Below are 113190 nucleotides of genomic sequence, written 5' to 3'. Positions count from 1 at the left end.
TTCCCGTTTGACTTTTACGTGGTAGTGGATAATAGTACGAGCGTTCGGATTTTTTCGAAGCGTGCTTTTTTTTACCCTCGCTTCAGTCCGCCAAATCGGCAACATCACTTTTAGAACGGACATCTTGAATACTTCAGTCAAATTCATGCGCAAGGGCGAGCTGACCCGTGCAGCCATCCTCGACGTGGCGCTGGACCTGTCCAGCCGCGACGGCCTGGAAGGCCTGACGATTGGGCTGCTTGCGGACAAAATGAACATGAGCAAGTCGGGCGTATTTGCCCACTTCGGCTCGCGCGAGGACTTGCAGATGGAAGTGCTGAAGCTTTATCACTATCGTTTCGAGCAAGAAGTCTTTTTCCCCAGCATGAAAGAACCACGCGGCATCCAGCGCCTGCAATCGATGTTTGCGCGCTGGGTCAAGCGGGTCAGCGTGGAAATCGCTTCCGGCTGCATCTATATCAGTGGCGCCGTCGAGTATGACGACCGTCCCGGTCCCATCCGCGAGGCCCTGGTGGCCATGGTGCGGGCCTGGCAGGGCGCGCTGCTGCGCTGTGTCGAGCAATCGATCGCCACGGGCGACCTGAAAGCGGATACGGACGCCCAGCAGCTGGTGTACGAGATGTATGGCCTGATCCTGGCCCTGCATCACGACGCGCGCTTCCTGCGCGTGCCGGGCAGCATCGAACGGGCGCAAGCGGGCTTTATCCGCCTGCTGGCGTCGTACCAGAATTCCGTCACAAGCAAATAAGCCGTCAGGCAGTATCCGCAACAACGCACACGCACTTACAAGTACAACACTTTAGCTAATCGCCTTCAGGAGAAAATTATGGGTCAATACGTCGCGCCAATCCGGGATATGCAATTCGTCCTGCATGAATTCCTGCAAGTGGAAGAAGAACTGAAGCAAATGCCGTCGTACGCCGACGTCGACGCCGACATCATCAACCAGGTGCTGGAAGAGGGCGGCAAATTCACCTCCGAAGTACTGTTCCCGCTGAACCATTCCGGCGACCGCGAGGGCTGCCACCACGACCCCGTCACGAAAAGCGTGACCACGCCTAAAGGTTTTAAAGAAGCCTACAAGCAGTACGTCGAAGGCGGCTGGGCGGCACTGGCTTGCGATCCGGAATACGGCGGCCAGGGCTTGCCTGTCGTGCTGAACAATTCGTTCTATGAAATGCTGAACTCGTCGAACCAGGCCTGGTCCATGTACCCGGGCCTGTCGCACGGCGCCTACGAGTGCCTGAAGGAACACGGCACCGACCACCAGAAGGAAGTCTACCTGCCGAAGCTGGTGTCGGGCGAATGGACGGGCACCATGTGCCTGACCGAACCGCATTGCGGCACCGACCTGGGCCTGCTGCGCTCGAAAGCGCTGCCTGAGGCGGACGGTTCCTGGACCATCACCGGCAACAAGATCTTCATCTCGGCCGGCGAGCACGACATGGCGGAAAACATCCTGCACCTGGTGCTGGCCCGCGTGCCGGATGCGCCGGAAGGCTCGAAAGGCATCTCGCTGTTCCTGGTGCCGAAATTCCTGCCGAACGCGGATGGCACGGTCGGCGAACGCAACCCGATCACCTGCGGCGCCATCGAAGAAAAAATGGGCATCCACGGCAATTCGACCTGCCAGATGAACCTGGACGGCGCGAAAGGCTGGATCATCGGCCAGCCGAACAAGGGTCTCAACGCCATGTTCGTCTTCATGAACGCGGCCCGTCTGGGCGTGGGCATGCAGTCGCTGGGCCTGACGGAAATCGCCTACCAGAACGCGCTGATCTACGCCAAGGACCGCACGCAAATGCGTTCGCTGTCCGGCATCAAGAACCCGGAACTGCCGGCCGACCGCATCATCGTGCATCCTGACGTGCGCCGCATGCTGCTGACGGGTAAAGCCTACGCGGAAGGCGCGCGCGCTTTCACCTCGTACGTGGCGCTGCAGATCGACCGCGAACTGCACCACCCGGACGCCGACGTGCGCAAGGAAGCGGCCGACGAAGTGGCGCTGCTGACCCCTGTCATCAAGGCCTTCATTACCGACAACGCCTGGATCGCCACCTCGGACGCGATGCAAGTGTTCGGCGGCCACGGCTACATCTCGGAATGGGGCATGGAACAGTATGTGCGCGACGCGCGCATCAACATGATCTACGAAGGCACGAACACGATCCAGTCGCTGGACCTGTTGGGCCGCAAGATCCTCGGCGACAACGGCGCCAAGCTGCACAAGTTCGGCGAAAAGATCAAGGCTTTCGTCGAAGACAACGGCACCGATGAAGCGATGAGCGAATTCGTCACGCCACTGGGCGACCTGGGCGACAAAGTCACCAAGCTGACCATGGAAATCGGCATGAAGGCCTTCCAGAACCCTGACGAAGTGGGCGCGGCATGCGTGCCTTACCTGCGCGTCGTCGGCCACATGATCTACAGCTACCTGTTCGCGCAGATGGCCAAGATCGCCCTCGAAAAAGAATCCAGCGGCGACAAGTTCTACACCGCCAAACTGGCTACCGCACGTTTCTACTTCGCCCGCTTGCAGCCTGAGACGGCAACCCTGATCCGTCAGGCGCGTTCCGGTTCGGCCAACCTGATGGCACTCGACGCAGACCTGTTCTAAGACTTGAGGAAAATATGACCAATTTCATCGTTAAAAAAGTAGCCGTCCTCGGCGCCGGCGTGATGGGCGCGCAGATCGCCGCCCATTGCATCAACGCGAAAGTGCCGGTCGTGCTGTTCGACCTGCCGGCCAAGGAAGGTCCAAAGAATGGCATCGTGCTGCGCGCCATCGAGAACCTGAAAAAGCTGTCGCCTGCCCCGCTGGGCAACAAGGATGACGCCGCGCTGATCCAGGTGGCCAACTACGAAGACAACCTGGACCTGCTGGCCGGTTGCGACCTGATCATCGAAGCCATCGCCGAGCGCATGGACTGGAAACACGACCTGTACCAGAAGGTGGCCCCGCACATCGGCCCGAACGCGATCTTCGCCTCGAACACCTCGGGCCTGTCGATCACCAAGCTGGCCGAAGGCTTCGACGCCGACCTGAAATCGCGCTACTGCGGCGTGCACTTCTTCAATCCGCCGCGCTATATGCACCTGGTCGAGATCATCCCGACCGCGTTCACCAAGCCTGAAATCGCCGACCAGCTGGAAGGCTTTTTGACCACCACCCTGGGCAAGGGCGTGGTCCGCGCCAAGGATACGCCGAACTTCATCGCCAACCGCGTGGGCGTGTTCGGCATCCTGGCCATCGTGCATGAAGCGGAAAAATTCGGCCTGTCCGTGGACGTCGTCGATGACCTGACCGGTTCCAAACTGGGCCGCGCCAAGTCGGGCACCTTCCGCACGGCGGACGTGGTCGGCCTGGACACCATGGGCCATGTGATCAAGACCATGCAGGACTACCTGCCGAACGATCCGTTCGCCGCCGTCTACAAGACGCCGGCCGTGCTGGCGCAGCTGGTGGAAAAGGGCGCGCTGGGCCAGAAGAGCGGCGCGGGCTTCTACAAGAAGGTCGGCAAGGAAATCCAACGCCTCGACTTCGCCACCGGTGAATACGTGGCCGGCGGCGCCAAGGCCGCCGACATCATCGCCCGCATCCTGAAGGAAAAGGATCCGGTCAAGAAGATGAAGGCGCTGCGCGAATCGACGAATCCGCAAGGCCAGTTCCTGTGGGCGATCTTCCGCGACGCCTTCCACTACATCGCCATCCATCTGGACACCGTGGCCGACAACGCGCGCGACATCGACTTCGCCATGCGCTGGGGCTTCGGCTGGAACGTGGGCCCGTTTGAAACGTGGCAGGCATCGAACTGGCTGCAAGTGGCCAACTGGGTCAAGGAAGACATCGACGCCGGCCACGCGCTGTGCAACGCGCCTTTGCCTGCCTGGGTCTTCGAAGGCCCGGTCGCTGAAAAAGGCGGCGTGCACACGCCGGAAGGTTCGTACTCCGCCGTGTCGAACAGCTTCGTGCCACGCTCTAACCTGTCCGTCTACGACCGCCAGCAGTTCCGCGCGCCAGTCCTGGGCAGCGGCGCCGTCGACGGCAAGACCGCCGGCACCACCGTCTTCGAAGACGAATCCGTGCGCGTCTGGCATACGGGCGACGACGTCCTGATCATCTCGTTCAAGACGAAGATGCACGTGATCGGCGAAGGCGTCATCAATGGCCTGAAACTGGCCCTGGCCGAAGCGGAAAAGAACTTCAAGGGCCTGGTGATCTGGCACGCGGACGCAGCCGAAGGCGGCGCCTTCTCGGCCGGCGCCGACCTGCAATCGGCCCTGCCGGCCTTCATGCAAGGCGGCGTGAAAGCCGTCGATCCGATCATCGCCGAACTGCAGAACACCTTCATGTCGCTGAAGTACGCGAACGTGCCGGTGATCGCCGCGGTCGCTGGCCTGGCACTGGGCGGCGGTTGCGAACTGGCGCTGCATGCATCGAAGCGCGTGGCCTCGATCGAGTCGTATATCGGCCTGGTGGAAGTGGGCGTGGGCCTGATTCCTGCCGGCGGCGGCTTGAAGGAAGCGGCGCAGCGCGCCTACAAGGAAGCCAAGGGTAACGACATCCTGCAATTCCTGAAAACGGGCTTTACCAATGCGGCCACCGCCAACGTGTCGAAATCGGCGCTGGAAGCGAAGAAGATGGGCTACCTGAAGGAAGACGACGTAATCGTGTTCAACGCCTACGAGCTGCTGCACGTGGCCAAGGTCGAAGCGCGCGCCATGTTCGACGCCGGCTTCCGTCCGGCGCTCCCATCGCTGATCCAGGTCACGGGCCGTTACGGCTGGGGCACCATCAAGGCGCAGCTGGTCAACATGCGCGACGGCGGCTTCATTTCGGCGCACGATTTCAAGCTGGGCGAGATGATCGCCGAGATCGTATCTGGCGGCGACGTGGACCAGGGCAGTTTCGTCAGCGAACAGTGGCTGCTGGATATGGAACGCAAGGCATTCCTGGAGCTGTTGAACCATCCGAAAACCCAGGAACGGATCATGGGCATGATGCAGACCGGTAAGCCGGTACGCAACTAAGCACAGCGTCGATGACGATCCTGTCCCTCGTATTTAAAGTACTGCTGCGCGTGAGGCCAAGCATGGTGTATGACCGTATCAAACAACAGATGATGGACACCTTGCCCTTCGTGCGGCTGCTGGGGATCAGCATCGACGAGATCGGCGCCGGCACCTCGAAGGTGTCGCTGCCGGACGATCCCAAACTGCATAATCACCTGGGCACGCAGCATGCGGGCGCCTTGTTTACCCTGGCCGAAACGGCTTCCGGCGCGGCCATGGCTGGCGGCTTCGCCGAGCTGATACTGGGCTTGCGCCCGGTAGCCAAGGAGTCTCGCATCGCCTACCAGAAGGTGGCCCGGGGCGCGACGCGCGCTGAAGGCCGCGTGCCGGGCGACCTGGCTGCCTTGAAGGCGCAGCTGGCGCAGGACGGCAAGGTGGCGTTTCCCGTGGCAGTCGATATTTTCGACTGTGAGGGCACGCTGGCGGCACAGGTGACGGTGGACTGGTATTTGTCGCAGAAGCGCTAAGCGGCAACCTGACTACCCCGGACATTCGACAGAACACGAACCTCGTTCAACATCTTTGAAAGAACAAAATGAGCAAACAACTTCAAGACGCCTACATCGTCTCTGCAACCCGCACCCCGATCGGCAAGGCGCCGCGCGGCATGTTCAGAAACACCCGCCCGGACGACCTGCTGGTGCGCGTGCTGCAATCGGCCCTGGCGCAAGCGCCTGGCCTCGACCCGGCATTGATCACCGACGCGATCATCGGCTGCTCGTTCCCGGAAGCGGAGCAGGGCTTCAATATCGCGCGTAACTCGGTGCTGCTGGCCGGCTTGCCGAAAACCGTGGGCGGCGTCACCGTCAACCGCTACTGCGCCTCGGGCATCACGGCCATTGCCATGGCGGCCGACCGCATCCGCGTGGGCGAAGCCGACGTCATGATTGCCGGTGGCATCGAATCGATGTCGATGGTGCCGATGATGGGCCACCACCCATCGATGAACCTGGACATGTTCAGTGATGAAAACATCGGCATGGCCTACGGCATGGGCCTGACGGCCGAGAAAGTGGCGCAGCAATGGAAAGTGTCGCGCGAACAGCAGGACGCGTTCTCCGTCGAATCGCACCGCCGCGCCATCGCCGCGCAGCAAGCCGGCTTCTTCAAGGCGGAAACGACGCCAGTGGAAATCATCACGCGCACGCCGAACCTGGCTACGGGCCAGGTGGACGTATCGCGCCGCACCGTCGACACTGACGAAGGCGCACGCGCCGATTCGTCGATGGAGTCGCTGGCAAAACTGAAACCAGTGTTCGCCGCCAAGGGCACCGTCACGGCCGCCAACAGCTCGCAGATGTCCGACGGCGCCGGCGCGCTGCTGATCGTCAGCGAGAAGATTTTGCGGGAGCATAACCTGACCCCGCTGGCGAAATTCTCCTCGTTCGCCGTGCGCGGCGTGCCGCCGGAAATCATGGGCATCGGTCCGAAATTTGCCATTCCAGCAGCGTGCGCCGCCGCCGGCATCACGCAAGACCAGCTGGACTGGATCGAGCTGAACGAAGCGTTTGCCGCACAGGCATTGGCCGTCATCGGTGACCTGGGCCTGGATCCATCGAAGGTGAACCCGATGGGCGGCGCGATCGCCCTGGGCCACCCTCTGGGCGCCACCGGTGCCATCCGCGCCGCGACCGTGATTCACGCGCTGCAGCGCACCAAGCAGAAGTACGGCATGGTCACGATGTGCGTCGGCGCCGGCATGGGCGCAGCAGGCATCTTCGAACGCGTATAAATCTGGCTGAGTAAGCAATACAACAGGGCGCTGCGGGATTACCCCGGCGCCCTTTATCTTTTTGGAGATGACATGGATATTTTGTGCAGCAAGAGCGAGGGCGTTCTGACCCTGGAATTCAACCGCCTGGAACGCAAGAATGCGATCACGGGTGCCATGTACCAGACCCTGGCCGACGCGCTGGTGGCGGCAGAGACGGACGACGCCGTACGCGCCATCCTGATCTGCGGCAAGCGCGAGATTTTCACGGCTGGCAACGACCTCGATGACTTCATGAAGACGGCGCGTCCGAAGGATGGCTCGCTCGACCATGACCGTCCCGTGTTCCAGTTCATGCGCGCCCTGTACGGCAGCAGCAAGCCCGTGGTGGCGGCCGTGTCCGGCCCGGCCATCGGCATCGGCACGACCTTGCTGATGCACTGCGATCTGGTCTACGCGGCAGACAACGCCAGCTTCTCGATGCCGTTCACGCAGCTGGGCCTGTGCCCGGAATTCGGCTCCAGCCTGCTGCTCACGCAACTGGCCGGCTACCCGCGCGCGGCGGAAAAGCTGATGCTGGGCGAGTCCTTCCCCGCCAGCGAAGCGCTGGAAATGGGTCTCGTGTCGAAAGTCGTGCCCCTGTACGACCTGATGACGTTCGCGCAAGGCCAGGCGGCCAAGCTGGTGGCCCTTCCGGCGGCCTCGATCCGCGCCACCAAGCGCCTGATGAAGCAAAGCCGCATGGAACCGATGAAGGCGGCCATCGCCGATGAAAACAAACTGTTCAGCGCCATGCTGGGCGGCGCCGAGGCGAAGGAAGCGTTTACGGCCTTCTTTGAAAAGAGGAAGCCGGATTTCAAGAAGTTCGCCTAAGGCAGGGTCTGACATCGCGTCGGACCTTCACCATCTGATGCGGAAATGACGATCGACGATGAGAATGCGGTGGCCGGTCAGCGCGAAAACGACCACGTTTACAGCCGCTACCGCAACTCATTGAATATAAAAGAAGTTTCTCAGCTGCGCCCCTGCAACGGGGGCTGGTCTTGACGTCGCGGCGAGCCTGATTGAAAACAGGGTCCAATAACGATTGCTTGGTGCGGCTACGGCTGCCGACAAGCAAACCTGACATTTTTATCTTTTATGATACTTTCCTGATGAATTTCATGTTTTATGCTAATGCATGGATTGCGACAGTTTCCATTCTCAAATGATGTGAAAGTTCATCGTCATGTATTTTCACGGCCATGACGACCAGTTGACGCGTATTGTCCGGGTATTGCTGCTGCAGGTAAAACAGGAGGAGCATTCATGATTCGATTGGTGTTGCTGTTATTGGGCGTTGAATATCTACGCAAGCGCTGGCGCAGTATCCTGCTGATCGGATTGATATGGCTGCTCGCAGGCCTGGTCATCTTTATTGACGCGCTCGACAATGCGATGTACTTCCCGATCAATTTTTTTGCTTACCTGTTCCTGGTCGAAGGTCTGGCAACGCTGGCTGTGGCATGGACTGGCGTCGGCGGACAGCGCATCTTGCGCTACGTGAAAGGCTGCGCCGTGGTGCTGGCGGCGATGCTGATCTTCGCCGGTCACCACCATGGCAATTTCCTGTTATCGATGATTTTTGGAACGCTTTTTCTCGCCGACGGACTGATACAGTGCGTCTCTGCCTACATGGTCCGCTATCGGCGCTGGCGCGTGGCGTTTTCCTGGGGCCTGGCCGAGATTGCGCTGGCAATCTTCTTTTATCAGCCATATCCGACGCATTATGTTGGAACACTACCGTATTGCCTGGGCCTGTTTCTGATGTTTGGCGGCGCCAATTTGATGGGGCTGGCAACCCGTGTTCGTCGCATGAGCGGTAATCCGGCCCTGTCGGAATCGGCGCATTCCGCAGTCCAGCCGGATGAACACCTTGCTTCTGCATATACCCAAGTGGAGTGGGACGGTCCTCCAGCGGAGCATGAACAGGCGCTGACGGTGCATGTCTGGACGCCTGCCGGTTCAGCCAGGTCGCCGACCCAACATTATCCGATTGTCGATCGCTATATCGCCGCAGTCGATGTCAACGGCGTGATCTCTACCGGGCATGCGGCATTGGAATCGCCTGAAGGTATTTATATCAGCCTCTATCCGCGCACAGAGATCGACCGTTCGCCGGACGATTTCGGGCGCCTGCTGCGCGCCACCCGGGAGAATGACGTGCCGGGCGTATTCCAGCCGGATTATGCGACAGAATCCAAGGCATGGTGCCCGTCCACCGTTCAGGTCCGTATCCGGAATTACGACCCGCGCCAGCTGCAGGCTTTCTGGCGACAGTATCGCTGCGACGAGACTTACAATCTCACGCATCGTAATTGTTCCAGTACTGTTGCCCGGGCATTGGAGGCGGCGATCGACGGCGCCGTTGGCCGCCTGTATGGGGATCGCGCAGGCTGGAGAGTGTTTTTCCGCATCCTGGCGACGCCGGAGTTGTGGGTAGCCGCCCAGATCCGCAAGCGTGCCGTGACGATGGCGTGGACGCCCGGGTTGACGCTCGATTATTCCAGGGCGCTCAGCATGCTGGCCGATCCGCGTCCATTCGCCTGGTGGAAATTGGCGAGGGCCGCCTTCAACAGGATGGCGCAATTGCGCCGCGAATGGCGTGCCCAGGACCATGGCGCCATCGATCTGCGCGAGAATGCTGGTGAAGACGCCATGCGTGACAAGCGCGCGTAGTTCGCCGTCGTTGCATTGAAATAGACGGATCTAGACGACTGGTCTAATTGTGCTACAATGCCCCGCATGAAAGCTGAATACACCGACGTGCGCCAGCACATTATCGACCAGGGCAAGGCCATCATCACGCGCAAGGGTTTTGCCGGCGTGGGGCTGAACGAGATTTTATCGGCCGCCGACGTGCCCAAGGGTTCGTTCTACCATTACTTCAAGTCCAAGGAATTGTTTGGTGTAGCGATGCTGGAAGACTACGTAACGCGCTACCTGGACGAAATGGAGCGCGTGCTGGGCCAGCCCGGCCGGAACGCGGCGCAGTCGCTGATGGCGTATTGGGCCAGCTGGACCAGCGACAGCCTCGATGGCAGCGGCTGCGACTGCCGTTGCCTGGTGGTCAAGCTCAGCAGCGAAGTGGCGGACATGTCGGAACCGATGCGCGTGGCGCTGCTTGGCGGCACCGACCGCATCATCGCCAGGCTGGCCCTGGCCATCGCGCGGGGCAGGGTGGACGATACGCTGCCATCGGTGGCCGACCCGGCGCAGATGGCCGCCACCTTGTACCAGCTGTGGCTGGGCGCGGCCATGCTGACCAAGCTGCGGCGCGACGCCAGCGCCTTGCAAACGGCCTGGCGGGCGACCCTGGCCATGCTGCAGCTGCCGCCGGATCAATAAGGGCGCCAGGTACGCGGATGACAGACGTCCGCGTTTTTTTGAACAGCATTCTAGACGACCAGTCTAATAATAAAGGGGCAGCATGAAGAATTTTGAATTCCACAACCCGACCCGTATCGTCTTCGGTCTTGATACCGTCATCAAATTGTCCACGCTGGTGCCGCACGATGCGCGCGTGCTGATCTTGTACGGCGGCGCCAGCGCGGAAAAGACGGGCACCCTGGCCGAAGTGCGCACTGCTCTTGCGCTGGGCCAGCGCACGGTGCAGGAGTTTGGCGGAATCGAACCCAATCCCAGCTATGAAACCCTGATGCGCGCCGTGGCACAGGTGCGCAGCGAGAAGCTGGACTTCCTGCTGGCCGTCGGCGGCGGCTCCGTGATCGACGGCACCAAGTTCGTCGCCGCGGCCGCCCTGTACGACGGCGAGCCGTGGGAAATCGCCGAGCGCGGCGGCGCCAACGTGCAGCGCGCCCTGCCGTTCGGCACGGTGCTGACCTTGCCGGCCACCGGGTCGGAAATGAACAGCGGCGGCGTGGTGACGAAAAAAGCCACGCATGCCAAGCTGAGTTTTCGCAACCCGCTGCTGTACCCGCAGTTTTCCGTGCTCGACCCCGGCAAAACGTTTACCTTGCCGGCCACGCAGGTAGCCAATGGCCTGGTCGACGCCTTTGTCCATACCACGGAGCAGTATTTGACCTATCCGGTGCAGGCGAAGGTGCAGGACCGCTTTGCCGAAGGCTTGCTGCAGACCCTGGTCGAGATCGCACCGCAGGCGATCGCCTCGCCCGACGATTACGCCACGCGCGCCAACCTGATGTGGACGGCAACCCTGGCCCTGAATGGCCTGATCGGCGCCGGCGTGCCGCAGGACTGGGCCACCCACATGATCGGCCACGAACTGACGGCCCTGTACGACATCGACCATGCGCGCACCCTGGCCCTGGTGCTGCCCGCACTGCTGGACGTGCAGCGCGAGCAGAAACGCGGCAAATTGCTGCAATATGGCGAACGTGTCTGGAACATCACGCAGGGCAGCGACGACGAGCGCATCGCCGCCGCCATCGCCCGCACCCGCGCCTTCTTTGAAGGGCTGGGCATTCCGACCCGTTTGTCGGCCTATCAGCTGGGCCAGGAAGCGGTGGAAGCGGTTTTGACGCAACTGGAAGCACATGGCATGACCTCCCTCGGCGAACACCGCGATATCGACCTCGCGCGTAGCCGCCGTATTCTCGAAGCAGCACTGTAACCCTGACATAAAAGGAAACAACATGAACATCCTGATGGTACTGACCTCGCACGATCAACTGGGCGACACGGGCAAGAAAACCGGCTTCTGGCTGGAAGAATTCGCCGCGCCCTACTATGCCTTGCAGGAAGCGGGCGCGCAGCTGACGGTCGTTTCGCCCAACGGCGGCCAGCCGCCGCTGGACCCGAAAAGCGACGAGCCCGATTCGCAAACGGACGCCACGCGCCGCTTCAAGCAGGACGCCGCTGCGCAAGCCGTGCTGGCCAACACGGGCAAGCTGGCCGACGTGAAGGCGGCCGACTTCGACGCCGTGTTCTATCCGGGCGGCCATGGCCCGCTGTGGGACCTGGCCGAAGACCCGCACTCGATCGCGCTGATCGAGCAGATGATCGCCGCCGGCAAGCCCGTCGCCGCCGTCTGCCACGCGCCTGGCGTGCTGCGCCACGTGAAGGCGGCCGACGGCTCGCCGCTGGTGCGCGGCAAGCAGGTGACGGGCTTTACGAATACCGAGGAAGACGCCGTCGGCTTGACGGCCATCGTGCCTTTCCTCGTCGAGGACATGCTCAGGCAAAACGGCGGCGTTTACTCGAAGCTGGGCGACTGGCAGCCGTACGCCGTCACCGATGGCTTGCTGGTCACGGGCCAGAACCCGGCCTCGTCGGAAGCGGCCGCCCAGGCGCTGCTCAAGCTGCTGGCTTGATGCGCCGGTAGGACGGCCGGCCGCCGGGCGTCATCCACCGGTGCGTCCGGCGGCCATGCCCGCCAGGATCAGGCCGACGGACGCATGCCAGGCCGTCTCGCTGGCGGGCCTGCCCGCCAGCGCATAGCCGTGCAGGAAATCGACGAGTGCATCGCGCCCGCGCAAGCGGGTTTTTTTATCCAGATCGAGGGCCTCCACGGCCAGTTCGAACAGCGCCGTAAAGCGCTCTGCCACATCGGCTTGCGTCACGAGTCCGCGCGCCATCAGGCGCACGAAATACGGTGTGGCGCTGACCAGTTCCAGGTACAGCGCGCACAGCGCGAGCAGGCGGCGCTGCGGCCCCTGGCGTTGCGTAAACGGCGGCTGGCGCGGATCGAGCGCGGCAAAACGCTGCGCCATCAGGGCCAGTAATAATTCCTCTTTTCCCGCGTAATAGTGATACAGGGCCATGGCATCGACGCCCAGCCGCTGCGCCAGCGCGCGCATGGAAAACGCTTCGCCTTGCTCTTCCAGCAGGGCCAAGGCCGCTTGCAGGATGGCGGTGCTGTCCAGCGCGGGCGCCACGCGGCGCGGCCGTCCGGCACGGCGCACGGGAGATTCCAGGTCTTGAAGTTTTTGGGTTTGCATGGGCATAATTCTACACCGTAGAATTAATTGAAGGAACATCCATGAAAAAGCCTGTTGTCAGCGTATTTCTCGGCATCAGCATCGACGGCTGCATCGCCGGAGAAAACGGCGACCTGTCCTGGCTGGCCGAGCTGGCGCCCGACTCGCCCGACGCCACCGGCTACACGGCCTTGATGGAGCAGGTCGATACCTTGCTGATCGGCCGCACCACGTATGACGCCGTGCTGGGATTCGAGCCGTGGCCGTATGCGGGCAAGCGCGTGGTGGTATTGAGCCACCGCGACTTCGCGCCGCGCCATGGCGAGCAGCGCCGCGAGGGCAGTGTGCGTGAAGTACTGGAGGGGCTGGCCGAAGACGGCTGCCGCCACGTGTATCTCGACGGCGGCGCCGTCATCCGCGCCGGCTTGCGCGAGGGCGTCGTCGACAGCCTGACCTTGTCCGTGCTGCCCGTGGTGCTGGGCAAGGGCGTGCGCCTGTTCGAGGATTGCTTGCCGCGCAGCCACTGGCGCCTGGACCACACGCGCCAGCTGCCCAGCGGCGTGGCGCAGCTGCGCTATCTGAAAAATTAAACCGTGCCGGCGAGGTCGACGATAAAGCCGGAATCGTAGCGATCGTTTTCCGGCGTGCCATCGGGCCGCTTGTAGCCGCAGGGGTTGCAGACGACGCGGCAGCCTTGCACGCGGTAGTCGAGCGAGGCGTGCATGTGGCCATGCACCCACAGGTCGGCCTGGGCTACCAGCTCGTCCAGCTGCGAGGCGAAGGCGGGCGAACCCAGGTTCGTCGCGTATTGCTCTTCCACCGACAGCATCGACGGCGCCATGTGCGTGATGACGACCGTCTTGCCATCGAACGGTTGCGCCAACTGCCGTTCCAGCCAGGAGCGGTGCTGCGCGTGCAGCTGCGCCGTGTCGCTGGCGCATAGCAGGCGCGGCGTGCCGCCGCCCGTGCTGATGCGCTTGTAGTCGGGCATGTAGGCTTGCGCCGCGTTGAGCGCTTCTTCACGGCGCTCCGCGCCGAAGAGTAAAAAATCCGTCCACAGCGTGACGCCGAGGAAGCGTACGCCGCCGAGTTCCACGGCGTCGCCGTCGAGCAGGCGGATGTTGGCGCCGTGCGCATTGGCGCTGGCGCAGGCGTCGCGCACGGCGTCCTGCATCTGTTCGAGCTGGTGGCCATACCCCTCGTGATTGCCATGCACGTACAGCACGGGCAGGGCGCCGAAGGTGCGCGCGGCCCAGGCGATGGCGTTGCTGCCCGTGTCGATGTCGCCGGCCAGGATCACCGCGTCGGGGCGGCTGGCAGCAAGGTCGATGGCGGGCGTGTCTTCACCCCAGACTTCCAGGTGCAGGTCGGACAGGATCAGCAAACGCATGGCAATAAGGCGACTAGGCGCGCGGCAGTCTATGGGCCTCTATCGTAGCGCAAGTCGCTGCGTCCGTCTGCTTGACCGCACGGGGGAGCGACGTTACCCTGTGGTATTGATTCATACCGCCTATTTTCCTGGAGCCGCATGCCGCCTTTTTTCCTTCCCAAGTCCCTGCTCGGCATCGCGCTGGCCGCCCTGGCGCTGCCATTTTCCGCGCATGCCGCCACGCCCGCCATCGACCCCCTGACGCAGCCGATCGCCTCGCCCTATGCGGCGCAGTGGAACCGCCCGCAGCAGCCGGCGCGCATCCACGGCGACACATATTACGTGGGCGTGGGCGGCTTGAGCGTGGTGCTGATCGACACGCGCGAAGGCTTGATCCTGATCGATGGCGCGCTGCCGCAATCGGTGGCCGCCATCAAGGAACATATCCTCGAGTTGGGCTTTCGCCTGGAAGACATCAAGTTCATCCTGAATACGGAAGCGCATTTCGACCATTCGGGCGGCATCGCCGCCCTGGCCCGCGACAGCGGCGCGCAGGTGGTCGCCAGCCCGCTCGGTGCGCAGGCGCTGCGCGCGGGTTCGGTACTCGCCACGGATCCGCAAGCGGGCGAAATCGACCCCATGCCGGCCGTGGAAAACGTGCGCGAAATCGCCGATGGCGAAACCCTGCAACTGGGCGACGTGACCATCACGGCGCGCTACACGCCTGGCCATACGCCGGGCAGCACCAGCTGGACCTGGGTCTCGTGCGAGGATGCCGAGCGTCAGGAATGCCTGAACGTGGTGTTCGGCGCCAGCCTCACGCCGGTGGCGGCCGACGATTTTCACTACCTGGGCGATGAACGCCATGGGGACCTGACGCCGGCCTTCCGCCGCGTCATGCAGGACTTTGCCAAACTGCCGTGCGACATTTTGATCTCGGCCCACCCGGACCACTCGGGCGGCGACCTGAAACTGACGCAATTGCTCGAAGGCGTCACGCCGAATCCTTTCATCGATGCGCAGGCGTGCCGCAATTACGCGGCCAAAAATGAAGTCAAGCTCGATGCCCGCATCGCGAAGGAAAAAGCGGCTGCGACAAAATAACAACGTTGGCGTCTTCGCCATGAAAAGCGGTTGACGCACTGCAGCATAAGGTGCAGAATCATCGTCCGCAGTTCAGCGCAGTTCAGATTAACCAGACAAAAGAAAGGAAACCCATGTTCGAGCAGGCTGGCAGCAAGTTGTACTACCACTAGCCCCGTGCATGACGCTCGGGGCCATCGGCACATTGCCGATCCCGAGCCGGTGTCCTGCAAAACCCCGGTGAGGAAACTCGCCGGGGTTTTTTTCTTTTAGACGACCCCGGCATAACGACAATACCAAGGAAGACGTTATGCCCATTCATCAGACACTGCACGGCGCCCATGTGCCCGTGCATATCTTTACCGACGATATCGACGCGCAGGCGCTGCGCCAGCTGCACAATATTGCCTGCCTGCCCATCGTCCATCCGCATGTGGCGGCCATGCCAGACGTGCATGCCGGCATCGGCGCCACCGTCGGCAGCGTGATTCCCACGCGCGCTGCCATCATCCCGGCCGCCGTTGGCGTCGATATCGGCTGCGGCATGAACGCCGTGCGCACGACCCTGACGGCCAGCGACCTGCCCGATAACCTGGCGCGCCTGCGCAGCGCCATCGAAGCCGAAGTGCCCATCGGCTTCGCACAACATGAATGGAGCCGCGTGCAAGGCTCGCGCCAGGCGCGCGCCGTGCGGCCGCTCGGCGACCGCCTGGCGCACATCGTTGAGCGCCACCGGGGCATCGCCAAGATGCTGCGCCAGTTCGAGCGCACGTGGATTTGCCAGGCCGGCACCCTGGGGGGCGGCAATCACTTCATTGAAATCTGCCTCGACGAGGAGCAGCGGGTGTGGATCATGCTGCATTCGGGTTCGCGCGGCATCGGCAACGTGATCGGCCGTTACTTTATCTCCGCCGCGCAGAAGGACATGCGGCGCCACCAGCTGCAGCTGCCGGACGCGGACCTGGCTTACCTGAGCGAGGGCTCCACGGTATTTGACGACTATGTGGAAGCGGTGGATTGGGCGCAGGATTACGCGCTGCTCAACCGCAGCGAAATGATGCGCCGCGTGCTCGACGTGCTGGCGAAGTTTGCTCCGCCGTTCCGGCTCGACGGGGAAGCCATCAACTGCCACCACAACTACATCGCGCGCGAAACGCATGGCAATGAGGATTTATATGTGACGCGCAAGGGCGCCATTTCGGCGCGGCAGGGCGAGCTGGGCATCATCCCCGGCAGCATGGGCGCGCGCAGCTTCATTGTGCGCGGCAAGGGCAAGCCGGAATCGTTCTGTTCCTGCTCGCACGGGGCGGGGCGCAGCATGAGCCGCAGCGAGGCGAAGCGCCGCTTCAACCGCTTCGACCTGGCCGAGCAGACGGCCGGCATCGAGTGCCGCAAGGATGGCGGCGTGATCGACGAGATCCCCGCCGCCTATAAAAATATCGACGCCGTCATGGCGCATCAGAGCGACCTGGTGGAAGTGGTGCATACCTTGCGCCAGGTCGTCTGCATCAAGGGCTGAAAGGAGTGGCCATGAAGATCAAAGTGAAAATCCCGCCCAAGCCGCGCAACCCGCTGGTGGCGGCCGCCAAACTGCGCGGCGGCGCCGGCGCGCATCAGTCGGAAGCGTCGCCGCGCGCGGCGCGCCGGGCCGGCAAGCACCGGCTGCAGCAACTGCTGGCGGGACGCCTGAAGCCCGAGGAGTAGCGCGCTGGATTAACGCAACGGCAGTTCGACGATGAAGTTCGGGTTGAACTGGGGATTTTGCGGCGTGCCGCTGCGCGTCTTGTAGCCGCAGGGGTTGGCTACGACGCGGCACGGGCCGATGCGGTAATCGCGCGAGACGTGAATATGGCCATGCACCCACAGGTCCGCCTGCGCGGCCAGATCGTCCAGGCGCGAGGCATAGGCAGGCGAGCAGCCCTCGCTGCCGTAGGCGTCGTCGACCGAGCGCAGCGACGGCGCCATGTGGCTGATGACCACCGTGCGGCCGTCGAAGGGCTGCGCCAGTTCGCGCGCCAGCCAGGCTTTTTGCTGCGCGTGGAACATCGCCGTGTCGGCCGCGCGCAGCTTGCGAAAGCCCATGTTGGCCAGGCGGATGCGCTTGTAGTCGTTCATGACGGCTTCCGCGTCGCGCATGGCCGCTTGCCGCGTGTCGTCGCCCAGCAGGCGGAAATCCGTCCACAGGGTGGCGCCCAGGAAGCGCACCTTGCTGCCTGCCGGGTCGGTGAAGACGTGGGTATCGGCGTCGAGAAAATGCACGTTCGGCGTGGCGGTGCAGGCCGCGCGCAGCTCCTGGCGCACCTTGTCGAGGTGGTTGCCATAGCCTTCGTGGTTGCCATGCACGTACAGCACGGGCAGGCCCGCAAACGCGGTGGCGGCCCAGGCGACGGCGCGCGCGCCCGTGTCGATGTCGCCGGCCAGGATCACGGCGTCGGGACGGCTGAGCGCGAGGTTGCCCTGCGGCGCTTCGTCGCGCCATAGCTCATGGTGCAGGTCCGACAGAATCAATAAACGCATGCGGTATCCAGGCGATTCGGGAGTACGCCATCGTACCTGAAAACCGTCACTCCTCCTCCAGCGCGGCGAAGCTGTGCGCCAGGTAGTCGATCAGCGCGCGCACGGCCGGCAGCAGGCCGCGCCGCGACGGGAAGACGGCGTGGATGATTTCGCGCTGCGGCCGCCATTGTCCCATCAGCGGCAGCAGGCTGCCGTTGGCCACCTGTTCGGTGATCATCATGGTCGGCAGCTGCACCACGCCCACGCCGGCCACGGCCGCGTCGCGCAGGGTCAGCATGTCGCCCGTGACGAAGCGCGGCACGTGGCGCAGCTGGGCGCGCGCGCCATCGGGGCCATATAAATCCCACTGGTAGTGCTGCTGCGGCATGCCCAGGGCCAGGCTGGGCCAGTCCGCCAGGTCGGCCGGGGCTGTCGGCAGCGGCGCGTCGCCGAACAGCAGCGGGCTGCCCACCATGCACTGGCTGCGTTCGGCCAGCACGCGCAGCACCAGGTCGCTGTCGGGCAGCGGCGGCGGGCGCACGCGGATGGCCACGTCGATGCCCTCGGCCACCAGGTCGACGCGGCGGTTGCTCGCTTCGAGCAGCAGGGTCACTTGCGGATGGTCGCGCATGAAACCGGCCAGCATGGGGCCCACCAGCGCATGCAGCAGGGCGATGGGGCAGGACAGGCGCACCGTGCCGCGCGGCGCGGCCCGCGTCAGTTCGATCGCTTCCTGCGCCGCCTCCGCTTCCACCAGCATCGCCTTGCAATGCTCGTAAAACGTCTGCCCCACATCGGTGACGGAAAAATGCCGCGTCGTGCGCTGCAGCAGGCGCGCGCCCAGGCGCTCTTCGAGCAGCGCGATGCGCCGGCTCAATTTGGACTTCGGCATGCCCAGCGCGCGCCCGGCCGGGGCGAAGCCGCCATGGTCGACCACCTGCACAAAGTAATACAAGTCATTCAGGTCCTGCATGTCGCCTCCTTGATCGTTCTATTTTTGGAACGCTGATGGCCTATTTTACCGTCTACCGGCTTCATCGTTGCAAGCGTATTCTGTTTCCATCGTAATGCAAACCAACAGGAGATCGAGATGAACACAGTCACAGGTATCTACAGCGCACCGCGCCAGCACTGGGTCGGCGACGGTTTTCCCGTGCGCTCGATGTTTTCGTACAGCGGCCATGGCAAGCAACTGAGCCCCTTCCTGCTGCTCGACTATGCCGGCCCCGCCGAATTCGCGCCCGGCACGCGTCCGCCCGGCGTCGGCTCGCACCCGCACCGCGGTTTCGAGACGGTGACCATCGTCTACAAGGGCGAAGTGGCGCACCGCGATTCGACGGGCCAGGGCGGCGTGATCGGCCCCGGCGACGTGCAATGGATGACGGCCGGCGCCGGCATCCTGCATGAAGAGTTTCACTCGCCTGCCTTCACGCGGTCGGGCGGCACGCTGGAAATGGTGCAGCTGTGGGTGAACCTGCCGGCGAAAAACAAGATGACGGCGCCCGGCTACCAGGCCATCACCAGCGACACGATTCCCGCGGTGGCGCTGCCCGACGGCGCCGGTTCCGTGCGCGTGATCGCCGGCGACTTCGACGGCCGGCATGGCCCTGCCAGCACGTTCTCGCCGATGCAGGTGTGGGATGTGCGCCTGGCCCAGGGCAAGCTGACGGAGCTGCCGGTGCACGCCGGCTGGAGCACGGCGCTGATCGTTTTGCATGGCACGGTGCTGGTCAATGGCGAGAGCGTGGTGCGCGAAGCGCAGATGGCGCTGTTCGGGCGCGACGGCGACAGCATCACCGTCGAGGCGAACAGCGACGCCGTGGTGCTGCTGCTGAGCGGCGAGCCGATCGACGAGCCCATCGTCGGCCATGGCCCCTTCGTCATGAACAGCGAAGCGGAAATCGCGCAGGCGTTTGAGGATTTCAACAGCGGCCGCTTCGCCCGCATCGCGACATAGTTTGTGTCATTAATTTGTGCAGTACCCATGCCGCATCCCGCGGCATGGTTTTTCAGGAGACCACCATGAGCACCCCCGCCAACTTCCAAGGTTTGCCACCGATGATCGATCCCGACGACGCCGTCATGCTGCTGATCGACCACCAGAGCGGCTTGTTCCAGCTGGTGCGCGACATCGAGCAGCACGTGCTGCGCGGCCACGTCACGGCGCTGGCCAAGCTGTCGCGCCTGGCCAATATGCCGACCTTTACCACCGCTTCCGTGCCCGACGGCCCGAACGGCCCCTTGATCCCGGAGATCCACCATTTCAACCCGGACGCCGTCTACATCCCGCGCACGGGGCAGATCAACGCCTGGGACAACCCGGCCTGGGTCGAGGCCATCGAAAAGACGGGCCGCAAGACCCTGCTGATCGCCGGCACGCTCACCAGCGTATGCATGGCCTTCCCCACCATCAGCGCGCTGGCGGCCGGCTACAAGGTGTTTGCCATCATCGATGCCTCGGGCAACTGGTCGAAGATGGCCACCGACATCACCATGGCGCGCGTCACGCAGGCGGGCGCCGTGCCGATCGACACGTATGCCGTGCTGGCTGAAGTGATGAGTACCTGGAACCGCGCCGATGCGATGGATTTCGCCGCCATCATGACGGACCACATCGTGCCGCCGTACCGCGCGCTGATCGAGAGCTACGACAAGGCGCAGGGCGTGCAAAAGAATGGCCGCGAGACCAAGCTGGAAATCCTCGAGGCGGCCAGCAAGGGCTGATCGCCTTACGGCGCGTCGTAGCGGGCGCGTATCGCCGCCAGCACGCCGCGCTGCTCCAGGCGCGTGATGGCGGCGTTCAGGCGCGCCAGATCGGCCGTGCTGGTGCTGCGCGCATTGAGCATCAGGTGCACGGGCGCGCGCAGGGCGAGGAAGGGCAGGGCGGTCAAGGCGACGCCCTGCAGGCGCGCTTCGTGGCGCACGGCCAGCACGTCGCCCAGCAACAGGTCGGCGCGGCCCGCGTCGAGCATGAGGATGCCTTGCCGGAAGCTGCCGAAGGTATTCAGGCGGCCGTCTTTTTCCAGCGCCGGACGGGCCGCGGCGTACTGCGCGCCATACCAGCCCACCTTGGGCGCGAGCAGGGTGGCCTTGCCGCGCGCCAGCTGGCCGAAGCTGCCGACATGGCGCTGCGCGGCGGGCGTGCCGGCCTTGCCGAAGACGCCGACGGCTTCATCGCGGTACGAGATGGAGAAGCGGGCGTAGGACTGGCGTTCCGGCGTTTCGGACGCGGCCAGCATCAGGTCCAGTCCGCCTGTCTGGAACAGCAGCTGGCGCCGCGCCGTGGGCAGTTCCGGCAAGGTGACCAGGGTGCAGTGCGCTTCCTTGAAGATGGCCTGCAGCAATTCCAGGTCCAGACCCGTATAGCTGCCTTGGGCGTCGCGATACAGGTACGGCGGCCATTGCTCGAGCGCCATTGTCATGCGGCAGGCCTGGGCGGGCAGGGCCGATACGCCGAGCACTGCCGCAAACAGGAGATGGCGCATGCGCATACGGGTGCTTCCATAGAGTTTCAACTTGATATTCAATTTGCCAGAATGGCCAGGGAAGTCAAGCATGGCATCCACTTTTCCCTATACGGAGGACTTAAAGGGACCCGACACAAGGGCTCTGCGCAAGATGCATCGGCCGGTGACAGCATTTTCTCTTTTAAAATATCTATTTGATAATATTAAAAAACAGTGGTTTAATTGTTTAGTTGCTAATTTTGGCAACTGCCACTTTGAGGAATCTATGGCACATCAATTGTCCGCTCTGGCTGCCGTTCTGGCTTTTTCCCTCTCATCCAGTGCATTTGCTGGTACCACGATAGGAACGCAAGGTTTTACGATTAAGGATACTTGGGGCGAGGGCCTCAGGTTGATCTCCGATAGCAACAATGTCGCCAAGTTCGACCTGACAAATATCGCCGGACTCAACTATTCGTTAACGGATACGAATCCTTGGTCGGCTGGCAATGGGACACTCGATTTTTTCGATGTCAGCGCGCGCGATGGCTATCGCGTGATCAGCGTTGAGTATAGCGGCGTGATCAGCGGCGAATTGATACCGGCACCTGATTACCCCGACAGTTGGCCTTATTCGTATTGGGGGGGCACCGCGACAAACAATTCGCAGGCATATTTTGGTACCTACGCCGAAGACACCGACCTGGCCAATAATTCGCAAAAAGTATTAACTTTCACAGATCTTAATGGCACTGTGCCGTTTTCCCTGAAAAATAGTACGCAGCAGCTGCCGCAAACGTTTAAGATTTGGCTTGAGGTCTATGCTTGGGTTTCGGGGACGCCAGGTGGCGGACAATGGTTTCCGGGAGAGGGAGATGACGGCTACTATTCCTGGATGACACCATCGACTGCCAAGCTGGGCATTCTCAATCCCGTTCTGACGCTCACCTATGCCCCGCTCTCGGCCGTACCGGAACCGTCCACGTACGCGATGTTGCTGGCCGGCCTGGCTTTATGTGGCATCGTGCGTCGTCGTCGGGCAGGCTGATACTGCATCGCGTGATGCGGGGGAGCAAATCGGCTATAGTGGCGCGGTGCCACCACTGCCCCGCAAAGGAAATCCGCTTGACTCCCCCGCTCGAGATCGCCGCCAATGTTTTGATGACTGCCTCCATCATCCTGGCTGGACGCAATAATATCCATTCCTGGTGGATCGGCATGGTCGGCTGCGTGCTGTTCGCCGTACTGTTTTTCCAGGTCAACCTGTACGCCGACGTGATGCTGCAGCTGTTTTTCATCGTCACCTGCGTCATCGGCTGGCTGCAATGGCGGCGCGGCGCCGGCGGCAAGCCCTTGCCGATCACGCGCACGGGCCGGCGCATTCTGGCCTGGGTGGTGCCGGCCGGTATCGCCTCCGTGGCGATCTACGGCATGCTGCTGCACCGCTTCACGAATGCCTACGCGCCCTTCATCGATTCGGCCGTGCTGGTGTTCAGCATCATCGCGCAATTTTTGCTGATGAGCCGGCGCATCGAAACCTGGGCCTTCTGGCTGCTGGTCAACACTGTGGCCGTGCCGCTCTACTACAGCCGCGGTCTGCACCTGACGGCCGTTCTGTATGCGGCCTACTGGGTCAATGCCGTCATTTCCTGGTACTGGTGGAGCGTGCAGGCGCGCCGCGCGGCGGCCGCGCCGCAGGCGATGGCCGACGCCTGATATTGCCAAATACCAAGTCCTTAGATTCAAATCGTATATACAATCAATTTTTAATTCGTTCACGCCATAAAGACGCCGGGATATAGTGGCCTTTCCCCGCTTACCGGTGTCTTTTATGTTGCGCATTAGTCCTTCTCCCTGTTTTTATGCCGTCCGGCACCAGCTGACCATGCAATGCATGGCGCAGTGGATGCCGGTGCGTGCCCGGCCACGCATCCCCTAAGTCATTCCCATCCGTTTCGTTGTCGTTTGCCCGCTGGCCTACCCGGTCCGCGTGCCCCTGCTCGGCCTTTTTATCGGAAAAAGGCTGCAATCCCAATAAGAGGAAACCATGTTCAAACCACTCGCCATCAGTCTTGCCATCGCCGCCGCCTTTCCCGCCGTCTCCACCATCGCCCATGCCGAGGACGACATGTTGCGCGTCAACGTGACCGGATCGAATATCCGCGTCAGCGAAAAAGAGGGTGCCAGCGCCGTGCAGGTCATCACGGCCAAGGAATTGAAAGCCAGCGGCAAGACCAGCGTGTCGGATGTGCTGCGGGCCATCTCCGCCAACAGCGGCAACAGCTACAACGAACAATACACGGGCAGTTTCTCGGCCGGCACCTCGGGCCTGTCGTTGCGCGGCATCGGCCAGAAAAATACCTTGATCCTGGTCAATGGCAAGCGCGTGGCCAGTTATGCGACGGCGCAAAACCTGCAGGAAACCTTTGTCGACCTGAACAGCCTGCCGATGGCGGCCGTGCAGCGCATCGAGGTGCTCAAGGATGGCGCCTCGTCCGTCTACGGTTCCGATGCCGTGGCCGGCGTGGTCAATATTATCCTGTACAAGGAGTTCACGGGCACGGACATCACGGCGCAGTGGGGCGGCTCGACCGAAGGCACGGGCCAGCATGAAAAGAGCGCGGCGCTGCAGACGGGTTTCGGCAAGCTCGAGGAAGATGGCTACAGCCTGGTCTTCTCGGTCGATGCGCAGCAGCGCGACAAGCTGCAGCAAAGCGATGTGGCGTGGATGCGTGATGCGGACTTCCGCAACCAGCAGCGGGGCAGCCTGGGCTGGGCCATCACCAACTATGCGGGCACGGACCCGACGAAGACCCTGGGCGGCGTGCGCGGACCATTGCAGCTGGTTAATTATGGCGACATCACACCCGGCAAGACGGGACAAGTGCTGGCGTATAACCCGTCGCCATATAAAACCCTGATTCCCGGCATCCAGCGCGTGCACACGGCCGCGCGCGGCACCCTGAAGCTGAATGCGGATACGGAAGCGTATGTCGACCTGCTGCACAGTTACTCGCGCGCCGACCAGACCTTCAGCGCGCCATTGACGGTGAACAACGCCACGCGCGTGTGGAACAACGCTACCCAGGCGCTCGACACGATTCCCGTCGTGCTGCCCGTGGGCCATCCGAACAATCCGGGCGCCACGCCCCTGCCGTTCACGGCCACCCTGTTCGACCTGGGGCCGCGCCTGAAACAGGACAAGGTCACGTTCTACCGCGCGCTGGCGGGCGTCAAGGGCACTTTGGCGGGCTGGGACTGGGATGCGGCCGTAGGCCACTCCAGCAGCAAGCTGGAGGAAACCGTGCAGAACTTCGTCAACCGCTACGCATTCCAGCAGGTGCTGGCCGACGGCAGCTATAACTTCTTTGATCAGGCACAAAACAGCGAAACGGTGCGCAACCGCCTGCGTCTGTCGACCCTGCGCCCGGCCGAGTCGACCCTCGACACCGTCGATTTCTCGGCCGCGAAAGACCTGTGGCAGTTGCCGGCCGGTCCGCTGGGCTTTGCCGCCGGCGCGCAGTGGCGCCGCGAAAAGATGGATTCGCAAACCTCGACGGCGGTATTGTCCGGCACCGAGCTGCGCCCGGCGATCAACATCATCAACGGCTCGCGCAGCGTGTCGGCCCTGTTTGCCGAATTGAACGTCCCGGTGGTGAAAGACCTGTCCGTCAATCTGGCGGGCCGCGCCGACCATTACAGCGATTTCGGCAATGCGTTTTCGCCGAAGGCCAGCGCGCGCTACCAGGCGGCGCCGTGGCTGCTGGTGCGCGGCACCGTGTCGCGCGGCTTCCGCGCGCCGTCGCTGCCGGAAATTACGCAAAGCACGGCCGTCAGCTATGTCAGCGTGCTCGATCCGAAGGACCCCGTCACGCCCACGCAGACGCGCGGCGTGACGGCCATTACCATCGCCAATACGGCGCTGCGTCCGGAGCGGTCGAATAACCTGAACCTGGGCGTGGTGGTCTCGCCCACCAGCAGTTCGAGCATCGGCCTCGATTACTACCGCATCAGGCAGGATGGCGTGATCGGCACGGAAAGCGCCACCACCACGCTCGCCAACGAAGCAGCGGCGCCGCAGAAGATTACGCGCGACGCCGATGGCCGCATCACGACCCTGTACCGCCAGTACCGCAACCAGGGCCAGCGCGAAGTGTCCGGCATCGACCTGGACCTGCGCCAGCGCTTCGTCGACAAGGACTGGGGCAAGCTGACCCTGGCCGGCCAGCTGAGCCGCGTGCTGCGCTTTGCCGAACCGCTGTCGGACGGCGCGCCGCTCACCGATGGCGCCGGCACCAATTATTTCGGCTCCATCCCGAAATGGCGCGGCGTCACCTCGGCCACCTGGGAGCAGGGCAAATGGTCGTCCACGCTGACCTGGAATTACGTGGGCAGCTATGCGCAAAATACGCATCTCGATGAATCGGTGGCCGCCTTCAGCACGTTCGACGTGACCACCAGCTGGCAAGTCACGCCGGCGGCGAACGTCACCTTCATCGTGCAAAACCTGGCCAACAAGCGCGCGCCGTGGGATTACTCGGCCTCGGGCTTCGACTATACGCAAGCCGATCCGCGCGGGCGCTTCGCGTCGCTCAAGCTGAACTATAAGTTCTAGGGTGCGGGGGGCATGCGTGCCCCTCAGTGCCCGTTCGACACCTGCCGCTGCCCCGCCTGTTCATGCAGGCGCTGGCGGTAGGCGCTGGGTGTGACGCCCATGCGTTCGCGGAAGGCCGTGGCGAAGTTGCCCGCGTTGTGAAAGCCGATCAGGAGGGCGACATCCTGCACGTCGATTTCCGTCTGCTGCAGCAGTTCCACGCCGCGCGCGATGCGCGCTTCGCGGATGAAGGCGAAGACTGTCATGCCCGTCTGCTCGCGGAACATCAGGGTCAGCTTTTCGCGGTAGGTGCCCACGCTGCGGGCGATTTCGGACAGGTTGGGCAGGCTGCCCAGGTTGTCGAGGATGAGTTGTTTGACGGCATTGACGAACACGAGGTCCGGATGTTGCTGCCGGTCGCCGACCGGGGTCGCCGCGGGTAATGTGCTGTTGCTTTTACGCATCAATCCCAGGTGGATATGGATACGCGCGGCCAGTTCTTCCGGCAGGAACGGCTTTGCAATGTAATCGACGCCGCCCACCTGCAAGCCCATGACGCGCTCCTTGGCGGCGTCGGCACCGCTGAGAAAGATCACGGGAATCTGTTCCGTGTCGGGATTGGCCTTGAGCAAACGGCACGCCGTGTAGCCATCCATCTCGGGCATGCGCACGTCGAGCAGGATCAGGTCGGGATGCGTGGCCAATGCCAGCTGGTAGCCCTGGTAGCCATTGAAGGCAATGCTGAAGCGGTAGGGCTGCTCGCTGAGCAGCTCCATCAGCATGCGCTGCTCGAACGCGGAATCGTCCACGATCAAGATGTTTTTTCTGATGGTTTCGCTGGTCAATGGCATGGAATGGATGACTTAACCAAATAGCAAGTTGTGGCTTATTATGCCTCGCTTTTTCTTTTTTTTCTGCTTTTCTCGTATTTCAAAAGATGTTTCTCCGCGAGAAGAAGCGCGGATTTCCTATATCGCCAATAATTCACTCATGCATTGATTTTAAGCAATGTCGATTGCCAAAAAATCTGTTTTGCCAATGCTGCAAACAATGCCGGAGTCCCTCGCTTTCTGATTCTCGGCGCAAGTATGTTGTCGTCCTGGTTTGCGTGCCCCAGAAAACGCCGGCAATACCGTGACTATCCTCGAGCCCTTCATGCCGATGGGCGCATTAATGATGTTCCGTCATCAGGAGGTATCATGTTGCGAGTTATTTCACCCCGCTTCACCGCTGCCGCCAGTGTCGTCCTTGCCGTGACGGCCCTCCTGCCTGGCTACGCCGATGCCGCCGTGTATCTGAACGGCAGCAATACCACGACCTTTGACGTGACCCTGAAAATCATCGCCAACTGCACCATTGCGGCTGCCAATCTCGACTTTGGCCAAAGTCAGGGCGTACTGGCTACTGCCGTGAACGTCAATACGACCGTGAATGTCACCTGCACCAATACCACGCCGTACAACGTGGGCTTGACGGCGGGTACGGGCACGGGCTCAAGCGGCACCACGCGCTATCTGAGCGGCACGGGCGGCAACCTGGGGACGGTGCAATTCAACCTGTTCCAGACGGCCGGCAGCACCTTGTGGGGCGATACGCAGGGCACGAATACCGTCGGCGGCACCGGCAACGGCGCGTCGCAGCCGCTCACGGTGTACGGCAACATTCCGCCGCAGGCGACGCCGGCGCCTGATACCTACAAGTCGACCATCACGGCCACCGTGTACTTTTAAGCCAGGCGCTGCGTGAACGCCGGTTCGATGTCGCTGCTGAAAAGCGTACTGGCGCTGCTGGCCTGCTGCTGCGCCGGCGCGAACGGCGCCAATTTGCAGATTTCGCCGGTGACGCTCAATTTGCGCGCCGCTCAGAATGCCGCGGGTATCAACTTGCAAAATCTCGGCGACCAAGCCATCTACGGGCAGGTGCGGGTGTTCGCCTGGGACCAGCGCGATGGCGAAGAAGTGCTGGCGCCGACGCAGGAGCTGGTGGCCAGTCCGCCGATCGTCGAAATCGCCGCCAACAGCCGGCAGACCATCCGCCTCGTGCGTGCCCAGGCTGGCCCTGTCGCGCAGGAAAAGACGTATCGCGTGCTCATCGATGAAATCAGCCGCGAGGATGATGCGGGTCGCAGCGGCGTCGATATCCGGCTGCGCTATTCTGTGCCCGTTTTCGTGCTGCCGGCCGCTGCGCCGGGCAAGGAAGTGCTCGACTGGCAAGTCTTCCGCGAGCGGGGTGAGTGGATGTTGCGTATCAAGAACAGCGGCAATGTCCATGCGCAGATCGGGGCGATGACGTTGACGAACCAGGCGGGCAAGGAGTTTGCCGTCAGCAAGGGGCTGTTTGGTTATGTCCTGGCCGAACGCATGCGCGTATGGCGCCTGCCCGTCGCCAGGGAGGCCGAACTGGATGGGCCGTTGAGTATTGCGGTCAATGTGAATGCGAAGGCGCTCATTGCCAAGAATTCGACACCCTGAACATGGCCGCCATGGCGGGCGCGACCGGCGTGAAGCATGAAACGCGCGCTGGCAGCGTTGCTGTTGCTGGTCATGGCGCCGCTGGCCAGGGCCGATGGCGCGGCGGCCGTGACGGGCGCCGATCCGGGGCCGGCCAGCTTGCCCACCGATCCGGCGGCGCCGAATGAACTGTATCTGGAGGTAAGTGTGAATGCTGTTTCAACCGGGCTGATCTTGCGTTTTACCCAGGTGGGCAAAACCTTGCGCAGCAGTGTGGCGAACTTGCAGCAGCTGGGGCTGGACCCGGCGCGCCTGGTCGCGCCCGGTCAGACCGAGGTGGCGCTCGATGCGGTTCCGGGACTCAGCTATGAATATGATGCGGCGCGCCAGAGCGTGTCGCTGCAGGTGACGGACGACTTGCGCGCGCCGTACCGCATCGATGCGCGCCTGGCGGCGCAGACGCCGCCGTCGCGCGTCACGCCCGGCGCCGTGCTCAATTACGAAGCCTATGCGGAACTGGGCCGGACACGGCGCGCCGCCATCTTCAACGACTTGCGCTATTTCAATGACAGCGGCGTGTTCAGCCATACCGGCACCGTGAACGGGGGGGGAGACCAGCGCAAGTACATGCGCTTTGACACCTTCTGGAGCCATGCCGACCCGGAAACCCTGCAAACGTGGCAAGTGGGCGACCTGATCTCCTCATCGCTCAGCTGGAGCCGCGCCGTGCGCGTGGGCGGGGTGCAGTGGCGCAAGAACTTCCAGCTGCGCCCGGACCTGCTGACCTTTCCCGTCGCCTCCGTCGATGGCACGGCGCTCGTGCCTTCGTCGCTGAGCCTGTACGTCAATGGCGTGCAGCAATATGCGGCCAGCGTGCCCAGCGGTCCGTTTGTGCTGAACCAGGTGGCCGGCATCAATGGCGCGGGACAAGCCACCCTCATCACGCGCGATGCACTGGGGCGCAGCGTGACGACCGTACTGCCCCTGTATGTCGATACGCGTATGCTGGCCAGCGGCTTGAGCGATTATTCGGTCGAGGCGGGCGCCGTGCGGCGCGACTATGGCCGCCGCCTGTTCGGCTACGAGCGGCAACTGCTTGCCAGCGCTTCCGGCCGCCATGGCGTCAGCGACAGCTTCACCATCGAAGGCCATGCGGAACTGGCTGCCGGCCTGTACCAGGCGGGGGCGGGCGCGCTGGTGCGGCTGGGCCAGGCGGGCGTGCTCAGCGGCTCGCTGTCGGCCAGCGCCGGCCGCAGCCGTGGTGCGCAGCTGGGCGCCGGGTACCAATATGTGGGGCCAAGCTTCAGCGTCGATGCGTACAGCGTGCACGCCAGCGCCGGGTTTGGCGACCTCGCTTCGCGTGATGGCAGCCCCGTGGTGCGCGCGGCGGACCGCGTCACCGTGAGCCTGCCTTTGCCGGCGGGAAGCAGTATCAGCAGCAGTTATATCGGCTACCGCACGCCCGGCGCACCGTCATCGAAGCTGGCCACCTTGGGCTATTCGGCGACCCTGTTTCACGGCCTGTTCCTGAACGCCAGCCTGTTCCAGGATTTGCGGCAACGCGAGAAGCGGGGCTTTTATGTCGGCTTGAGCATGGCCTTCGACAACAATCTGGCCATCAGCACGAGCGGCAGCCGGCAAAACGGCGAGAGCGGCCGCAGCGTCAGCGCGCAGCGCGCGGCGGACTTTGGCGGCGGTGCCGGCTGGAACTTGCAGGCTGGCACGGTGGGCCGCAATGCCTATCGGCAAGCGCAAGTGGAATACCTGGGCAATAACGGCCGCGTGGATGTGCGCACGCAAAGCGGCGGCATGGGCAATGCCTCCTCGCTGGGCGCGGCCGGCGCGCTGGTGCTGATGGATGGGCATGTCGAGGCGGCGCGCCAGGTGGGCCGCGGTTTTGCGCTGGTGTCCACTGGCGGTGTGGGCAATATTCCCGTGCTGCATGAAAACCGCCAGATCGGCGTGACCGACAGGGGCGGCTATCTGCTGGTACCGAATTTGAATCCTTATGGCAATAACCAGATCAGCATCGCCACGGATGAGCTCGACGTTGACGCGCGCGTGCCCGTGACCAATATGAATGTCGTGCCGCAACAGCTGGCGGGCGTGCTGGCCGCCTTTCCCGTCGAACGCTACAGCGCCGCCACCGTCATCGTGCAAGGCGCCGACGGCAAGCCGCTGGCCACGGGCTTGCCCGTGCTGCATGTGCAAAGCGGCAAGCAGACGGTCATGGGATTTGACGGCATGGTGTTCGTCGACGATCTGCTCGAGCAGAATCAGCTGCAAGTCGGCGAGGGCGACAGCGCGTGCACGGTAGGTTTTGCCTATGTGCGTCCTGCCGCGGGCGGCTTGCCCGTGATCGGACCGCTGCGCTGCGCTGCCGCCGGCGCCGGGGGAGGCCGCTGATGCGCCGCCTGTTGCCATGTCTGACCCTGCTGCTGGGATGCGCCTGGGGCGGCGCGGCGCAGGCGGCCGATACCTGCACGGTGAGCATGACGAATATCGATTTCGGCGCCGTCAGCCCGATTTCCGGCAGCGATTACGTGGCGCAGGCAACGGGCACCTTCAGCTGCCTGTTTTCGTCGCTGAACCTGGGGCAGTTGCTCACGCCCAACGCACAAGTGTGCATCTCGCTGGGGCTGGGCACGAATTCCACCTCGGCCCTGCCGCGCAAGCTGGGCAATGGCAGCAACCGCATGGAGTACAACGTGTACGTGGACAATTCGTATGCCACGGCGAAGATCTGGGGCGGCGCCGGCGTGGCGGGCGCGCCGTCGACCTTCGGCATCATTTTGTCGGCCGGCTTGCTGGCCCCGCCCGGCACGTATTCCACCACCTTTACCGTGTATGCCAGGATACCCGCTGGCACGGCCCTGGCCGCCGTGCCCACGGCCGCCAATGCCAATACGGTGTACACGTCGAGCTTTGCCGGCCAGGGCACCTACACCTACACCACGTATGGCCTCGTCAACCTGTTTGGCTGCACGGCCAGCAGCGGCAGCTTCGGTTTCGCGGTCAATGCCACGGCCGTCAACGACTGCACCATCGCGGCCAGTCCGATGGCATTCGCGAACGCTTCCATCCTGACGGGCAACTTGCGCAGCACCAGTACCTTGTCCGTGCGCTGCGTGAACAACAATGCCTACCAGATTGCCCTGAACGGCGGCAGCGTGGCGGCCAACGTGGCGAACCGGCAAATGAAAAACATTGTAACGACGGACAAGGTCAGCTACCTGCTGTCGTCGACGCTCGATGGCCCGCTCTGGGGCGATGGCACGTCAGGCACCAGCATGGTGACAGGCACGGGCACGGGCGCCAGCGTGCCGCTGACGATTTACGGCCGCGTGCCGGCGCAGGTGTCGCCGCGCCCCGGCGACTACAAGGACACGGTGACGGCAACGATCTATTTTTAGAACGTAACGGTGATGAGACCGGTGTCCGATGGCGTCGCCTGCTGTTGCAGCAGATAGGGCGTGTTGTGCTGGCAGCGCACCTGGGTGCTACCGCGCTGCGAGACGACGGTGCACGCTTCGTGGACGACGAAGGTGGCCTGGAACGATGCGGAGGAAACGGTGGCGGCGGCGGTGGTCTGGCAGAGGGAGAGGGCGAGCAACATTGGCAGGGAGGCAAATTTCAAAGAAGTCATCGTAAGCGTATCAGGTGAAAAACGGACGGGAAACAACATTCTCTGACGCCGTTTCGCACACCGGGACGGGAGAAGCTGGACTAGGCATGATTGTACTGGAGCAAGAAAAGTGTGAGTTTTCGCGTATTTTCAAGCCCTCCACGGGGCGGGAGACGGCTTGCAAAGCGATAGTAACTAAGTTTCCGTGTGGCAACCGTAGGATTTTTTTTAATTGTTGTGTTGGATCAACGTGAGGAGACGGTCATGAAACATACCAACTTTAATAATTTGCCTTGCCCGATTGCGCGCAGCCTGGGCAAGGTCGGCGAATGGTGGAGCATCCTCATCCTGCGCGAAGCGTTTTATGGCAAGACGCGCTTCGACGAATTTGAAAAAAGCCTCAAGATCGCGCCCACCATCCTGACGCGCCGCCTGGCCGACCTGGTGGAAGGGGGCTTGATGACGCGTCGCCTGTATTGCGCCAAGCCGCCCCGCTACGACTATGTGCTGACCAAGTCCGGGCGCGCCTTCAAGCCCGTCCTGCTGGCGTTTATCGCCTGGGGCAATGAAAACTTCGCGCCCGAAGGCGCCAGCCTCGTCATTGCCAGCCGCGACACGGGCCTGGCCGCCGATCCGGTGCTGGTCGACGCCACGACTGGCTTGCCCATCAATGATGAGTATTACGCGTTCGCGCCAGGGCCTGCCGCCAGCGACAGCATGCGCAGCATCATCCTCGATGCGGAAAAAAGCAGCGGCATCGCGCCCAAGCCGAAGGCGCCAGCCGCCAATCGCGGCTGGGTGGCGGAAGGGCATCTGGTCTGAGGCCGGGTGGCGGGCGCGCGCCAAGTTTGTCGCAAAGCAAGACGGACTGCACGGCATGGCGTTACTGTCGCACCATGCAACTCAAGTGCGGCGCAGACCCGGCTGTGCGGGCATGGCGCCATCCGTGATCCGATGTCCGTTGAAGGAGTACTGCGATGACCACATTGCCGCAACACCTACGCCGCGCCGCCAGCGTGCTGGCGCTGGCCGCCCTGCTGGGCGCCTGTTCCCATGGCCCGCATCACCCGGGCGGCCATGACGTCACCCTGACGGGCGCGCAGGAAGTGCCGGCCAATACCAGCATGGCCACCGGCAGCAGCAATATCCGCGTCGCGCACGACCGCAGCGTCAGCGGGGGCGTGCGCTACTCGGGCATGGTGGCCACCGTCGCGCATATCCATGAAGCGCCGGCGGGCGTCAACGGCCCCGTCATCGTGCCGCTGGTGAAAACCGCCGAAGGCATGTTTGCCGTGCCGCCGAACACCATGCTGACGCCGCCCCAGTATGCGAGCTACCAGGCCGGCAACCTGTATGTGAACGTGCACAGCGCGGCTTACCCGGCCGGCGAAATCCGCGCCCAGCTCAAGCCATAGCCTGCCCCCGGCGTTTTCTCCGAAACCTCCTTGGGCCGCGCGAGCGGCCTTTTTTTGCGCCAGCCGGCCGGCCAGTGCGGCGCGCTACAATGGCGTTTCATGCTGACCATCCTTGCCATCACCTTTCCCTTCTTCGCCCTGGTGCTGTGCGGCTACCTGGCCGTGCGGCGCACGCTGCTGCCGCTGGCCGCCATCGGCGGCTTGAACAGTTTTGTCCTGTACTTCGCGCTGCCGTGCATGCTGTACCGCTTCGGCGCCGCCACGCCCGTCGCGCAACTGCTCGACGCCAGCGTGTTCGGCGTCTATCTGCTGTGCGCCCTGATCATGGTGGGCGTCACCACGGCCATGACTCTGAGCCACCGCATCGACTGGAACAATGCCGCCTTCGGCGCGCTGGTGGCGGCCTTCCCGAACACGGGCTTCATGGGCGTGCCCCTGCTATTGACCTTGCTCGGACCCCGTTCCTCGGGCCCCGTCATCGTCACCATCGTCGTCGACATGCTCATTACCAGCTCGCTGTGCATCGCCCTGTCGCGCATCGGCAGCGGCGGCGCGCACGGCAGCCGCGCCGCCGTCGTCAACGCCTTGAAGGGCATGGCGGGCAACCCGATGCCGTGGGCGATCGTGCTCGGTGCCCTGTCGTCGTGGCTGGAACTGGCCTTGCCCGAGCCTTTGACGCAGACGGTGGGCCTGCTGGCCGATGCCGCCTCTCCCGTTGCCCTGTTTACCATCGGCGCCGTGCTGGCCCGTTCGCAGATGAGCACGAGCGACCCGGCGCCGCTGGGAGAATATGTGCCCGTGGCGCTGAAAAAACTGCTGCTGCATCCTCTGCTGGTGTGGGGCATCGGCCACGCGGCCATCGCGCTCGGCGCGCCGCTCGATCCGTTCGCGCTGACCTGCATGGTGCTGGTGGCCTGCCTGCCCAGCGCCAGCAACGTCGCGTTGCTGTCGGAACGCTTCGGCGCGAACACGGCGCGCATCGCCCGCATCATTTTAGTGTCGACGGCGCTGTCGTTTTTGACGTTTTCGGCGGCCGTCAGCTGGCTGGCGTGAGGGACAGTCAACGTCACGGGGCGCGCCCCGCGCCTTGCGCATCATCGGGAGCACAGCGACGACGCGCATCGCCCGCATCATTTTAGTGTCGACGGCGCTGTCGTTCCTGACGTTTTCGGCGGCCGTCAGCTGGCTGGCGTGACGTTGGCGGCGATCAGCGCGCCCAGCGCCTGCGCCGGGCCGGGGTGATGATCGAGCGCCAGGCCGTGCGCCATGCTGGCCTGGTCCTGCATGCTGCGGTTCTGGCCCAGCTTCCATTTTCCTTCCAGGCGCGTGAGGGGAATCTCGATGCCGACGATGGCTTTCAATAGCTTGGCGATATAGCCGGCCGGCGCGTCGCCCACCTTCCACGGCGCGGCTTGATCCGCCTCATGGCGCGCCGTCAGCCGCTCCACCAATCCCAGCAGCCAGGCCGCATCGTCGATGGCGCGCAGGGGGCCGTGCGCATGCACCACCGCATAGTTAAAGGTGGGGACTTCCTTGCCGCTGCGCTGCTTTTCCGCATACCAGGCGGGCGTGATGTAGGCGTGCGGCCCCTGGAAGATCACCAGTGCGTCGTCGCTCCCGCCGGCGGCGCGCCACAGCGGGTTGGCGCGCGCCACGTGGGCGCGCAGGATGCCGAATGGCGCATCAAGCGTGGGCGCGGCGATCTCGAACGGCAGATGGTCGGCGCACAGGCCATCGGCGCCGTGGCGCACGAGCGCGCCCAGCGGGTGACTGTCGATCAGGCCATGCAGCACGTCGAGGCGCTCTTCGCGGAAGGTGGAGGGCGTGTACATCTAGGCGGCTCCTTGCACGACGACGTCGGCTGTCAGCGAATTGGCGATGTAGCAGCGCTCGTGCGCATCGTGGTGCAGGGCGGCCAAGGCATCTGGCGAGGGCGGCGTTCCCGCGAAGGCGATGCGCGGACGCAGCACGATGCGCGTCATGGCCAGGCGGCCTTGTGCATTCTTGCCCAGTTCGCCGACGGCATCGTCGCGGTAATCGTCGATGACGTAGCCGCGCTGGGCCGCCAGCGACAGGAAGAACAGCATGTGGCAGCTCGACGTGGCGGCCACCAGCGCCTCTTCCGGGTCAATGTTTTCCGCCACCGACATCGGCAGCGGCACGGACAGGGGCGACGACGAGGCGGGTACCGTCAGGCCGCCGTCGAACTGCCATTCATGGCTGCGGCTGTAGCGCTGGCCGGCGAAATCCTGGCCGTCGCGCTGCCAGGCCACGGTGGCAAAAAACTGATGCATGGGTACTCCGCAAAAGTAGAGGGATACGCCATCTTAGCGCCAGTCTTGGCTATTTAAAACAGCCAATAAGTGCTATCTTGAAGATACCAATTCGAGAGCCACACTATGCCAGCTTCCCACCTGAACCAGCTTATCGCCGCCTTGCCGCTGCAGCGCGGCGCCGTCGAACCGCTGTTCCGCCAGCTGTACGCGGCCATCAAGGCGGCCGTCCTCGACGGGCGCATGAGCCCCGGCATGCAGCTGCCGCCCACGCGCGATTTTTGCCGCCTGCTGGCTGTGTCGCGCCAGACGGTGCTCAATGCGTATGCGCTGCTGACGGCCGAAGGCTACCTCGATGGCGCCGTCGGGCGCGGCACCTTTGTCAGCCGCGAGGTGCCGCTGCCTGTGCCGCCGGCAGCTGCGCCCGGCCTGCTGCGGCCCCTGTCGGCGCGCGGGCAGGGCGTGGTGACGGCCATGCGCCAGGTGGCGTTCCACCGGGGGCCGCTGCGCGCCTTCCGCGTCGGCATGCCGCGCATCGACCATTTTCCATTTGACGTGTGGAACCGCCTGGAAGCGCGGCGCTGGCGCCGTCCCGACCACCAGTTCGGCTACGGCGATCCGGCCGGCTACCTGCCGCTGCGCGAACTGCTGTGCGTGTACCTGAAGGCGTCGCGCGGCGTCCAGTGCACGCCGCAGCAAATCGTCATCACGTCCGGCTCGCAGCAGGCGCTGTTCCTGCTGTCGACCATCCTGCTGGCGCCCGGCGACGCCGCCTGGATGGAGTCGCCCGGCTACCGGGGTGCCAGCGGCCCGCTGCGCGCTGCCGGCGCGCGCGTGTTTCCCGTCCCCGTCGATGCGCAGGGGCTGGATGTGGCCTACGGCGTGGCGCACTGTCCGCAGGCGAAGCTGGCCTACGTGACGCCGTCGCACCAGATGCCGCTGGGCGTGAGCATGAGTTTGCCCCGCCGCCTGGCCTTGCTGGCCTGGGCCGCGCACAATAAAGCCTGGCTGGTGGAAGACGATTACGACAGCGAATACCGCTACACGGGCGCGCCGCTGGCGTCGCTGCAAAGCCTGGACCGGGCCGGCTGCGTGGTGTACGTGGGGACCCTGTCGAAGGTGCTGTTTCCCGGCCTGCGCCTCGGTTACATGGTGGCGCCGCCCGCGCTGGCCGAGGCGCTGGTGCAGGCCAAGGCCGTGATGGACCGGCACACGGCCATCGTGCCGCAGATGGCGCTGGCCGACTTCATCGCCGAAGGCCACTTTGGCCGGCATATCCGCCGCACGCGCGACAGCAATGCCGAACGGCGCGACCTGCTGGTGCGCGGCCTGGCGCACGAACTGGGCGACCAGCTCGCGTGCGGCCCGGCCGACAGCGGCCTGGAACTGTGCGCGTATTTTCGCGGCGATCACGATGAGGAAGCGGTGTCGCGGGCGGGCCTGGCGCGGGGCATCGAACTGCGCCCGCTGGGACACTATGCCGACCCGGCGGCGGGGCCCGAATGCGCCACGCCGCCCGGGCTGCTGCTGGGCTTTGCGGCCATTCCCCCGGCCGAGATGGCGCACGGCTTGCAGGAGCTGGGGCGCATCCTGCGCGGCCGATAAACTATACTGGCGGTTGCCCGCACATGAAGAACCCGACCATGACCACCATCCGCTGCTCCTGGGCCAATCCGGCCAATCCCCGCTACCTTGCGTATCACGACACGGAATGGGGCGTGCCTTGCCACGACGAGCGCCGGCTGTTCGAGATGCTGAACCTGGAAGGCGCGCAGGCTGGCCTGAGCTGGGAAACCATTCTCAACAAGCGCGACACCTACCGCGCCGCTTTTGACGACTGGGATGCGGAAAAGATCGCCGCATATGGCCCGGACAAGGTGGCGCAGCTGCTGGCGGACCCTGGCATCGTGCGCAACCGCCTGAAGGTGGCGGCCGCCATCACGAATGCCCAAGCCTATTTGCGCCTGCGCGCGGAAGGGCAGACCCTGGACAGCTTTTTGTGGGCGTATGTCGACGGCCAGCCCATCGTCAACAACTGGCAGCCGGGCGAGTTTCCCGCCAAGACGGCCCTGTCCGACAAACTGTCGAAAGACTTGCTCAAGCGTGGCTTCAAGTTCGTCGGCTCGACCATCATCTACGCCTACATGCAGGGCATCGGCATGGTCAACGACCACGCGCCCGTCTGCTTTTGCCGCGCGGGGCGCTGATGCGCCGCGCCCTGGTCCTGCTCGACACGGATTTTGACGCTGCCCGCCTGCGCGCCGCCTGCGCCGCGCATGGCGGTCGCCGCCTGCATTACATCGCGCTGGCGCCGCGTCCTGTCGATGCGCATCACTTGCCCGACGATTGGCGCGCACAGTGGCCGCCCTGCGTGCCGGGTCTGCACCGCATGGTGTCGCACGATGGTCTCGTCACACTCGATGTGCTGATCGGCGAGCCCGATGCCTGTCTGGCGCAATTGTCGGCGCGTGTCGATGAAGTGCATCTGGCCTGGGTGCCGGCGGCCACCCCGGTGCTGGCGCGCCTGATGGCCGATGGCGCGCACTTGCAAGCCGTGCACCTGGACGAGGCGCAGCGCACGGCGCTGCAAAAGCATGGCTTTGTTTTTGACGAGAGCCGTTTGCGCGCCGTGTTTTATGCGCGGCGCGACGAGTACGCGGCCGTTGCCGCGCCCGAGCGGTGCGCCGTCGTCATCGGCGCGGGCGTGGCCGGCGCGGCCGCCTGCGAACGGCTGGCCGCGCGCGGCTGGAAGGTGACCTTGATCGAACGCCACGCGCAGCCTGCGAGCGAAGCGTCGGGCAACCTGGCCGGCATCTTCATGCCGCTGATGTCAAAGGACGACAATATCGCCACGCGCCTGGTGCGCGCCGCCTTTCTGTACTCGCTGAAGCGCTGGAAAGACCTGGGCGGTATCGGCGCCGCCATCGAGGGTGCGCAAAGCGGCGTGCTGCACCTGGCGCGCGACGGGGCGCATGCGCAGGTGCAGCGGCAGATCGCCGCCAGCGGCCTGTATCCGCGTGAATTCGCCCGCTGGCTGGAAGCGCCTGAGGCAACCGCCATGCTGGGCGCGCCGGCGCCCGATGGCGCCTGGTGGTTCGAGCAGGGCGGCTGGGCGCGCCCGTCTTCCGTCTGCGCGGCCATGCTGGACGCCTGCGGCGCCTTGCTCACGCGGCGCTTTTCCAGCAGCGCCCTGCGCCTGGAACGTGGCGACGGCGAATGGCTGGTGCGCGATGCGGACGGTGCCCTGATCGCGGCGGCACCCACCGTCATCCTGGCGGCGGGCACGGGCGCCGTGGATTTCGAACAGGCGGCCGGCTTGCCGCTGGACGCCGTGCGCGGCCAGGTCACGCACCTGGCCGAAGGCAGCTTGCCGTCGCTGCCGTTCGTCGTCTGCCGCGAAGCCTACGTGACGCCGGCGTACCAGGGCGTCGTGTGCGTGGGCGCCAGCTACGATGCGGACGCGGACCCCGGCTTGCGCCCATCGAACCAGGAAGACAATATCGCGAAGATCGCCGACATCCTGGACGTGGCCCCGTTCGAGGCGCCGCTGGCCGGGCGCACGGGCTTTCGCTGCATGGCAGCGGACCGCCTGCCGCTGGCGGGCGCCTTGCCCGACCCCGGCATACCGGGCCGCTGCGAGCGCCTGCGCGACGTGCCGCGCTGGCCCGGCCTGTTCGGCTTGCTCGGTTATGCCTCGCGCGGCCTGATCTGGGCACCGCTGGCGGCCGAGCTGCTGGCTTGCCAGCTGGAGGGGGAGCCGTTGCCGCTGGAGAGTCAATTGGCCGCCGCCCTGGATCCTGCGCGGTTCTTGCTGCGCGAGCGCCGCCGCGCTGGTTGAGCGTTGGCGCAGAGCAGGCGAGGGCTGGGGTCAGACCCCCAACACAGCTGACGCAAAGCCTGGCGCCAACGCGCGTGAGGGTCTGACCCCATACGCGGACGCTCCGCGCGTAGTCCCCATATCTGTTTTTCAGCTTTCCAAACTCTTTTTAATTTGTTTTCCGAACAACATAAGTTCGCTACAGTGGACTCGTGCTGGTTTTTGACGACGGAATAAAGAGGTGGACAGATGGCTGCTGCAGAACTGATTTTCGATCCCCGCGCCGCGCACGGCGAGGCGGCGTTTGATGAAGTACTCCATCTCGCGCGCAGCCAGGCGCAGGCGCAGGGTTTGCCGTATGCGGGCATCGTCAGCGCGCAGGATGCGTGGCAACTGGTGCAGGCCGGCAAAGCCGTGCTGGTCGACGTGCGCACCAACGAAGAACGCACTTTTGTCGGCTACGTGCCCGCCTCGCTGCACGTGGCGTGGGCCACCGGCACGGCCATGAACCGCAATCCCCGTTTTACCCGCGAGCTCGAAGCGAAGGTGGGCGGCAAGGATGCCGTCGTGGTGCTGCTGTGCCGCAGCGGCAAGCGCTCGGCCGCGGCGGCCGAAGCGGCGGCCAAGGCGGGTTTTACGCACGTCTTCAATATCGCGCAAGGCTTCGAGGGCGACCTCGACGCACAGCAGCAGCGTGGCCACAGCGGCGGCTGGCGCTGGCATGCGCTGCCGTGGCTGCAAGATTAACCCGCTTCCCGGGACCACCATGAACCAGCGAGCCATTCCCCCCGTCTCCCTTGCCGCGCAGCCGCAATGGGAGCTGCACCAGATCGTCGGCGAGTTGCGCGCCGTGCGCGCGCAGTGGCGCGAAGGATTGGCCGGCAGCCAGGAATGCGGTGCGCGCGAATTCCCGTCGCGCCAGCATTTGCACGACATCATCAAAGCCCTGTGCGCGGCCCTGTTCCCCATGCGCCTGGGTCCCCTCGACCTGCAGCAGGAGAGCGAGGATTTCTTTGTCGGCCACACGCTCGACACGACGCTCACGGGCTTGCACGAACAGGTGCGGCGCGAACTCAGTTACCACGCGCGCCAGCACGGCTTGCAGCAGACGGTGTCCATAGAACAGCAGGCGCTGGCCATCGTGCAGCGCTTCGCCCGCGCGCTGCCGCGCATCCGCGCCCGGCTCGACACGGACGTGGCGGCCGCCTTCCATGGCGACCCGGCCGCGCACAGCGTCGACGAAGTGCTGCTGTGCTATCCGGGCATCCTGGCCATCATCCATTACCGCCTGGCGCATACCTTGTATGCGCTCGGCGCGCCGCTGGTGGCGCGCATCATCGCCGAAGTGGCCCATTCGCAGACGGGCATCGACATCCACCCGGGCGCCATCATCGGCAGCAGCTTTTTCATCGATCATGGCACGGGCGTGGTGATCGGCGAGACGGCCATCATCGGCGAACGGGTACGCATTTATCAAGCCGTCACCCTGGGCGCCAAGCGCTTTCCAGCCGGCTTTGATGGCGTGTTGAAAAAGGGACTGGCGCGCCATCCCATCGTGCAGGACGACGTGGTCATTTATGCGGGCGCGACGATCCTGGGACGGGTGACCATCGGCCAGGGCTCCGTCATCGGCGGCAATGTCTGGCTCACCCGCAGCGTGGCGCCCGGCAGCCATGTCACGCAAGCGCACAACCAGCAGGAGGCACCGGAGTCGCCGGCGCCATCCCACCCCGCCTTTGCCCATCACCCATGAGGACAGCATGTTGATCAAACAGTTTGGACTGGCCGTGCGCCAGTTGCGCGAAGGGCGTGGCTGGTCGCAGGAGCGCCTGGCCGAAGCGGCCGACTTGAACCGCTCGTTCATCGGCGAAATCGAACGGGGCGCCGCCACGCCATCGCTGCTGACGGTGGAAAAACTGGCCATCGCGCTGGGCATCGGCCTGGCGGGATTGATGGCGCGCTGCGAACCGGAACTGGTGGATTAAATCGAGTGGATCAAGCGTCACGATGATGGCGATAGCATGTTGAGAGAAGAGGGGAGACGTCCGATACTTTATTTGTTTTTCAGATAAGCATATTCACTTTTCTCATCAGGAGTAGTCATGACAGTAGCAACAGAGAGCCAGTTTGCGCTGGGCGACAACGCCGCGCGCCAGCTGGCCAATGCAAGCAAGAGCGTCCCCCAGTTATCCACGATCACGCCGCGCTGGCTCGTGCACCTGCTGCAATGGCTGCCCGTGGAAGCGGGTATCTACCGCCTCAATCGCGTGAAAAATCCGAAGGACGTGCGCGTGGCCTGCTCGCAGCGCGACGAATCGGAACTGCCGCAAACCTTCGTCGACTACGACGACCAGCCGCGCGAGTATTTTCTCAATGCCGTCAGCACGGTGCTCGACGTGCACACACGCGTGTCGGACCTGTACAGCAGCCCGCACGACCAGATCAAGGAGCAGCTGCGCCTGACCATCGAGACGATCAAGGAGCGCCAGGAAAGCGAATTGATCAACAATCCCGACTACGGCCTGCTGGCCAGCGTGCATGACGACCAGCGCATCTTTACGCTGACGGGCGCGCCCACGCCGGACGACCTCGACGAACTGCTGACGAAAGTGTGGAAGGAGCCGGGCTTTTTCCTGGCGCACCCGCTGGCCATTGCCGCCTTTGGCCGCGAATGCACGCGCCGTGGCGTGCCGCCGCCCACCGTCAGCCTGTTCGGCTCCCAGTTTTTAACGTGGCGCGGCGTGCCGCTGGTGCCGTCCGATAAGCTGCCCATCGAAGACGGCAAGACAAAGATCATTTTGCTGCGCGCGGGCGAGCAGCGGCAAGGCGTGATCGGCCTGTTCCAACCTGGCCTGGCGGGCGAGCAAAGCCCGGGCTTGTCCGTGCGCTTCATGGGCATCAACCGCCACGCGATTTCGTCCTATTTGATTTCGCTGTATTGCTCGCTGGCCGTGCTGACCGACGATGCGCTGGCCGTACTGGAAGACGTGGAGATCGGTAAATACCATGACTACCCAGACACCTACAAGTGATGGCGCGGCGGGCTTGCCTGCCGTCCCGTTTCTGCCTGACGAAGCGACCCTGAACCGCCTGGCCGGCGAGTTTTTCGCGCGCTTGCCTGGCCTCGCGCCTGCGCTTGACAAGTCGCCCAGCCCTGGCGGCTCGGGCAGCGTGCTCGATGCGGCGCCCCGCTATGCGAACCGTCCGCCGCCCCAGCCCGGCCCGTCGTTCGCCGCCATCGCGCCCGGCGTGGCGACGGCGCAGGTGCCGCCCGTGACGGCGCCGCTGGAGTCCCCCATTGCGCCGGCGCCGGCATCGGTGCCCACGCCGCGGTTGTCCGCCATCGGTGCACCGTCGCCCTACTATTTTGTCGGCGGCGCGCATGGCTATCCCGTGTCGAACCATAATCTCGACGGCCTGGCGGGCCAGGGACTGGGACAGGCCGCGCCCGACGCGTTTGCCACGCCGCAGCGGACGCCCGCGCGCCAGCTGCCCGTATCGCCATCTGACAGCCCGCCCGCGTTCTATTTCCAGACCGAACTGCCTGCGCGGCCGCAAGGGTATGGCCAAACCCCCGCGCCATTCGACGTGCACGCCGTGCGGCGCGATTTTCCCGTGCTGGCCGAGCGGGTCAACGGCAAGCCGCTGGCCTGGTTCGACAATGCGGCCACCACGCACAAGCCGCAGTCGGTGATCGACCGCGTGTCGTATTTCTATGCGCACGAGAATTCGAACATCCACCGCGCGGCCCACGCGCTGGCGGCGCGCGCCAGCGATGCCTATGAAGCGGCGCGCGCCAAGGTGGCGAGTTTTCTGGGCGCCGCCTCGGCCAATGAAATCATTTTCGTGCGCGGCGCCACGGAGGGCATCAATCTGATCGCCAACACCTTCGGGCGCAAGTACATCGGCAGCGGCGACGAGATCATCGTCTCGCAGCTCGAGCACCATGCCAACATCGTTCCATGGCAGCAGCTGGCGGCGGAAAAGGGCGCGATTCTGCGCGTGATTCCCGTCGACGACAGCGGGCAAATCCTCCTCGATGAATTCCGCAAGCTGCTCAACGGGCGCACCAAGCTGGTATCGGTGACGCAGGTGTCGAATGCGCTGGGGACGGTGACGCCCGTGGCGCAGATCATCGCGCTCGCGCATGCGGCCGGCGTGCGCGTGCTGGTCGACGGGGCGCAAGCCGTGTCGCATTTGCGCGTGGACGTGCAGGCGCTGGGCGCCGATTTCTATGTATTTTCGGGGCATAAAGTGTTCGGCCCGACGGGCATCGGCGCCGTGTATGGCAAGGCGGACTTGCTCGAGCAGTTGCCGCCATGGCAGGGCGGCGGCAACATGATCGCCGACGTCACGTTCGAGCGCACCGTCTACCAGGGCGTGCCGAACCGTTTCGAGGCGGGCACGGGCAATATCGCCGATGCCGTCGGTCTGGGCGCGGCCATCGATTACGTGCAGCGCATCGGCCTGGAAAACATCGCCGCCTACGAGCACGCGTTGCTGGAATACGCGACGCACCAGCTGCAAGCGATTCCCGGCGTGCGCCTGATCGGCACGGCGCTGGACAAGGCCAGTGTGGCGTCGTTCGTGCTGGCCGGCTACGAGCCGGCGGAAGTGGGGCGCGCCCTGAACGACGAGGGCATCGCCGTGCGCTCGGGCCACCACTGCGCCCAGCCGATTTTGCGCCGCTTCGGCGTGGAAGCGACCGTGCGGCCCTCGTTCGCCTTCTACAACACGTATGAGGAAATCGACCGCATGATCGTCGTGGTCAAACGCCTGGCGGGCGCGCGCCGCTGATCTTGCCCGCTTGTCAAGCTGATGCCGCCCCTGCGCCAGCGGGGCGGCATTGTTGAGTCAAATCACGGACTTTGCGCGCGGCTGGCTGGCGCCCGCAGGCTGGCGGTATAATTTATCCTTGGCAATATTCAAGCTGCGGCCCAAGGAGATATCCGGTGGAAGATCAACACAGCTCGCCCGAGCTATTCCTGTTCCTGGCGTCGACCGTGCACGACATGAAAAATTCGATCAGCGTCGTCAGCGGCACTTTGGAGTCGTTGCTGGCGGCCGAGCAGGCCAAGCCCGCGCCCCAGGCCGACCCGGCCTATCTGCAGATGGCGCAGATGCTGTACCAGACCAAGCGCCTCAACGATAACCTGATCCAGCTGCTGGCCCTGTACAAGGAAGTGGGCAAGCCCGGCTACCCCTTCGACGTGCAGCCGCAACTGGTGAGCCAGGTCATCGATCAGGTGGTGGACCAGGAAAAGATCCTGCTGGCCTCGAAAGGCATCCATCTGCAGACGGCCTGCCCGCCGGAGCTGATCTGGACCCTCGACGAAGACCTGGTCATCGGCGTGCTCGCGCATGCCATCAACAACGCCATCCGCTACACGAAGGATACGATACGCCTGTCGGTGCGGGAGCACGACGATATGCTCGAGCTGCGCGTGGAAGACAATGGCGACGGCTATACCCAGGCGCTGCTCGACGCGGGCAGCGCGGCCATGGATGGCATGACCGCCGGCGTGAATTTTTCCACCAACAGCACGGGCCTGGGCCTGTATTTTTCCAGCGAAGTGGCAAAGATGCACAAGCACCGGGGCAGCAGCGGCAGCATCGCTCTGGAAAATGGCGGCGCCCTGGGCGGCGGCTGTTTCATCCTGCGCCTGCCCTGAACGAGGATGCCATGACGACAGACAGCCACGCCACTGCCGCCGAAGCGGGCAGCACCGACTGGGCCGACAAACATTATCTGCTGGTCGACGACTTCATCGGCATCCGCATCCTGCTGCGAGAATCGCTGCGCAACCTGGGCGCGCGCCATATCGACCAGGCGGCCAGCGGCGGCGAAGCCATGAAGCTGCTGGCCAAGACGCGCTACGACGTGGTGCTGTGCGATTACAACCTGGGCGAAGGCAAGAATGGCCAGCAAGTGCTGGAAGAGACGCGCGTGCGCAACCTGACGGCGCCGTCGAGCGTCTGGCTGATGGTGTCGGCCGAGAAAAGCGTGGAATCCGTGATGGGCGCGGCCGAGCACCAGCCCGACGCCTATTTGATCAAGCCGATCACGGAAGGCGTGCTGCTGACGCGCTTGAACCGCGTGTGGCACAAGAAGCAGGTGTTCCGTGAAATCGACCAGGCCTGCATGGAAAAGGATTATCTGCGCGCGGCCAAGTTGTGCGATGCGCAGATCGAAGTCAACAAGCTGCACGAGCTGGAATTGCTGCGCATGAAGGCGTCGTTGCTGCTGAAAAGCGGCGAGCCGGAAAAGGCCCGCGCCGTGTACGAAAAAGTGCTGGCCGAGCGCGATTACAGCTGGGCCAAGGCAGGCCTGGGCAAGATCCGCATGAATAACGGCGAGCACGAGGCGGCGCGCCAGATCTTCCAGGGCGTGATCGTCGAGAACAAGTACTACATCGACGCCTACGACCAGATGGCCGTCGCCTACCAGCTGATGGGCCAGCACGAGGAAGCGTGCGGCGTGCTGGAAAAGGCGGCGCGCCTGTCGCCCAATTCCGTGCCGCGCCAGCGCAACCTGGGGCTGGCGGCGCTAAAGATCGGCAATGTCAGCATGGCGGAAAAGGCTTTTCGCAAGTGTATTTCCATCGGCGAGTTTTCCGTCATGAAGACGCCGGACGCCTATCTGGGACTGGCGCGCGTGTGCGGCCTGAAGAAGGATGCCAAGGAGGCGCTGCAATGGCTGCTGCTGGCGCAGCGCGAATTCTCGCCTGAGCAGATCGGCTTGCGCGCGAAGATCACGGAAGGCATGGTGCACCACGAAACGGGCGATTACCGGCGCGCGCGCAAGTGCGGCGACGAACTCGAAGCCATGCTGCTGGAAGACCCGGCGCGGCCCGAGAAAAGCATCTGCATGGAACTGGCGACCCTGCTGTTCGCCGTCGGCGTCAAGGATGCGCCGGCCGGCCTGCTGTGCTACGTGGTGAAGAACAACCACGACAACCAGGTGGTGCAGGACGAGGTGCAAAAGATCTTCGACAAGGCGAAGATGGGCGACGAAGGCACGAGCCTGATCATCGCCTCGCGCAAGGAAGCGTCGGACTTGATGAACAAGGGCGTGCTGCTGTGGAAGACGGACAAGCTCAACGAAGCGGTGGCCTGGATGCGCGCGGCGCGCGAAAAACTGCCGAACAACTTGCGCATCCTGTTCAATTCCGCGCAAATCATCGTATCGTTCCTGGAGCAGCGCGGCTACCAGGCGGCCTTGGCGGCCGAGGCGATGGAAGTGTTGTTGTATGTAGACAAAATTGCACCAGGCCAGCAGCGCTTTGCGCAATTGATGGAGCAACTGGTGCAGCTGACGCCCCCGCCCGGGCCGGACGAGGCTGTCGAGGTGGCGGAAAAAGCGCCGCCGGCGCCGGAAAAAGGGGGAAAAGCCGTGCGGGAGCGTGCCGGATGATAAACTAGGGGCCAGCGTGGGTTCGCCCGTGCTTGAGTTGCTCTACAACAATAAGGAAGAAACTATGCGTGATGTGGTCAATGAAGTATACAAAAAAATGAAAGTCGGCGCCGTTGCCTGGGTACGCCCGGTGGCCGCCAAGGGAGACACGCTGGAAACATTCCAGTCTTCGTACGAGCACGCCAAGGCGCTGGCCGACGAAGGCCTGATCACGATCGGTGACGTAAAACGCCAGGCCGACAATCAGATCGAGGCGATCCGCATTCATCGTATCGCCTGATCACATCGCCTCTCCGCGACGTCAGGATTTGCCTGGCGCCTTGGACTTGGGTGCCGCGCGTTTTGCCGGCGCCTTGCGCAGCGGGGCTTTGGCCTTGGCTGCCATGCCTGCTTCTGCCGGCTTGGCGGACTTGCCGGCCGTGGCTCCACCGCCAAAACTGGCCGCTGCCGCGCTGGCTGCATCGGGCGACATCGCTGTCGACACGGCCTGCTTGAACTGATCTTGTAACAAATTCCACCAGGCACTTGGATTGGCCAGCTGGGCTGCCGCCTGGCTGCCGGCATCGTTGGGCGCCGCCGCAGCCGGTTCGGGCGCGGGCGCGGGTGCAGGCGCCGGTTTCGGTTCAGGCGCTGGCGCTGCGGGTGCCGCTTGCTGGAAAAACGCGGAAGCGTAGGGCACCGATTCAAACACGGTTTTCTCGCTGGCACCGGGCTGGGTGATGGCCGCGGCCAGGGACGCGCCCATCGATTTCAGGGTGGCGATGGTGCCGCGCTGTACTTCCAATGCCTGGATACTGCCGCGCAGCATGCTGGTATTGAGGTTCAACCAGGCTTCGACGGCTTTCAAGTCATTGATTTTCTTGTCCAGCTCTTCCACCGACATGGTGGGCGCAGTGATGCCGGGCACGCCCATGCCGGGCACGCTCATGCTGCCCCACAGGTTTTTGACGAAGTCGAGGGTGTCGGTCACAACTGCTGCGCCCGGCATTTGGGGCATTTGCGGGTTTGCCATGCGAAATCTCCTGGTAGGTGGATGTGCCTAGCGTAGCAGATATCAGCTTGCAACTGACGCAAAGCCGCCAACATTTTCTTACATAAAACAGCAGGAGTTGAGCACAGGCAAGAAGCAGGAAGTGGGGGGAAGGCGTTACACTACGGCCTATGATGCCTGACTCCTTCTTTTCGCCACCGCGCCGCCGCACCGTCATTTTTGTCGCGGTCATCGGCGCACTGCATTACGTGGCGCTGGAATGGCTCACCTCGCATGCCAGCATGGTGCCGCTGGGGCAGGATCATGCGCAGGTGGTGAGCATGGCATTGATCGCCGAGCCGCCCAAACCCGTGCCGGTGGCGCCGCCGCCGCCGCCGACGCTGCGGCCCTTGCCCGAGCCTCGCTTGCCGCCGCCACCGCCGCCGACGGAGCTGCCGTCGAGCGAGTCGGCCCAGTTGACGGCGCCTGCCAGCGACGCGCCGGAAGGGCCGGTGACGCCCCCGGCACCGGCGGCCAGCGCGCCAGCCATCACGGCGCCCGCGCCCGCCGTGGCGGAAGCTGCCGCGCCGACTCCCGCGCCGCCGCCACCGCCTGTCGAGCAGGCGCGGCGCTACAAGACGAATGCGCCCGCTTCGGCCCAGTTCGACCTGCACGTGGACCGGCGCGATGCGGACGGCACCAAGTGGCAGGGCGTGGCCGGCATGGCGTGGGAAAACCGGGGCGACACGTATCAGCTGAAGCTGGAAGTGGGCTTGAGCATGCTGATTACGCGCATCAACCTGCTGGTGCTGACCAGCGAGGGCCTGATCGACGGCAGCGGCATCGTGCCCGTCACGGCCACGGAAAAACGCAAGGGCCGCGCGCAAACGGCCACGCATTTCAACCGCGACGCCAAGACCATCACGTTTTCAGCCACGACGGCGACGGTGCCATGGCAGGAGGGGGCGCAGGACAAGGCGACCGTGCCGTTCCAGCTGGCCGCCATCGGCCGTGCCGACGTCAACCAGCTGGCGGGCAATATCGACATCCTTGTCGGCGAGGAAAAGGAAGCGACCGTGTTCCGCTTCCAGCTGGTGGGCGAGGAAGAGCTGGACACCAAGATGGGCCGCCTGGTGACCTGGCATTTGCGCCGGCCGCCGAAGCCGGGCACATATTCGTCGCAGCTTGATATCTGGCTGGCGCCGTCCATGCAATGGTATCCGGTACAAATACGCAATACCGAAGCGAACGGGGCGCTGACCACGCAAACCGTGACCCAAATTCGCGTCAATGACGCTACAGGAAAATAAATGACTACTTTAATAACTTTGAAACGCGTTCTGATCGCCAGCTTGCTGGCCGCCACCCTGAGTCCCGCCATGGCGGCGAACGAGCCCGTGGACCATCCTGTCGTCAAGCGCCCGTACAAGCTGGCGCCGTCGGCTGACCTCGTCTATTCGATCAAGGCCAGGCAGCGCGGCATTGCGCTGTCCGGCGAATCGCTCAGCAACTGGCGCGTGGGCGATGGCAAGTACTCGCTGCTGGCCGAAACCAAGGCGGCCCTGTTCGGCAAGATCCTCGAACAGCGCAGCGAAGGCGCGGTCGACGATTACGGCCTGGCGCCCGTTCAATTCGTGGAAAAGCGCTTCCGCAAGGATGCCGTCACGACCACCTTCAAGCGCGACAGCAAGACCATCGTCTTTGGCGAAGGCGATGAAACCTATCCGCTGAAAGGCGGCGAACAGGACCGCAATAGCGCCGTCTGGCAACTGGCCAGCGTGGCGCGCGCCGCGCCCGAGAAATTCGTCCCCGGCTCGGAATGGGCCTTCTTCGTCGCCGGCGCGCACGATGCCGAGCCGTGGACCTTCAAGGTGGTCAAGGAAGAGACGGTCGCCACGGGCATGGGGGAGGTCGCCGCCATCCACCTGGTCAAGGCGCCGCCGCCGGACAAGAAGGGCCAGCAAGTGGACCTGTGGCTGGCGCCGTCGCTGGAATGGTATCCCGTGAAGGTGACATTCGCCGACGCGGACGGCGGCGATTACGTCGAGCAAACCTTGCAGAAGATCGTCAAGAAGTAAGCGCTTGCTATCATAGCAAATATTGATTTTCTCTATTTTTCACCCCTAACGGCAAATGCTGGGGTCAGACCCGCCGGGTCTGACCCCGGATTTTCGCTGTTGGTTTTTTTGCTGATGCAACACTCGGCTTGTCGACAGCGCCATCGCCCCTCTTCCACAAGTCGAATTGCATGTCAGAACTGATATACTGACGCCCCCGCCCCGCAGCGCTGCGTTAGCCCGCCGCGCCGCCCGCTGAACACTCATCCGGAAAAGAATGATTGATATAATGGCAAGTGCAGCCGTGGCTACGGATGCAAATCAGACAGAGCAAGAGCATCACGATTCCTTGCAGGCGCATTTCCAGCCCAATATTTCGGCCGATGAAATCGAGCAGGTATTTCACTTGAAGCGGGCGCAGCCCTTGCTGCAAGTGTTTACGGCCCTGTTTCACGGCGGTTTCGATGGCGTGCTGGTGCGTCTGCTGGTGTTGCGCGAGCTGGCGTCCGATGCCGCCACGTCCGCCTACACGCGCGCCGATATCAACACCAAGCTCGCGTATCTGTTGCCGGAAAGCCTGGAAACGGTCTTGCTGCGCCTGCGTTCGAACCAGCTGCTGGCCTGGGATGCGCAGCAGGGCGTGTACCGCGTCACGCCAATGGCGCGCAATGTGCTGTCGGCCATCGACAGCTTGCTGGGCCTGGGCCAGACGGAAGACGAAGCGGAAATGGGTTTTCTGCTGTCTCAGGTGGCGGGCGCGCAAGCCGTGGGCGGCGTATCGGTCGAACAACTCCAGCATTTGCTGGGCCGCCTGGTGGACTTGACGGAAGAGTTTTCCGACGCCATCGCTTCCGGCTCCGAATTCCGGCTGCGCACGGCGCAGGCGAAGTGGAACATGGCTTGCGACTGGGTGGAAAAGGGTTCCGAGATTCTCGTGGCCATCACCTCCGATGAAAACGCGGACAGCGCCACGCACAAGGCGGCGCAGGCGATCGGCCGCGCGCAAAGCAAGTTGCTCAACATGCAAGGCATGTTTTCGCGCGCCCTGAACCAGATCGAGCGCCAGCGCGTGCACCTGGGCCAGTCCGGCCTGTCAACCACCGACATCAAGCGCTGGCTCTTGCTGCACGACGACCTGGCCAGCCTGGCCGAAGGCGCCATCGACCAGCCCGTCGTCCCCCTGTTCTCCACGCCGGCCGAAATGATCGACGTGGCCGAAACGGAACTGCTGTCCGAACGGGCGGCAGGCGTCATCAACACGGGCCTGCCCAGCGGAGAGGACGCGCCCACCACCATCAGCGACGGTCCCGCCATGCAGCTTGAACTCGATGATTTGCTCGAACGCCTGTCGAACTTTGCCAGCCTGGGCAATTTCCCCAGCATCGGCGAAGAAGGACCGAAATCGGTGCCCGTGCAGGATTCGCTGCTGCCGGCCAGCTTTGCCGTGGCGTCCTACCGCGCCTCGATGCTGCCGCTGCTCGGCGACGTGTCCGAAGCGAGCTTGCAAGGCTCGACGGCCGAACTGGCCCGTTTGCCGATCACCTTTACACCGACCGACGAGATGGTCCAACTGACCGACCCCCACGTGGCGGCCATGTCGATCGCCTCGCTTTCACTGAATGTTTCACTTGATTTAGATAGCGGCACCGCCGATGAATGACGATTCCCAAATCCTGATTGCGCGCCTGCTCACGCATCAAACCCTGCGCCGCGACGACAAGCTCGTCAAGCGCGTGCTGTCCGACGAGCTGTTCCGCGCCGAGATCGATGCGCGCCTGCTGGCCTGCGGCTTGAAGCTGCTCGACAACGTGTATGCCGACCATGTGACCCTGGCCCTGACGCGCACCATCGAGCCGAAGATCTTCGGCGCGCGCGACGTGTGGCAAAACAATAATTTCGGTCTGGCGCGCGATGGCGTGGCCTTGCTGGTGGTGCTGTGGGCGCAGATCATCCTGCCCAAGCGCGAACGCCAGGAAACGCACCAGCACGCGGACGACGATCAAAATGACATGTTCGGCACGGAAAAACCGCTGCCGCGCGCGGAAGACGCGTCGATCGGCATTTCCTACAAGGCGCTGCTGTCCGACTTCGGCGACAAGTTGGGCAAGAAGACGCGCATGGACATGAACCTGGGCACCCTGGCCAAGCTGGGCTTCATCGAGCGACGCGGCGATGTCATCCTGGAAGGCCCGCTGCTGGACCTGATGATGGACACGGACGTCTTGAAAGAGCGCATCATCAACGGCGCCCTGGCCGACGTGTTCAAGCGCGCGCCGGCGCGCCTGGTGGCCGTCGACCTGGACGCTGACTTGTCCGCCGACCTGTCCGCCGACATCGGCGACCTGCCTGACGCGGGCGACGAGCCCGTGTCCGATCTCCCTCACTGAAAGCGCCCATGTTTCATATCAAATCACTTGAACTGGTGCACTGGGATTACTGGCAGCGCATCAAGAATATTCCGCTCGACGCGAAGATCATCACCATCGCGGGGCAGAACGGCTCGGGCAAGACCACCTTGCTCGATGCCTTGCGCACCCTGTTCGGCCTCGACTGCTCGATGGGGCGCACGTATAAACACTATGCGCGCCATTCGGGCCAGCAGACGGCCTGGCTGCGCGCCGTGGTCGACAACAAGAACGTGGGCAAGCAGCTGTCGAACCGGCCGTTCCGCAGCTCGGGCTTCTTCAGCGACGATGAAGTAACGCTGTTTTGCCAGATCCAGAAGAATGGCGGCGACTGGAAACGCCAGTATTTGATGCGCCCGGGCAATGTGCAGATCGAGGACATCACGGACGCCAACGACTGGCTCGGCGTGGAAAACTACCGCAAGCGCCTGGCCAATGCGGGCCTGTCGCCGGCCATGTCGAAAGTGCTGGCGCTGGAGCAGGGCGAGACGGACAAATTGTGCGAATACGCGCCGCGCCAGCTGCTCGACCTGGTGTTCCAGGTGTTCGGCGACAAGGAAGTGCTCGATGCCTACGACGAAGCCAAGCGCCACCAGCGCGATACGGAAGTGGAGCTGAAACGCTTCGAAACGGAACTCGAAGCGTCGAAGACCAACCTGGAAGGCCTGCGCCTGCGCGTGGCCAATTACCACCAGTGGGAAGGTTTACATAAGGAACGCCGCAACCTGCTGGAAGAAGTGCTGCCCAGCCTGCAATACCACGAGGCGCGCGAAAAGGCGGCCATCGCCAGCCGGCAATTGCGCGATGCGCGCAAACCGATGGCGCAGGCGGACCAGCAACTGACGGATAAACGCAATGCGCTGGCGGCGCAGGCGAAGGCCCTGTCCGACGCGCAGATGAATGAAACCCTGCTGGAGCAGGAATCGATCGGCTTGCAGAGCCGTTTGTCCTTGATCAATGCCAAGCTGAAACCGCTGGACAGCCTGCTGGAGCAGAAGGACCGTTTGCACAAGCTGGCGGCCGATTCGGGCAGCGACATCGCCGAAGTGGCGGCCCAGCTGGAGCAGAAGGAAGCGCAATTGCTGCAGCAGCGCCAGCAGCGCGACGCCTTGTCGGCCCGCATCGCGGGCGAGCAGGCGACGATTGCCGCGCTGCAAGGCAAGACGGCCATGCCGGAGCCGGACAATGTACGCGGCATGCGCCGCGCGCTGCGCGACGCGGGCATTGCACACGCCATGCTGTCGGACATCGTCGAAGTGACGGACAGCCGCTGGCAGGGCGCCGTCGAAGGCGTACTGGGCGGTTACGCCTCGGTGGTGCTGCTCGACAAGGCCAAGGATGCGGCCGCCGCCTACCGCCTGGCCGAGAAGGAGCGCTACCGCCACTTCATCGTGCCCGACCTGGTCACGGCGCCTGTCGCCAAAGACGAGAGCTTGCTGGCGGTGGTGAAATTTTCCGCGCCCGTGCCCAGCTGGCTGATCGAGCAGCTGTCGCGCATTGCACGCGTCGACTCCGTCGAAGCAGGCTTCAAGCTGGGCAACCACGAAGAGTGGATCACGCCCGAGGCGTACCACCGCGAACGCCGCGGCGGACGCTCGCTGTTCGTGGAAGCGTCGCGCTACCGCTTCGGCCAGGCTGGCCGCAGCGGCCGCCTGGAAGCACTGCTGCGCTCCTTGCCGGGCCTGGAAGGCCAGGAAGACACCTTGACCCTGGCGATCTCGAAGCTGGCGGCGGAAGTGGGCGCCTTGAAAGCGCGCATCGCCGGCGTCGATGCGGCCAAGGAACTCAGTGCGCGCCAGGAAGAATTCGCCGAAGCGCTGCGCAATTCGAAGCCGCTCAAGGAAGAGCGCCTGGAAGTGGGCGGCCGCCTGGGCGAGTTGCAAAATCTCACCAAGAACGCCACTGTGGCGCGCACGCGTGCCGATACCGTGTGGCAAAACGCACGCCTGGCCCTGTCCGAAGCGGAAGCGGGTTCGCGCCTTGGCTACAAGAAACAAATTGAACAGCGCGCCGAGCATGCGCGCGCCTTGCTGGCGCTGCGCCATGCGTGGCGCCACCTGCCGAAAAGCTGGCGCCGTCTCGCGCGCCGCGCGGCGCTTGTGGCCGAACACCAGAATGCGCACCAGGTCGACTTGCGCGTGGCCAGCCTGCAAAACAGCCTCGCGCGCGACGACTGGGAACTGGACGCCACCGTCATCGACCAGCACCACCGCCTGTCGGAGCAGCTGCATGGCCGCCAGTCGGAAACGGACGAGCGCCGCTACCAGAACAACCGCGCCATCGAAGCGACGGGCAATGCCCGCGGCGCCTACATGGAGCGCTTGCGCTACACCATCAAGACTTACAGCAAGAACATCAAGGAGCTGGGCGAACTGGCCGGCATCGAAGTGCATGCCGACCCCGTGCGCCTGGAAAACGACGATGTGCAGCTGTCGCAGGCGGGCTTGCACGTGCGCTTCAAATTCGACGGCAAGGGCGTCATCGGCATGAATGATGGCGAAGCGTCGGGCGGGCAGCAGGTCATGAAGTCGCTGGTGCTCTTGATCGGCTTGCTGAAATCGGAAGACGGTTCCGGCGGCTTCGTCTTCATCGACGAACCGTTTGCCCACCTTGATATCCGCAATATTCAATTGGTCGGCGAATTCCTGAAAAATACGGAAGCGCAATACCTGATGACGACGCCGTTGACGCACAACACGGATGTCTACGATCCCTCGGAGCTGACCTTGATCACCAGTAAGAAAAAGAAGGATACCCAATGGGCACAACCGATTTTCGTGCTGCAGCGCCGGATCGAACCCGCACCGGGCAAGGCGGCGTGATGACCGTGCGCAAGCTTGTTCTGGCCGCGGCCCTGGCGCTGGCGTGTTCGGCGCCAGCCGTGGCCAACGACGGCATCGGCTCCGTCAGCGCGGGCGGCATCCTGTTCGGCAAGACGGATGCCGTGGCCATGAAAAAGGAAGTGCTCAGCGTGAGCACGGACTTGATCAAGGTCGAGTATGAATTCCTCAATGAATCGGCCAAGGATGTGGAAGAGACGATCTTCTTCCCCTTGCCCGAATACTCTTCCGGCTACCATGGCTCGCCCACGTATTACGGCCAGCCGCAGCAGTTTACCGTCGACGTGGACGGCAAGCGCAAGGAGTATAAAACCACGTTTGTCGCCAAGCTCGGCAGCTCCGACGTGACGGCCCGCCTGCGCCAGCTGGGCTTGTCCGACGCGCAGATCGCGTATTTCCCTTCGCACACGCCGTTCGACAAGAAAGTGGTGCCGCTGACGGCCGCGCAGAGCAAGATCATGATCAAGGAGGGTCTGCTGGCCCAGCTGTACGACGAGGAGTGGGTGCCGGCCTGGACCGTGAAAGTCATCTACTTGTGGCAGCAGAAATTCCCCGCCGGTAAAGTCGTGCGCGTGCGTCATCAATATGCGCCGTTCGTCGCAGCCGGCCCCGGCGCCTCCTACCTGGGCGATGGCAATACCTTTGAAAAGAAATACTGCGGCGACAAGGCCTTCTACAAGACGTGGAACCGGCTGGCGGCCCAGCAGGGCGAAAGCGGCTTCGTCAATGCCGTGTGGGTGTCGTACATTTTGACGACGGGTAACACCTGGAAGAATGGCATCGAAGACTTCACCTTGAACCTGATCAAGGGCAAGCCGGACGAGCTGGTCAGCCTGTGCTTCCCCGGCACATTCACCAAAATCAATCCCACCACCTTGCAAGTCAAGCTGCGCAACTTCCGTCCGAAGCAGGATCTGGACGTGTACTTCGGCAATGTCGAAGGCACGGTGAGCAACGACGGCGTGGCGCCGCAGATCCGGCCATAGGAATGAGCACGCAGGAAGCGCTGGCCGCGCGCCTGCGCGCCATCGTCCGCGCCACGCCATGGTGCATACAGATGCTGCAGGCCGTGGCGCAGCTGGGCTTGCCCCACTGCTGCATCGGCGCCGGCGCCGTGCGCAAGCTCGTGTGGGACGCCTTGCACGGTTTCACCCAACCGTCGGCATTGAACGACGTCGACGTGGCGTATTTCGACGCGCACGATGTGCTTGCGGAAAGCGAGGTGCGGCTGCGCCAGCGCCTGGAAACTGTACTGCCCGGCGTGCCGTGGGAAGTGTGCAACCAGGCCCGGGTGCACCTGTGGTTTGAAGACGAGTTTGGCTATGCCGTGCCGCCCTTGCTGTCGCTCGACGACGCCATCGCTTCCTGGCCCGAGTTCGCCACGGCTGTCGGCATCTATCTGCAGCCTGACGGCGAGATCGGCATCGTCGCGCCGCATGGCCTCGATGACTTGTTCAATATGGTGATCCGGCGCAACCCGGCGCGCATCAGCGAAGACGGCTATGCGCAGCGCCTGGCCAGCAAGGATTATGCGGCGCGCTGGCCGCGCGTCACCATCATCGCCTGGAAAAATGTGGTGTAAAAAGCAATTAAATGCACTGTGGATACAAATTGCCTATAATTGCCAATTTTCCAATAGTGCTTTCCTGATCCCATGTCCTTCTTGATTTCCATGCCGCTGCGCCGCCTCGGCCGCCTGTTCTGCCTTTCCTCCGCCCTCGTGGCGCCCGCCGCCTGGGCCGACAGCTACACCGATTTCCAGCAGGCCAGCGGCCAGCTGGAAGCGCTGATGGCCAAGGCGACGCCGCACAGCGGCTTGCCGCGCCTGGGCGACCCTGGCGTGGCGCAGCTGTTTGCGCAGATCGCCGACGGCCCGCGCCTGTTCCAGGCGCCCGTCGCGGCGCTGCAGGACGTGAACGAAAGCGTGGCCGTGTGCGAAAAGGCCATGCGGCTGGGCAAAACATACTATGCGTTTGGCCTGGAACGGCCGTTGCCGCTGTCCGGCGCCGAGCTGCAGCAGGCGCGCAAGGAACAAGTGACGCAGAACCTGGCCAATTATGGCGATGAAATGAGCAGCTTGTTTGCTTTCAGCATGCATTGCCATGGCCATTTGATCGGACTGATGGAGCAGGAATTCAGCGCCCAGCCGGCCGATGCGGTGAGCGGGCCCGAGCGTCTGCGCGCGCGGGCGTTCAGCAAGAACACGGCCATTGTTTTCACGAGCGTGGTGCAGTTCGTGCAAGTGCCGTTCTGGAACGTGGCGCAAAAGAAGCGGATGCTGGAAGCGGCGGCGCAGCACGCCACGGCGAATGCCAATCTGATGGCGCCTCCCTTGCGCGAGCGTTTGCTGGCCAGCCTGGCCGATGCGGACAAGGATCTCGATCCGGCCCTGGCGCCGGTGCTGGCGACGATACGCCAGGCGCTGTCGGTGACGACGTGTACTGGCCTGTGCCAGTACTACTGAGTTACTCGGCGGCCTGCAGCGGCTTGTTGCGCTGGCGCCAGCGCACGAGGCCCCACGCATACACGGCGTAGTAGCCGATGACGAGGCCGTAGGCGGCCATGGTCAGCGGGCTCTGTCCGAACGGCGGCGGCGGCACGGGCACGTCCAGGCGCGTGTTCAGGTAGATTTCCATGCCGCGGTACAGCAAGCGGGCGATGAACAGCATCGTGATGGCCAGGCCCAGATAGCGGTGCTGGGTAAAAAAGAAATCCTTGCCGACTTGCTCGAAACGCGTCAGCTTCAGGCCCAGCACACCGAGCCAGCCGCCGGCCAGCGCGGCCGCGCCAAGGCTCGACAGGGGCAGCAGCTCGAATTTCGTCGTCGTCGCCAGGAACAGCAGCAGCGCGGGAAACGCGACCGCCACGCTCCAGTGCCGCCACAGCTGCGACTTCTGGCGCGCCACCAGTTTCTTCAGGCGCGAATAAATGCGCCAGACCAGCAGCGGGACCAGGAACAGCAGGGCGAGGGTAGTGGTTTCCATGTAGGCAATCGGGTGCGGGTAAAACAGCGATTGTAAGCCAGATGGGGATGGGCGGCGATGCTTGTCAAACGGTAAAAGTTGCTGGTTGACATTTACTTGGCCTGAACGCACTATGCCCTGTCACAAAGCGCCGCCATGAGCGGCGCGGTGCGCTCGCTTGTTGTCACCACCTTCATACACTGGAGTTCCATGTCTACACGTTTGCCTTTGCTGCCCATCACTGTCGGCTTGATGGCCTCGTCTTCCCTGGCCATGGCGCAAGATGGCGCTTATCAAGCCCCGCCCGCGCCCCTGCAAGCCATCGTCGATGCGCCGCGCGCGCCGACCCTGAGCCTGAGCCCGAAACGCAACCTGGCCGCCGTGCTGCCCACGCCATCCTTGCCCGGCATCAGCGAAGTGGCGCAGCCGGAACTGAAGCTGGCGGGCTTGCGCATCAATCCGCGCACGTATTCGGCCAGCCGCTTCAGTTTCCACACGGGACTGGGCTTGCTCGACATCGATACGCAGAAGGAAATCAAGGTCAGCGGCTTGCCCGCAGCGCCCCGCATCGCCGACCTGGCCTGGTCGCCCGACCAGCGCTACCTGGCGTTTACGCACATCGCCTTTGCCGATCCCGCCAGGGGCGTGAAGGAGTCGGGCGTGGAACTGTGGCTGCTCGACGTGCAGACGAAAGCGGCGCGCAAGCTGTCCAGCACCCCCCTGTCGGCCGTGTATGGCCGCGGCTTTTCCTGGATGCCAGACAGCAAGACCTTGCTGGTGCAGCTGAAACCGGCCAAGCTCGGCGCGGCGCCCGTGGCCAGCGGCATCCCGACGGGCCCGTCCATCCAGGACAGCGTGCCGGGCGGCGGCGTCAAGCAATTGCGCACCTATCCGGACTTGCTGAAAAACGAACAGGATGCGCAGCTGTTCGAACACTACATCACGGTGCAGCTGGCCTTGCTGGACGTGGCGGGCAAGCAGCGCCTGGTCGGCCAGCCGGGCCAGTTCTCGCGCGTGTCGGCCTCACCCGATGGCAAGCACCTGCTGACGACCAGCCTCGTGCGTCCATACTCCTACATCGTGCCGGCGCACGACTTCGGCCACAAGATCGACGTGCGCGACCTGAATGGCAAGGTGGAACACGCGGTGGCGGCCCTGCCGCTGGAAGAAGGCTTGCCGCCGGGCAATGATGCCGTGTCCGCCGGCGTGCGCTCCGTCAGCTGGAGGGTCGATGCGCCCGCCACCCTGGTGTGGGCCGAAGCGCAGGACGGTGGCGACCCGGCCATGGCGGCCGAAATCCGCGACATCGTCTACACGCAGGCGGCGCCGTTTACCAGCAAACCGGCCGTGCTGGCCAGGCTCGGTTCGCGCTACGCGGGCGTGGCCTGGGGCCGCGGCGATCTGGCCCTGCTCGGCGAAGCGTGGTACAAGACGCGCGCCGTCAAGCAGTGGCGCATTGCGCCAGATCAACCGTCCACGCCGGCCGACCTCGTGTACGCGGGATCGTTCGAAGACCGCTACAACGATCCGGGCCAGCCCGTCATGCGCACGGACGCGGCCGGCTTGCCGCGTTTGCTCATCGCCGCTGACGGTTCCATCCTGCTCGACGGCCAGGGCGCATCGAAGGAGGGCGACCGGCCGTTCATCGACCGCCTGAACCTGGCGACGAAGCAGAAGGAGCGCCTGTTCCAGAGCGCCGCCCCCTACTATGAAAACGTGGTGGCCGTGCTGGACGAGGATGGCAGCCGTTTGCTGTCGACGCGCGAATCGCCGACCGAGCAGCCGAATTACTATGTGCGCAATCTGAAACAGCAGGGCGCCGCGCAGTTGACGGCCCTCACGCATTTCCCCCATCCCCTGCCGCAACTGAAGGACGTGCAGAAAGAGCTGATCCGCTACAAGCGCGCCGACGGCGTGGACCTGACGGCGACATTGATGCTGCCGCCGAACTACGACGTCAAGCGCGACGGCCCGCTGCCGACCCTGATGTGGGCGTATCCGCAGGAATTCAAGACGGCCAGCGCCGCCAGCCAGACCAAGGGCTCGCCGTACAAATTCAATGCCGTCAGCTACTGGGGCCCGGCCGCCTTCCTGTCCATGGGCTACGCCGTGCTCGACAATCCATCGTTCCCCATCGTCGGCAATGGCGAGCAGGAGCCGAACGACACGTATCTGCCGCAGCTGGTGGCCGATGCCGAGGCGGCCGTCGACGAGGTGGTGCGCCGTGGCGTGTCCGACCGCAACCGCATCGCCATCGGCGGCCACTCGTATGGCGCCTTTATGACGGGCAACCTGCTGGCGCACACGCGGCTGTTCCGCGCCGGCATCGCCCGCAGCGGCGCCTACAACCGCACCCTGACGCCGTTCGGCTTCCAGGCCGAAGAGCGCTCGTTCTGGCAGGCGCCGGCCGTCTACCAGGCCATGTCGCCGTTTAATTATGCGGACAAGATCAAGGATGCGCTGTTGATGATCCATGGCGAGCAGGACAACAACTCGGGCACCTTCCCCATCCAGAGCGAGCGCATGTTCCAGGCCGTCAAGGGACTGGGCGGCACGGCGCGCCTGGTGATGCTGCCGAACGAGAGCCACGGCTACCGCGCGCGCGAATCGATCATGCAGATGCTGTATGAAAGCAACAACTGGCTGGAGAAATATGTGAAGAACGCGGCGCCGCCGGCCGCCGACGTCAAGCCGGCCGGCAAATAAGGGCGGCGGCGCGCAACTCGTGGTATGGTCTTCCTTTGTCTGCAGGGAGGCCAGCCATGACCGTCATCCATGCCCACCGCGCGCCCGACCCGGCGCCCGTCGATGAACCCATGCCGGCGCCGGAGCCGCAAGAAGCGCCCGGGCGCCACCCGGGGCCCGTGCACCCGGTGCCGCAGGAAGATCCTGTGCCGCACCCGCATCCTAATCTCGTCAAGAAAGGCTGTTTTAGATGGCAATTGTCAAGGAAGTCTACACACGCAAAGTCAGCGGAGAATCGTTCGACTATGAACTCGATTACACCCAGGGCGCGGACGTGGCCTGGATTGCGCGCGTGTACCACGACGGCGTGCTGAAAGGCTCGCCGCACGGCGCGCTGACGGCCAACGTGCTGTCCGGCCCCGCGCTGGAGCAATATCTGCGCGCGTATGTCGAAGGCATGATCGAGCGGGGGCTCGACGTGGCCGAGTAAGTGAGTGCCGGGGTCAGACCCGCCGGGTCTGACCCCAGTATTTTCTTGGGTTGGCAGTAGAAACAGCAAAGGGCGCCGAGGCGCCCTTTGTTGTTTCGGTGGTGTCGGATTACGCGGCTGCGCCGCGAATCCGACCTACGTGGAGGCACATGGGCCGTAGGTCGGATTAGCGGGGCCACGCCCCGCGTAATCCGACAACATTGTTGGCCGCCATTCTAGTCAAACGCCCACGTATACAACACGTCCAGCGCATTGTTCGTGCCCGTCTGGAACTGCAAAGTGATGCGGCGGTTCAGTTTGTAGCGCAGCTTGACCAGGCTCGTCGCCGTGCTCGTGCCTTGCTCGAACGTCAGGTAGGCGCGCGACGACAGGCGCTTGCCGACGGTGACGACCGTGCTTTCCAGCCCTTGCGCCTGCGACAGGCCCACTTCGTCGAGGCCCAGCGAATTGGCCAGCTTGCCCTGCAAGCCGCCGCCGGAGCCGCCGAAGAGGGCGCCTGCGGCCGTCGTCAAGAGCGCCATTTCATCGCCGGCCGCCGTTTCCGCGCCGTGGCCGAGAATCAGCCAGGCCAGCTTGTCGCTGTCCGACACGCTCGGCGTGGACACCAGCTTGGCCGTCGGCGCCTGCGCCGTGCCGCGCACTTCCACGCCCGCTTCCACGTTCGTTTCCGACAGCGCTTCGCCTTCGGGACGCTTGCGCACGGCCAGGATATTCAGTGACGGGTTGTCGTAGGCGCCCGTGAAGGCGATCAGGCCCCGCTCGATCGACAGCTTCTGTCCATACGCGGCGTACTGGCCGTTCGTGACCTTGATGCTGCCCGTCACGCGCGGCGCGGCGCGGTTGATGACTCTGGCGCGCACATTGCCCGCCAGGTCGGCATCGAGCCCCATGCCGCGCAGGTGGAAGGCGTTGCCCAGGTCAAATTCCAGGTCGATATTCAGGGGCAGCGAAGGCGCTTCCTTGCTGCCCTTGACTTCCTTGCCCAGCACCACCACGTCGCTGCTTTGCGTGGGGGTATCCTGCGGCGCCAGTTCGATCAGCGCGCGGTTGGCCTTGAACTTGCCCTCGAAGCTGAAGCGCTTGTCGTTGCGCACCAGGGTACTGTTGCCTGACAACACCAGGGTCCGGTCGGGACGCGACAGCGCCTGCAGGCGGTCGGCCATCAGCTTCAGTTCCAGGCTCGCTTCGCCATTCGCAAAGCGCACCCAGCCATCGGCCTGCACCTTGCCGTCGCCGCCATCAAAGCTCAAACGCTGCAATTGCAATTGATCGCCGGCCAGCTTGGCTTGCAGCACGCCATTGCGCAATTTCAAGCCCTGGTCGGCCCAGTTCACCAGCAGCTTGCTGCCGTTGATGTCGCCATTCAATTGCGGCGCGCCGATGGTGCCGCTGCCGGACAGGGCCACCTTCAACGCGCCGCCCAGTTCCAGGCCCGGCTGGCCCGTCAGCGGCGCCAGCCACGCCAGCGAATCGATATTCGTGGTGCCCGTCAGGGAGAGGGCGCTGTCGTTGCTGATGCGCCCGCTCAGCATTTGCACGGTGGCATTGATATCGCTCTGGCCCGCGCGCGCGCCATCGAGTTTCACGGCCAGGCGCAGCTGCTGGTTGGCGACATCCACGCGCGCATCGAAGGTGCGCAAGCCCAGCGCCAGCGGCTGTTCCACGCCCACCGTCACGTCGCCTTTTTCGCGGTAGATGTGCAGCATGCCGGCCAGCGAGGGATCTTTCTGTTTCGCCGTCGGCACCTGCATGTCGAGCGACCATTGCGCGCCCAGGGTCAGGTCGCTGCGCGCATTGGCTTGCAGCGACGGGATCACTTGCGCCAGATAGGTCAGGGCCACGCCAGCCGCCTGGCCGGAACTGGTCCAGCGGGGGCCGTTCTTGACGAGGTTTTGCATGGTGATGCTGCCTGCCGGCAATTTGATGACGGTGTTGCCCACGCTGATCTGCTCGGGCTGGCCCAGGCCCGCCACGCCGCTGCCGACCGGTCCCGCCACTTTCACGGGCACGGGCGCTTGCAGCACGAGCGCATAGCGGCCCTTGTTTTGCAGGCTGTCGATGCTGCCCGTCCAGGCGGCGCCGCTCTGGCTGCCGCGGATTTGCACGGTGGCATCGAAATCGTCATTGCGCGCCGTCAAACTGACCGTATGGCTGCCGCGCGTGCCCGTCGTGCCCAGGCGGGCGCTGGCCAGCTTGAAGGTGGGCGTGCTGTAGCCCGTGATTTCCAGGCTGCTGACCATGGGGTCGAGCGCGCCCTGGCCGGCACCCACGCTGGCGCTGCCTTTCACGGCTTTCAATTGCTGGTCGCCAAAGAAGGTCAGATCCTTGCCATCGAGCGTCAGCTGCGCGGCGGGCGCGTCCATCTTGCCCGAGACGGAACCGGCCGCATGCAGCACGCCGGCAAACTTGGGACCCAGGGTCGACAGTTGCGGCGCATCGAGTTTCCATGTCAGCTGGTCCGTGGCGCCGCCCAGCGCGCCCTTGGCCAGCAAGCTGTTCGGCCCCAGGCGCAGTTCCGTATCCACGCTGTCGATGCGTTTCGCGTTGGCCGACAGCTTGGCATAGCCGGCCAGCGGCGCGTTTTGCAGGGTCGATTCGCGCAGGGCCAGGTTCAGGGCCACTTGCCAGTCGCTGGTGAGGCGGCCGCTGCCGTTGAAATCCGCATTCACGTTGCCGTTGGGCATGGATGCGCCAAACGCGGCCGGGTTGATCTTTTGCAAGGAACCCGTCATTTTCAATTCCGCCTGCTGCTTCGGCCCCGTCAAGCCCACGTCGCCGCTGGCGTGGATGGCGCTGTCGGGCGCGGGGCGCTTGCCGCTCGTTAAACCCAGTCCTTTCGCGTCGGCCACAAAGCTCGTGCGCGGCTGCTGCAGCGTGCCCTGCACCACGCCGCTGGCCAGCACCGTGCCCAGCAAGTCGCCCTGCAGGGCGGAAAGTTGCCGTGCATCGACGTTCCAGTTGAGCTTTTCGCCGGCGCCGCCAAAGTTGCCCTTGGCCGTCACGTTGTTCTTGCCAAGCGCCAACTGCACGTCGATGCCGCTGAAATGGGCCGCATCGGCCGTCAGCTTGCCCTTGCCGGTCAGGGGCTGGTCGAGCAGCTTGCTGGGGCGCACGGTGAAGTCCGCGTTCGCCAGCCACTTGGGGGCCACGTGGCCATGGGCGCGCACGTCGAGGTTCAGGTCGGCCACGGGGAAGGCGCCGAAGTCGGCGGGATTGAGGCGGCTGGTGCTGGCCACGGCCTTGAACGGTTGCTCATCCTTCAGGCTGATCTGGCCCGTCGCGTTGACGCTGCTTTTGCCTGCCTGCAAGGTTGCCTTGCGCAGTTGCACGAGCGAATCGGCCAGGGTGGCTTCCATGTCCAGGCGCAGCTTGGCTTCGCCCAGCTTGGCGCGCAGGGTTTGCGTCTTGTCGTCGCTGTCGAGCACGATGTCGCCGACGATCTTCGTGCTGTTGATGCTGCTGTAGATGTGCTGCAAGTCGATCTTGTCCGTGTGCAAGGTCAGTTGCGCATTGCCGATGGGGCCATCGACGGCGTCGCGGTTGAGTTTGCCGCCGCCCGTGAACTTGCCCGCGTTGCCGAAATCGATGATGGCCGATTCCAAGGTCGTGGCCGTCAGGGTGCCGCCCAGGCGCGCCTCGAACTGGCGCAGCGGCAGCTTTTGCTGGTCGATGGGACCCGGCGTGGCGTGGTTGAGGATGGCCAGCTTGCCCGACACCGTTTGCTTCGTCGGTCGGGTGTCGATGGCGGCATCGAGTTCCAGGCTCAGGTCCGCCTGCGGCAAGGTGGCGTCGAACTTGCCCGGATTGATGTTGCGGCCTTTGATGCTGGCCGAGCGCAGGATGATGACGGGGTCGAACGGCGCCAGCGCCAGCTGGGCGTCGGCCGTGGCCGCGCCCGCGCTGCCCTTGGCCGTGACGTTCAGTACATTCAGGTCGCCGCCCAGCTGCAGCGCCAGGGCGGCCGGTTTTTCGCCGGCGGCGGGGTTGAGCTGCGTCAAGCCCGCTTTGCCGCTGAGCTTGAACGGCTGCGTGGCGGCGATCGTCGCGCTGGCCGTGGCCTGGCCGAACGGCGTGACGGCCGAGGCATCTTCCAGCTGCCATTGCGACTTGTCGCCCGACAAGGTGAAATGGATTTTTTCAAACACCGTATTGCCGCCCGCGCTGACGAGGGTCACCTTGTCCAGGCGCGCGTCGGCAATGCCGATTTTAAAAGGCGCGGCCAGGCTGGCGGGCATGGTCGACGGTTCCTCGGACGGCGCCGTGCTTTCCACGGACAGGCTGGCCACGTGCAGTTCGCTGATGGCGATGCCTTCCGAGAAGAACTGGAACGGCGACCAGTTGATGTCGATGTTGTCGGCCGTGATGTGCTGCGTCTTGCTGCGGTAGCTGACGTGGCCCAGGTGCATGCGGTTGTACAGCGAGCCGGACACGCCCGACACTGCGATGTCGCCGCCGCTGGCGCTGGCCACTTTTTGCACCAGCATCTGCAAGGTCGATTCGCGGCCCAGGAACCAGAAGCCGGCGCCCAGCAGCACGGCCAGGCTGGCGACGGCGATCAGCACATAGCGCACCCAGCGGCGCGGTTTTTTCGCCGGCGGTGGCGGCGCGGCGCCGTTGGGGGACTCGGTAGAAATATCGGACATCAGAAAGTGAATCCCAGAGAAAAGTGCAAACGGTAGGCGTGGACGGCGTGGCCATACGCCACGTCGACATTGATGGGGCCGACGGGGCTCTTGTAGCGCCCGCCCAGGCCATAGCCCGATTTCGGCGTCATGGCCGCTTTGACCGTGTCGGCCGCGTTGCCGGCGTCATAGAAGGCGGCAATGGCCCATTTCGGCTTGAACCAGTACTGGTATTCGGCGCTGCCGGTGAGCATGTAGCGCCCGCCGATGGTGGCGTCGCCTTCCTTCACGCCCAGTTCCTGGTAGCCATAGCCGCGTACCGACTGGTCGCCGCCCGCGCGGAACAGGTAGACGGCCGGCACGCCGCGTTTTTCCTTCGAGCCCAGCGCGCCCATTTCGCCGCGCACGATCAGCTCGCCCTTTTCGCCGAGCGGACGGTAATACACGGCCTTGCCGGCCACGCGCACGAAGCGCTCGTCCGTCAGCAGGGGCAGCAGGGCGCCGCCCACCTGGGCGTTGATGACGTAGCCCTTGGTGGGGAACAGCAGGCTGTCGAGGCTGCGCTTGGTGATGGCATAAGTCAGCGGCAAGCTCTTGCTGCGCGTCTGTTCCAGGCCCACCACCGTCTTGTCTTCGCTGAGGAACTCGAACGTCAGGCTGCGCTCGAGGTTGGTGCCGCCCCAGTTGCGCTTGGCCGAGATGGTGGTGACGGCCGTGATTTCATTGGAAATATCGCTGCGCTCGAACGAGGCGCCCGCACTGTCGTTGTAGCCGCGCTCGGTGGTCGGAAAGTAAAAATTGGCGTGCGCTGCCTGTTTCTTCGTTTCCATGGTGATCGCGCTCTTGAAGCGCGTGCCCCATACGTTGAGGTTGTCATAGTTGAGCTGGGCACGATTCCCCGTATTCGTACTGAAACCGAGACCGGCGCTGACGTTCTGCTGCTTGTTTTCCGTCACGCGCACGACCAGCGGCAGCTGCGGCGCGGGGCCGCGGTTGGCGGGCCTGGCTTCTGGCGCGGCGCCGGCGGCCTCGGCCTGCTGGCTTTCCTGGCCCGCCTCGATCTGCTCGCCCAGGATGCTGCTCATGTCGGCACTGACTTCCACGCTGGCAAAGTAGCCCGTGTCCTGCAGGCGCGCCTGGAACGATTGCAGCGCCGATTCGCTGTAATAGTCGCCCGGGCGTATCTTGTCGAGGTTGCGGATGATGCTGGCATCGTAGCGTTTCAAGCCTTCGATGCGCAGCTCGCCGAAGCGCAGCTCGGGGCCGCTGTCGAGCACCACCAGCAAGGAGACCTTGTGCGTTTCCGGGTCGACCACGGCTTGCGTATCGACCAGCTGGGCGCGCGGGTAGCGCGTCTGCACCACTTCGCGCAGCAGCGCGCGCTTGGCCGCTTCCCATTCCGCCTGGCGGAACACGCTGCCCGTCTTCAGGGCCCAGCTGCGTTTCAGGGCTTCCGTATCGTAGGGTTCGGAAGCGGCCAGCGGCGGCGTGGGATCGAAGCCGCGCAATTCCAGCTCGACCTTGTCGATGGTCACCGGCTGGCCCGGATCGACGTCAACGATGACGACGGGTTTGGCGCCCGTCGTGTCGACGCGCACCGTGACGACGGGCGTGTAGTAGCCGGCCGTGGCGATGAGGTTTTTGGCTTGCTCGGGCGTATCGCGCACGAGGCGCTGCAATTGCTCGCGGTCCATGCGCGGGTTGCCGCGGAAGCGTTCCAGGTCCAGGTTTTTTTCCAGCAGTTCATCGAGGTCGCCGGGGGCGTTGACCTTGACCTCGTACTGCAGCGGGGCGGGCGCCGTTTCCGTGGCGCTGGCGCTCTCTGGAGCAGCATCTTGCGTGGCCTCCTGGGCCCCGGCATGGGCGATGGGAAACAGCGAGATGACACTGCCGGCGGCCGCCAGTGTCAGTTGACCCATTGCTTTTGTCACTACTTGTGCCAAAATTCGTGGTCGTATCGCCTTGCCGGCAGCCGTATGCCGTATGGGTCGTGCAGAAAACATGGTGCTCCAGATGAGTAAATGCTGACTGCATGTTACCGGAATAGGTAAACTGATGGCGGACGAATAAGTATTTTTTGCGCTGGGAATCATGTTTCTCCGCGCACAATTGGAACAGAATCAAACTGAAAAGAAAGAAATTATGCTAGCAACGGACTCCGCACTGGTGCTCTTTAGCGGTGGACAAGATTCCACCACCTGCCTGGCCTGGGCTCTCAAGCACTATAGCCGAGTGGAAACCATCGGTTTTGACTATGGACAGCGCCATGCGATCGAACTGACCGTGCGTCCCGGCGTGCTCGAGCAGATGCGCCGGCAGTCGCCCGAGTGGGACAGCCGCCTGGGCCAGGACCACATGATCGACCTGTCATTGATTTCCGCCATTTCCGATACGGCCATGACGCAGAACGTCGAGATCGTCATGCAGGAAAACGGCTTGCCGAACACCTTCGTGCCCGGCCGCAACTTGCTGTTCATGACGGTAGCCGCCACCGTGGCCTACCGCCGCGGCTTGACGGTGCTGGTGGGCGGCATGTGCGAGACGGATTTTTCCGGCTACCCGGATTGCCGCGACGACACAATGAAAGCGCTGCAAGTGGCCCTGAACCTGGGCATGAATACGCGCCTGAAGCTGGAAACGCCGCTGATGTGGCTGGACAAGGCGCAAAGCTGGGACCTGGCGGAAGACCTGGGCGGCCAGCCGCTGGTCGACCTGATCCGCAGCGGTACGCACACCTGCTACCTGGGTGAGCGTGGCGAATTGCACGACTGGGGCTACGGCTGCGGCACTTGCCCCGCCTGCTCCCTGCGCGCGAACGGCTACCAGCAATACGCGGCGAGGAAGGCGGCGAAACCGGCCCTGAAATAATCAGTTTGCGCCGTTTCTTCAAGCGGCGCGGCAGGGGGACAAGCCATGCTGTGGTTTTTGCCACAGGAGAACCTTGCCATGACATCCCTCTTTGCCGCGCTGTACGGCCCCGTCTTCTGGGCCGGCTTCATCGGCGCCGCCAGTTACCTGATCGCGGTGTGCCACTATTCGTTCTGGGTCTTGCCGCCCTTGCTGTTGCTGGCGCTGCTCACGTCCCTTCTTGCCGAACGCTATCTGCCGTATGACGGCGCGTGGAACCACGCGCACGGCGAAGGCTGGCGCGACGTGCTGCACGCGCTCGTCAATGAAGCGCTATATCTGCTCGGCCTGGCTGCCTTTCCCTTGCTGGCAGGACACCTGGCGCTGGGCGCGTTCTGGCCCAGCGCGTGGCCGTTCTGGGCGCAGCTGCTGCTGGCCATCCTTATCGCCGACTGCGGCATTACCCTGGTGCATTACCTGAGCCACCGTTTTTATTTTCTGTGGAAACTGCATGCCGTGCACCACAGCGTGCAGCGCCTGTATGGTTTCAATGGATGGATGAAACACCCGCTGCATTTGCTGCTGGAAGCGGCGGGCGGCATGCTGCCCTTGCTGCTGCTGGGCATACCTGAGCGTGTCATGGCCGTGCTGGCGTTTGCCGTGGCGATCCAGCTGTTGCTGCAGCACGCGAACGTCGATATGCGCATGGGGCCGCTGCGCCACGTGTTTGCCTGGGCGCCGCTGCACCGTTTTCATCACATGAAATACGGCACGGCCGGCGACGTGAATTTCGGCCTGTTTTTTACGTGCTGGGACCGCCTGCTGGGCACCTGTTTCGACGCCCCGGGCTACCGCATGCGGAGCGAGGACCTGGGCATCGGCAGCCGGCCCGATTACCCCGTCGCATATGGGGCGCAATTGATCGAGCCGTTCCGCGCGGAAGAGGGCGTGCGCGCGCCCGAGCTGCCGGCCGGCTTGCGCAACGGGTCGTAGCCGGCAGGTCAATCGAGCAACTTGACGTCGAGCTGGCGCAAGCTGCGGTCGGCGCGCACGCCGAACAGGCTGCGCATGGTGCGCGAAAAATGCGCGGCATCGGCAAAGCCGGCGCCGTGGGCCGCGTCCGTCAGAGTGCTGCCGAGCAAGATAAAACGGATGGCCAGGCGCAAGCGGCGCCACAGCACCAGCCGCCGCACGGGCAAGCCCAGCTGGGCGCTGAACAGGCGTTCCAGCTGGCTCAGCGACAAATGCGCGGCCCCGGCCACGGCGGCCGCGCTGACCTTGCCCGACAACAATATGTCGACCTGCTCCAGCGCGCGCCGCACGCGGGCGTCGGACAGGATTTCCCGGGGCTGGGCCTGCAGGGCGGCGGCGATGCCGTCCAGGGTGGGAGCGCCTGCGCCGCCGGCGGCCGCCAGCAAGGCTGCACCGCCCAGGCGCTGCGGTTCCGCATAGATGGTCAGCATGGGCGCCGGTGCGGCGACGATGGCGTGCGGGCGCAGGCTTTCGACCAGCAAGTGCCGCGCCGTGTGGACGATGCCGTCGAGCTCGGCCGTGAAGGGCGCGCCCGTGCTCAGCATCAGCTGGTGCGCATAATGGGCGTGACTGTCCGTGGCGCCCGCTGCGCCATGCAAGATGGCAAAATCCGGCGCCAGCCACAGTGTTCCCTGCCAGCTATCGTGCTGCAAACGCGGCTCCCTGATGATGGATGACGGGGCGATCATAGCAGCCGGCGGGAATGGTTTTCATGGCATTGAATTTTCCTGGAGTACACATCATTGCATCGATGAAATATGTGGTCTTTTTAATACAATATTCGGCATTGCAAGGGCGCCCGCTGTAACGTACTATCATTCTCATCGACTACCGATGGTAATCGTGCAGCCCGCTGCCAGCCATGTTGCCGGCAGTGTCGCGGTTTGATGTCGTCCTGCCTGTCAGCCTGCCATGTCTACACGCGCGTCTTCGTCGTGGTTTGCCCGGCCAGTGTCGCACTGGGTGGGGCCGCGCGCCTTGGCCACGCTGGTGCTGGCGCTGTGCCTGGGATTGACGTATGGCGCCTGGCGCAATGCCCACGACGCCAGCGAACAGCAGGTGCAGGCCGATTTCGATTTCCGCGTGCGCGAACTGGTGAACAACATCGCCGGCCGCATGCGGACCTATATCCAGGTGCTGCACGGGGTGCAGGGACTGTATGCCAGTTCGCAGGAAGTCACGCGCCGCGAATTCCATGCCTATCTGGCGGTGCAGCAGGTCGACCGAAACTTTCCCGGCATTCACGGCATCGGCTACCTGCCGCTGGTGCCCGGCGCCGCCCTGGCGCGGCACGAGGCCAGCGTACGCGCGGAAGGCTATCCCGGCTATGCCGTGCGTCCGTTCGGCCAGCGGGCCTGGCATGCGCCCATCACGTATCTGGAACCTTTAAGCGACAGCAACCTGCTGGCCTTCGGCTATGACATCTGGTCCGAATCCGTGCGCCGCACCGCGCTCGAGCAGGCGCGCGACACTGGCCAGGCCGCCATGACAGGCAAGATACACCTGGTGCAGGATGGCGGCAGCGACCAGGCGCATGGTTTCCTGGTTGTGCTGCCCGTGTATGACAACGGCTTGCCGCATGCCAGCGTGGAGCAGCGGCGCGCCGCCTTGCGCGCCTGGGTGTTTGCGCCGTTCCGCATGGGCGACCTGATGGCGGGCGTGGGCGGCGAGGCGGCGCGCCAGCTGGACCTGGAAATCTATGACGGCGCGCAGCTGGCCGAGGCGGCCCTGATGTACGACAGCCTGCCGGGCGGCTTGTCCTCTGCCGCCTCGGACAGCCTGTTATCGCGGCAAGTCATCACCATCGCCGGCCGGCCGTGGACCTTGCGCGTGCGCGCCATGCCGGGCTTCGATGGCGAGCTGCTGGCGCGGCCGCGCCTGGTGGCCTGGACCGGTTTGCTGGCCAGCATCGTGCTGGCGCTGGCGGCCTGGCTGCTGGCGGCGGGCCGCGCCCGCGCCCAGGTGGCGCTGGCGCGCTCGAGCGAGCTGGCCGGCCAGCTCGAGCAGGGGCAGGCGAGCGTGCTGGCGATGGCCGAGGCGGCGCAACGGAGCCAGGCCATGCTGCGCAGCATCCTCGATTCGACCATCGACGGCATTCTGGTCGACAACATCAATGGCCGCATCTTTACCTCGAACCGGCGTTTCCGCGACCTGTGGCAAGTGCCCGACGCGCTCGACTGGCAAGCCGATGGCGCGGCGCTGGTGCGCCATGTGGAAAGTCAGCTGGAGCAGGCTGCACCTTTCTTGGGAGCACGCGCCCATGCGCCGCACGGCCACCGCGAGCGGCGCGACGTGCTGCACCTGCGCGATGGGCGGGTGGTCGAACAATATGTGCGCAGCATGCAGTTAGGCAATGAGCAGGCGCGCCTGTGGACCTTCCGCGATATCAGCGAGCGCAGCCAGATGGAGCGGCGCGAGCATACGCGGCGGCAAGTGCTGGAAATGCTGGCCACGGGCGCGCCGCTGGAACGGGTGCTGGAAAGCGTGGTGCTCAGCGTGCAAGCCGACCATCCCGCCATGCTGTGCAGCATCTTGCTGCTCGATGAAAGCCGCCACCGCCTGGTGCTGGGCGCGGCGCCGAGCTTGCCCGCGTTTTTCAACCTGTCCAGCCACGGCCACGACCTCGACACCTTGCAGGGCGTGCATGGCATCGCCGCGCAAGCCGTGCGCGACGGCCAGCGCGTGATCGTGGGCGACCTGCATGCCAATGTGCAGGAAACGATGGAACTGGCGTACCGGGCCCAGCTGCAATCATGCTGGGCCGAGCCCGTGCGTGGCGGCTCGGGCAAGCTGCTCGGGGTGCTGATGGCGTATCACCGCCAGCCGACCTTGCCGGGCGCGGCGCATCTGGCGCGGCTCAGCGAGGCGGCGCACCTGGCCGGCATGGCCATCGAGCAGGCGCAGGTGGCGCTGGCCCTGCGCGCCGGCGAAGCGCGTTTCCGCAGCCTGTACGACCACGCGCCCGTGGCCCTGTGGGAACAGGACTGGTCGGCCGTGCGCGCCGCGCTCGACGCGCTCGAGCAGGCGGGCGTGCGCGACCTGGGCGCCCACTTCCAGGCCAATCCGGATGCGCTGCGGAAGCTGGCGGGCCTGGTGCGCATCATCGATGCGAACGGCGCCGCGCTGGCGCAGGTGCGCGCCAACGAGGACGACCAGCGCCGCGGTGCGCTGAGCCTGGCACAGAATTTCGATGACAGCGCCTTGCCCCGTTTCGGCGATGCGTTGCTGGCGCTGGCTGGCGGCGCCCACCTGTACGAGTGCGAAAGCAGCTTCGTGCGTCTCGACGGCGCGGCGCGGCAAAATGAATTGAGCCTGCTGGTGATGCCCGGGCATGCGGACAGCCTCGATTTCGTCATGGTGTCTTCGCTCGATATCACCGAGCGCAAGCGCATGAACGCGGAACTGCTGCAGCTGGCCACCACGGATTTCCTGACCGGCTTGCCGAACCGCCGTCACTTCATGGCGTCGCTGGAAAACGAGCATGCCCGCTTGCAGCGCGAGCTGGCCAGCTGCGCCAGCGTGCTGATGCTCGACATCGATCACTTCAAGCGCGTCAACGACGAGCATGGCCACGCCGTGGGCGATGCCGTGCTGCGCCACCTGGGCGCGCTGATGTGCCAGGCGCTGCGCAAGGTCGACGTACCGGGCCGCGTGGGCGGCGAGGAATTCGCCATCTTGCTGCCGGGCACGGATCTGAGCGCCGCCGCCGTGTTTGCCGAACGGCTGCGCCGGCGCGTGGCGGAAAGTTCGCTGACCATCGATGGCGGCATTGTGCTCACCATCACGGTGAGCATCGGCATGGCCGCCATGGTCGGTACCGATGCTGATTGCGACGCCGTGCTGGCGCGCGCCGACGAGGCGCTGTACCGGGCCAAGCGGGGCGGGCGCAACCGCATCGAACAGAATGACGGCGGCGGCGACGGCGTGCTCAGCAAGTTCATGGCGCAGTGATTACAGGCTGTGCTGACGCGTCTGTGCCTGATTGCGGTTGCGGCTGACGATCAGCCAGACGATGGCGACGGGAATCAAGAGCGGCAGCAGCACGGGCGTGCTCAAGGCCAGCGCCAGCGCCACGCACAGGGCCACGACGGCGATCAGCACCACGCCCACGCCGGCCAGCACCACGCCCGTGACGACGGCGCCGCATACCAGCGCAATGGCGGCGATCAGCAAGCCGCCGCCGGCAAACACCAGGCCGAACAGCCACTCCAGCGGTCCGTCGATCTCGTCGCCGTTGAGCTGCATGTGCATGTCCGTGGCGCCGATCTTGTCGAGGAACAGGCAGGCGAGCATGACGATGAGGACGAAGGTGAGCAATTTTTTCATGGTAAGCCTCGGTGTGTGGGTGATCGGGTATTGCATGGTCACACTGTAGGCGCGTGCCCCGCTTGCCGCCAGCGGCGTGCGACAGGCCGTCATTTTCACGGTATGGAAGGCGCTGGCGGCCAGAAAACACTGATTTGGAACAAGATTTCTTTTCTTGTAATGTGCGCAAGCCGTCCTATACTGAACACCTCAGTCTCGCAAGGAGGGCAACATGCTTTTGTTTGCAGATACCGGGGATCAATCGCTATCCCTTTTTCACCATCGAACCACGCGCCAGCGTAGCGCCACGCAGTCCTGCGCCGAGCCTGTCGGCGCGCCATCGGCGATCCCGCCGATCATCATCAATCCTTTTAATTATCATGCGCCGCTGCCGGCCATCGACCCGCGCTGGATACCGCCCGGCCCGCCGCTGACCTGGCCCAACCGGCCTGCCATGTCCATGTGCTGACAGTTGCCTGGGAAGATGCCGGACGGAAGCATTGAACGTTCACCCATGCCGCCGTGAAGGCGGCACGGGCGGGCGTTTTCGACTATCATGCTAGCCCCGACCTTCCATCACGAGCACCGCCATGAGTACCGATTTCCCCGACTTTTCCGACGAAGCCGCCGAGCACGACAATGACGCCCCGATCCAGGAGCCGCGCCTGTGGGTAGGCAATGGCTGGACGGCGCGCGTGATCAAGAACGAGGAAGATGAAGGCTGGGCCGTGGCCATGATCAAGGATGGCGAACCGGAGCCGGCCCTCGTGGGCCCGTGGACCATGGGCCGCGACAAGAAAAACCCGAAGCCGCTCGACGTCAACGCCTTCAACACCCTGGTCAAGACGGCGTCCGAGGTACTGCGCCGCCACGAGCAGCAGCTGCATGCGCAACTGCACAAGAACCTGTTCGTCGCCACCGACGAGGGGCAGATCAAGGTGATGTTCGACATCGTGCCCGACGAAGACCACCCGTACGCGGAACTGAGCGCCTACGACGCCGACGGCGAACAGATCGCCAAGGTGCGCACCTCGGCCGCGTTCAAGTTCAACGCCACGTCCGCCGCGAACTGGATCGAAGGCGGCTACCGCCGGCCCTAAGCTGCATATTGTTGGCGCTGGTGCTGGTGTCGGATGACGCTCCTTCGGAGCGAATCCGACCTACGTCCGCGGAACCGACGCATGGCCAGGTAGGTCGGATCAGGCCTGCAAGGCCGTCATCCGACGTTACCACCAGCGTCAACAATGTGTCGGATGACGCTCCTTCGGAGCTAATCTGACCTGCGTCCGCGGAACCGGCGCATGGCCAGGTAGGTCGGATCAGGCCTGAAAGGCCGTCATCCGACGTTACCCCCAGCGTCAATAATGTGTCGGATGACGCTCCTTCGGAGCTAATCCGACCTACGTCCGCGGAATCGACGCATGGACAGGTAGGTCGGATCAGGCCTGCAAGGCCGTCATCCGACGTTACCGCCAGCGTCAACAATGTGTCGGATGACGCGCTTGCGACCTCGGCGGCCCCCGCTAATCCGACCTGCCTCTTACGGCATACGCCAGCCGGTACAACAGCGGCAGCACCAGCAGCGTCAATGCCGTCGACGATAAAATGCCGCCGATCACCACGGTGGCCAGCGGACGCTGCACTTCGGCGCCCGTGCCCGTGGCAATGGCCATCGGCACGAAACCGAGCGACGCCACCAGCGCCGTCATCAAGACGGGCCGCAAACGCGTGATGGCCCCCTCGCGTATCGCATCCTGCAAGGGCATGCCCTGTTCGCGCAGCTGGCGGATGTAGGCAATCATCACCAGGCCGTTCAGCACGGCCACGCCGGACAGGGCGATGAAACCGACCGCCGCCGAAATCGACATGGGAATGTCGCGCAGCCACAGGGCGACGATGCCGCCCGTCAAGGCGAACGGGATGCCGCTGAAGACCAATAGCCCATCTTTGACGTTGCCGAACATGGCGAACAGCAACACAAACACGAGGGCCAAGGCCACGGGCACCACCAGTTCCAGGCGTTTCGTGGCCGACTGCAATTGCTCGAACTGGCCGCCCCAGCTGGTCCAGTAGCCGGCCGGAATGGCCACCTGCGCTTGCAACTGCTGCGTGGCATCGGCCACGAAGGAGCCGATATCGCGTCCGCGCACGTTGGCGCTGATGACGATGCGGCGCTTGCCGTCTTCGCGGCTGATCTGGTTCGGCCCCGGCGCCACTTGCAGGCTGGCTACTTCGCCGAGCGGGATGAAGCGGGCGCGGCCTTCCGCCGCCGCGCCCAGGGGCAGGGCGATCGGCAGGCGTTTCAACTGCTCCAGGTCGCTGCGCAGGCTGTCGGGCAGGCGCACGACGATGTCGAAGCGGCGGTCGCCCTGGAACAGGGTACCCGCCTCTTGCCCGCCGATGGCCGTGGCGATCGCCGCTTGCACGTCGGCAATATTGAGGCCATAGCGGGCCGTCTGCTCGCGGTCGATCTGCACCGTCAGCATGGGCAGCCCCGTCGTCTGCTCGACTTTTACCTCTGTTGCGCCGGGAATCTTGCCCAGCACGCCCGCGATCTTCGCCGCCGTGCTGTCGAGCACGCTCATATCGTCGCCGAACAGTTTCACGGCCACGTCGCTGCGCACGCCGGAAATCAGTTCATTGAAGCGCAGCTGGATCGGTTGCGAAAACTCATAGTTATTGCCCGGCAAGCTCGTGGCCGTCGCTTCGATTTCCGCCAGCAATTGCTCGCGCGACTTCTTCGGTTCCGGCCATGCGTCGCGGGGTTTCAGCATGATGTAACCGTCGGAAATATTCGGCGGCATGGGGTCGGACGCGATCTCGGCCGTTCCCGTACGGGCGAACACGCGCGCGATTTCCTTGTGGTTTGCCATCAGCTTGCTTTCCAGCTGCTGCTGCATGGCCAGCGATTGCGTCAAGCTGGTGCCGGGGATGCGCAGGGCCTGGATGGCGATGTCGCCCTCGTTCAGGCTGGGCACGAATTCGCTGCCCATGCGCGTGGCCAGCAAGCCCGACAGCACGACGGCTACCGCCGCGCCCGTCAACACGACGGGCGTGTTGCGCATCACCTTGTCCAGCAGCGGCGCGTACCAGCGCTTGGCGGCGCGCATGATGGCGTTTTCCTTCTCCGCCACCTTGTCGCCGATAAACAGCGCCACCGCGGCCGGAATGAAGGTGATCGACAGCAGCATGGCACCGAGCAGGGCGATGACCACCGTCAGGGCCATCGGCGTAAACATGCGGCCCTCCACGCCCGTCAGCGCGAAGATGGGCAGGTACACGACCATGATGATCAGCTGGCCGTACAGCAAGGGGCGGCGCGCTTCTTGCGATGCCGCAAACACTTCCTGAAAACGCTCCTGCAAGGTCAGCGGCCGTCCCAGTTTTTGCTGTGCATGGGCCAGGCGGCGCACGCAGTTTTCCACGATGACCACGGCGCCATCGATGATGATGCCGAAATCGAGTGCCCCCAGACTCATCAGGTTGGCGCTCACATGGTATTGCACCATGCCCGTAAACGTGAACAGCATGGCCAGCGGAATCACCATGGCCGTGATGACGGCCGCGCGGATATTGCCGAGGAACAAAAACAAAATGGCGATCACCAGGACGGCGCCTTCCAGCAGGTTTTTCTTCACCGTATTGATGGCCTTGTCGACGAGTACCGTGCGGTCATACACGGTGACGGCGTGCACGCCTTTCGGCAGGCTGCGGTTGATCTCGACCATCTTCTTGTCGACGGCTTGCGACACGGCGCGGCTGTTCTGTCCGATCAGCATGAAGACGGTGCCGAGCACCACTTCGCGGCCGTTTTCCGTGGCCGCGCCCGTGCGCAGCTCGCGCCCCAGCACCACGTCGGCCACGTCGCGGATGCGGATCGCCACGCCCTGCACATTGGCGACGACGATGTTGCCGATGTCACTTTTTGAGGCCACCTGGCCCGGCGCGCGTATCAGCAGCTGCTCGCCCTGCTTTTCGATGTAGCCGGCGCCCACGTTGCTGTTGTTGCGCTCGAGCGCCGTCACCACGTCTTGCAGGCTGATGCCGTAGGCGGCCAGTTTTTCCGGGTAGGGCGCCACCTGGTATTGCTTGGCGTAACCGCCGATGGCATTGATTTCCGTGACGCCCGTGACATTGCGCAACTGCGGCTTGATGATCCAGTCCTGGATTTCGCGCAAGTCCGTCGGCGTGTAGGGCGTGCCGTCCGGCTTTTTCGCGCCCTCCTGCGTTTCCACCGTCCACAGATAGATTTCACCGAGGCCCGTGGAAACAGGCCCCATCTTCGGCGTGATGCCAGCCGGCAAGCTTTCCTTCGCTTCCTGCAGGCGCTCGTTGATCATCTGGCGGGCAAAATAGATGTCCGTACCATCCTTGAAGATCACGGTCACTTGCGACAAACCATAGCGCGACAGCGAACGCGTCTGCTCCAGGTTGGGCAAGCCGGCCATGGCCGTTTCGATGGGGAAGGTGACTCGCTGCTCGGTTTCCAGCGGCGAATAGCCGGCGGACTGGGTATTGATTTGCACCTGCACGTTGGTGATGTCGGGCACGGCGTCGATGGGCAGCTTCTGGTAGCTGTAGATGCCCAGGCCGGCCATGGCCGCCACGGCCAGCATCACCAGCCAGCGCTGGTCGATGGCAAAGCGGATCAAGCGTTCAAACATGATGGTTTCCTTAGCTTTGACGTGATCAATGTTCGTGGCCGGCGGAGTCCTTGCCCAGCTCGGACTTCAGGACAAAACTGCCTTGCGCCGCGTACGGCGTGCCGGCGGCCAGGCCCTGTTTGATGTGCGTCAGATTGCCATCGCTGCGGCCCAGCACCACGGGCGTGGCCTGGTAGCCGTCCTTGACCTGCACGAAGACGACGGGCTTGTCTTCCACCGTCTGGATGGCCGTGCTCTGCACGGTAACGGGCGCGTCCGCTTCGCCGGACACCACTTCCACCGTGACGAACAGGCCCGGGCGCCAGGCCATGTCCGGGTTCTGCAAGCTGATGCGTGCCTTGGCCGTGCGCGTCTGCTCGCCCAGCAGCGCGCCCACGTAGGTGATCGTGCCTTGCGCGCTGGCATCGAAAGCGCTGGCTTTGACTTCTGCCTTGCCACCCATGCGCACGGTGGCCAGGTCTTTCGCCGGCACGGCGATTTCCGCCCACACGGTCGACAGGTCGGAAATGACGAAGATGTTCGCGTCTTCCTTGACGGCTTCGCCCAGGGTGATGTGTTTTTCCAGCACCATGCCGTCGAACGGCGCGCGGATCTCGTAGCGGTTCAGCGGCCCTTTGCTGGCCCCGGTCCCGGCGCCGCTGGCGCCCAGCGCGCTGAGTTTTTGCTGCGCATTCTGCACGGCGATTTCCGCCTCGCGCCACGCCTGCTGCGCCTGCAGGTAATCCTGTTCGGCCGAAATTTTCTCGCGCCACAGTTTTTCCTCGCGCTCATACGTGGAGCGTGCCAGGGAGAGCCGCCGCTGCGCCGACAGCAGTGCGCTGCGCTGTTCCGACAGTTCCGTGCTGGCGATGACGGCCAGCACTTGCCCCTTTTTCACCAGCTGGCCCAGGTCCGCCTGCACGGCTTCCACCACGCCGGCCAGACGGGGCACGACGTGGGCCGTGCGGTCTTCATTGAAACGGATTTCGCCGGGCAGGGCGACCGTCGTCTTGATGCGGCCGGGCGCGGCCGTGGCGATGACGACGCCGGCCGCGCGGCTTTGCGCAGCCGTCAATTCCAGCTTGCCTTCCACTTCCTCGTGGCCGTGTTCGTCTTTCTTTTCAGCATGTGCTTCCACCTTGACGGCGGCGGGCGGCGCGGTCTTGGAATTGCCCGTGCCCAGGATGAGGATGGCCAGCACGATGCCGGCGGCCGCGATGGAAGCGATGGCGATCGCCTGCTTTTTGTTCAGTGTGATGTTCATGGAGGGTATTCCTTACAGGGGAGCTGGTGTGCCCAGCAGGCGCTCGATCTCGGCGGCGGCGTGCTGCGCTTCCGTCAGCGCGCGCAGGTATTGGTTTTTGGCTTGCAGCAAGGTGCGCTGGGCATCGAGCACGTCGAGGAAGGCGAACTTGCCGAACTCAAAGCCCTTGCTGGCCGTGTCGTAGGCGCTTTGCGCGCCGGGCAAGATGTCCAGGCGCAAGCTTTCCACGTCGAGCCGGGCCATGGCCAGGCGTTCGCTGGCGGCGGCCACGTCCGTCTGCACGGCGATGCGGGCGGCGGCCAGCTCGTCGCTGGCCTTGTCGCTGCGGCGCAAGGCGTCGAGCTTGTTGCCGGCATTGCGGTCGAACAAAGGCAGCGGCAGGGCCAGGCCGATGATGGCCTGGTTGCGGCCCAGTTCTTCCGAGCGCTTCATGCCGATGCTGAGCGTGACGTCGGGCGTGGCGCGCCGCTGTTCCACGTCCAGCATGGCTTGCCGCTGGGCCAGCGCGCTGCGCGCCTGGCGCACGGCCGGCGCCTGCTCCAGCCGTGCCGCCAGTTCGCTGCGTGGCGGCAGCTCGGGCAAGGTTTCCAGGCGTCCTTCGGCCACGCTAAAGCGGGGCGCGGCATTGCCCCACAGGGCGGCCAGGCGCTTGCGGGCGCTGGTCAGCGTGCTGCGGGCCAGGTTTAGTTCCAGCCGCACGCTCGCTTCGGCAACCCTGGCGCGGGTTTCCTCGACAGGCGAGGCCTTGCCGGCCGTCACCCGGCGCGCCGTGATGTCGCTGGCGCGCGCGGCCAAGGCTTGCGCGCTGTCGGCCAGGCGCAAGCCTTCCTGCGCCGCCAGCACGTCGACAAAGGCGGTGGTCACTAGCGCGCGCGTGTCGGCTTGCTGCAGTGACAGGCCGGCCTGCGCCAGTTCCTGGCCCTGCTGCGCGACGGCGGCGCGCGCACCCCGTTTGCCGCCCAGTTCTATGAGCTGGTTCAGTTGCACGGTGGTGCTGCGCGTGGCGCGCCGCGTGTCTTCCAGCACGGTTTGCAGTTCCGGGTTGGGCAGGGCGCGCGCCTGCTGCAGGGCGCCGCCCTGCGCCGCCAGTTCATGGCGGGCGGCCGACAGGGTGGCGTTGCCGCCTTCGGCCAGCAGCAGCGCGGCGGGCAGGGTCAGGGGACCGGCGGGTTCCGCAGGTGTTTGCGCATGGGCAAAGTTGCCGGCCAGCAGGCCAGCGGAAAGTAACAAGATGATTTGGTACATCGAATTCTCCAGGGAGTGGAAAAAGAATTCGACGGGACGCGCAGGCTGGCGCCTGCTTTAGTCAGGCCCGCATATTGCGATCAGTGAAAGAAGCGTCCCGTCGGCCTAGATGGCCGACGACCAGTCAGGGCGCTTGGGAGCGTCCGGGATGTGGGAAGCGTAAAAGAAGGGGGACGTATCCGCGTTGACGGACGCCATGTCGCCGACCGGCAGGCTGGAGCCGGCCGGCAGCCATGCGTGGCCGATGCCATGGCAGACGTTGCAATCGCTGTGCGGCTGGCCTTTTTTCTGCTGCTCAGCTTTACCGCCGGCGGGTTGTTTATCCGCATCGGCCTTGTGCTGGTGGCTGTGGTGGCCCAGGTGCTGCGCCGCCTTGCCTTCCTCGTGCAGGCAATACGCGCTCGCCGCAGCCCAGGACATCTGGAGCGGAAGCACGAACAGCAGCAAAATGAGGAAGAATTGTCGCATGGTGACGGCTATTGTACAGAAAGGCGGGCGGCCGTGCCGTGCTTAGCGTGGCTGGGCGCGCCACGCCTTCAGCTGCGCGGCAATCGCCTTGCCCTGGAATAGCTGCGGCTCGGAATGCTCTTCCGCCTCCATGCCGCCTTCGAGGAAATCGGCCGCCTCGCGCGCCTGCACCAGCACCTTGGCCTTGTCGAACGCCTCGGCAAAGCCGGCGCTCTTGGGCAAGGCTTCCTTGAAATACGCTTCGCTGAAGTAAGTAAAATCGTTCTGGTCGTCGCAGCCGAACGAGGTGCGGTCGCTGCGCGCGGCCGTGATGATGAGGGTGTTGTCATCTTTTAATGGCGCAATGAAGCCGCCCGCGTAGCAGGCCGAGATCACGATGACTTTCCAGCGGATGCCGCTGTGCTTGAGCATGCCCGCCAGCTCTTGCGCGGGCAGGCTGTGCAAATCCATGCCGTTTTGCGCCAGCGCCAGTTCGTGCTCGGGCGAGCCGTGGCTGGTGAGGAATAAAAACAGGATGTCGTTGGCCTTGTCCATCTTCGCGCCCAGGGCGTCGAGGCTGGCGGCGATGCTGGTGCGCGTGGCCATCGGCTGCTGCGCCACCGTGTTGCGGCTGTTGACCAGCATCAGGGAGCGGCCCACGGTGCCGTAATCGCGGTCGAACTGGCGCTGCACGAAGGCCGTTTCGCGGTGAAACACTTCCTGCGCGCCATCGCCGGCCACGCCCAGCAGGTAGAGATTGATCTTTTTCGCCGGGTCGCGCGGCGCGATGCGGGCCAGGGCGCCGTCGAGCAGGGTGCGCTGGTTGTACAGGGCCAGCTCGATATTGTCGCGCGTGAGCTTGTCTGCGGCCGGGTCGTCCAGCTGGCCTTCCGTCCAGTTGCCGCTGTCTTCGCGCCGGCCGTCCGCCTGCGCCACGGCGTAGCGCAGCACGCCCTTGCCGTCGAACTGGCCATTCTTGAAGCCACCCCGGTATTCGTCGCCGTCGACCGTGCGCAGCACGCCTTCGCCCTCGAATTTCCAGTCTTTCAGCTCGCCTTCATAGTGGATGCCGTCGCTGGTGGTGACCTTCGCCTTGCCCTGCACCTGGCCCTGGACGAATTCGCCTTCGAAGACGGTGCCGTCCGTGTCGGTCAGCTTGCCGGCGCCGTGCGGGCGCCAGTGCTTGAAATGGCCCTCGAAGGTGGCGCCGTCGGCGCCCTGGAAGCGGCCTTGTCCCTCGAAGCTGCCGTTGACGAAGCTGCCCGCATAGATTTCGCCCTTGGGCGAGGTGTAGCGGCCGATGCCGTCGAAGGCGCCCTGGCGGAAGGCGCCCGTGTATTCGACGCCGGACGCCTGGCGCAGCTTGCCCTGGCCGGAAAACACGCCGCGCGCGAAGCCCCCTTCGTAAAACGCGCCGCTCGCGTATTCGAGCCGGCCCTGGCCGTGCATCTTGCCCGCGACGAGGGGACCGAAATAGCGTCCGCCATCGGCCGTTTCCGCCGCCGGCGCCTTGGCTGGCGCGGCGCACAATGGCGGCATGCCCAGCGCGGCAAAGGCCAGCAGGCCGGCGAGGGTGTAGGGGCGAAGCGAGGCGCGTAGCGTGGCAGTCATGAGGACGGTCTGGTCTGTAGGAAGGGGCCTAGTCTGCCACTGTATCGGCCAGGTGGCAAATGCGCGCGTGGCGAGTGTTGCTATCGCTCAAGGCAAGATTCTGCGTTTTATGCCGTGCCAAGGCTGGGCTGAACTGATAATATTGATTTTCAGAACATATACTTGCACAAGGTACATAGTCACCCATGGAAAGCCGTCTCAGCCGCCTGGAAGCCGTTCAAACCGTGTTGCTGGAAATCGGGCAGCGCTCGAGCACCTGCAGCGATATCAGCGAATTCCTGCAGGCGGTGCATGCGGCGCTGGGACGCATCATGTATGCGGCCAACTTTTACGTGGCGCTCAGCGACCGCGACGACGGCCTCGTGCGCTTTCCCTACTTTGTCGACGAATTCGACGCCGCGCCCGATCCGGACGAGGGCGTGCGCCTGGCCAGCGCCGCGCAGTCGCCCACGGCCTGGGTCATCGTCAACCGCAAGCAGCTGGTGATGACGGCCGACGACGACGCCATGCGCGCCATCGGCGGCGGCGCCTGGGGCGGCGGCACGGCGGCCGAGCACTGGATCGGCTGCCCGCTGCTGGACCAGCAGCACCAGGTGCTCGGTGCCATCGTCATCCAGAGCTACGACGCCCAGCACCGTTTCAGCCTGGAAGACCAGGCCCTGTTCGCGCTGATCGCCACGCACGTGTCGAGCGCCCTGCAAGGCATGCAAAGCATGGACCGGCTGGAAAAGGCGGTGCAGGAGCGCACGGCCCTGCTGGCGCACGAGGTGGCTGAGCGCCGGCGCGCGGAAAACCTGCAGCATGCGCTGTATGAAATCGCCAACCTGTCGGCGCAGGCGGCCGACGCGACGACTCTGTATGCGCGCCTGCACGCCATCATCAGCGAACTGGTGACGGCAAAGAATTTCCTCATCGCCCTGTACCACCCGGACAACAAGGACATCACGATCCCGTATTTCGTCGATGAAAAGGATGCGCAGGCGCCTGTGAAACGTTTTCATTACGGCATCGGCATGAGTTCCTATGTGCTGGCGCGGCGCAAGGCGTGCCTGCTCGATGCGGACAGCTATGCGGCGCTGGTGGCCAGCGGCGAGATGGACGAGCCGCTGGGCAATGTGGGCATCGCCAGCTGGATGGGCGCGCCCATGCTGCTGGGCGAGAGAAAGTATGGCGTGATCATCGTGCAAAGCTACGACGAATCCGTCGTGTATGGGCAGGCGGAACTGGACGTGCTGGCCTTCATGGCCAGCCATGTGGCCGTGGCGATGGCCCGCATCCAGGCCGACAGCGCCATGCGCCAGGCCAAGGAAGCGCTGGAAGAGCAGAATGCGGCCCTGAACAGCGCCTTGAGCGCCTTGCAGGAAGCGCAGTCGGAACTGGTGCGCCAGGAAAAGCTGGCATCCCTGGGACGCCTGGTGGCGGGCGTGGCGCATGAAATCAATACGCCGCTGGGCATCTGCGTGACGGCCACCAGCCACCTGGTGCAGGAATTGAAGCTCACGCGCGAAGACCTGGACGGCGGCCAGCTCGATGAAGACGGCTTGCGGCAATTTTTCGACATCATCGACCAGACCCTGCGCATCATGACGACGAACACGCAGCGCGCCGCGGCGCTGGTGCGCAGCTTCAAGCAGGTGGCCGTGGACCAGTCCTCGGACGAATTGCGCAGCTTTAACTTGCGCAAATATCTCGATGAAATCCTGCTGTCCTTGCAACCGAAGCTCAAGGGCAAGCCGGTCAAGGTGGAGATCGATTGCGCGCCCGAGGTGCAACTGCGCAGCTATCCGGGCGCCGTCTCGCAGATCGTCACGAACATGGTGGTCAATTCACTGGTGCACGGCTTTGCGGAAGGCGAGCCGGGCAGGATCAAGATCAGTGCCAGGACGGCCGGCGACATGCTGGAACTCGACTACAGCGACGACGGCATGGGCATGGACAGCGCCACCCTGGGCCAGCTGTTCGATCCTTTCTTCACGACCAAGCGGGGCTCGGGCGGCAGCGGCCTCGGTGCGCACATCCTGTACAACCTGGTGACGGGGCCGCTGGGCGGCACGGTGAAGGTGGTCAGCGCGCCGGGGATGGGGTTGCACTACAAGATCCGCTTCCCGCTGGAGCCACGTAGGTCGGATTAGCGGCAAGGCCGCGTAATCCGACGCCGGCGGCTAGGTTAAAAACGGCGGGCCGGAGATGCGGGCCTGAGAAAATGCCGATGGCGGCGTTGCGGCTCCTTGCCGTACATGCGTACTGTCTGCGTCGCCGCGCCTTGCCCTCGACATTTTTCAGGCCCGCTTGGCCCGGAATACCTGTGTTGGGGGCTTGGGCCGAAGCGTGTTTTGCTGGTGTGCAGATCGCGTAATCCGACAACATCGTTGGCGTGGCTGCCGGTGGTGTCGGATTACGGCCTGCGGCCTAATCCGACCTACGCCAGCTTTTTATCGGGGAAGCGTTAGTTCAAGGCATGCTACGTAGGTCGGATTAGCGGCAAGGCCGCGTAATCCGACACCACCGCCAGCTTTTAATCAGGGAAACGTTGATTCAGCGCAAGCGCCTCATCGAGGTTCGCAATCAGCAACTCCACATACTGCGGGTCCAAATGGCTGCCGCTCACTTCGCGCAGGTAGCTGACCACGCGCTCGAGGGGCCAGGCATCCTTGTAGCAGCGCTTGTGCATGAGGGCGTCGAAGACGTCGGCGACGGCGGCGATGCGCGCGTATTTGTGGATGTTGTCGCCCACCAGGCCTTGCGGGTAGCCGCTGCCGTCGAATTTTTCATGGTGCTGGTGGGCGATCACGGCGGCCGCCCTCAAGAGCGGGCGCTGCGAACCGTCGAGGATGGACATGCCCACCGTCGGATGCTGTTTCATGATTTCCCACTCGGCCGCGTCGAGCTTGCCGGGTTTCAGCAGCACGGCATCGGGCGTGGAAATCTTGCCGATGTCGTGCATGGGCGCCGCGTGGCGCAGCACCATGGTTTCTTCTTCCGACATGCCGGAGGCCTGCGCCAGCAGCTGGCACACTTCGGCCATGCGGCGCACGTGGTTGCCGCCTTCGTGCGAGCGCGATTCGACCACGTCGCCGAGGCGCAGGATCAGCTCGGCCTGGGTATCGGTGATTTCCTGCGTCAGCAGGATGTTGTCGAAAGCGATCGCCACGCCGGAACAAAATACTTCCAGCAATTGCGCGTCGAGGTCGGAAATCTCTTCCACGCCCTTGAGCACCAGCAGGGAGGCCTTGCCGCTGCTGTTGGGGAAATAGCCGACATAGGTGTCGCCATGCAGGCGCGAAATTTTATTGCTCTTGGCGTCGTCCAGCTGCGACAGCAGAGACGGGCTGAGGATGCCGCCATCGGCTTCATGGTCGCCGATCTGCGCGAGGATTTCATAGTCCTGCTCGCCCGTGATGGCGCTGGCGCCGCGCAGGCGCAGCAGCATGCTCGTTTCCAGGCGCAGCAGGGCGACGACTTGCTGCAGCAGGCCGCTGGCGAAGTCGCGCAGGTTGCGCTGCTTGAAAATGTGCGCCGAGGCGGCGATGACGCGCTCGAGGCCTTCGCGGTAGTGCAGCTGGGCCTGGCGCGCCTCTTCCACCTTCATGATGTCGCGGTAGGCGCGCAGGGCGGCAAAGGTGGTGGTAAACAGCTTGGTGCGGTCGAGCTCGGTTTTTTCCTTGTAGTCGTTGATGTCGTAGTTGACGATCACCCGTTCTTCCGGCGCCTGTCCCGGCTGCCCCGTGCGCAGCACGATGCGCGTAAACTGGTTGCCCAGGTCTTCGCGCATCCAGCGCGCCACCTCCAGGCCGCTGTCTTCGCGTTCCATCACCACGTCGAGGAAGACGAGCGCGATGCCCTCTTCGCGCGCCAGCACCTGCTTGGCCTCGGCGCCGCTGTACGCATGCACAAAGCTCAGGGCGCGGCCCTCGAGACGGAAACGGCTCAGCGTGAGTTCGGTGATGTCGTGGATGTCGGGTTCATCATCGACGAGCAGGACTTTCCAGGGAGGTAACTTGGGCGATGCAGATGACAAAAATGACATAAGGGCGAGTTCCGCTAAAAGGCATAACTGACGCAATGCTGAGACGCCCGCGCCAGGAATTCCTGTGCGCCATGACCGGCGTTGCGCGTTTTTCGGGCGCATTCTGTCGATTGTAGACCGACCGCTAAGTATTAACAATAAGCAAGAACAATTGACTAAAATCATGCAACACACGTGCTAAAAAAGCACTTTAAATCCATGCTGTCTACACTATCTATACTTTATCGCTTAGGCAACTATATTTTCAAGACAATACTTTGTTTTAATTAATATTGCTAATGAATCTGCAAAAAAATACGGCGTCTTTCCTTCTTGGCGAAAAACCGGAAAAGTAACAAGGTATGAATTACGCGCCAGAAGGGACTGGAGCGCGCTATATTGGACAGGCATAAGAAGTGGCTCCATGCCACTCATATTTCCTGAAAGGGTACATCATGCAAAAGCAAACGACACGCGCCCTGATCGCCGGCCTGGCCTTGCTGGCCAGCAGCGCGGCCTGGGCAGGAACTGAAGTGCGGTTCAGCAAACCGGATCAATACACGGACGTTCCGTTCAATCCGCAGGACCGCGACGACGTGCTGAAGGAACTGAGCCGGCATTTCGAGAAACTGGGCGCATTGTTGCCGCCCGGGCAAACCTTGAAAATCGACGTCACGGACGTGGATCTGGCGGGACGTGAAAACCCGTCGCTGCGTGCGGGCCAGGATATCCGCGTCATGAATGGCCGGGTCGACTGGCCGCGCATGCGCCTGCACTATGTGCTGGAACAGGATGGCAAGGTCATCAGCAGCGGCAATGCTGCCCTGTCCGACATGTCGTACCTGACCCGTCTCAATCCTTACTTCAGCAATGAAAAGTTGCGCTATGAAAAGTTGATGATCGATGACTGGTATGCCGATACCTTTGGCATCAAGGTAAAGCGCCACGCGCGCAAGTAAACGGCCCGGTCAGTCGCGTGGCGCCACGCGAAACGTATTGCGCTCCGGAAATGTTCACTTCAGGCTATAGTCAAGCAGGGCAGGCAGAGGCCGGCATGGAGCTGCCGCCGGGCCGTGAACTTTCTGGAGGGAAGGCATATGCGTATTTCCACGATGACGAAAACATGGATAGCCGCCTTGGCGCTGGCTGCGGGCAGCAGTGCCTGGGCGGGCGTCCAGGTGACGTTCGAAAAACCCGACGACTATTCCGACGTGCCGTTCAGCTCGCGCGACCGGGAGCAGGTGCTGGCGGGCCTGGCGGATCACTTCAGCTGGTTGGGCAAGAGCTTGCCCCCAGGTCAGGACCTCAAAATCGAGATCACCGATGTCGACCTGGCGGGACGCGAAGACCCGGCGCGCCGCGGCGCCTTCGATGTGCGCGTGATGACGGGCCGTGCTGACTGGCCCCGTCTGCGCTTGCGCTATACGCTCGAGCAGCATGGCAAAGTCATTGCCAGCGGCAATGCTTATCTGTCGGATATGTCCTATTTGCAACATATCAACCGTTATTCCAGCAACGATGCCTTGCGCTATGAAAAGCGCATGATCGACGAGTGGTTCAAGAATACCTTCGGCGTCAAGCCCCAGGGCCGCAGCAGTCCCGTCCTGACCTTGCAGCCGCGCGCCGTTCAGCGCAGGTAATCAACGCAAATAAGCGTCTTCGATGTGCGCCAGCTGGCCGTTCTGCCGCATGGCAAGCAGGGCGGCATTCATCTTCTCGATGAAATCGGTCTTGTAGGAAGGCGTGTTGCGCGCGCTGTAGGCGATGTAGGTGGCTTCGGACGACAGTTCCAGCACTTCGCGCAAGTGAAAACCGTAGCCGGCCAGTTCGCCTTGCAGCCGGCGCGCCGTATGGCGTGCCGCGCCGCGGTCGCTGGCGTAGCAATCGATGCGCCGCAGGGCCAGTTTCTTCAGATTCGCCTCATTGCCCTTGGCCGCATCCAGGCGCAGCAGCCCCTGGCGGGCGGGCACCATCAATTTTTCCGACAGTAAAAATCCTGTGTTGACGCCGATGGTCAGGCCCGCAAAGTCGGCCGGGAAGTGCGTGCGCGGCGTGCGCATGACGGCGTCATGGCAAAACAGCACCACCGATTCGCGGTGCAGCATGGCCGAGTACGGCTGCACGTATGGCCGTTCCGTCTTGCGTCCGGGCGGAAACAAGCCGAAAACCTTGCCTTTTTCCAGCGCATCGAGCCCCCGTTTCCAGGGGCGCGGCTGCAGTTCCAGCCGGTACCCGGGCATCCGGCTGGCCGCCTGGCGCAGGATATCGATGTACATGCCCTTGAAGGCGCCGTTTTCCACATAGCTGTACGGCGCATAGTCATCGTCACCGTACAGGATGACGGTTTGCGGCGCGGCCAGGGCGGGCGGCAACATGCCCAGCAGGGCCAGGGCCAGGCAGAGTCTTGCCGTGATTGCTGATTGCATGCCGCTCCAGATTTAATGTCTTCCTGATAAGCATACAGCATGGCGGCATGACGGCCCGTTTAATCGATCCTTCAATCGATCCAGTTCACCAGTGGAAACTTGCTTGCGAACTCTTCCGCCATGGGCACGACCTGGCTGCGCTTGTAGTTGAAGAAGACAAAGCCGGACTTGGCCATCGCGATCAGGGTGTTGTCGCGCGGACGCGTGATGCGGAAGGTGATGTCGCCGCCATACTTGTTGAAATCCATGACGCCCACTTCGAACAGCAGCTGGTCGCGCGCATGGGCTTCGGCGCGGTAGGTGGTGGCCAGGTCGGTGACGATGATGCCGGTGCCGTCCGCTTCGATGTCGCGCACGCCATATTCGAACAGGAAGCGGGCGCGCGCCTCGGAAATCATGGAAATCATGGAATCGTTGCCGAGATGGTTGCCAGCGTTGATGTCCGTCGTGCGTACCGTCAGTTGCGAGGAATAGCAGTACTGGTCTTCAGGGAATTCAAGTTTCAAACGGGCCATGGTGTTCTCTTGGGCTGGTGCGCAGGGCGCGGCGAAAAAATCCAATTCTAGCCGGTTCGCCGTGCCCCGTCGAAAAACGCCGCCTCAGGCGTGCGCTGCCATGACTGCTTGCGCACGCTGACTGGCCTATGCTTATTTACGGACAATCCGGTACACCTTGCCCGTGCCGCTCAGCATGTACAGCTCGTTTTGCGCATCCTGGCCAAAGGACAGGATGTTGCCCACGTTCGTGATGCCCCAGTCTGTCACAGCGGAGGCGGCGCCATTGCTGTAGCTGAAACTTTTCAGCCAGCCGCCGCAGTAGTCGGAATACAGGTATTGTCCCGTCAGTTCCGGCAAGGCCGTGCCCCGGTACACATAGCCGCCCGTGATGGAGCAGTTGCCCGCACTGCCGGTGTCGTATTCGATAACGGGCAATACCAGACCCGCCTGATTGCAACTGGCGCTGTTGTAACAGTGCGCGCCTTCCATGATGTTCCAGCCATAGTTGTTGCCCGCCTGGCCCACGGGACGCACGTCTACTTCCTCCCAGTTGGCCTGGCCCACGTCGGCGATGTACAGCAGCTGGGCCGGCACGTCGAAGGCGTAGCGCCACGGATTGCGCAAGCCGTAGGCCCAGATTTCTCCGCGCCCGCCCGCCGTGCCGGCAAATGGGTTGCCGGGCGGAATGGCGTAAGGCTGGGCTACCGTGCTGGCGTTGACATCCAGGCGCAGCAGCTTGCCCAGCAGCACATTCGTGTTTTGCGCATTGCGGGGCGGGTCGCCGCCACCGCCGCCGTCGCCCGTGCCCGCATACAGATAGCCGTCCGGCCCAAAACTGAGCAAGCCGCCATAGTGGTTGCTGAACGTGGGGTGGGCAATCGTGAGGATGGTCAGCGCGGACAGGGGATCGGCCACGTTGGCGTTGCCGGCCGACACTTGTCTGCGCTCGATGACGATATCGCCGGCCAGGTTGGTGTAGTAGATGAAAAAATAGCCATTGCTGGCGTACTGTGGATGGAAGGCCATCGACAGCAAGCCCCGTTCGCCGCTGGTGGTGGTGAGCGTGCTGATGTCGAGGAAGGGCGTGGCCAGCAGGTTGCCGTTCTGCACCACGCGGATGCGGCCGGGACGCTCCACAATGAAAAGGCGGCTGTCGCCGGGCGGCGCCGTGAGGAAGAGGGGCGCGCTCAAGCCGCTGGCCACTTCCTGCAGGCGCAGGGCCAGCGGCGCGGCCGCCGCATACTGGATGCTGGCGCTGGCCGTCGCCCCCGCATTGACTTGTACCTGCTGCGTGACGGGCGTGGGCGCCAAGGTCCCCGTGCCTTGCACCACGCTGGCGGCGTTGAGCGTATAGGCGCCGGGCGCCAGGTCCGTCAAGGTGGTGCTTGCCGTCAATGTCTTGCTGTACGACGCAGGCCCCGTGACCGTGACGGCGCCCGCCACGCCGGCCGGCAAGCCGCCGATGCTGACCGCCAGGCTGCCTGTGGTGGAGCCGGGCGCGGGGTCGTCGTCGCCACCGCCGCCACAGGCGGTCAGCAGGGCCAGGCAGCATGCCAGCAGCAGGGCCAGCCAGGGGCGGGCAGAGCGGTGAAGGAAAGGGCGCATGTCAGTCTCCTGCGGGAACGCGGCAATGGCTGCTCGATCGGTGCTGGGCTTGTGCCAAGAATGCGCGTCTGTAGGGCGGGAAGATTGAGCTGGCACAAACGTGCGGCGCCATCGGACAAATGCGCCGCGTTTTCAGACAAGCGCGGGGTCCCTTGCGCCGCCCCGCTCACCGGCGTCCGATAATGGCGCATCTGAAACCGAGCAGGAAGACACCCCATGAAAACCAAAGCCGCGATTGCCTGGACGGCGGGCGCCCCGCTGACCATCGAAGAAGTCGACCTGGCCGGCCCGCGCGCCGGCGAAGTACTGGTCGAACTCAAAGCCACGGGCATTTGCCATACCGATTACTACACCTTGTCCGGCGCCGATCCGGAAGGTATTTTTCCTGCCATCCTCGGCCATGAAGGCGCCGGCGTCGTCGTCGACGTGGGCCCGGGCGTGACGACCCTGAAAAAGGACGATCACGTCATTCCCCTGTACACGCCGGAATGCCGCCAGTGCAAATTCTGCCTGTCGCAAAAGACGAATCTGTGCCAGGCTATCCGTTCGACCCAGGGCCGCGGCCTGATGCCGGACGCCACCAGCCGCTTTTCGCTGAATGGCCAGCCGCTGTTCCATTACATGGGCACGTCCACCTTTTCCAATTACATCGTCGTGCCGGAAATCGCCCTGGCCAAGATCCGCGAAGACGCGCCGTTCGACAAGGTCTGCTACATCGGCTGCGGCGTGACGACGGGCGTGGGCGCCGTGCTGTTTACGGCCAAGGTCGAGGCGGGCGCCAACGTGGCCGTGTTCGGCCTGGGCGGCATCGGCCTGAACGTGATCCAGGCGGCGAAAATGGTCGGCGCCGACAAGATCATCGGCATCGACATCAACCCGGCGCGCCAGGCCATCGCGCGCAAGTTCGGCATGACGCATTTCATCAACCCGAACGAAGTGGACAACGTGGTCGACGCCATCGTGCAACTGACGGACGGCGGCGCCGACTACAGTTTTGAATGCGTGGGCAATACGACCCTGATGCGCCAGGCGCTCGAGTGCACGCACAAGGGCTGGGGCAAATCGTTCATCATCGGCGTGGCGGCAGCGGGACAGGAAATCTCCACGCGTCCGTTCCAGCTGGTGACGGGGCGCGAATGGCGCGGTTCCGCCTTCGGCGGCGCACGCGGCCGCACGGACGTGCCGAAGATCGTCGACTGGTATATGGAAGGCAAGCTCAACATTGACGACCTGATCACGCACCGCTTGCCGCTCGAACGCATCAACGAAGGCTTCGACCTGATGAAGAGCGGCGAATCGATCCGTTCCGTCGTGTTGTACTAATCTTATCGGATGTACTCATTGCGCAACACTTGACGGACGGGGCTGGGCGGCAGGCTGTACTTCGCTGCCTGCCCCTGCTAGTGTGAAGACATCATGTCTTGCTTTGGGAGCCGTCCATGTTTGCCACTGCCTATCTCGCGACCTTGCGCCGCATGCTGCCCGTCTTCCTCGGCGCGGCCCTGTCTTCCCTGCTGGCCTTGTGGTGGAGCAATGTCGCCATCCTCGCCACGCCCGCCATCTGGCTGGCGCTGCTGGCCACCTATCTGCTGTGCGCACTCCTGTTTACGCCGCTGGCCCGGCAAAGCCGCCAAGTGGCCACGCGCCACGTGCGTCACGGCAAGCCGCGCTGACCTTCGCTGCGCCTAGCGCGCCGTGCTGGAAAAGCGTTCGCGGTAGTCGCGCGGCGTGATGGCGAGTTTCTTTTGAAACAGGCGGCGCAGCCTGTCCTCGCTATGCAAGCCCGCCTGCACGGCCACCTGTTTTAAGGAAGACACATTGTCTTCCAGCAAACGGCGCGCCACTTCGAAGCGCGCCGTGTCGATGAATTCCGTGGGACTGGTGCCCGTTTCGCGCTGGAAGACGCGCGTAAAATTGCGCTCGCTCATGGCCAGCCTGGCTGCCAGCAGCGGCACCGTGAGCTCGTCGGCAAGATGCTCCATGATCCAGCCCTGCAATTGCCGGATGGTCGGATGCGTCGTCATCTGGCTCGACAGGTGCACGGAAAACTGCGACTGGCCGCCGGGCCGCTTCAGATACACGACCAGGTCGCGCGCCACTTCGAGCGCGATATCGCGGCTGAAATCGTCTTCCACCAGGGCCAGCGCCAGGTCGATGCCGGCCGTCACGCCGGCCGACGTCCAGAATTTCCCTTCCCGCACGAAAATCGCATCCGCATTGACCTGTATCTGGGGGTAGCGCTGGCGCAGGCTGTCCACGGCGCTCCAGTGCGTGGCGGCGCTCTTGCCGTCGAGTACACCGGCCTCGGCCAGGAAGAAGCAGCCCGTGCACAGCGCCGCCAGCGTATCGATGCGGGGCGCCGCCTCGGCCACCCAGGCGGCGAGGGCGGGAATGTCCTGCAAGACTTGCTCGACGTGGTGGCAGCCGACGATGACGGCCAGGTCGGGCAGGCGGCTGGCGTCGAGCGCCTTGCTGGCGTGCAGCGACATCAGGGTGTCGGACTCGACGGGACCGATGGCCGTCGAGGCGATGCGCACGTCGTAGCCGCCGGGCAGATTGCGCAGGCGCAAATGGGTGTTGGCGTAGTCAAACACTTTCATGGCGCCGATGGCTTCGAGCGCCTTGAAGCCGGGATAGACGATGATGTCGACGGTGCGCAGGGGGAATTCTTTGGGGCTTTGCTTGATCATGCGATATGCGTGAAGGAGATAAATACTGCCATAATGCAATAACAGCGATGGCGTAGATTAGCATGGAATAATCCGCGCGCCCGCTGGCTCCCCACCCACCGGATTCCTCGATATCGTGCGCTTACTTCACTTTTTTGCCGTCCTGACATTGCTGCTGGGCTCCTCGCTTGCCCACGCGGCCACGCTCAACTTCAATGGCGGCACCGTCAGCGGCTGCAGCCTGAGCACGGACGGCTTGCAATACACGTGCGCCTCGCTGGCGCTGGGCTCCACCGACGTCATCGTCATCGGCAGCGCGTATGGCGTGACGGTCAACAGTTCCCTGGCGATGAGCTACAACCAGGGCTTGACGATGAGCGGCAATGCCGCGCTGACGGTCAAGGGCAATCTCGACATCAAGGACATCAATCCGTCGAACCTGAAAGTGACGGGGGGCAGCTTGAGCGCCGAGGGCGGCACTTTCCTCATGGGCGCGCAGGAACAGACCATTACGGCGAATATTTCCGCCACCACCATCAAGATGGGCTCGAACAACGTCAAGGTGACGGGCAAGATCAGCGCCAAGGGCCCGGTGGAAATCGCTTCGGGTTCCGTCATCAACGGTCCCATCAGCGGCACCGTCGTCAATATCCTGGCTTCCAGTACCCGCATCCAGGGCGATATCACGGCGACCACCTCGCTGACCATCGGTTCCGGCAGCCAGGTGACGGGCAATCTGAAATCGCCGACGATCGACTTGAAGGCATCGGGCCTGCTCGTCACGGGCGACGTGGACGCCAGCAATTCCTTGTCGATCGCTTCCGGCAATGGCATCAAGGGCAATGTGGACGCCGGCGAGGTGACGCTCGACTCGTCCAACGCCTATATCACGGGCAACGCCAAGGTCGATCACATCACCTTGGGCTGGCAGGGCCGCGTGCAGCAGACGATCACTTGCAAGGCCTACACGCCGTCGAACCCGTGCAGTTGCGTGACGAACAACAGCGGCTGGGCTTTCAATGAGCCGATGGGGCCGAAGTGCGGCCCGGGTACCCAGGCCGGGCCGGATCACTTCCAGATCACGCATCCGCCTTCGGCGCTCAGCTGTGCGCCCGCGCCCGTGACCGTGACGGCCTGCGCCGACGCGGCCTGCAGCACCGTCTACACGGGCGCGGCCCAGGTCACGCTGACGCCGGGCGGCGCCGTGGCACAACTCAACGCGACCCTACCGGCGACAGGCACGGCCGCGTCCAGCGTGGCGCAGACCACGCCGGCCAGCAACGTTCCCCTGGGCCTGAGCAGCACGCCGGCGACGACGGGGGCGCTGGTTTGCAAGAGCAGCATCGACGGCAGCGTGACCAATTGTCAGATGGCATTTGTCAGCAGCGCGCTGCAGGTGAGCGGCCTCCCCCGTTATGCCGAGGCCGAGGGGCCCATCGCCATCAGCGCGCTGCAGGCGTCGGCATCGAATCCGCGCGCCTGCGTGCCCCTGTTTTCCAACCAGAACAAGACCTTGCAGCTGCGCTGCAACTACGCCAATCCCGGCACGGGCACCTTGCCCGCGCGCATACAGGACAAGGATGGCACGTATAAACCCCTGGCCGCCAACGCGGGCAGTGCCTGCAGCGCGAACGGTACCGCCGTGCAACTGGCCTTCGATGCCAACGGCCTGGCCACGCCGAACATGCTGTACGCCGATGCGGGTGCGCTGGGCCTGACGGCCACGTATGCCCCGGCCAGCGGCAGCGACAGCGGCCTGACCATGACGGGCAGCGGCACTGTCATCGTGGGGCCCCAGCGTTTCGTGTTCAGCGCCATCGCCACGCCGCAGCGGGCGGGCCTGGCCGCGTTGCCCGTGGCGCCCGCCATCCGCATCAGCGTATCGGCCGTGAATGTGACCGACGCCGTGACGGCCAATTTTGGCAGGGAAACGACGGCGCAGACGGTGCTGCTGGGCAGTAGTCTCGTCGCGCCCACCTTTTCCGGCGCCGCCAACCCCGCAGTCGCGGGCAGCCTGACTTTTAACAACGGCATCGGCACCGCCAGCAACCTGAGCTGGGCGGAAGCGGGCACCGTCCAATTTACGGCGACGATGGCCACCTACCTCGGGGCCCCGCCGCCCGCCGTCAACGGCGTCATCCCGCCGTTCACCACGGGCGCCAGCAACAGCGTGCAATTCATCCCGCACCACTTCGTCACGGAGGTGCCTGGCACTGAGCCCATGCCTTGCAAGGCGCCATTGTCCTGCGCGGCGGGCAGTTTCATCTATGCGCAGCAGCCGTTCAAGCTGCGCGTCACGGCGCAGAATGCCACGAACGGGACGACGCTCAACTTCGACGGGCGCGACACGGCCTTGACGACCCAGGTGGCCTTGCGCGCCTACGATGCCGCCACGGGCCTGACGGCCTCTCCGCCGGCGGCGCCGTCGGGCAGCCGGCTGAGCGACGGGACTGCCGCGCAAACGACCGTGACGGGCATCGCGCCCTCCAGCTTCACGGCGGGCGTGGCCAGCAGCCAGATCGCCTACCGCTTTCCCGGCGCATTTGCGGTACCGGCCGGTACGGTCGCGCTGGCGCCGCCGACCGACGTGCTGTTCCGCGCCACCACTACCTATGCCGGCGGCACCGCCGTGACGTCGGCGCCGTCCGATGCCGGCACGGAAGCGAAGCTGACCGTGCTTACGGGCCGCATCATGGTGCCCCATAGCTACGGTTCCGAGCGCCTGCCTATACGCCTGCCCGTACAGGTGCAATACTGGAATAGCGGCTGGCTGGGCAATGTGTCCGATAGCGTCACGCAGTTCGGGAGTGCCGGGGTCACGCTAGCCAACTGCGGCAAGGGATTTACCTCAGGCGCTGGCGCGTGCAATGGCGTTCTGAAAGTGCAGGGCGGCACCTATGCATTCAAGCAAGGCGCCTTGCCTCCACCCAATGGGCAACTGGTCTTGCTGGCACCCGGCGTGGCGGGTAGCGTCGACGTGTCTGTCAGCGGCTTGCATTACCTGCCCAGCACCTTGGGGCACGTCGTCTTTGGCATCCTCAGATCGGGTCCCGTGATTTACCTGCGCGAGATGTATTGAGCCTGGACCAAGGGCGGGCGCAGACACGGCGAAAAACCAGTAACATGCCTGCTTGTGGCATCCTCCCCAACCTCAGACTGGAGTTTCTATGAGCACAACTTCGCAGTGGATCGATATCGCCGGCCCGGACGGCAGCTTCCAGGCTTACCTGGCCGTGCCGCACGTGGGCAAGGGCCCCGCCATCATCCTGTTGCAGGAAATTTTCGGCGTCAACGAGCACATCCGTGCCGTGGCCGACCAGTACGCGGCCGATGGCTATGTGGTGCTGGTGCCGGACCTGTTCTGGCGCGCCGGCGCGCACATTGAACTCGGCTATGACGCGGACGGCTGGAAGCGTGCCGTCGAACTGATGCAGGCCACCGACAATCCGCACGCCGACGCCGATATCGCCGCCACCGTCGCCGTCCTGCGCGCGCGTCCGGAAGCGACGGGCAAGCTCGCTTCGGTCGGCTACTGCTTCGGCGGCCGCCTGTCGTACCAGGCCGCCGCGGCCGGTCTGGTCGACGCCGCCATCGCCTATTACGGCGGCGGCATCCAGAACAAGCTGGACCTGGCCGACAAGATCGAGGTGCCGCTGCTCATGCATTTCGGCGGCCAGGACAGCCATATCCCGCCGGAAGCCGTGCAAAAGATCGCCGAGCGCTTCGAAGACCGGCAAGACGTGGAAATCCATATCTACCCGGGCGCCGAGCACGGCTTCAACTGCACCCACCGCGACAGCTACCAGCAGCGCGCGGCGGCCCACGCGCACGGCAATTCTCTGATTTTCTTGGCGGAAAATCTGTAAGACTTGCGCCGAAAACAGGATCGCCGGCCTTGCGCGCCCAGCAGCAAAGCCGCATGGGCGCTAAAATAGCGGCTGTGCCGGGCAACTCCGGCCGGCCGGGCGCGGCGCCCGGCAAACCTGGATGAGGAACCGAATTAAAGATGGCCCAAGTAATTGTTTCTGTAACATTGGCGGCAAGCGCCGAAAGAGTGTGGGATTTTATCGGCGGCTTCCAGTCGCTGGCTGAATGGTCGAGCTCGATCAAGACCAGCCTGTCCGAACACGGCGGCCGCGTGCGCCGCCTGAAAACCACGGACGGCGCCATCATCGCCGAACGCCTGCAAAGCTACAGCGAAGCGGACAAGAGCTACAGCTACACCATCGTCTCGGGCCCGATCCCCGTCAAGAACTACCGTTCCACATTGCGCGTCACGGGCGAACCGGGCGCCGCTTCCTGTGTGGCCGAATGGTCTAGCGAGTTCGACGCGGCCGAAGGCGTGGAAGAGGTCATGGTGGGCGCGTTCCAGCATTTGTACGAGACGGCATTCGTCGACCTGAAACGCATCATGGCGATTTGAATCAACGAGGTAGGTCGGATTAGCGGCTACGCCGCGTAATCCGACACCACCAACTCTGCTGACAATGTTGTCGGATTACGCAGGGCGATGCCCCGCTAATCCGACCTACGCTTGACGTCAGCGTTTCACTTTTCCAAATGCCTCGCCCTTGTTCCATACCGGCAAATTCTTGTCGTTCGCCACTTCGTAGCCCAGGTTCAAGGTGAACTGCGCCTGCTGCACCATGCCCGACAAGTCCCACGACGGGTGATACTCATCGGTGACCTGGTGGTAATCCTTTTTAAACGCGACCAGACGCTCGCTCGACGCTGTCGGCTCCTTGACGAAGTCGAACGAGCCGTCGCCGGAAAACACGGCCGAGCCCACGTTGAAGGCGGGCACGCCGGCCTTGGCGAAGGCAAAATGGTCGGCCCGGTAAAAGGCGCCGGACAGGTCGGGGATGGTCGGCGCCAAACGCAAGCCCATGCGCTTGGCGACCTTGGCGGCGCTTGCGTACAGGCTGCTGCGCTCGGCGCCGGCCACGCCGATGTCGTGCGTCTTGCCGACGAAATTCATGCTGTCGAGGTTCAGGTCGGCTGCCGTCTTGGCCAGCGGCCACAGGGGCGCGCGCGTATAAGCCGTGCTGCCCAGCATGCCCGTTTCCTCGCCGGCCGGCCACAGGAAGATCTGTGTGCGGCGCGCCGGCTGTTTCACGGCCACTTGCGCCATGGCCAGCAGGGCCGCCGCGCCCGAGGCATTGTCGATGGCGCCGTTGTAGATATGGTCGCTCTGTCCTGCGCGGGCGCTGCCTTCCTCATCCTTGCCCAGGTGGTCCCAGTGGGCCGAGTAAATGACGGCTTCATCCTTGAGCTTCGGGTCCGTGCCCGGCACGATGCCGGCCACGTTGAATTGCTCGATGCTGCGGATCTGGCTGTCGAGTTTCACCTTGACGGTGGCATTCAGGGCCACGGGGCGGAATTCGCGCGTTTCGGCCTGGGCGCGCAAGGCGTCCAGGTCCTGTCCGCCCGCCTGGAACAGGGCGCGCGCCATATCTTCCTGCAGCCAGCCTTCCATCGCATTGCCCGCGCCGGCCAGGTTGAAGCGTTCATGGCCGAAACCGTTGGCGGGCACCGACCACGGGTAGGAAGCGGACTCGGTCGTGTGGATCAGCAAGACGCCGGCGGCGCCCTGGCGCAGCGCTTCCTCGTACTTGTAGACCCAGCGGCCGTAATACGTGAGGGACTTGCCGGCAAAACGGTTTGGCTCGGCGGCGGTCGGCTGCGGGTCGTTGACCATCATGATGACGAGCTTGCCCTTCAAGTCGATGCCCTTGAAATCGTCCCAGCGTTCCTCGGGCGCGCGGATGCCGTAGCCGGCAAACACCACGGGCGCGTCGAACGCCACTGTCTGCTGGCCATTCGCCGCGCCAAAGACGATGTCCTTGCCGAAGGCGGGAGACAAGGTCTTGCCGCCTGCGCTGAAGGTCACTGTGCTCGATGGCAAGGCCTTGCTGCCGACGATGGTCAGCGCCTGGCGGTAGCTGCCATCTTTCAATGGCTGCAAGCCGGCCACGGCCGCCTGCGTTTCCAGGTAGCGCACGGCCAGGTCGCCGCCGCGCTGGCCCGTGCCGCGTCCTTCGAGCAAATCGTCGGCCAGGAAGGACAGATGGGCGCGCAAGGGCGCTTCGGCAACGAGCGGTTGGGCGAGGGCAGCCGTGCTGAACAGGCTGGCGGCGAGGACGACGGGAAAGCGCATGACAACTCCAAAAGTGAATACGGGAAAGCAAAGCAGCGGCAATCTTACTCTACCGCAATGCTCTGGCGTAGCGCGCGGCGTGCGCAAGCCGATTGCGGCCACAATGGCCGCTGGCCCACCGACAAGGAGCGTTCCATGACTACCCCTGACTTGCATTCAACCAATACTCTGCGTACCGCCGACGGCACCTTGATTTATTACAAGGACTGGGGCAGCGGCCCGCCCGTCGTCTTCAGCCACGGCTGGCCATTGTCGTCCGACGCCTGGGAAGACCAGATGTTTTATCTTGCCGCGCGCGGCTACCGCGTCATCGCGCACGACCGGCGCGGCCATGGCCGCTCCAGCCAGCCCTTCGATGGCAACGACATGGATACCTATGCCGACGACCTGGCCGCGCTGATAGCCGCGCTCGACCTGACGGGCGCCACCCTCGTCGGTCACTCGACGGGCGGCGGCGAAGTGGCGCGCTACATCGGCCGCCATGGCACCGAGCGCCTGGCCGGCGCCGTGCTGGTGGGCGCCGTGCCGCCGCTGATGCTGCAAACCACGGAAAACCCGCTGGGCTTGCCGCTGTCCGCGTTTGACGCCATCCGCGCGGGCGTGCAGGCCGACCGCAGCCAATTCTTCCGCGACTTGAGCGAGGCCTTTTATGGCTATAACCGGCCCGGCGCGACACCGTCGCAGGGCGTGCGCGAGCACTTCTGGCTGCAAGGCATGCAGGCGGGCATGCCGGCGTCCTACCTGTGCATCAAGCAATTTTCCGAAACGGATTTCACGGGCGACCTGGCCAAATTCGACGTGCCGACCCTGGTGATCCATGGCGACGACGACCAGATCGTGCCGATCGCCGCCTCGGCGCGGCGCACGGCTGAGCTCATCATCGGCAGCAAATTGCTCGTGTATGCGGGCGCGCCGCACGGCCTGGCGACGACGCACAAGGACCGCCTGAACGAGGACTTGCTGGAGTTCTTGCGCCACTCGGTCGATGCGGCAAGCAATATCGAGGCGCATCTGTAAAACAGCCGAATCTATTGCAAAACACATAATATTGCTTGGTTTTTGCACCAATTGCGTGCGGATCGCCGATTTTTCTGCGTTTTAGGATGCAAAAAATGGCGTTCTGCCGCCTCGTTCCACCCGGTAAGGTCCAGTAAAGAGTAAACTAGCAGATACACTCTTTCGCATTGGGCGATTCGAGCGAACTTGTGAGTGATTTCATGTCTGATACACCAATTTCCTTATTTTCCGACCTTAACCTGAGCGAGCCGCTGATTCGCGCGCTCAAGGATGTCGGTTACGAAACACCGTCGCCTATCCAGGCGGCCACGATTCCATTATTGCTCGCCAACCGCGACGTGCTGGGCCAGGCGCAAACGGGCACGGGTAAAACCGCCGCCTTCGCCTTGCCTATCCTGTCGCGCATCGATCTGAAACAAAGCTCACCCCAAGCCCTGGTCCTGGCACCGACGCGCGAACTGGCCATCCAGGTCGCCGAAGCGTTCCAGGTGTACGCCGCCCACATTCCCGGCTTCCACGTGCTGCCGATCTACGGCGGCCAAAGCTACGGCCCGCAGCTGTCGGCCCTGCGCCGCGGCGTGCACGTCATCGTCGGCACGCCAGGCCGCGTCATCGATCACCTGGACAAGGGTTCGCTCGACCTGTCCAAGCTGAAAACCCTGGTGCTGGATGAAGCCGATGAAATGCTGCGCATGGGCTTTATCGACGACGTCGAACGTATCTTGAAAGAAACGCCAGACGGCCATCAAACGGCCCTGTTCTCGGCCACCATGCCTTCCGTCATCAAGCGCATCGCCACCACCTACCTGGTGAACCCGGCCGAAGTGACGGTCGCCGCCAAGACGGGCACGGCCGACAACATCCGCCAGCGCTACTGGCTGGTGTCGGGCATGCACAAGCTCGACGCGCTGACGCGCATCCTGGAAGCGGAAGCGTTTGACGGCATGATCATCTTCGCCCGCACCAAGCTGGGCACGGAAGAGCTGGCCAGCAAGCTGCAAGCGCGTGGCTTCTCGGCCGCCGCCATCAATGGCGACATCCAGCAAGCCCAGCGCGAGCGCACGATCCAGCAGTTGAAAGACGGCAAGATCGACATCCTCGTGGCAACCGACGTGGCCGCCCGCGGCCTGGACGTCGAGCGCATCAGCCACGTCGTCAACTACGATGTGCCGCACGATCCGGAAAGCTATACCCACCGCATCGGCCGCACGGGCCGCGCCGGCCGCAGCGGCGAAGCGATCCTGTTCATCACCCCGCGTGAAAAGAACTTGCTGAAAGCCATCGAACGCTCGACCCGCCAGCCGATCGGCATGCTGGAATTGCCGACGATCCAGGCCGTCAACGACGTGCGCATCGCCAAGTTCAAGGAACAGATCAGCGAAACCTTGGCCCTGGGCGAACTGGAGCAGTTCCAGTCGCTGATCGAGGATTTCGAGCGCGAACAGAACATTCCCGCCATCGAGATCGCCGCCGCCCTGGCGAAGATGGCGCGTGGCAATACGCCGCTGCTGCTGGACAAGAACAAAGCGCGCGAGCAAGCCACGTGGCAAGACGACCGTCCTGTGCGCCAGGACCGTTTTGAGCGCAACGACCGTCCGGAACGCGGTGACCGCTTCGACCGTAACGAGCGCAGCGAACGCCCGGCCTTCCCGAAAAAGGAACGCATCCAGCGTCCGGCCGACGCCGGCATGCAGACCTTCCGTATTGAAGTCGGTCATCAGCATGGCGTGAAACCGGGCAATATCGTGGGCGCCATCGCCAACGAAGCGGGCATCGATTCGAAAAACATCGGCCGCATCGAAATCTATGACGACTACAGCGTCCTGGACTTGCCAGACAGCATGCCGAAAGAATTGCTGGATCAGCTGAAGACCGTGTGGGTCGCGGGCCAGCAGCTGCGCATCAGCCGCGACGGCGACGCGCCGGACCTGGCGCCGCCAGCCGCGCCGCGCAAGCCGTTTGCAGCCAAGTCCGCGCCAGCGTTCAAGGATGCGCCAGCGGACGCGGGCGACGCAGCACCTGCGCCGCGCGCGCCGAAGAAGGAACGTCCACGTCCAGGCGTGACGGCTTACCGCATCGAAGTAGGCCGTGAGCACGCCGTGACGCCAAGCAACATCGTGGGTGCCATCGCCAACGAAGCGAACCTGGAAGCCAAGCATATCGGCCGCATCGATATCTTTGACAACTACAGCGTGCTGGACCTGCCGGAAGGCATGCCGCCGGAAATCCTCGACCACCTGAAATCGGTCGTCGTGTCGGGCCAGAAACTGCGCATCAGCCTCGATGACGGCACGACGGAGCGCAAGCCTGCGCCGCCGCGTCCGAAATCGCCACCGCGTAAATCATTCAAGTAAGCTGTCCCTGCACAGGCGCCTCCCCGGCGCCTGTGTCGCGGATTGGAGACAGTTCCCCCACTGGCGCGTTCGCGCCAGTTTTTATTTTCCCTCAAGAAATGTTCGTGGTTGCGGCGTTATGGTTGGCGGCAGGCCCCGTCATGGGCCGGCGCATATTGCGGCGCTTGCGCGTTTTTTTATCGGCGCAAACACCATATTTATTGGCTGCCGCATCGATACATAATTTTTTATTAATTATTGTGTCTGCTTCCAATTTGAATTTTACATTCAATAAAATCAATCTAGTTGAATCAAAGTAAATTCTAAAACATAAATGAATTGGTTTTTATTAAATTTTTTGACCAGTGTCACTGCCGCCGGGGCGATATATCATGGGTGCTTGATGTGGTATATTGTTTTTATGATTTTGTTATGCTAGTTGATAAAAATAGAGGAGCGACGATGCGGGTCAATACGCCTATCACGCAAAATGAATACGTATTAAATGAAGGCATGACGATTGTTTCCACCACGGATTTACAGGGAAACATCAATTACGCCAATCAGTATTTCATTGAGGTCAGCGGTTTTTCAGAAATGGAACTGCTGGGTGCGCCACAGAATATCCTGCGTCATCCCGATATGCCGGCTGAAGCGTTTGCCGACCTGTGGGACACCATCAAGACGGGCATGCCGTGGACCGGCATGGTCAAGAACCGTTGCAAGAATGGCGACTTTTACTGGGTCTTCGCCAATATCACGCCCGTCATCGAAAACGGCCGCCCGATCGGCTATATGTCCGTGCGCACCAAGCCCACGCGCGAGCAGATCAACGAAGCGGCAGCCCTGTATAAAAGTTTTAAAGACGGCAATAGCGCGAACCTGGCGATCCGCAATGGCCGCGTCGTGCGCCAGGGCTGGGCCGCCAAGCTGGCCGAGTGGCGCAAGCTGAGCCTGTCGCAAGACATCGCCCTGCATTGCATCATCTTGGGCGTGGTGCTGGCCATCCTCGGCTGCGCCGTGTGGAATATCGACGGCGACACGAGCACGGCCACGCGCAGCTGGCTCAGCGGCGCCGCCGCTGCCGCCGTCGCGCTGATGCTGTATTTCTGGGCCCATCTGCACAATTCCATCGTCGCGCCGCTGGGCGACGCCATTACGGTGGCGCGCAAGATGGCCGGGGGCGACTTGACGGGCGTGATCGACAAGGTGCGCGACGACGATATGGGTCAATTGATGGCGGCCTTGCGCCAGACCAATATCAACTTGCACAGCATCATCGGCGACGTGCGCGCCAACTTCGAGGATATCCGCATCACCACGGCGGAAATCGCCACGGGCAATATGGACTTGTCCAGCCGCACGGAGTCGCAGGCGTCCAGCCTGGAGCAGACGGCGGCCAGCATGGAAGAGCTGACATCGACCGTGCAAAACAGCGCCGACCACGTGGCCACGGCCAATGACCTGGCGGTGCAGGCATCGACCGTCGCGGCCAGGGGCGGCACCATCGTCAGCGAAGTGGTCACCACGATGGACGAGATCAGCTCGTCGTCGCGCAAGATTCTCGACATCATCGGCTTGATCGACGGCATCGCCTTCCAGACGAACATCCTCGCCTTGAACGCGGCCGTGGAAGCGGCGCGCGCAGGCGAGCACGGCCGCGGCTTCGCCGTCGTGGCGGGCGAAGTACGGAGCCTGGCGCAGCGTTCTGCCACGGCGGCGAAAGAGGTGAAAAACCTGATCGACCATTCGATCGCCACCGTGAATGCGGGCAGCGTGCTGACCAGCAATGCGGGCGCCACCATGACGGAAGTGATCGCCTCGGTGGCCCGCGTGACGGAAGTGATGGACGAGATTTCCTCGACCACGCGCGAGCAGAACCAGGGTATCGGCCAAGTCAACCAGGCCGTCATCCACATGGATGGCATCACGCAGCAGAATGCGGCCCTGGTCGAGCAGGCGGCCGCGGCCGCCACCAGCCTGGCGCAGCGCACCGAGAGCGTGGCCCAGTCGATCGGCATCTTCAAATTGAAGGCCTCGCCCAAGCGCAAGGCTGCCGGCGTGGGGCGTAGCGCGGGCGCGGGCGTGGCGGCACGGGCCTTGCTGAAGGCAAGATAATTACCCCAACGGCGAAAGGCTGGGGTCAGTCACTGCGTGACCGGAATGCTTCCCATTGGGAGCATTCCCCCCGGGTTTTGTCTGTGGGGTTACTCTTACTTCTTCACCCGGTACACGTCCTCGCTGCGCACCTTCTTCACCACCCCATCCCCGCCAAACAAAATGACATATTCTCCCTGCGCGCCAGAGGCGGCCGGGTAGGTGTACATCCACACTTCATTGCCGCTGTCGAAACGGATGGCCGTGCTCTCGCCCAGCGCGGCGCGCACCTGTTCGCGCGTGCTGCTGCCCGGTTGCACCGTCTGTTCCAGGGTGGCGTAAGGTACGTTCTTGCTTGCTTGCAAGGCGCGCGTGCCGGAACAGGCAGCCAGCAATGCCAGCACGGGAAATACCAGCCACTTCATGGCGCCACCTCGTCCATATAGTCAAATTCCAGCAGGGTATCGTCGGGCCAGCTGGCATCCCACAGGGGCGCGTAATACGTGCGGTCGAGCAGCACCTGGCAATCGCAATAGGGCAGCGAGGCGGGCGTCTGCTCGCCGCCCGCATACAGCATTTTGAACGGCAGGGCCAGGCGCCGCTCCCCATGCACGAGGGTCACGCCGAACAGGGGCCGGTCCGTGAAGAACAGATAATTGCCGTCCGGCTGCGAGCAGACCTTGTCGGTGCTGTAGAGCATGCTGGACAGCCAGGCGATGATTTGCGGGTCGTTCGAGATCAGGCCCGAATCCATGCCGGCGCGGCATTCCAGGCGCAGGTCGCCCAGGCGCCGCGTGCCGGGCGGCAAGCCGGGCGTGATGACCTGCGCGCGCCAGCTCATGGTGGTCGCCTTGCGGTTGGCGATCAGCACGGCATCCTCGCGCGCGGCCTGTGCATTGCGCACGGGGGCAAAGCTGTTGTCCTCGGCCAGCGGCAAGGGGATGCTGACGGTGTCGCCGGCGATGCGCAGCTGCACGCCCGTCATGTCCACGCCGGGCTGGCGCGGCAGCAGACGAAAGCGCAGCACGGCCTGCGGCGCCAGCGCATGGTCGCGCTCGAAGCGGTCGACGCCCTGCAGCATCTTGCGATACGATTTGTCGACGGGGTCGCGCGTGGCGTCCACCTTGACTTGCGGCACGGGCGCGGTTTGCGCCAGCGCAACAGTGCCATGGAACAGCATTGCCAGCAGGGGCAGCAGAAGAGGGCGGTAAGTAGGCATGGCTTGATGCTACGCCTTTTTGCGCGGCAGTCACGCACGGGTGGGCCTATCAGTACTCGCTATATTTGCGCGCGTCGCCACGTACCTGCTGCGCCGGGTATTTTTGCGCGTTCAGTGCCATCTTTTCCAGCACGGCCGCGTGCAGGTCGACGCCGCTCTTGTCGGCCAGGCGCACCAGATACATCAGTACGTCGGCCAGCTCGTGGCGGATGCCCGTGCGTTTCGCTTCGTCCAGTTCGCTATCCGCGCCCGTGGGCAGCCACTGGTAGTGCTCGGCCAGTTCCGCCACTTCCACGGACAGGGCCATGGCCAGGTTTTTCGGCGTGTGGAACTGGTCCCAGTCGCGCTCGTCGGCAAAGGCGCGCAGGCGCGCGCGGATGTCGAGCAGGCTGTCGGATGGGGCGCTCATGCGGCCGCCTGCAGCGGTTTTTCCATGAAGACACTGAACGGATCGTCGGGATAGTCGCCGTACGGTCCGCGCCGCTGGTAGCCGTGGCGCGCGTACAGGGCGATGGCCTCGGGCTGGTGGATGCCCGTCTCCAGGGTCAGCAAGCGGCAGCCGCGCGCCAGCGCCTGCTCTTCCAGCAGGGCCAGCAGGCGCTTGGCCAGGCCCAGGCCGCGGCTGTCCGGGTGCACATACATGCGCTTGACCTCGCCGAAATCGGGCGTGACGACGATGGCGCCGCAGGCGCGCGCCGCACCTGCTGCATCGCGGGCGACGGCAAACAGCAGGGTTTCCGGCGGCAACGATGCCAGGTCCAGCGAGTAGACGCACTCGGCCGGATACAGCGTTTGTTGATAGGCATCCAGCTCGGCGATCAGGGTTTGCACGTCCGCTTGCTGCGGCGATTCCAGGTGAATTTGCATGGGGAAAGCACGTTGACTGAGATTCCCCCATGGTATCACTGCGGCCGCGCCAGGCGCATCGTCAGGCCGATGGGCGACATCACAAACCCCATCAGTTCCTGCGCCTCGCCGCCATCGGGCGTGTCGACGCCGGCGATGTCGAAGCTGCCCAGCAGCATGGCCATGGCAATCTTGATTTCCAGCAAGGCCAGATAGCGGCCCGGGCACGTGCGCAAGCCGGCGCCGAAGGGCATCGAAGCGCGCTTGTTGTTGGCCTCGCCGCTGTCGGCCAGCCAGCGCTCGGGCTGGAAGGCCAGCGGGTCGGGAAAGTGCGCATCCGATACGGTGTCGTTGCGCATCACGCACCAGACGAGGGTGCCGGCCGGCACGGCGATGTCGCCGATGACCGTGTCGCGCAGCGCCTCGACGGGCAGGAAGGGCGCCACCGGCTTCAAGCGCATGGCTTCGCTGGCGCAGGCGCCCAGGTAGTCGAGGCTATCCATCTGCTCGATCGTGAATTGGGCCGCGTCGGGCGCCAGGCGCCGCACTTCCTCGCGCGCCTTCGCCAGAGTCTGCGGATTGCATTGCAGCAAATAAATCATCCAGGACACCGTGTTGGCCGTCGTATCCTCGCCCGCCAGCAGCATGGTCAGCACATTGCCGGCTACGTTGCGGTCCGTCACGCCGCTGCCTTCCAGATCGGCGGCGGCGATCATGGCTTCGAGCAGGTTGGGCGGATGCGCGCAGCGCGCCGGGTCGTGCGCCATGCGCGCGCGCGCCTGCTGCACCAGGTCCGCCACGGCGGCGGACAGGGCCGCCACGTCGCGGTCCAGCCGGCGGTCGATGGGCAGCTTGACATAGCGCCAGTACGGGAACATGGACAGGCTGCGCCGCGCCACGGCGGGCAGGATATCGTCCATGTGGCGCTGGATCACGTCTTCGCCCGATTCGAGCGTATTGACTTCCGTGCCGAAGGCCAGGCCGGCGATGATGTCGACCGTGTAGCGTTTCAGGTCGCCATCGAGGTCGATCGCCTGGCCTTGCGTGGCGGCCAGATGCCAGCGCCGCTGCAGGCGCTGCGCCACCGTCACCAGCGCGGGGAAGTAGGCTTTGATGGCTCCCGGCGCCATGCCGGCCATGACCATGCGGCGCTGGTTGCGCCATTCCGTGCCCTCGGCCAGGAACAGGCCGGGCACGCCGCCCATTTCGTCGGAGACCACCGAACTGCTCAGGGGGCGGCGAAAACCGTCGGGCCGGTCGCGCAGCACGGCGCCGACGGCCTCGCTGTCGGCCACCACCAGTACCAGGGTGCGGCCGAACCAGGCGCGCATGAAGGGGCCGTAGCGCTGTACCCATTGTTCCACGTCGCGGTGGATGCGCGTGAGTTTGAGCTGCAGGCTGTTGCCGACGATGGGCAAGGCGAAGGGCCCCGGCAGGCGGCGGATCTGGCGCAGGGGCGTGGCGACGGCGGGGGCGGCGTGGTCGAGTGGCGGCATGAACATCTCCTGTCGATACGGTAAAAGTACGAGGATTGCTTGCAATAATGGCCACACTCTACGCGATTGCGGCCCGTTTGTATTGAACGAATACGACATCGTGCGCGGCCAGAAATTGCCGGTACAATCGTCGCCATGCCAGCCGCCCCTACGCCCCTGACCCGTTTGATCGCCCCGCGCGCCGCGCTCGCTTCCTGCGTGCGCGCCATCCTCGTGCGCGACACCACGGGCTGCGCGCCCTTGCCGCCGGCGCAGCGCCTGAACCGCTTTCCCGCCGCGCCCATGTGCAGCATCGTCTGGACCGTCGCCGGCCACGTGGAAGCGGCCGCGCCGGGCCTGTCGCTGGCGGACGTGCGCATGCCGCCCGCGCTGTTCGGCGGCCCCCGTTCGTATCCGCTGGTCAGCTACAACCCCGGCCCCGTGCATTCGTTTATCGTGATGTTTTATCCGGCCGCCCTGCATGCGTTGACGGGCATATCGATGGATGCCTTGCTGGACCAGTTCCGCCCCCTCGGCGCGCTGTTCGATGCCGACTGGCTGTCCCTGTCCGACGCCGTGCTGGCCGCGCCGGACGATGCCGCCCGCGTCAGGCTGGTGGAGGATTTTCTGGCGCCGCGCTGGCTGCTGGCGCGCAAGAACGGCGACCAACCGGCCGGCGCCATCCAGGACTGGGTGCGCCGGCTGGGCGTGCAGGCCGCATCGACGGGCCTGGCCAGCAGCGCGCGCAACATCGAGCGCCGCATCAAGGCCTGGGCCGGCCAGCCCATGCGCACCTTGCGCCGTATGCGCCGCGCGGAACAGCTGTTCCTCGACGAGCGCGGCGCCATCCTGCAGGGCACGGCGTCATGGTCCGACGTCGCCGCCAGCGGCGGCTACGCCGACCAGGCGCATTTCTGCCGCGAGACGCGCGAAATCACGGGCTTGAGTCCCACGGAACTGGCGCGCGCCATGAAAGAAGATGAAAGCTACTGGATCTACCGGATATGGGCGTAGGTCGGATGAGCTCGTAGAGCGTAATCCGACCACATCGTTGGCGCGGCCGGTGGTGGTGTCGGATTACGCGAGGCGTTGCCCCGCTAATCCGACCTGCCGGCCGCTGTACATTTTGCCCTTGATCAGGCAGCTTCATGGCGCCTCGTGCCGGGCTTCATATGGGAGGTTGGCGTAAGTCGGATTAGCGAGGCTTCGCCTCGCGTAATCCGACCTACCGTCCGCTGTACATTTTGCCCTTGGATAAGGTTACTTCATGGTGCCCCGCGCCGGGGGCCATCATGGGGAAGCAGTTTTCCGCGCCGTGCACGCGCACGTCGAGGAAGTACGGGCCTTCGGACGCCAGGCAGGCCGCCAGTGCCCCGTCGAGGTCTTCGCGCCGGCTCACCGTGTGCGCCTGCCAGCCGAACGCGCGCGCCAGGGCGACGAAGTCGGGCAGCGCTTCCGTGTAGCTGTGGCTGTAGCGCCCGCCGTGTATCAGTTCCTGCCACTGGCGCACCATGCCCATGTAGCCATTGTTCGACAGCACCACTTTCACGGGCAGGCGGTGCTGCACGGCCGTGGCCAGTTCCTGGATATTCATCAGGATCGAGGCGTCGCCGCTGACGCACACGACGCACTTGTCCGGGTGGGCGATCTGCGCGCCGATGGCGGCCGGCAAGCCATAGCCCATGGTGCCGGCGCCGCCCGAGGTCAGCCAGCGGCGCGGCTGCTCGAAGCGCAGGTGCTGCGCCGCCCACATCTGATGCTGGCCCACGTCGGTGGAGACGATGGCGTCCCCGCCATCCATGCTGTCCAGCGCTGCCTGCAGCCGCCGCATCAGCGCCTGCGGCGCGATGACGTCGGGCGTGTCGTCGAACGCCAGCGAGTCCTGCGTGCGCCAGCCGTCGATGCGCTGCCACCACGGCTGGCGGTCCGCCAGCAATCGCCCGCGCAGCTGCGCCAGCAGGGCATTCAGCACGGGCGCGCAGTCGCCGCGCAGGGCCACGTCGGCGCGCACCACCTTGTGGATCGACGCCGGATCGATATCGACGTGGATGACCTTTGCGCCGGGACAAAAGGCGTCGAGCCTGCCCGTCACCCGGTCGTCGAAGCGGGCACCCACGCAGACGATCAGGTCCGCATGGTGCATCGCCAGGTTCGCTTCCAGGGTGCCGTGCATGCCCAGCATGCCCAGGAAGGCCGGGTGCGAGGCGGGAAAGGCGCCCAGGCCCAATAAGGTCAGGGTGCACGGCGCGGCCGCCAGTTTCACCAGCTGGCCGAAGGCGGCGCAGGCGGCGGGGCCGGAATTGACGAGGCCCCCGCCGCCATAGAACACGGGCTGGCGCGCGGCGGCGATCAGGCTGGCGGCCCGTTCAAGATCGGAGGCTGCCGGCATCGGCATCGGGGCCGGCGTGGCAGGGGCCAGCACCGTCGCTTCCCGCACCGGCGCCAGCTGCAGATCCTTGGGAAAGTCGACCAGCACGGGGCCGGGCCGGCCTTGCGTGGCTTGCGCGTACGCCTCGCGCACGACGGCCGCCGTTTCCTCTGCCGCGCGGATTTGCCGGTTCCACTTGGTGACGGGGCGCGAAATGCCCAGCGCGTCGCATTCCTGGAAGGCGGCCGTGCCGATGCTGGTGGTGGCCACCTGGCCGCTGATGCAGATGACGGGGATCGAATCGCACAGGGCGTCGAGCAAGCCCGTGGTGGTATTGCTCATGCCGGGGCCGGACGTGACGAAGACGACGCCGGGCCGGCCCGTGCTGCGCGCATAGCCTTCGGCCGCGTGCACGGCCGCCTGTTCGTGGCGCACGAGAATATGGCGCAGGCGGGGCTGGGCGTGCAGCGCATCGTACAGAGGCAGCACGGCGCCGCCCGGATAGCCGAAGACGGTGTCGACGCCCAGCGCCAGCAGGGTGTCGATCAGGGTGCTGGCGCCGTTATGGGATGCGCGGGCGAGGAGGGGAGCTGGATCGGGTTTCATGGCCTTATTTTCTGCCTGATGCGGCAGAAAAGGCTGCTGGTTTTCTCGTATAGAATGCAGTATTCAGCAAAATTTGCTGTGAAATAAGGAATTAACAGAATGAAGCTCGACAAATTCGACCTCGCCATCCTGACGGCCCTGCAGCAGGACGCCCGCATCAGTCTGCACGACCTGAGCGCCAAGGTGGGCCTGACCTCGTCGCCATGCTGGGCGCGCATCAAGCGCATGGAAGACGATGGCGTCATCGAGGGTTATACGGTGAACGTCAACGCGGCCAAGGTGGGATTGGCCGATACCGTCATCGTGCAAGTCACCCTGGACGACCATTCCGACCAGGCCCTGTTTGAATTCGGCCACGCGCTGGCCATGATCCCGGAGGTGCTCGAAGCGTTCCTCGTCTCCGGCGACTACGACTACTACCTGCGCATCGCCGTGAGCGACACGCGCGACTATGAACGGCTGCTGCGCGAGCGCCTGTATAAAATCCCCGGCATCCGCCACAGCAAATCGAGTTTCGTGTTGCGCCAGCTCAAGCAAAGCTATCTTCCCTTGCAGCGCTGACTTTTGTTATCCCTTCCCAGCACGGCGGGAGTTTTTCCCTAGGCCATCCCCCGGTGGCTGTCCGATACTGGGCAGTAATAAAAAACACGATAAATCGGGGATATGCATGAGACTGACCTTATTCGCGGCGGCCGCCATGGCGCTGTGCCAGGCGCAAGCCGCCGAGCTTGCCCATCC

At 64.1% G+C, this 113190-nt stretch carries 98 protein-coding genes and 1 pseudogene (1 of these 99 running past the window's edge); 67 read left to right on the top strand and 32 right to left on the bottom strand.

Annotated features, from left to right (window positions below; translation table 11 throughout):
• Positions 1-145 precede the first annotated feature (145 nt).
• The 11 genes from AC1RBA_RS11755 (at position 146) to AC1RBA_RS11705 (ending at position 12117) form a co-directional block, all read left to right on the top strand.
• The gene (locus tag AC1RBA_RS11755; protein ID WP_034753385.1) at positions 146-748 is read left to right on the top strand and encodes a TetR/AcrR family transcriptional regulator; all 603 of its coding nucleotides are present in this window, start codon (positions 146-148) and stop codon (positions 746-748) included.
• Positions 749-826: 78 nt separating this feature from the next.
• A complete protein-coding gene (locus AC1RBA_RS11750) occupies positions 827-2617 on the top strand; it encodes an acyl-CoA dehydrogenase C-terminal domain-containing protein (RefSeq protein WP_492418324.1) in 1791 nt (596 codons plus the stop codon).
• Between the two features lie 14 nt (positions 2618-2631).
• The gene (locus AC1RBA_RS11745) at positions 2632-5031 is read left to right on the top strand and encodes a 3-hydroxyacyl-CoA dehydrogenase/enoyl-CoA hydratase family protein (protein ID WP_070221629.1); all 2400 of its coding nucleotides are present in this window, start codon (positions 2632-2634) and stop codon (positions 5029-5031) included.
• An 11-nt stretch (positions 5032-5042) separates the two neighbouring features.
• Positions 5043-5540, top strand: coding sequence for a PaaI family thioesterase (locus tag AC1RBA_RS11740; protein ID WP_226936302.1), 498 nt, complete (start codon positions 5043-5045; stop codon positions 5538-5540).
• Positions 5541-5608: 68 nt separating this feature from the next.
• Positions 5609-6805 carry an acetyl-CoA C-acyltransferase gene (locus AC1RBA_RS11735; protein WP_070221628.1) on the top strand — a complete coding sequence of 399 codons (1197 nt, stop codon included), beginning with the start codon at positions 5609-5611 and terminating at the stop codon, positions 6803-6805.
• A gap of 72 nt (positions 6806-6877) precedes the next feature.
• Complete coding sequence (locus AC1RBA_RS11730; RefSeq protein WP_492418321.1) at positions 6878-7657, top strand: enoyl-CoA hydratase; 780 nt, start codon at positions 6878-6880, stop codon at positions 7655-7657.
• A 45-nt stretch (positions 7658-7702) separates the two neighbouring features.
• Entirely contained in the window at positions 7703-7831 is a 129-nt protein-coding gene (locus AC1RBA_RS11725) for a hypothetical protein (RefSeq protein WP_265334702.1), read from the top strand.
• 261 nt (positions 7832-8092) lie between these two features.
• Positions 8093-9502, top strand: coding sequence for an HdeD family acid-resistance protein (locus AC1RBA_RS11720; RefSeq protein ID WP_492418319.1), 1410 nt, complete (start codon positions 8093-8095; stop codon positions 9500-9502).
• Between the two features lie 66 nt (positions 9503-9568).
• Positions 9569-10171: a TetR/AcrR family transcriptional regulator gene (locus AC1RBA_RS11715; protein WP_070221625.1), complete on the top strand. Its 603-nt coding sequence runs from the start codon at positions 9569-9571 to the stop codon at positions 10169-10171.
• Between the two features lie 82 nt (positions 10172-10253).
• Complete coding sequence (locus AC1RBA_RS11710) at positions 10254-11417, top strand: iron-containing alcohol dehydrogenase (RefSeq protein WP_492418317.1); 1164 nt, start codon at positions 10254-10256, stop codon at positions 11415-11417.
• Between the two features lie 22 nt (positions 11418-11439).
• A complete protein-coding gene (locus tag AC1RBA_RS11705) occupies positions 11440-12117 on the top strand; it encodes a type 1 glutamine amidotransferase domain-containing protein (RefSeq protein WP_492418315.1) in 678 nt (225 codons plus the stop codon).
• 30 nt (positions 12118-12147) lie between these two features.
• Here AC1RBA_RS11705 and AC1RBA_RS11700 read toward each other — a convergent pair whose 3' ends face one another.
• The gene (locus AC1RBA_RS11700; protein WP_492418314.1) at positions 12148-12744 is read right to left on the bottom strand and encodes a TetR/AcrR family transcriptional regulator; all 597 of its coding nucleotides are present in this window, start codon (positions 12742-12744) and stop codon (positions 12148-12150) included.
• A gap of 41 nt (positions 12745-12785) precedes the next feature.
• On the opposite strand from AC1RBA_RS11700, the gene AC1RBA_RS11695 reads away from it, so the two are divergent.
• On the top strand, positions 12786-13313 hold the full coding sequence (locus AC1RBA_RS11695) for a dihydrofolate reductase family protein (protein WP_492418313.1): 528 nt from the start codon (positions 12786-12788) through the stop codon (positions 13311-13313).
• Here AC1RBA_RS11695 and AC1RBA_RS11690 read toward each other — a convergent pair.
• On the bottom strand, positions 13310-14113 hold the full coding sequence (locus AC1RBA_RS11690) for a metallophosphoesterase family protein (protein WP_492418311.1): 804 nt from the start codon (positions 14111-14113) through the stop codon (positions 13310-13312). The two genes, AC1RBA_RS11695 and AC1RBA_RS11690, sit on opposite strands and share 4 nt — an antisense overlap.
• 138 nt (positions 14114-14251) lie before the next feature.
• Between AC1RBA_RS11690 and bla the strand changes: the two genes are divergently transcribed.
• From bla to AC1RBA_RS11675, 3 genes are all read left to right on the top strand, one after another.
• Positions 14252-15196, top strand: coding sequence for a subclass B3 metallo-beta-lactamase (gene bla, locus AC1RBA_RS11685; protein WP_492418309.1), 945 nt, complete (start codon positions 14252-14254; stop codon positions 15194-15196).
• A 289-nt stretch (positions 15197-15485) separates the two neighbouring features.
• The gene (locus tag AC1RBA_RS11680; RefSeq protein WP_492418307.1) at positions 15486-16694 is read left to right on the top strand and encodes an RtcB family protein; all 1209 of its coding nucleotides are present in this window, start codon (positions 15486-15488) and stop codon (positions 16692-16694) included.
• 11 nt (positions 16695-16705) lie between these two features.
• On the top strand, positions 16706-16879 hold the full coding sequence (locus tag AC1RBA_RS11675) for a hypothetical protein (RefSeq protein WP_227742091.1): 174 nt from the start codon (positions 16706-16708) through the stop codon (positions 16877-16879).
• A gap of 9 nt (positions 16880-16888) precedes the next feature.
• On the opposite strand, the gene AC1RBA_RS11670 is transcribed toward AC1RBA_RS11675, so the two are convergent.
• The gene (locus AC1RBA_RS11670; RefSeq protein ID WP_492418305.1) at positions 16889-17692 is read right to left on the bottom strand and encodes a metallophosphoesterase; all 804 of its coding nucleotides are present in this window, start codon (positions 17690-17692) and stop codon (positions 16889-16891) included.
• A gap of 46 nt (positions 17693-17738) precedes the next feature.
• Entirely contained in the window at positions 17739-18644 is a 906-nt protein-coding gene (locus AC1RBA_RS11665) for a LysR family transcriptional regulator (RefSeq protein WP_492418303.1), read from the bottom strand.
• Positions 18645-18761: 117 nt separating this feature from the next.
• Between AC1RBA_RS11665 and AC1RBA_RS11660 the strand changes: the two genes are divergently transcribed.
• Together AC1RBA_RS11660 and AC1RBA_RS11655 are read left to right on the top strand one after the other, a co-directional pair.
• Positions 18762-19628, top strand: a complete 867-nt coding sequence (locus AC1RBA_RS11660) for a pirin family protein (protein ID WP_492418301.1) — start codon at positions 18762-18764, stop codon at positions 19626-19628.
• A gap of 65 nt (positions 19629-19693) precedes the next feature.
• On the top strand, positions 19694-20395 hold the full coding sequence (locus tag AC1RBA_RS11655) for an isochorismatase family protein (RefSeq protein WP_217494254.1): 702 nt from the start codon (positions 19694-19696) through the stop codon (positions 20393-20395).
• Between the two features lie 5 nt (positions 20396-20400).
• Here the strand turns inward: AC1RBA_RS11655 and AC1RBA_RS11650 are convergent, their stop codons facing one another.
• The gene (locus tag AC1RBA_RS11650) at positions 20401-21156 is read right to left on the bottom strand and encodes a substrate-binding periplasmic protein (protein ID WP_227742092.1); all 756 of its coding nucleotides are present in this window, start codon (positions 21154-21156) and stop codon (positions 20401-20403) included.
• 919 nt (positions 21157-22075) lie between these two features.
• Between AC1RBA_RS11650 and AC1RBA_RS11645 the strand changes: the two are divergent.
• The 3 genes and pseudogenes from AC1RBA_RS11645 to AC1RBA_RS11635 all read left to right on the top strand — a co-directional run.
• Positions 22076-22165, top strand: a pseudogene (locus AC1RBA_RS11645) (PEP-CTERM sorting domain-containing protein); the annotation flags it as partial.
• Between the two features lie 77 nt (positions 22166-22242).
• A complete protein-coding gene (pnuC, locus tag AC1RBA_RS11640; protein WP_083287966.1) occupies positions 22243-22833 on the top strand; it encodes a nicotinamide riboside transporter PnuC in 591 nt (196 codons plus the stop codon).
• 331 nt (positions 22834-23164) lie between these two features.
• Complete coding sequence (locus tag AC1RBA_RS11635; RefSeq protein WP_492418298.1) at positions 23165-25732, top strand: TonB-dependent receptor; 2568 nt, start codon at positions 23165-23167, stop codon at positions 25730-25732.
• Between the two features lie 23 nt (positions 25733-25755).
• On the opposite strand, the gene AC1RBA_RS11630 is transcribed toward AC1RBA_RS11635, so the two are convergent.
• On the bottom strand, positions 25756-26562 hold the full coding sequence (locus AC1RBA_RS11630; protein WP_070292380.1) for a response regulator transcription factor: 807 nt from the start codon (positions 26560-26562) through the stop codon (positions 25756-25758).
• Between the two features lie 348 nt (positions 26563-26910).
• On the opposite strand from AC1RBA_RS11630, the gene AC1RBA_RS11625 reads away from it, so the two are divergent.
• Genes AC1RBA_RS11625 through AC1RBA_RS11610 form a run of 4 tightly spaced genes read left to right on the top strand, consistent with a single transcriptional unit; the run spans position 26911 to position 31574 of the window.
• Positions 26911-27441, top strand: coding sequence for a Csu type fimbrial protein (locus tag AC1RBA_RS11625; protein WP_492418296.1), 531 nt, complete (start codon positions 26911-26913; stop codon positions 27439-27441).
• 27 nt (positions 27442-27468) lie between these two features.
• Positions 27469-28182, top strand: a complete 714-nt coding sequence (locus AC1RBA_RS11620; protein WP_492418295.1) for a fimbrial biogenesis chaperone — start codon at positions 27469-27471, stop codon at positions 28180-28182.
• A gap of 36 nt (positions 28183-28218) precedes the next feature.
• Positions 28219-30567, top strand: a complete 2349-nt coding sequence (locus AC1RBA_RS11615) for a fimbria/pilus outer membrane usher protein (RefSeq protein ID WP_492418293.1) — start codon at positions 28219-28221, stop codon at positions 30565-30567.
• On the top strand, positions 30567-31574 hold the full coding sequence (locus AC1RBA_RS11610; protein WP_070292382.1) for a Csu type fimbrial protein: 1008 nt from the start codon (positions 30567-30569) through the stop codon (positions 31572-31574). The genes AC1RBA_RS11615 and AC1RBA_RS11610 overlap by 1 nt, the downstream gene beginning before the upstream one ends.
• Here the strand turns inward: AC1RBA_RS11610 and AC1RBA_RS11605 are convergent.
• Entirely contained in the window at positions 31571-31846 is a 276-nt protein-coding gene (locus AC1RBA_RS11605) for a hypothetical protein (protein WP_492418291.1), read from the bottom strand. The two genes, AC1RBA_RS11610 and AC1RBA_RS11605, sit on opposite strands and share 4 nt — an antisense overlap.
• A gap of 204 nt (positions 31847-32050) precedes the next feature.
• Between AC1RBA_RS11605 and AC1RBA_RS11600 the strand changes: the two genes are divergently transcribed.
• The 3 genes from AC1RBA_RS11600 to AC1RBA_RS11590 all read left to right on the top strand — a co-directional run bounded on the left by AC1RBA_RS11600 (position 32051) and on the right by AC1RBA_RS11590 (position 34254).
• Positions 32051-32608 (top strand): winged helix-turn-helix transcriptional regulator, encoded by a 558-nt coding sequence (locus AC1RBA_RS11600; protein ID WP_070312550.1) that lies wholly within the window; start codon positions 32051-32053, stop codon positions 32606-32608.
• Between the two features lie 155 nt (positions 32609-32763).
• Positions 32764-33201 (top strand): CHRD domain-containing protein, encoded by a 438-nt coding sequence (locus AC1RBA_RS11595; RefSeq protein ID WP_492418289.1) that lies wholly within the window; start codon positions 32764-32766, stop codon positions 33199-33201.
• A gap of 99 nt (positions 33202-33300) precedes the next feature.
• Complete coding sequence (locus tag AC1RBA_RS11590; protein ID WP_492418288.1) at positions 33301-34254, top strand: AEC family transporter; 954 nt, start codon at positions 33301-33303, stop codon at positions 34252-34254.
• Between the two features lie 125 nt (positions 34255-34379).
• Here AC1RBA_RS11590 and AC1RBA_RS11585 read toward each other — a convergent pair whose 3' ends face one another.
• Both AC1RBA_RS11585 and AC1RBA_RS11580 read right to left on the bottom strand, forming a co-directional pair.
• On the bottom strand, positions 34380-35033 hold the full coding sequence (locus tag AC1RBA_RS11585; protein WP_492418286.1) for an FMN-binding negative transcriptional regulator: 654 nt from the start codon (positions 35031-35033) through the stop codon (positions 34380-34382).
• Positions 35034-35495 (bottom strand): OsmC family protein, encoded by a 462-nt coding sequence (locus tag AC1RBA_RS11580; protein ID WP_492418284.1) that lies wholly within the window; start codon positions 35493-35495, stop codon positions 35034-35036. It lies immediately after the preceding gene.
• A gap of 105 nt (positions 35496-35600) precedes the next feature.
• On the opposite strand from AC1RBA_RS11580, the gene pdxR reads away from it, so the two are divergent.
• The 11 genes from pdxR to AC1RBA_RS11525 all read left to right on the top strand — a co-directional run bounded on the left by pdxR (position 35601) and on the right by AC1RBA_RS11525 (position 46985).
• Positions 35601-37079, top strand: coding sequence for a MocR-like pyridoxine biosynthesis transcription factor PdxR (pdxR, locus tag AC1RBA_RS11575; RefSeq protein ID WP_492418282.1), 1479 nt, complete (start codon positions 35601-35603; stop codon positions 37077-37079).
• Positions 37080-37117: 38 nt separating this feature from the next.
• Positions 37118-37681: a DNA-3-methyladenine glycosylase I gene (locus AC1RBA_RS11570; RefSeq protein ID WP_070312554.1), complete on the top strand. Its 564-nt coding sequence runs from the start codon at positions 37118-37120 to the stop codon at positions 37679-37681.
• Complete coding sequence (gene mnmC1 / locus AC1RBA_RS11565) at positions 37681-39312, top strand: FAD-dependent 5-carboxymethylaminomethyl-2-thiouridine(34) oxidoreductase MnmC1 (protein ID WP_492418280.1); 1632 nt, start codon at positions 37681-37683, stop codon at positions 39310-39312. The genes AC1RBA_RS11570 and mnmC1 overlap by 1 nt, the downstream gene beginning before the upstream one ends.
• A 228-nt stretch (positions 39313-39540) precedes the next feature.
• Complete coding sequence (locus AC1RBA_RS11560; protein WP_083287303.1) at positions 39541-40038, top strand: rhodanese-like domain-containing protein; 498 nt, start codon at positions 39541-39543, stop codon at positions 40036-40038.
• 19 nt (positions 40039-40057) lie between these two features.
• Positions 40058-41044: a serine O-acetyltransferase EpsC gene (epsC, locus tag AC1RBA_RS11555; RefSeq protein WP_492418278.1), complete on the top strand. Its 987-nt coding sequence runs from the start codon at positions 40058-40060 to the stop codon at positions 41042-41044.
• A 7-nt stretch (positions 41045-41051) separates the two neighbouring features.
• Positions 41052-41276: a helix-turn-helix domain-containing protein gene (locus AC1RBA_RS11550; RefSeq protein WP_070221599.1), complete on the top strand. Its 225-nt coding sequence runs from the start codon at positions 41052-41054 to the stop codon at positions 41274-41276.
• Between the two features lie 117 nt (positions 41277-41393).
• Positions 41394-42323 (top strand): family 2A encapsulin nanocompartment shell protein, encoded by a 930-nt coding sequence (locus AC1RBA_RS11545; protein WP_070221598.1) that lies wholly within the window; start codon positions 41394-41396, stop codon positions 42321-42323.
• On the top strand, positions 42298-44088 hold the full coding sequence (locus tag AC1RBA_RS11540) for a family 2A encapsulin nanocompartment cargo protein cysteine desulfurase (protein ID WP_492418276.1): 1791 nt from the start codon (positions 42298-42300) through the stop codon (positions 44086-44088). Before AC1RBA_RS11545 ends, AC1RBA_RS11540 begins: the two co-directional genes overlap by 26 nt.
• A 155-nt stretch (positions 44089-44243) precedes the next feature.
• Positions 44244-44963 (top strand): sensor histidine kinase, encoded by a 720-nt coding sequence (locus AC1RBA_RS11535; protein ID WP_492418274.1) that lies wholly within the window; start codon positions 44244-44246, stop codon positions 44961-44963.
• Between the two features lie 11 nt (positions 44964-44974).
• Positions 44975-46705 carry a response regulator gene (locus AC1RBA_RS11530; RefSeq protein WP_492418272.1) on the top strand — a complete coding sequence of 577 codons (1731 nt, stop codon included), beginning with the start codon at positions 44975-44977 and terminating at the stop codon, positions 46703-46705.
• Between the two features lie 16 nt (positions 46706-46721).
• A complete protein-coding gene (locus tag AC1RBA_RS11525) occupies positions 46722-46985 on the top strand; it encodes a hypothetical protein (protein ID WP_240453519.1) in 264 nt (87 codons plus the stop codon).
• Between the two features lie 21 nt (positions 46986-47006).
• Here AC1RBA_RS11525 and AC1RBA_RS11520 read toward each other — a convergent pair whose 3' ends face one another.
• On the bottom strand, positions 47007-47717 hold the full coding sequence (locus AC1RBA_RS11520; RefSeq protein ID WP_070221594.1) for a PhaM family polyhydroxyalkanoate granule multifunctional regulatory protein: 711 nt from the start codon (positions 47715-47717) through the stop codon (positions 47007-47009).
• 149 nt (positions 47718-47866) lie between these two features.
• Here AC1RBA_RS11520 and AC1RBA_RS11515 point away from each other — a divergent pair, with 149 nt between their 5' ends.
• From AC1RBA_RS11515 to AC1RBA_RS11480, 8 genes are all read left to right on the top strand, one after another.
• A complete protein-coding gene (locus AC1RBA_RS11515) occupies positions 47867-48985 on the top strand; it encodes a DUF3108 domain-containing protein (protein WP_492418270.1) in 1119 nt (372 codons plus the stop codon).
• Positions 48986-49753, top strand: a complete 768-nt coding sequence (locus AC1RBA_RS11510) for a DUF3108 domain-containing protein (RefSeq protein WP_099409229.1) — start codon at positions 48986-48988, stop codon at positions 49751-49753.
• 268 nt (positions 49754-50021) lie between these two features.
• Positions 50022-51392 (top strand): hypothetical protein, encoded by a 1371-nt coding sequence (locus AC1RBA_RS11505; RefSeq protein WP_092608970.1) that lies wholly within the window; start codon positions 50022-50024, stop codon positions 51390-51392.
• The gene (locus AC1RBA_RS11500; protein WP_492418269.1) at positions 51385-52119 is read left to right on the top strand and encodes a hypothetical protein; all 735 of its coding nucleotides are present in this window, start codon (positions 51385-51387) and stop codon (positions 52117-52119) included. The genes AC1RBA_RS11505 and AC1RBA_RS11500 overlap by 8 nt, the downstream gene beginning before the upstream one ends.
• An 8-nt stretch (positions 52120-52127) precedes the next feature.
• Complete coding sequence (locus tag AC1RBA_RS11495) at positions 52128-54959, top strand: ATP-binding protein (RefSeq protein WP_492418267.1); 2832 nt, start codon at positions 52128-52130, stop codon at positions 54957-54959.
• Positions 54959-55963, top strand: a complete 1005-nt coding sequence (locus tag AC1RBA_RS11490; protein ID WP_492418265.1) for a DUF4424 family protein — start codon at positions 54959-54961, stop codon at positions 55961-55963. Before AC1RBA_RS11495 ends, AC1RBA_RS11490 begins: the two co-directional genes overlap by 1 nt.
• Positions 55964-55965: 2 nt before the next feature.
• Entirely contained in the window at positions 55966-56559 is a 594-nt protein-coding gene (locus tag AC1RBA_RS11485) for a nucleotidyltransferase family protein (protein ID WP_492418263.1), read from the top strand.
• Between the two features lie 72 nt (positions 56560-56631).
• Complete coding sequence (locus AC1RBA_RS11480; RefSeq protein ID WP_492418261.1) at positions 56632-57441, top strand: hypothetical protein; 810 nt, start codon at positions 56632-56634, stop codon at positions 57439-57441.
• Position 57442: 1 nt separating this feature from the next.
• Here the strand turns inward: AC1RBA_RS11480 and AC1RBA_RS11475 are convergent, their stop codons facing one another.
• Positions 57443-57961 (bottom strand): CcdC protein domain-containing protein, encoded by a 519-nt coding sequence (locus AC1RBA_RS11475; protein WP_436543403.1) that lies wholly within the window; start codon positions 57959-57961, stop codon positions 57443-57445.
• 189 nt (positions 57962-58150) lie between these two features.
• Here AC1RBA_RS11475 and AC1RBA_RS11470 point away from each other — a divergent pair, with 189 nt between their 5' ends.
• Both AC1RBA_RS11470 and AC1RBA_RS11465 read left to right on the top strand, forming a co-directional pair.
• Positions 58151-60646, top strand: coding sequence for an alpha/beta hydrolase family protein (locus AC1RBA_RS11470; protein ID WP_492418259.1), 2496 nt, complete (start codon positions 58151-58153; stop codon positions 60644-60646).
• Between the two features lie 229 nt (positions 60647-60875).
• Entirely contained in the window at positions 60876-61115 is a 240-nt protein-coding gene (locus tag AC1RBA_RS11465; protein ID WP_034753464.1) for a hypothetical protein, read from the top strand.
• A gap of 215 nt (positions 61116-61330) precedes the next feature.
• On the opposite strand, the gene AC1RBA_RS11460 is transcribed toward AC1RBA_RS11465, so the two are convergent.
• Together AC1RBA_RS11460 and AC1RBA_RS11455 are read right to left on the bottom strand one after the other, a co-directional pair.
• Positions 61331-65758 (bottom strand): translocation/assembly module TamB domain-containing protein, encoded by a 4428-nt coding sequence (locus AC1RBA_RS11460; protein ID WP_492418257.1) that lies wholly within the window; start codon positions 65756-65758, stop codon positions 61331-61333.
• Positions 65758-67656 carry an autotransporter assembly complex protein TamA gene (locus tag AC1RBA_RS11455; RefSeq protein ID WP_070292401.1) on the bottom strand — a complete coding sequence of 633 codons (1899 nt, stop codon included), beginning with the start codon at positions 67654-67656 and terminating at the stop codon, positions 65758-65760. The genes AC1RBA_RS11460 and AC1RBA_RS11455 overlap by 1 nt, the downstream gene beginning before the upstream one ends.
• A 223-nt stretch (positions 67657-67879) precedes the next feature.
• Between AC1RBA_RS11455 and queC the strand changes: the two genes are divergently transcribed.
• Complete coding sequence (queC, locus tag AC1RBA_RS11450) at positions 67880-68605, top strand: 7-cyano-7-deazaguanine synthase QueC (RefSeq protein ID WP_070217781.1); 726 nt, start codon at positions 67880-67882, stop codon at positions 68603-68605.
• 78 nt (positions 68606-68683) lie between these two features.
• The gene (locus AC1RBA_RS11445) at positions 68684-69577 is read left to right on the top strand and encodes a sterol desaturase family protein (protein WP_492418255.1); all 894 of its coding nucleotides are present in this window, start codon (positions 68684-68686) and stop codon (positions 69575-69577) included.
• Between the two features lie 8 nt (positions 69578-69585).
• Here the strand turns inward: AC1RBA_RS11445 and AC1RBA_RS11440 are convergent, their stop codons facing one another.
• Positions 69586-70269, bottom strand: a complete 684-nt coding sequence (locus AC1RBA_RS11440; protein WP_492418253.1) for a helix-turn-helix domain-containing protein — start codon at positions 70267-70269, stop codon at positions 69586-69588.
• 259 nt (positions 70270-70528) lie between these two features.
• Here AC1RBA_RS11440 and AC1RBA_RS11435 point away from each other — a divergent pair, with 259 nt between their 5' ends.
• Complete coding sequence (locus AC1RBA_RS11435) at positions 70529-73567, top strand: sensor domain-containing diguanylate cyclase (RefSeq protein WP_492418251.1); 3039 nt, start codon at positions 70529-70531, stop codon at positions 73565-73567.
• On the opposite strand, the gene AC1RBA_RS11430 is transcribed toward AC1RBA_RS11435, so the two are convergent.
• Positions 73568-73942: a hypothetical protein gene (locus tag AC1RBA_RS11430; RefSeq protein ID WP_492418249.1), complete on the bottom strand. Its 375-nt coding sequence runs from the start codon at positions 73940-73942 to the stop codon at positions 73568-73570.
• 211 nt (positions 73943-74153) lie between these two features.
• On the opposite strand from AC1RBA_RS11430, the gene AC1RBA_RS11425 reads away from it, so the two are divergent.
• Complete coding sequence (locus tag AC1RBA_RS11425) at positions 74154-74390, top strand: hypothetical protein (protein WP_143449926.1); 237 nt, start codon at positions 74154-74156, stop codon at positions 74388-74390.
• Between the two features lie 121 nt (positions 74391-74511).
• A complete protein-coding gene (locus AC1RBA_RS11420) occupies positions 74512-75021 on the top strand; it encodes a hypothetical protein (protein ID WP_070292404.1) in 510 nt (169 codons plus the stop codon).
• 423 nt (positions 75022-75444) lie between these two features.
• Here the strand turns inward: AC1RBA_RS11420 and AC1RBA_RS11415 are convergent, their stop codons facing one another.
• The 5 genes from AC1RBA_RS11415 to AC1RBA_RS11395 form a co-directional block, all read right to left on the bottom strand.
• Complete coding sequence (locus tag AC1RBA_RS11415) at positions 75445-78585, bottom strand: efflux RND transporter permease subunit (protein ID WP_492418247.1); 3141 nt, start codon at positions 78583-78585, stop codon at positions 75445-75447.
• Positions 78586-78610: 25 nt separating this feature from the next.
• Positions 78611-79828, bottom strand: coding sequence for an efflux RND transporter periplasmic adaptor subunit (locus AC1RBA_RS11410; protein WP_492418245.1), 1218 nt, complete (start codon positions 79826-79828; stop codon positions 78611-78613).
• Between the two features lie 12 nt (positions 79829-79840).
• On the bottom strand, positions 79841-81073 hold the full coding sequence (locus tag AC1RBA_RS11405) for a TolC family protein (RefSeq protein ID WP_492418244.1): 1233 nt from the start codon (positions 81071-81073) through the stop codon (positions 79841-79843).
• Positions 81074-81178: 105 nt separating this feature from the next.
• On the bottom strand, positions 81179-81541 hold the full coding sequence (gene czcI, locus AC1RBA_RS11400) for a cation efflux protein, CzcI family (protein ID WP_492418242.1): 363 nt from the start codon (positions 81539-81541) through the stop codon (positions 81179-81181).
• Positions 81542-81583: 42 nt separating this feature from the next.
• The gene (locus AC1RBA_RS11395) at positions 81584-83131 is read right to left on the bottom strand and encodes a C13 family peptidase (RefSeq protein WP_492418241.1); all 1548 of its coding nucleotides are present in this window, start codon (positions 83129-83131) and stop codon (positions 81584-81586) included.
• Positions 83132-83316: 185 nt separating this feature from the next.
• On the opposite strand from AC1RBA_RS11395, the gene AC1RBA_RS11390 reads away from it, so the two are divergent.
• The gene (locus AC1RBA_RS11390; protein WP_492418239.1) at positions 83317-85263 is read left to right on the top strand and encodes a GAF domain-containing sensor histidine kinase; all 1947 of its coding nucleotides are present in this window, start codon (positions 83317-83319) and stop codon (positions 85261-85263) included.
• 383 nt (positions 85264-85646) lie between these two features.
• On the opposite strand, the gene AC1RBA_RS11385 is transcribed toward AC1RBA_RS11390, so the two are convergent.
• On the bottom strand, positions 85647-87158 hold the full coding sequence (locus AC1RBA_RS11385) for a DUF3369 domain-containing protein (RefSeq protein ID WP_492418238.1): 1512 nt from the start codon (positions 87156-87158) through the stop codon (positions 85647-85649).
• A gap of 434 nt (positions 87159-87592) precedes the next feature.
• Here AC1RBA_RS11385 and AC1RBA_RS11380 point away from each other — a divergent pair, with 434 nt between their 5' ends.
• Entirely contained in the window at positions 87593-88096 is a 504-nt protein-coding gene (locus AC1RBA_RS11380) for a DUF3016 domain-containing protein (RefSeq protein WP_070292412.1), read from the top strand.
• Positions 88097-88234: 138 nt separating this feature from the next.
• Positions 88235-88777 carry a DUF3016 domain-containing protein gene (locus AC1RBA_RS11375; protein WP_492418236.1) on the top strand — a complete coding sequence of 181 codons (543 nt, stop codon included), beginning with the start codon at positions 88235-88237 and terminating at the stop codon, positions 88775-88777.
• Here the strand turns inward: AC1RBA_RS11375 and AC1RBA_RS11370 are convergent, their stop codons facing one another.
• From AC1RBA_RS11370 to AC1RBA_RS11360, 3 genes are all read right to left on the bottom strand, one after another.
• A complete protein-coding gene (locus tag AC1RBA_RS11370; RefSeq protein ID WP_492418235.1) occupies positions 88778-89563 on the bottom strand; it encodes a substrate-binding periplasmic protein in 786 nt (261 codons plus the stop codon).
• 71 nt (positions 89564-89634) lie between these two features.
• Entirely contained in the window at positions 89635-90078 is a 444-nt protein-coding gene (locus AC1RBA_RS11365) for a thioesterase family protein (protein ID WP_070217768.1), read from the bottom strand.
• Between the two features lie 132 nt (positions 90079-90210).
• Complete coding sequence (locus tag AC1RBA_RS11360) at positions 90211-91665, bottom strand: PQQ-dependent sugar dehydrogenase (protein ID WP_492418234.1); 1455 nt, start codon at positions 91663-91665, stop codon at positions 90211-90213.
• Positions 91666-91881: 216 nt separating this feature from the next.
• Here AC1RBA_RS11360 and AC1RBA_RS11355 point away from each other — a divergent pair, with 216 nt between their 5' ends.
• The gene (locus tag AC1RBA_RS11355; RefSeq protein ID WP_492418232.1) at positions 91882-92988 is read left to right on the top strand and encodes an S-(hydroxymethyl)glutathione dehydrogenase/class III alcohol dehydrogenase; all 1107 of its coding nucleotides are present in this window, start codon (positions 91882-91884) and stop codon (positions 92986-92988) included.
• 116 nt (positions 92989-93104) lie between these two features.
• The gene (locus tag AC1RBA_RS11350; protein WP_070312575.1) at positions 93105-93338 is read left to right on the top strand and encodes a hypothetical protein; all 234 of its coding nucleotides are present in this window, start codon (positions 93105-93107) and stop codon (positions 93336-93338) included.
• A gap of 12 nt (positions 93339-93350) precedes the next feature.
• On the opposite strand, the gene AC1RBA_RS11345 is transcribed toward AC1RBA_RS11350, so the two are convergent.
• On the bottom strand, positions 93351-94355 hold the full coding sequence (locus AC1RBA_RS11345) for a GlxA family transcriptional regulator (protein ID WP_070312576.1): 1005 nt from the start codon (positions 94353-94355) through the stop codon (positions 93351-93353).
• Between the two features lie 115 nt (positions 94356-94470).
• Between AC1RBA_RS11345 and AC1RBA_RS11340 the strand changes: the two genes are divergently transcribed.
• From AC1RBA_RS11340 to AC1RBA_RS11330, 3 genes are all read left to right on the top strand, one after another.
• The gene (locus AC1RBA_RS11340; RefSeq protein WP_492418230.1) at positions 94471-97413 is read left to right on the top strand and encodes a DUF6701 domain-containing protein; all 2943 of its coding nucleotides are present in this window, start codon (positions 94471-94473) and stop codon (positions 97411-97413) included.
• A gap of 88 nt (positions 97414-97501) precedes the next feature.
• Complete coding sequence (locus AC1RBA_RS11335) at positions 97502-98200, top strand: dienelactone hydrolase family protein (RefSeq protein WP_492418228.1); 699 nt, start codon at positions 97502-97504, stop codon at positions 98198-98200.
• 140 nt (positions 98201-98340) lie between these two features.
• Positions 98341-98757: an SRPBCC family protein gene (locus AC1RBA_RS11330; RefSeq protein ID WP_070217725.1), complete on the top strand. Its 417-nt coding sequence runs from the start codon at positions 98341-98343 to the stop codon at positions 98755-98757.
• Between the two features lie 117 nt (positions 98758-98874).
• Here AC1RBA_RS11330 and AC1RBA_RS11325 read toward each other — a convergent pair whose 3' ends face one another.
• A complete protein-coding gene (locus tag AC1RBA_RS11325) occupies positions 98875-100491 on the bottom strand; it encodes a M28 family peptidase (protein WP_492418226.1) in 1617 nt (538 codons plus the stop codon).
• Between the two features lie 135 nt (positions 100492-100626).
• On the opposite strand from AC1RBA_RS11325, the gene AC1RBA_RS11320 reads away from it, so the two are divergent.
• From AC1RBA_RS11320 to AC1RBA_RS11310, 3 genes are all read left to right on the top strand, one after another.
• Complete coding sequence (locus AC1RBA_RS11320) at positions 100627-101508, top strand: alpha/beta fold hydrolase (protein ID WP_492418224.1); 882 nt, start codon at positions 100627-100629, stop codon at positions 101506-101508.
• Between the two features lie 200 nt (positions 101509-101708).
• Complete coding sequence (locus AC1RBA_RS11315) at positions 101709-103862, top strand: DEAD/DEAH box helicase (protein ID WP_070217721.1); 2154 nt, start codon at positions 101709-101711, stop codon at positions 103860-103862.
• 441 nt (positions 103863-104303) lie between these two features.
• A complete protein-coding gene (locus AC1RBA_RS11310; protein ID WP_492418222.1) occupies positions 104304-105959 on the top strand; it encodes a methyl-accepting chemotaxis protein in 1656 nt (551 codons plus the stop codon).
• 95 nt (positions 105960-106054) lie between these two features.
• Here the strand turns inward: AC1RBA_RS11310 and bamE are convergent, their stop codons facing one another.
• From bamE to AC1RBA_RS11285, 5 genes are read right to left on the bottom strand one after another with little or no spacing between them, the layout of a single operon-like run.
• Positions 106055-106363: an outer membrane protein assembly factor BamE domain-containing protein gene (bamE, locus tag AC1RBA_RS11305; protein ID WP_492418221.1), complete on the bottom strand. Its 309-nt coding sequence runs from the start codon at positions 106361-106363 to the stop codon at positions 106055-106057.
• Positions 106360-107157, bottom strand: coding sequence for a hypothetical protein (locus AC1RBA_RS11300; RefSeq protein ID WP_492418219.1), 798 nt, complete (start codon positions 107155-107157; stop codon positions 106360-106362). The genes bamE and AC1RBA_RS11300 overlap by 4 nt, the downstream gene beginning before the upstream one ends.
• 49 nt (positions 107158-107206) lie before the next feature.
• The gene (locus AC1RBA_RS11295) at positions 107207-107566 is read right to left on the bottom strand and encodes a nucleotide pyrophosphohydrolase (RefSeq protein WP_492418217.1); all 360 of its coding nucleotides are present in this window, start codon (positions 107564-107566) and stop codon (positions 107207-107209) included.
• Positions 107563-108024, bottom strand: a complete 462-nt coding sequence (locus tag AC1RBA_RS11290; protein WP_492418216.1) for a GNAT family N-acetyltransferase — start codon at positions 108022-108024, stop codon at positions 107563-107565. The genes AC1RBA_RS11295 and AC1RBA_RS11290 overlap by 4 nt, the downstream gene beginning before the upstream one ends.
• A 35-nt stretch (positions 108025-108059) precedes the next feature.
• Positions 108060-109499, bottom strand: coding sequence for a cytochrome P450 (locus AC1RBA_RS11285; protein WP_492418214.1), 1440 nt, complete (start codon positions 109497-109499; stop codon positions 108060-108062).
• Positions 109500-109634: 135 nt separating this feature from the next.
• Between AC1RBA_RS11285 and AC1RBA_RS11280 the strand changes: the two genes are divergently transcribed.
• Positions 109635-110492, top strand: a complete 858-nt coding sequence (locus tag AC1RBA_RS11280; protein WP_492418212.1) for a helix-turn-helix domain-containing protein — start codon at positions 109635-109637, stop codon at positions 110490-110492.
• A gap of 211 nt (positions 110493-110703) precedes the next feature.
• Here the strand turns inward: AC1RBA_RS11280 and ilvB are convergent, their stop codons facing one another.
• A complete protein-coding gene (ilvB, locus tag AC1RBA_RS11275) occupies positions 110704-112452 on the bottom strand; it encodes a biosynthetic-type acetolactate synthase large subunit (RefSeq protein WP_492418210.1) in 1749 nt (582 codons plus the stop codon).
• Positions 112453-112551: 99 nt separating this feature from the next.
• On the opposite strand from ilvB, the gene AC1RBA_RS11270 reads away from it, so the two are divergent.
• Positions 112552-113013 carry an Lrp/AsnC family transcriptional regulator gene (locus AC1RBA_RS11270; protein ID WP_070217690.1) on the top strand — a complete coding sequence of 154 codons (462 nt, stop codon included), beginning with the start codon at positions 112552-112554 and terminating at the stop codon, positions 113011-113013.
• A 106-nt stretch (positions 113014-113119) separates the two neighbouring features.
• On the top strand, positions 113120-113190 hold the 5' portion of the coding sequence (locus AC1RBA_RS11265) for a TonB-dependent receptor (protein ID WP_492418208.1). The gene runs 2419 nt beyond the window's last position; 71 of the gene's 2490 nt are visible here — the first part of the coding sequence; its start codon is at positions 113120-113122; its stop codon lies off the right edge, out of view.

Source organism: Janthinobacterium sp. GW823-FHT03B06 (genome assembly GCF_058796955.1).
The sequence above is the reverse complement of the archived record's forward strand: the minus strand, read 5'-3'. Positions and strand labels throughout refer to the sequence as shown.

What these genes read in the sequence shown, in the direction of transcription:
- AC1RBA_RS11495 (WP_492418267.1), top strand. Translation starts at nt 52,128, where the DNA reads ATGTTTCATATCAAATCACTTGAACTGGTGCACTGGGATTACTGGCAG.
- AC1RBA_RS11500 (WP_492418269.1), top strand. Translation starts at nt 51,385, where the DNA reads ATGAATGACGATTCCCAAATCCTGATTGCGCGCCTGCTCACGCATCAA.
- AC1RBA_RS11570 (WP_070312554.1), top strand. Translation starts at nt 37,118, where the DNA reads ATGACCACCATCCGCTGCTCCTGGGCCAATCCGGCCAATCCCCGCTAC.
- AC1RBA_RS11445 (WP_492418255.1), top strand. Translation starts at nt 68,684, where the DNA reads ATGACATCCCTCTTTGCCGCGCTGTACGGCCCCGTCTTCTGGGCCGGC.
- AC1RBA_RS11735 (WP_070221628.1), top strand. Translation starts at nt 5,609, where the DNA reads ATGAGCAAACAACTTCAAGACGCCTACATCGTCTCTGCAACCCGCACC.
- AC1RBA_RS11460 (WP_492418257.1), bottom strand. Translation starts at nt 65,758, where the DNA reads ATGTCCGATATTTCTACCGAGTCCCCCAACGGCGCCGCGCCGCCACCG.
- AC1RBA_RS11455 (WP_070292401.1), bottom strand. Translation starts at nt 67,656, where the DNA reads ATGGGTCAACTGACACTGGCGGCCGCCGGCAGTGTCATCTCGCTGTTT.
- AC1RBA_RS11695 (WP_492418313.1), top strand. Translation starts at nt 12,786, where the DNA reads ATGAAAAAGCCTGTTGTCAGCGTATTTCTCGGCATCAGCATCGACGGC.
- AC1RBA_RS11515 (WP_492418270.1), top strand. Translation starts at nt 47,867, where the DNA reads ATGATGCCTGACTCCTTCTTTTCGCCACCGCGCCGCCGCACCGTCATT.
- AC1RBA_RS11520 (WP_070221594.1), bottom strand. Translation starts at nt 47,717, where the DNA reads ATGGCAAACCCGCAAATGCCCCAAATGCCGGGCGCAGCAGTTGTGACC.
- AC1RBA_RS11660 (WP_492418301.1), top strand. Translation starts at nt 18,762, where the DNA reads ATGAACACAGTCACAGGTATCTACAGCGCACCGCGCCAGCACTGGGTC.
- queC (WP_070217781.1), top strand. Translation starts at nt 67,880, where the DNA reads ATGCTAGCAACGGACTCCGCACTGGTGCTCTTTAGCGGTGGACAAGAT.
- AC1RBA_RS11320 (WP_492418224.1), top strand. Translation starts at nt 100,627, where the DNA reads ATGACTACCCCTGACTTGCATTCAACCAATACTCTGCGTACCGCCGAC.
- AC1RBA_RS11665 (WP_492418303.1), bottom strand. Translation starts at nt 18,644, where the DNA reads ATGCAGGACCTGAATGACTTGTATTACTTTGTGCAGGTGGTCGACCAT.
- AC1RBA_RS11310 (WP_492418222.1), top strand. Translation starts at nt 104,304, where the DNA reads ATGCGGGTCAATACGCCTATCACGCAAAATGAATACGTATTAAATGAA.
- AC1RBA_RS11335 (WP_492418228.1), top strand. Translation starts at nt 97,502, where the DNA reads ATGAGCACAACTTCGCAGTGGATCGATATCGCCGGCCCGGACGGCAGC.
- AC1RBA_RS11465 (WP_034753464.1), top strand. Translation starts at nt 60,876, where the DNA reads ATGGCAATTGTCAAGGAAGTCTACACACGCAAAGTCAGCGGAGAATCG.
- AC1RBA_RS11285 (WP_492418214.1), bottom strand. Translation starts at nt 109,499, where the DNA reads ATGCCGCCACTCGACCACGCCGCCCCCGCCGTCGCCACGCCCCTGCGC.
- AC1RBA_RS11720 (WP_492418319.1), top strand. Translation starts at nt 8,093, where the DNA reads ATGATTCGATTGGTGTTGCTGTTATTGGGCGTTGAATATCTACGCAAG.
- AC1RBA_RS11300 (WP_492418219.1), bottom strand. Translation starts at nt 107,157, where the DNA reads ATGCCTACTTACCGCCCTCTTCTGCTGCCCCTGCTGGCAATGCTGTTC.
- AC1RBA_RS11700 (WP_492418314.1), bottom strand. Translation starts at nt 12,744, where the DNA reads ATGCAAACCCAAAAACTTCAAGACCTGGAATCTCCCGTGCGCCGTGCC.
- AC1RBA_RS11390 (WP_492418239.1), top strand. Translation starts at nt 83,317, where the DNA reads ATGGAAAGCCGTCTCAGCCGCCTGGAAGCCGTTCAAACCGTGTTGCTG.
- AC1RBA_RS11485 (WP_492418263.1), top strand. Translation starts at nt 55,966, where the DNA reads ATGAGCACGCAGGAAGCGCTGGCCGCGCGCCTGCGCGCCATCGTCCGC.
- AC1RBA_RS11405 (WP_492418244.1), bottom strand. Translation starts at nt 81,073, where the DNA reads ATGTACCAAATCATCTTGTTACTTTCCGCTGGCCTGCTGGCCGGCAAC.
- AC1RBA_RS11435 (WP_492418251.1), top strand. Translation starts at nt 70,529, where the DNA reads ATGTCTACACGCGCGTCTTCGTCGTGGTTTGCCCGGCCAGTGTCGCAC.
- AC1RBA_RS11605 (WP_492418291.1), bottom strand. Translation starts at nt 31,846, where the DNA reads ATGTTGTTTCCCGTCCGTTTTTCACCTGATACGCTTACGATGACTTCT.
- AC1RBA_RS11290 (WP_492418216.1), bottom strand. Translation starts at nt 108,024, where the DNA reads ATGCAAATTCACCTGGAATCGCCGCAGCAAGCGGACGTGCAAACCCTG.
- AC1RBA_RS11315 (WP_070217721.1), top strand. Translation starts at nt 101,709, where the DNA reads ATGTCTGATACACCAATTTCCTTATTTTCCGACCTTAACCTGAGCGAG.
- AC1RBA_RS11415 (WP_492418247.1), bottom strand. Translation starts at nt 78,585, where the DNA reads ATGTTTGAACGCTTGATCCGCTTTGCCATCGACCAGCGCTGGCTGGTG.
- AC1RBA_RS11635 (WP_492418298.1), top strand. Translation starts at nt 23,165, where the DNA reads ATGTTCAAACCACTCGCCATCAGTCTTGCCATCGCCGCCGCCTTTCCC.
- AC1RBA_RS11540 (WP_492418276.1), top strand. Translation starts at nt 42,298, where the DNA reads ATGACTACCCAGACACCTACAAGTGATGGCGCGGCGGGCTTGCCTGCC.
- AC1RBA_RS11745 (WP_070221629.1), top strand. Translation starts at nt 2,632, where the DNA reads ATGACCAATTTCATCGTTAAAAAAGTAGCCGTCCTCGGCGCCGGCGTG.
- AC1RBA_RS11615 (WP_492418293.1), top strand. Translation starts at nt 28,219, where the DNA reads ATGAAACGCGCGCTGGCAGCGTTGCTGTTGCTGGTCATGGCGCCGCTG.
- AC1RBA_RS11580 (WP_492418284.1), bottom strand. Translation starts at nt 35,495, where the DNA reads ATGCATCAGTTTTTTGCCACCGTGGCCTGGCAGCGCGACGGCCAGGAT.
- AC1RBA_RS11595 (WP_492418289.1), top strand. Translation starts at nt 32,764, where the DNA reads ATGACCACATTGCCGCAACACCTACGCCGCGCCGCCAGCGTGCTGGCG.
- AC1RBA_RS11690 (WP_492418311.1), bottom strand. Translation starts at nt 14,113, where the DNA reads ATGCGTTTGCTGATCCTGTCCGACCTGCACCTGGAAGTCTGGGGTGAA.
- AC1RBA_RS11350 (WP_070312575.1), top strand. Translation starts at nt 93,105, where the DNA reads ATGTTTGCCACTGCCTATCTCGCGACCTTGCGCCGCATGCTGCCCGTC.
- AC1RBA_RS11730 (WP_492418321.1), top strand. Translation starts at nt 6,878, where the DNA reads ATGGATATTTTGTGCAGCAAGAGCGAGGGCGTTCTGACCCTGGAATTC.
- AC1RBA_RS11550 (WP_070221599.1), top strand. Translation starts at nt 41,052, where the DNA reads ATGTTGATCAAACAGTTTGGACTGGCCGTGCGCCAGTTGCGCGAAGGG.
- AC1RBA_RS11395 (WP_492418241.1), bottom strand. Translation starts at nt 83,131, where the DNA reads ATGACTGCCACGCTACGCGCCTCGCTTCGCCCCTACACCCTCGCCGGC.
- AC1RBA_RS11725 (WP_265334702.1), top strand. Translation starts at nt 7,703, where the DNA reads ATGACGATCGACGATGAGAATGCGGTGGCCGGTCAGCGCGAAAACGAC.
- AC1RBA_RS11410 (WP_492418245.1), bottom strand. Translation starts at nt 79,828, where the DNA reads ATGAACATCACACTGAACAAAAAGCAGGCGATCGCCATCGCTTCCATC.
- AC1RBA_RS11280 (WP_492418212.1), top strand. Translation starts at nt 109,635, where the DNA reads ATGCCAGCCGCCCCTACGCCCCTGACCCGTTTGATCGCCCCGCGCGCC.
- AC1RBA_RS11365 (WP_070217768.1), bottom strand. Translation starts at nt 90,078, where the DNA reads ATGGCCCGTTTGAAACTTGAATTCCCTGAAGACCAGTACTGCTATTCC.
- mnmC1 (WP_492418280.1), top strand. Translation starts at nt 37,681, where the DNA reads ATGCGCCGCGCCCTGGTCCTGCTCGACACGGATTTTGACGCTGCCCGC.
- AC1RBA_RS11740 (WP_226936302.1), top strand. Translation starts at nt 5,043, where the DNA reads ATGACGATCCTGTCCCTCGTATTTAAAGTACTGCTGCGCGTGAGGCCA.
- epsC (WP_492418278.1), top strand. Translation starts at nt 40,058, where the DNA reads ATGAACCAGCGAGCCATTCCCCCCGTCTCCCTTGCCGCGCAGCCGCAA.
- czcI (WP_492418242.1), bottom strand. Translation starts at nt 81,541, where the DNA reads ATGCGACAATTCTTCCTCATTTTGCTGCTGTTCGTGCTTCCGCTCCAG.
- AC1RBA_RS11650 (WP_227742092.1), bottom strand. Translation starts at nt 21,156, where the DNA reads ATGCGCCATCTCCTGTTTGCGGCAGTGCTCGGCGTATCGGCCCTGCCC.
- AC1RBA_RS11545 (WP_070221598.1), top strand. Translation starts at nt 41,394, where the DNA reads ATGACAGTAGCAACAGAGAGCCAGTTTGCGCTGGGCGACAACGCCGCG.
- AC1RBA_RS11530 (WP_492418272.1), top strand. Translation starts at nt 44,975, where the DNA reads ATGACGACAGACAGCCACGCCACTGCCGCCGAAGCGGGCAGCACCGAC.
- AC1RBA_RS11420 (WP_070292404.1), top strand. Translation starts at nt 74,512, where the DNA reads ATGAGTACCGATTTCCCCGACTTTTCCGACGAAGCCGCCGAGCACGAC.
- AC1RBA_RS11430 (WP_492418249.1), bottom strand. Translation starts at nt 73,942, where the DNA reads ATGAAAAAATTGCTCACCTTCGTCCTCATCGTCATGCTCGCCTGCCTG.
- AC1RBA_RS11620 (WP_492418295.1), top strand. Translation starts at nt 27,469, where the DNA reads ATGTCGCTGCTGAAAAGCGTACTGGCGCTGCTGGCCTGCTGCTGCGCC.
- AC1RBA_RS11630 (WP_070292380.1), bottom strand. Translation starts at nt 26,562, where the DNA reads ATGCCATTGACCAGCGAAACCATCAGAAAAAACATCTTGATCGTGGAC.
- AC1RBA_RS11270 (WP_070217690.1), top strand. Translation starts at nt 112,552, where the DNA reads ATGAAGCTCGACAAATTCGACCTCGCCATCCTGACGGCCCTGCAGCAG.
- AC1RBA_RS11510 (WP_099409229.1), top strand. Translation starts at nt 48,986, where the DNA reads ATGACTACTTTAATAACTTTGAAACGCGTTCTGATCGCCAGCTTGCTG.
- pdxR (WP_492418282.1), top strand. Translation starts at nt 35,601, where the DNA reads ATGCCAGCTTCCCACCTGAACCAGCTTATCGCCGCCTTGCCGCTGCAG.
- AC1RBA_RS11380 (WP_070292412.1), top strand. Translation starts at nt 87,593, where the DNA reads ATGCAAAAGCAAACGACACGCGCCCTGATCGCCGGCCTGGCCTTGCTG.
- AC1RBA_RS11470 (WP_492418259.1), top strand. Translation starts at nt 58,151, where the DNA reads ATGTCTACACGTTTGCCTTTGCTGCCCATCACTGTCGGCTTGATGGCC.
- AC1RBA_RS11560 (WP_083287303.1), top strand. Translation starts at nt 39,541, where the DNA reads ATGGCTGCTGCAGAACTGATTTTCGATCCCCGCGCCGCGCACGGCGAG.
- AC1RBA_RS11675 (WP_227742091.1), top strand. Translation starts at nt 16,706, where the DNA reads ATGAAGATCAAAGTGAAAATCCCGCCCAAGCCGCGCAACCCGCTGGTG.
- AC1RBA_RS11750 (WP_492418324.1), top strand. Translation starts at nt 827, where the DNA reads ATGGGTCAATACGTCGCGCCAATCCGGGATATGCAATTCGTCCTGCAT.
- AC1RBA_RS11585 (WP_492418286.1), bottom strand. Translation starts at nt 35,033, where the DNA reads ATGTACACGCCCTCCACCTTCCGCGAAGAGCGCCTCGACGTGCTGCAT.
- AC1RBA_RS11505 (WP_092608970.1), top strand. Translation starts at nt 50,022, where the DNA reads ATGGCAAGTGCAGCCGTGGCTACGGATGCAAATCAGACAGAGCAAGAG.
- AC1RBA_RS11600 (WP_070312550.1), top strand. Translation starts at nt 32,051, where the DNA reads ATGAAACATACCAACTTTAATAATTTGCCTTGCCCGATTGCGCGCAGC.
- AC1RBA_RS11680 (WP_492418307.1), top strand. Translation starts at nt 15,486, where the DNA reads ATGCCCATTCATCAGACACTGCACGGCGCCCATGTGCCCGTGCATATC.
- AC1RBA_RS11655 (WP_217494254.1), top strand. Translation starts at nt 19,694, where the DNA reads ATGAGCACCCCCGCCAACTTCCAAGGTTTGCCACCGATGATCGATCCC.
- bamE (WP_492418221.1), bottom strand. Translation starts at nt 106,363, where the DNA reads ATGAAGTGGCTGGTATTTCCCGTGCTGGCATTGCTGGCTGCCTGTTCC.
- AC1RBA_RS11710 (WP_492418317.1), top strand. Translation starts at nt 10,254, where the DNA reads ATGAAGAATTTTGAATTCCACAACCCGACCCGTATCGTCTTCGGTCTT.
- AC1RBA_RS11475 (WP_436543403.1), bottom strand. Translation starts at nt 57,961, where the DNA reads ATGGAAACCACTACCCTCGCCCTGCTGTTCCTGGTCCCGCTGCTGGTC.
- AC1RBA_RS11715 (WP_070221625.1), top strand. Translation starts at nt 9,569, where the DNA reads ATGAAAGCTGAATACACCGACGTGCGCCAGCACATTATCGACCAGGGC.
- AC1RBA_RS11480 (WP_492418261.1), top strand. Translation starts at nt 56,632, where the DNA reads ATGTCCTTCTTGATTTCCATGCCGCTGCGCCGCCTCGGCCGCCTGTTC.
- AC1RBA_RS11330 (WP_070217725.1), top strand. Translation starts at nt 98,341, where the DNA reads ATGGCCCAAGTAATTGTTTCTGTAACATTGGCGGCAAGCGCCGAAAGA.
- ilvB (WP_492418210.1), bottom strand. Translation starts at nt 112,452, where the DNA reads ATGAAACCCGATCCAGCTCCCCTCCTCGCCCGCGCATCCCATAACGGC.
- AC1RBA_RS11385 (WP_492418238.1), bottom strand. Translation starts at nt 87,158, where the DNA reads ATGTCATTTTTGTCATCTGCATCGCCCAAGTTACCTCCCTGGAAAGTC.
- AC1RBA_RS11360 (WP_492418234.1), bottom strand. Translation starts at nt 91,665, where the DNA reads ATGCGCCCTTTCCTTCACCGCTCTGCCCGCCCCTGGCTGGCCCTGCTG.
- AC1RBA_RS11670 (WP_492418305.1), bottom strand. Translation starts at nt 17,692, where the DNA reads ATGCGTTTATTGATTCTGTCGGACCTGCACCATGAGCTATGGCGCGAC.
- AC1RBA_RS11425 (WP_143449926.1), top strand. Translation starts at nt 74,154, where the DNA reads ATGCTTTTGTTTGCAGATACCGGGGATCAATCGCTATCCCTTTTTCAC.
- AC1RBA_RS11345 (WP_070312576.1), bottom strand. Translation starts at nt 94,355, where the DNA reads ATGATCAAGCAAAGCCCCAAAGAATTCCCCCTGCGCACCGTCGACATC.
- AC1RBA_RS11590 (WP_492418288.1), top strand. Translation starts at nt 33,301, where the DNA reads ATGCTGACCATCCTTGCCATCACCTTTCCCTTCTTCGCCCTGGTGCTG.
- AC1RBA_RS11370 (WP_492418235.1), bottom strand. Translation starts at nt 89,563, where the DNA reads ATGCAATCAGCAATCACGGCAAGACTCTGCCTGGCCCTGGCCCTGCTG.
- AC1RBA_RS11355 (WP_492418232.1), top strand. Translation starts at nt 91,882, where the DNA reads ATGAAAACCAAAGCCGCGATTGCCTGGACGGCGGGCGCCCCGCTGACC.
- AC1RBA_RS11325 (WP_492418226.1), bottom strand. Translation starts at nt 100,491, where the DNA reads ATGCGCTTTCCCGTCGTCCTCGCCGCCAGCCTGTTCAGCACGGCTGCC.
- AC1RBA_RS11375 (WP_492418236.1), top strand. Translation starts at nt 88,235, where the DNA reads ATGCGTATTTCCACGATGACGAAAACATGGATAGCCGCCTTGGCGCTG.
- AC1RBA_RS11755 (WP_034753385.1), top strand. Translation starts at nt 146, where the DNA reads ATGCGCAAGGGCGAGCTGACCCGTGCAGCCATCCTCGACGTGGCGCTG.
- AC1RBA_RS11490 (WP_492418265.1), top strand. Translation starts at nt 54,959, where the DNA reads ATGACCGTGCGCAAGCTTGTTCTGGCCGCGGCCCTGGCGCTGGCGTGT.
- bla (WP_492418309.1), top strand. Translation starts at nt 14,252, where the DNA reads ATGCCGCCTTTTTTCCTTCCCAAGTCCCTGCTCGGCATCGCGCTGGCC.
- AC1RBA_RS11295 (WP_492418217.1), bottom strand. Translation starts at nt 107,566, where the DNA reads ATGAGCGCCCCATCCGACAGCCTGCTCGACATCCGCGCGCGCCTGCGC.
- AC1RBA_RS11625 (WP_492418296.1), top strand. Translation starts at nt 26,911, where the DNA reads ATGTTGCGAGTTATTTCACCCCGCTTCACCGCTGCCGCCAGTGTCGTC.
- AC1RBA_RS11610 (WP_070292382.1), top strand. Translation starts at nt 30,567, where the DNA reads ATGCGCCGCCTGTTGCCATGTCTGACCCTGCTGCTGGGATGCGCCTGG.
- AC1RBA_RS11705 (WP_492418315.1), top strand. Translation starts at nt 11,440, where the DNA reads ATGAACATCCTGATGGTACTGACCTCGCACGATCAACTGGGCGACACG.